Origin of the sequence: Microbacterium sp., from assembly GCF_047605725.1 — a bacterium.
Taxonomy (GTDB): Bacteria; Actinomycetota; Actinomycetes; order Actinomycetales; family Microbacteriaceae; genus Microbacterium.
Genome location: NZ_JASGFE010000002.1, coordinates 1 through 95,136 on the forward strand (window position 1 = coordinate 1; position 95,136 = coordinate 95,136).

Genomic DNA, 95,136 nt, shown 5'->3' on the forward strand with positions numbered 1-95,136 from the left:
CATCATCGCCGCACTACGACCGGACGCGGGGCACTAACCTGACACGATCCAGGCCTGATGCGGTGGTCGACACGCGCACCGCGGAGCGCGCGCGCCACGCGTGGCCTGGCGTACGCCCTGTATTGCCCGCCGACGCCGTTCTCTGGGGCATCGGTCACAGAACTGGATCGCGCCGCGCTGCGTCTGCTGCGCGCCGGGCAGGCGGCGCGGCAGCGCCTGAAGAAGCGGCATGTCACCGGTGACATCAACGAGATCACCGCAGAGATCGCTGCGCTCACCCTCGCCACCCCGGCCGGGTTCGAGAGCAACCAGGCGCGTAACGAGAAGCAGCCCGTCCATACGCCCGGGCATAACAGGCACAGCGTCAGCGAGCGCCAAGATGCCGCGATAGCCTTCCGTCGCTGGATCGAGCAAGAGTGAGCGAGTGGATCGATAAGCTCAGCGTGCGCATCTCAGCCCTGATCCGTAAGCTCTTGAGCCTTGGCCCGTCCGCTCCGCGTGTCAGCCGCGGATGCCGCGCAGGACCAGGGCCGTGCGCAGGGCCGCGTCGGCGGCCTCGGCGCCCTTGTCCTCCCGCGAGCCGGGCAGGCCGGCGCGATCGAGGCCCTGCTGCTCGTCGTCGAGGGTCAGCACGCCGAACCCGACCGGCTTGCCGGTCTGCAGCGCAACCCGGGTCAAGCCGTCGGTCGCCGCCGACGACACGTACTCGAAGTGCGGCGTGCCGCCTCGGATGATCACGCCCAGGGCGACCGCGGCATCGGCCCCCGCCTCCAGGGCCGCCTGGCACACCACCGGCAGTTCGAACGAGCCGGGAACGCGCACGAGGCGCCAGGTCGCGCCCGAGGCGGCGAGCACGCGTGCAGCTCCGGCGACGAGCCCCTCGGCGATCGTGTCGTGCCAGGTGCCGGCCACCACCACGACGTCCAGCCCGGTCGCGTCGACGGCGTCTGCCTCGGGTGCTCCGTGTCCGCTCATCGCTCGTTCTCCTCGCTGTCGTCGAGCGCGCTCTGCAGTGCGCCCGGGTCGATGACGTGCCCCATGCGCTCGCGCTTGGTGGCCAGGTACTGGTGGTTGTCACGGCCGACGCCGACCAGCAGGGGCACCTGCTCGACGACGTCCAGCCCCAGCTCGGCGAGCCGGCTGACCTTGTCGGGGTTGTTGGTCAGCAGCCGGATGCGGTCGACGCCGAGGTCGGCGAGAATGCCCGCCGCCGCCGCGTAGTCGCGCGAGTCGGCGGGCAGGCCCAGAGCCAGGTTCGCGTCCACCGTGTCGAGCCCGCGCTCCTGCAGGCTGTAGGCGCGCAGCTTGTTGATGAGCCCGATGCCGCGGCCCTCGTGGCCGCGCATGTAGATCACGACGCCGCCATCCTGCTCGATGGCGTCGAGCGCGGCATCCAGCTGCGGCCCGCACTCGCACTTGAGCGAGCCGAACGCCTCGCCGGTGAGGCACTCCGAGTGCACGCGCACGAGCGGCGTGCACTGGGTGAGATCGCCCGCGACGACCGCGAGGTGGTCGGTGCCGGACACCCGGTCCTTGTAGGCGAGGAAGCGGAACGAGCCGTGCGAGGTCGGCACGGTCGCCTCCGCGCGCAGGCTCACCCGTCGCCGGTGCGACCCCGACGAGCGGTCGTCCCGGGGCTCGACCTCGTCGAGGTGGGCAGCGAGCTGCTCGATCGTGATGACCGGCACGCCGTCGCGCGCACCGAGCTCGAGCAGTCCCGGCATCCGCATCATCGACCCGTCCTCGGCGACGACCTCCGCGATCGCCCCGACTGGCTGCAGGCCCGCCAGCCGCATGAGTTCGACGGCCGCCTCGGTGTGGCCGCCGCGCTCGCGCACGCCGCCGTCGACGGCGCGCAGCGGCAGCACGTGTCCGGGGCGGATCACGCTCGCCGCGGTCGCGGCGGGGTCTGCCAGCACGTTCAGGGTGTGCGCGCGGTCGGCGGCGCTGATGCCGGTCGAGATGCGGTCGGCGGCGTCGACGCTGACCGTGTAGGCGGTGCTGCGGGCGTCTTCGTTGACCGCGACCATGGGGGGAAGGTCGAGCCGGTCGGCCCATTCCGCCGGCATGGGCGCGCAGATGAAGCCGCTCGAATGGCGCACGGTCCAGGCGATCCACTCCGGGGTCGCGAGCTCGGCCGACAGCACGACGTCGCCCTCGTTCTCGCGGTGCTCGTCGTCGGCGACGATGACGGGGCGCCCGGCGCGCAGGGCGTCGAGGGCGTCGGACAGCGGGGAAAGGCTCATCGGGGGCCTCCTTCGGTCGCCGGGAAGGCGAGCAGCCGTCGCACGTGCCGCGCGAGCACGTCGGTCTCCAGGTTCACGGCGTCGCCGGCGCCGCGGGCGCCGAGCGTCGTGGCCTGGAGCGTCTCGGGGATGAGCGAGACCTCGAACCAGGGCTCGGGCGAGGCGGCATCGCTGACGGCGCTCACGGTGAGCGAGATGCCGTCGACGGCGATCGAGCCCTTGTCGACGACGAGCGGGGCGAGGGATGCCGGCATGCCGATCCGCAGCACCCGCCACTGCGCGCCGGGGCGCACCTGCACGACCTCGCCGGTGCCGTCGACGTGGCCCTGCACGATGTGACCGCCCAGGCGCCCGTGCGCGGCCATCGCGCGCTCCAGGTTCACGGGGGTTCCGGGCGTGACAGCGCCGAGCGTCGAGGTGTCGAGGCTCTGCCGCATGACGTCGGCGGTGAAGCGGTCGCCGCCGCGGTCGACGACCGTGAGGCAGACGCCGCTGACCGCGATGGAGTCTCCGTGCGTCGCGTCGGACACCGCCACGGGCGCGCGTACGGTGAGGCGCACCCCGTCGCCGGACGGCTCGACGGCGAGGACTTCGCCGATCTCCTCCACGATTCCCGTGAACATCAGTGCTCTCCTTCGGTAGTCGATCCGGGCGCTGCCGGCGCCTCGACGGAACGCGGGGTCGCGACGATCAGCAGGTCGTCGCCGAGGCGCTCGAGGCCGGTCACCGCGAGCCGACGCCGATCGGCGATCGTCTCGACGCCGAGCGGGCCGAGCGCGGGCCGGTCGGCGCCGTCGGCGCCGCGGCCGATCAGGGTCGGCGCCACATAGGCGAGCACCTCGTCGACCAGACCGGCGCGCAGGAACGCGCTCGCGATCGTCGGCCCGCCCTCGACGAACACGCGGTGCACGCCGAGGCTCCGCAGTTCGTCGAGCACGGACGGGTGGTTCGGGCTCTCGCCGCCGAGGTTCTCGCCGTCGCGGTGCAGCACGCCGTGCGGGTGCCGCAGCACCGCGGCATCCGCCGGGATCCGGCGCCGGCCCAGCACCACAGGCAAGGGCTGGTGGTCGTACAGGGTGCCGTCGTCGCGCCGCGCGGTCAGGGCGGGATCGTCGGCGAGCACCGTGCCGATGCCGGCGACGATCGCGTCGGCCGCGGCGCGGCGGCGGTGCACGTCGGCGCGCGCGGCGGCGCCGGTGATCCACCGGCTCGTGCCGTCGGGTGCGGCGGCGCGGCCGTCGAGGCTCTGCGCCCACTTCACGGTCACGTGCGGGCGCCCGAGGCGCTGCACGGTCAGCCAGGAGTCCAGCAGCGCCGCGGCGTCGCCCGCGAGGACGCCCCCGACGACCTCGACCCCGGCGGCGCGGAGCCGTGCGGCACCACCGGATGCGACCGAATTGGGGTCGTCCACCGCGTACACGACGCGGGCGGCGCCCGCTGCGATGAGCGCCTGAACGCACGGGCCGGTGCGGCCGGTGTGGTTGCACGGCTCCAGCGTGACGACGGCGGTCGCGCCGCGCGCGGCTCCCTCCGGCAGGTGCGAGAGGGCGTCGACCTCGGCGTGCGCGGTGCCGGCGCCGCGATGCCATCCCTCGGCGAGCACGTCGCCGGCGGGGGAGAGGATGACGGCGCCCACCTGCGGGTTCACCCCGCGCGGTCCCCGGGCGGCGAGGGCGAGCGCGCGACGCATGGCGCCCTGTTCGCGGTCCGTCGCCGTCATCCGTGGTCCTTCGGTCGAGGCTCCGGGAAAGGCGTGGCGCAACGCACAGCGCTGCCCCGTGCTGCCTCCCATCCGGACTCGCGAGGGTCTCGTCGAGAAACCCGTCGCATCACCGTCGGTCCCGGAGTTCCACCGGGTCAGCCGTCCCGGCCAGGTGGCCGAGGGGCTCGCGGACTGTCACCGCCGGTTCGGATTCCCACCGATCCCGGAGCACGTGTCTGTTGTCGAGTGTAGTAACGCTGGACCGTGACCGGCATTCCCGGTGCGCACCGGCATCCGCCCCCGGTCCTCTTCCCGCCCCGAAGTGCTCCGACGGTGGTGTGAGCGGATGCCGGGAGGAACCCGCATGGTCAGGCGCGATCTGGCGCGCGGCGCGGTCACGGACCCAGGAGCGCGGCGGGGATGACGGCGATGCCATCCGCCCGGCGGTAGGCGACCGGGCCCGTGGTGATGACGGCGGCGTCGGCGAGGTGCGCACCCATGCGGTCGCGAAGCCAGCGCAGATGCCGGACGTCCGAGTCGGAGACAGTGGGTGCGAGTTTGACCTCCAGCGCGACCACGCGTCGCCCGCGGTGCACGATGAGGTCGACCTCATGATCGCCGTTGCGGGTGCGCACGTGTCCGACGCGGGCGCCGTCGTGCGTCGCGTAGACCTGCACGCTGAGAGCGACGAGCGCCTCGAACAGCCGCCCGAGAAGGGTGCCGTACCCGGTGCCGAACCGGGAGAGCAGCGGATCCGCGTCGAAGGCGCCCTCCCGCAGGTCGCTCGCATCGACGCCCAGGAGCCGGCACGCGAGAGCGGGGTCGGCAAGGAAGTGCACTGGACCCTGTCCGAGGCGACCGAGATCTGTCGCACCGGGCGCCCAGGCGTCGAGCGGGTCGAGCAGCCAGAGGCTGTGAAGAACATCGCGGTACGCGATGGTGGTGGTCTTCGCCGGCTTGTTCGATTCGCCCGGCGTCGCAGCGTCGAGGATCTTGGCGTAGCTCGCCGTCGTTCCTGTCGCTGCCGCATAGGCACACAGCCAGCGTCGCAGCGTCTCGGGAGCCCGCACGGCGAGACCTTGGTCGGGGAACTCTCGCTGAACCACGTTGTCGAGATAGGCATCGAGCTGCATTGCGCGTCCCCGGGCGCTCAGTCGACGGATACCCGGAAAGCCCGACGCGGTGATCTCTTCCACGTAGTCATGGAGCGTGAGCGCGCTTTCACCGGTGATGTCCGCCGTCCCCGCGAGCATCGCTTCGAGCGACACGGTAGGGACGACCAGTGCGCGCTCGGCGAGGGACATCGGCCGCATGCGCAGCGCGGCGATGCGCCCCGCTCCGGAATGGACGGCGGCTCCGCGCGGAGCGGCACTGCCCGTGAGGAGCACACTGCCTGCGGGCGCACCCTCGTCGACCCAACGGCGTACGGCGTCCCAGCTCTGCGGCGAGCGTTGCCACTCGTCGATCAGCATGGGCCGTGCGGCGGCGCGCAGCCGATTCGGATCCGCATCGAAGAGCTCGCGCTGCGCGGGATCATCGAGTCGCACCGTGGTGGCTGCGAGCCGCTCCGCGCTCGCCGTCTTTCCGACGCCCTTCGGACCGTTGATCGCAACCGCCGGAAGCTCGATCAGCGCAGCGCGCAGTTCGTCGTCGATCGCGCGAGGCAGATAGGGGTCCACGTTGCAAGGCTACCGATCGCAGGTTCACTACGCTACCGTTCGCAGAACTTATGAGCTACCGTTCGCCTGCGTCCCGGCATCCGCCCACCCCGCTCCCCGCCCCGCGCCCCGCGCCCCGCGCCCCTGGCCCCCCGCCTCTCATCCCACGAAGTTCGGAGAATCGCGCGTACTTCGGAGGATCTGGCCGAAATCCTCCGAAGTACGTGCGACTCTCCGACGTTGGTGCGACCGGATGCCGGATGCCGGATGCCGGATGCCGGATGCCGGATCGCACGCGCCGCAAGGCAACCACGCGTGCGAGTATTGGCACGTGAGCGAGCAGGGGGACGAGTTCGACGGCGCGTCGACACGACGATTCACACAGCTGACCGAGCGGCCGTACGCGGACGTGCTGATCATCGGCGGGGGCATCAACGGCCTCGCGACCTTCCGCGACCTCGCCCTGCAGGGCATCGACGTCGTCCTGGTCGAGCGCGGCGATTTCGTCAGCGGGGCCTCGTCTGCCTCGTCGCACATGATCCACGGCGGCATCCGCTATCTCGAGAACGGCGAGTTCCGCCTCGTGAGAGAGGCCGTGACCGAGCGCAACCGGCTGCTGCGGCTCGCCCCGCACTACGTGCGGCCGCTGCGTACCACGATCCCTGTCTTCTCCACGTTCTCCGGCGTGCTGAGCGCGCCGCTGCGGTTCCTGCGCCACGGGGCCGGCCGTCCGCGCGAGCGCGGCGCCGTCCTGATCAAAGCGGGGCTCGTGCTGTACGACTCGTTCTCGCGCGGCGGCGGCGCGGTCCCCCGCCACGCGTTCCACGCGCGGCGCCGGTCGCTGCGCGCCCTTCCCGCACTGAACCCGCAGGTGAAGTACACCGCCACCTACTGGGACGCGTCGCTGCACGACCCTGAGCGGCTCGCGATCGACGTGCTGCGCGACGGGCGCGCTGCGGGCGGCGATCGCGCCCGCGCCGCCAACTACGTCGAGGCGGTGCGCGCCGAGGCAAGCCGCGTCGTGCTGCGCGACGCGATCAGCGGCGACGAGCTGCCGTTCGCGGCATCCGTCGTCGTCAACGCGACCGGGCCGTGGACCGACCTCACCAACGCCGGTCTCGGCGAGCCTACCGGCTACATGGGCGGGACCAAGGGCGCGCACATCGTCCTGGACCACCCCGAACTGCTCGCCGCCACCGGCGGACGCGAGATCTTCTTCGAGCACTCCGACGGCCGCATCGTGCTCGTCTACCCGCTGAAGGGCCGGGTGCTGGTCGGCACGACCGACCTCGAGCACGACCTGGCCGACCCGATCGAGTGCACCGAGGCCGAGGTGGACTACTTCCTCGAGCTCGTCCGGCACGTCTTCCCCGCCATCGCGGTCGACCGCGCACAGATCGTGTACCGCTTCGCCGGGGTGCGGCCCCTCCCCGGTCACGGGCACGTCGCCCCCGGGTTCGTCTCGCGCGACTACCGCATCGAGCAACGACCGCTGGGCGGACCGGATGCCACACTCCTCAGCCTCGTCGGCGGCAAGTGGACCACGTTCCGCGCCTCCGCCGAGAGCCTCGCCGACCGGGCGCTGCGCGTGCTCGCGCGGCCGCGGCGGCGCTCGACCGGCGAGCTTCCCATCGGGGGAGGGCGCGGCTACCCGACCACGGACCGTGCACGGGCGGTGTGGATCGCCGACCGGCCGCAGCTGCCCGCCGCGCGCGTGGATACCCTGCTCGACCGCTACGGCACGATCGCCGACGCCGTGATTGCCGCGATCGTCGCCGACCCAGACGATGCGCAGCTGCGCACCCTCCCCGGGTACAGCTCCGCCGAGCTGCGCCACCTCGCCCGCACCGAGGACGTCGTCCACCTCGACGACCTGCTCATGCGGCGCACCGGCATCGCCTTCACCGGCCGGGTGAGCGCGGACTCGGCCGCCGAGGTGGCCGAGGTCGTGGCCCCCGTGCTGGACTGGACCCGGGACCGGATCGAGGCGGAGGTCGCGCGGGCGCTCGCGCGGGTGCATGCCGCCGACCCGACCTGGAGCCCGCTCGCCGCCACCGGCGAGGGGAGATGACGCCGAGGCGATGCGGCCTCGGCGGAGAGGAGACGACGATGTCCGACCACGTGATCGCGATCGACCAGGGGACCACGTCGACGAGGGCGATCGTGTTCGACGCGCACGCGCACATCGTCGCCATCGCGCAGCGCGAGCATCAGCAGATCCTGCCGCGCGCCGGCTGGGTGGAGCACGACCCGGTCGAGATCTGGACCAACACCGAATGGGTGCTGGCTCGAGCGCTCGGCAAGGCCGGGCTGTCGGCATCCGACATCGCGGCGGTCGGGGTGACCAACCAGCGCGAGACGGTCATGGTGTGGGACCGCCGCACCGGGCGACCCGTGCACAACGCGATCGTGTGGCAGGACACGCGCACCCAGCCGCACATCGACGCGCTCACCGCCGAGCGGGGCGTCGACGCGTTCGCCGAGGTCACCGGCCTGCCGCTGGCGGCCTACTTCTCCGCATCGAAGCTCGCGTGGTTCCTCGACCACGTCCCGGGTGCGCGCGCGGCCGCCGAGGCCGGCGACCTGATGTTCGGCACGCCGGACACGTGGGTCGTGTGGAACCTCACCGGCGGGAGCGAGGGCGGCATCCACGTCACCGATGTCACCAACGCAAGCCGCACGCTCCTCATGGACCTGCGCACGCTCGACTGGTCGGACGAGCTGCTGGCGGTGTGGGGGATCCCGCGGGCCATGCTGCCGCAGATCCGCTCGTCGTCCGAGGTGTTCGGCGAGGTCCGCGTGCCCGCGGTGCTCCGGAGCGTGCCGATCGCCGGGATCCTCGGCGACCAGCAGGCGGCGACCTTCGGGCAGGCGGCGTTCGGCGCCGGGGAGTCGAAGAACACCTACGGCACCGGCAACTTCCTGCTCGTGGGCACGGGCACCGAGATCGTGCGGTCGGATGCCGGGCTCATCACCACCGTCGCGTACCGGTGCGGCGACGAGCCGGCCCGTTACGCGCTGGAGGGCTCGATCGCCGTCACCGGGTCGCTCGTGCAGTGGCTGCGCGACAACCTCGGGATCATCCAGCGCTCGGAGGACGTGGAGACCCTCGCCGCGACCGTCGCCGACAACGGCGGCGCCTACTTCGTGCCGGCCTTCTCCGGTCTGTTCGCACCGTACTGGCGCCCCGACGCGCGAGGTGCGCTCGTGGGGCTCACCCGCTTCGTGACCAAGGCGCACATCGCCCGCGCGGCGCTGGAGGCGACGGCATTCCAGACCCGCGACGTCATCGATGCTGTGATCAGCGACACCGGCAGGCCGCTGGCCGAGCTGCGCGTGGACGGCGGGATGACCCGCAACGACGCGCTCATGCAGTTCCAGGCCGACGTGCTCGGCGTGACCGTCGTGCGGCCCCGGATCGTAGAGACCACCGCCCTCGGGGCGGCATATGCGGCGGGGCTGGCGACCGGCGTGTGGGGCGGCTTCGACGACCTGCGCGCCCACTGGCAGGAGGAGCGGCGGTTCGAGCCGGCCATGCCGCGCGAGGAGGCCGAACGCCGCTACCGGCTGTGGCGCAAGGCGGTGTCGAAGTCGCTGGACTGGGTCGACGACGACGCGCGCATCATGGCCGGCGGAGCACAGGCCTGAGGCCTGACCGGGGGAGCGCGCGGGTCAGCTGCCCGTGCATGCGCGGAGGGTCAGCTGCCCGTGCCTGCGCGGAGGGTCAGCTGCCCGTGCCTGCGCATAACTCAGGCAGAGCGCCCCAGCCGAGCCCGTTTCGGCCGCTGTAGGCGTGTTCTGCCTGAGTTATGAACGCGCGGCGGGGGTGACCCAGTGCGCGGCGCCCCGCGGGCGGGGCGGGCCGGAGCTCAGCGGCTCACAGCGGGGCCGATCGCGCTGCCTCCGCGCGAGGCCTTGGCGCGATTGAACTGCAGGCCGAGCGTGATCCGCGCGACCGCGGCCTCGGTCGCCGGCGCGGCGCCGACGATCGCGGCGACGCGCTGCTCGAACTGTGCGCGGTCGCGCGTGCCGGAGAGCTTGCTCAGCAGCTGCGGCGCGATGTCCAGTGCCGTCGCGGCGGCGAGGATCGTGGCATCCGCCGCGGTGGGCTCACGCTCGCCGGAGAACACCTCGGCCAGTCGGGCACGGATGCGCTGCTTGGGCCCAGGGTCTGGCTGGGGGGTGCGGGGAAGGCCGAAGCCGAGCAGCTTGCGTCGTCCGCGTTCGAGCAGACCCTCGTGGACGAGCGACTCGACCACGGCGATCTCGGGGTTGAACCGTCCGGAGCTGATGAGGCCGGTGACCTTCGCGCCGTCGCGGTCCTGGATGCGCTCGATGCCGAAGTCGAGGGGAAGCCGGCCGCTCGGCGCGGTCGACACGACCTGGATGCGTTCGGGGGAGTCGCCGGTGACCGAGATCCTCCCGGCGACGAGCAGGTCGGTCAGGAGCGCGGCATTGAGCCCCTGGCCGTAGGGCGAGCCGAATACCTCCGGGTCGCCGTTCTCGCGGATCAGCAGCAGGTACAGTTCCTCGACGGTGAGCATGCACCGAGGATAGCCGCGCTATTTCAGCAGGCGCGACAGTCGCCGATCGGCGAGGAGCTTGCCGCCGGTCTGACAGGTCGGGCAGTACTCCAGGCTGCTGTCGGCGAAGAAGACCGATCGCACCGCGTCGCCGCACACCGGACAGGCCTCGCCGCGCCGTCCGTGCACCTGCATGCCCCGCCGTTTGGCATCCTTCAGCTCGGCCGGGGGCTTTCCGGATGCCGTGGCCACGGCATCCGTCAGCGTCTCGATCATCGCGGTGTACAGGCGCGTGACCTGGGCCTCGTCGAGGCCGGCGGCGAGCGCGTACGGCGACATGCGGGCGGCGTGGAGGATCTCGTCGGAGTAGGCGTTGCCGACGCCGGCGATGACGGACTGGTCGCGCAGGACCCCTTTGATCTGCGTGCGCCGTCCGCTCAGGAGAGCGGCGAACGCGTCGCGATCGAAGGCCGGGTCGAGCGGGTCCGGTCCGAGGCGCGCGACCCCGGGGACGTCGTGCGGTTCGCGGACGACGGAGACGGCGAGCGACTTCTTCGTGCCCGCCTCGGTGAGGTCGAAGCCCGAGCCGTCACTGAGCGCGACGCGCAGCGCGATGGGCGTGCGGCCTGGACGGATGACGGTCGCGGGGAGCCTCTCGTACCAGCGCAGCCAGCCCGCCTTGGCGAGGTGGAAGATCAGGTGCGGGCCGGTCGTGGCGAGGTCGATGAACTTCCCGTGTCGGACGGCGCCCGTGATCGTGGCATCCTTCAGCGCGTCGATCGGCGGATCGTAGGTCTTGAGCGCGGCGATGTTCGCGACCGTGAGCCGCGTGATCGTGAGGCCGTCGAGCCGCCCGCCGAGGAAGTCGACGAGCCCCTGCACCTCCGGCATCTCGGGCATGCGCCCATCCTCCCACGACCCCGCCCGCGCCCACCGGCCCCTGCGTGCACCCCCGGCTCACTGCCTCCAGGGGTGGATCAGACCTGGCGGCGCCCTTGCCGGTCGCCTCTGCTCGCCAGTCACTGTTCACAATTCAGGCAGCGAGGCGGATATGCCGGGTATGGCCGCCTCTGGGGCGGAGTTCTGCCTGAGTTATGCGCACGTGACCGCACGTGTCTGTGCGGATGCCGGCGCCCTTCGGGCGCCGAAGGCGGTGGGATGACGACAACCTCTCCACAATCGGCGATCTGCCGAAGTTGTCCACAATTCGGGGCATCGGCCGCATGCCGGCGCCGGCGTTGGGCCACCCTGGGGACATGCTTCAGGCTCGGGTCGAACACGGGGAGATCCTCACCCGCGCCGATCTGCTCGCCGCGGGCATGCGTCCGCGTCAGATCACGATCGCGGTCAGGGAGGGAAGGCTCCAGCGACTCCGTCGCGACCGGTACCTCGTGGGTTCGCTCGACGGGGTCGATCAGGCCGTTCGCGTGGGCGGCCGGCTCGCGTGCGTGTCGCTGCTGGCGCAGCTGGGCGTGTTCGTCCTCGACGACTCCCGGCTGCATGTCCACGTCGACCACTCGATGTCCCGCCTGCGCTCGCCCCATGACAGGCAGCGTGCCCTGGACCAGCGCTCCCGCCGCAACCTCGACCTGCACTGGTGGACGCTGCGCGGCGACGGGGCGACGCTCGGCCACGTCGGGCTCTTCGACGCCGTCGCTCAGGCGATCAGGTGTCAGCCGCCTCGCGCGGCTGTCGCGACGATCGACAGCATCCTGCATCTCGGCCTCATGACGCATGCCGAGCTGTGCGACGTCTTCGGCTGTCTGCCCGATTGCTACCGCGTTCTCCTCTCCTTGGCCGACGGCATCGCCGAGTCTGGCCCGGAGACCCTCATGCGCTTGATCCTTCGACAGCTCGGACTGCGCTTTCAGGCCCAGGTGAAGATCCCCGGCGTGGGTCGAGTGGACTTCCTCGTCGAGGGCTGGCTGATCATCGAGTGCGACAGCAAGGCGCATCACGAGGGCTGGGCGAAGCAGCGTCAGGATCGGCGCCGTGACCTGGCCGCCGCAGCCCGGGGCTACGCGACGCTGCGGCCCCTCGCCGAGGACATCATGTACGACACCGTCCTGGTCGCTCAGTCCGTGCGCGGAATCGCGCGCACCCGTCGCCGCCGCGCAGCGTAGGCGACAGGCGTGAGACCATCCGAGTCATTGCCGTCGTGCGCATAACTCAGGCAGATCCAGGTCTCCGGGGCTGTTTCATGGCGCTGGCTGGTGGATTGCCTGAGTTATGCGCAGCGCCGCGCCGAGACCTCGGGCACGAGGCCTCGATACGGCACGCGCAGGTATGAGGATGCCGGACGGCCGAGGCCCCGGGTCAGGCCCGGCGGAGCAAGCCGACCTTGTCGTAGACGTCGGCGAGCGTCGCGTTCGCGACCTCCTCGGCGCGCCCGGCGTTGACCGCGAGCACGCGGTCGAGCTCGGCGGGATCGGCCAGGAGCGCCAGCGCGCGCTCGCGCACCGGGGCGAACTCGTTCACGACGACCTCGGCGAGATCCTTCTTGAAGTCGCCGTAGCCGCGTCCGGCGTACTCGTCCTCGATGGCCGGGATCTGCCGCCCGGTCAGCGCGGCGTAGATCACCAGCAGGTTCGACACGCCGGGCTTGGCCTGCCGGTCGTAGCGCACCGAGCCCTCCGAGTCTGTGACCGCGCGCATGATCTTCTTCGCCGTCACCGCCGGGTCGTCGAGCAGCCACAGCACACCGGCATCCGACTCGGCAGACTTCGACATCTTCGCGGTGGGGTTCTGCAGGTCGTAGATGCGGCCCGTCTCACGCTGGATCACCGGCATCGGCACCGTGAAGGCCCGGCCGTAGCGCGCGTTGAACCGCTCGGCGAGGTCGCGCGTGAGCTCGACGTGCTGCTTCTGGTCCTCGCCGACCGGCACGATGTCGGTCTGGTAGAGCAGGATGTCGGCGGCCATCAGCATCGGGTACACGAGCAGACCGACGGATGCCGCGTCCTTGCCGTACCGGGCGACCTTGTCCTTGTACTGGGTCATGCGCCGCGCTTCGCCCTCGCCGGTGAGCGTCGTGAGGATCCACTGGAGCTCGGCGTGCGCGGGCACATGCGACTGCACGTAGAGCGTGGCGCGCGACGGCTCGATCCCGCCCGCGATGTACTGGGCGGCGGTGCGCCGCGTCTTCTCGCGCAGCTCGGCCGGGTCGTTGGGCTGGGTGAGCGCGTGCAGGTCGACGACCGAGAAGAACGCCTGGTACGACTGCTGCAGCTCGCGCCACTGCATGAGCGCGCCGATGTAGTTGCCGATCTGGAGGGAGTCGGCCGAGGGCTGCATTCCGGAGTAGAGGCGCGGTCTGGTCACCAGACAATCCTAGGGTGGGGCGGATGCCGTGCCCTCCGGCATCCCGTCCGGCATCGGCTCCGTGCCTCGGCGCCGGCATCGGCTCCGTGCCTCGGCGCCGGTCCTCGTGTCGGCGCCACTCCCTGTGTTGGCGCCACTTCCCTGTATCGGCGCTACATATTCGTGGAGGCAGAAGCAGGAAGGTGTCGCCAACGTGCAGTGAAGGGTCAGGAGCCGACGCGGTAGTCGGCCACGACCGGGGCGTGGTCGCTCCACCGGGTGTCCCACGACGGCGCGCGCAGCACGTGGTAGTCGGAGACGCGCTCGGCCAGCTCGGGGGTGGCGAGGTGATAGTCGATGCGCCAGCCGGTGTCGTTGTCGAAGGCGCGGCCGCGCATCGACCACCACGTGTACGGGCCGTCGACCTCCCCGTGGACGCGTCTGCCGACGTCGACCCAGCCGAGGCCGGTGCCGACGGAGCCGTCCACCCCGGTCACCGGTTCGCCGTCGGGGCCGAAGAAGCGGTCGAAGTACGCGCGCTCCCGCGGCAGGAAGCCGGACTTCTTCCGGTTCGCCCGCCAGTTGCGGATGTCGAGCTCGCGATGCCCGACGTTGAGGTCGCCCATCACGAGAGCCAGCGGCGCGTGCATGCGCAGCTGCGGCAGCCGTGCCTCCATCGCGTCGAGGAAGGCCCACTTCGCGTCCTGCCGAGGCGTGTCGGCCTCGCCGGTGTGCACGTACGCGCTCACGACCGTGAGTCGTTCGCCCTCGAGGTCGAAGTCGGCCTCGATCCAGCGCCCGGCCGAGTCCACGCCGTCCTCGCCCAGCGCCGTTCGGACGTCCACGGCGGCGTGCCGGCTGGCGACGGCCACCCCCGCCCGCCCCTTCTGCGCCGACTCGTGCCCGACCAGCTCCCAGCCCGGGAGTGCCGCGGCCAGCTCGGCGGCGGTGGCGCGCACCTCCTGCAGCGCGAGGATGTCGGGCCGGGCGGCGTCGATCCACTCGAGCATGCCCTTGCGGACGGCGGCGCGGATGCCGTTGACGTTGACGGATGCGATGCGGACAGACACGACCGCCAGCTTAGGACAGCCCTCCGACACCGCCGGCGGAGACGCTCACGTGCGCGGCCACTCCTGCTCGGGTTCCGGCGGGGCGGATGCCTCCAGCTCGAACAGCTCGTCGAGCGCGTCGCGCACCGCGCGATCGGCGCGCGCCGCGCGCCACCACGGTGTCCGGTCGCGCGCGGCGCGTGCGGCGCGCAGGCGCTCGCGCGCCTCTCGCACCAGTGCGTCGTGCTCGGCGACCCGTCGTTCGCCCTCGCTCGGGGGGAGGAGCGGGATATGGCCGTCCCGGGCCAGCACGGCGATCCACGAGGCGGCGAACATCAGGATGACGCCGACCATCTGGAACCACAGCAGGAGGCCGACGAAGATCGCGAAGGTCGCCAGCAGCGGATTGCGCGGCACCGAGGTGATGAGGTACCCGGCGGCCAGCTGCAGCACCGTGATGCCGGCGGCTCCGAGGAGCGCCCCGGGCCGGATGGCGCGCCACACCAGCGCCGTGCGGGTGAGGAAGCGCAGCAGCACCGCGAGCGTCACGGCGTACACGACGAACGACACGATGACCGAGGCCAGGCCGATGCCGAGGACGTACCAGTCGGAGTGCGTGTCCCAGCCCAGCGCCTGGAGGATCAGCCCGACCGCGCCGGTGCCGGCGGTGCCGATCGCGAAGCCCGCCACGAGCGCGACGGCCAGGGCGACGGCGGCGACGAAGTCGCGCGCCTTGACGACCACGATGTTCTGGCGGTCCGGGGGCAGGCCGAAGACGTTGCGCACGGCGCGCCGCGAGAACGAGATGAACCCGATCGCCGTCCAGATCGACACCACGATCGCGACCGCACCGGTGACGGCCAGGACGCCGCGCGAGTCGCGTGCGATGTCGGCGACCTGATCGTGGGTGAACAGTCCCTCCTTGCCGATCAGGCCGTGCACGTAGCTGTTGATGCCGCTGATGAGGGTGTTCACCGCGGTCGGGCTCGCGCCGAGCCAGATCCCGGCGGCGGCGAAGGCGACGTAGATCGCGGCGAACACGGCGAACAGCGCCTGGTAGCTGACCCCGGCGGACAGCAGGAACCCGCTGTGGTCGAGGAAGTGCCGCCATACCCGCACCGGGAGCCACGCCAGCGTGCGCTGGGTGAGTGCGCCGGCGCGCGCCATCGGCCCGGTCAGGCGTTCACGCAACGGCGGCGGTCGGTGCGTGCCGAGCAACGCGTCTTCGCGATCGGCGTTCACGGGAGCCACAATACCGACCGGGCATCAGCGGTCTAGGATGCCGCGTCCGGCCGGTCCGGTCGCCGGCTGCAGCGGGATGTCGCGGTCGGCGGCGGTCACCGCGATCCACGCCGCCGCCACGAGCATCACGATGCCGATCAGGCGGAACCAGAGCAGGAATCCGATGAGCACGGAGAACGTCGCCAGCAGCGGGTTGCTCGGTGTGTAGAGCACGAGCGCCCCCACCCCGACCTGCAGGAGTGCCATGCCGGCGCCGCCGAGCAGCGACCCGGGCCAGATCGTCCGCCACGGCAGCGACGTGCCGGTGAGGAAGCGGAACAGGCCCGCGAGCGCGGCGGAGTTGATCGCGAAGGCCACCGCGACCGTCAGCACCTTCAGGAGCACGTGCAGCCAGGTCGAGCGGCCGTCGACGTGGAGGAGGGCGAGGAGGCCGTCGAGCAGTCCGATGGTGGCGCCGCCCACCACCGAGCCGGCGACCAGAGCGAGGCCGAACACGACGGCCGCGAGGAAGTCCCTGGCCTTGAGCAGTATGTAATTGCGGCTGTCGAAGGGCAGGTCGAAGATGTCGCGGACGGCGCGGCGGGCGAAGGTGACGAACCCGGTGGCCGTCCACATCGCCACGACGCCCGCGGCGGCGCCGGTGAAGGCGAGTGTGCCCGCGCCGTCGGCGGCGATCCCCTCGACCTGGTCGGGGGTGACGAGCCCGTGCGTGCCGATCAGGCCGGGGACGTAGTGGTCGACGAGGTCGATGAGGCGCGTGACCGCCTCGGGGCTGCCGCCGAGCCAGAGCCCGACCCCGGCGAAGGCGACGTAGAGCACGGCGAAGATCGCGAACAGCGACTGGTAGCTGATGCTCGCCGCCAGGAGGAACCCGTTGTGCCGCAGGAAGTGCCGCCAGACGCGCACCGGGAACCACGCGAGGGTCTTCCTGGTGAGCTCGGTCGCGCGGGCGATGGGCTCCTCGAGGCGTTCGCGCAGGGTCGCGCCCTCCCCGGTGCCGGATGCCGGGTCGTCGCGGTCGCCTGTCACCCCGTCAGACTACCGACCGGCTCGTCAGACGCTCAGCGGCGCAGGACCGCCTGCTTGACCTCGGCGATCGCCTTGGTCACCTCGATGCCGCGCGGGCACGCCTCGGTGCAGTTGAAGGTCGTGCGGCAGCGCCACACGCCCTCCTTGTCGTTGAGGATGTCCAGGCGCACTCCCGCGGCGTCGTCGCGGGAGTCGAAGATGAACCGGTGCGCGTTCACGATGGCGGCGGGCCCGAAGTACTGGCCGTCGGTCCAGAAGACCGGGCACGACGAGGTGCAGGCCGCGCACAGGATGCACTTGGTGGTGTCGTCGAACACCTCGCGGTCGACGATCGACTGGATGCGCTCCTTGCCCGGCTCGGGCTTCGAGCTCGCGATGAGGAACGGCTGCACCTCGCGGTAGGAGGCGAAGAACGGCTCCATGTCGACGACGAGGTCCTTCTCCAACGGCAAGCCCTTGATGGCCTCGACGTAGATGGGCTTGGAGATGTCGAGGTCCTTGATGAGCGTCTTGCAGGCGAGGCGGTTCCGGCCGTTGATGCGCATGGCATCCGACCCGCAGATCCCGTGCGCGCAGGAACGGCGGAAGGTCAGCGAGCCGTCGACCTCCCACTTGATCTTGTGCAGGGCGTCGAGCACGCGGTCGGTGGAGTACAGCTCCACGTCGTAGTCGACCCAGCGCGGCTCGGTGTCGGTCTCCGGGTCGAACCGGCGGATGATGAAGGTCACCAGGAACGCCTGGACGGCGGACTCGCCGCTGTCCTCGGCGACGGCGTCCGCCGCGGCCACGGCGTCCTGCTCCACGACGACGGCCGACATCAGTACTTCCTCTCCAGCGGCGGGTAGTTCAGCTCGCCCTGCTCGTTCCTGGTGAACACGACGGGCTTCCAGTCGAGCCTGATGTGGTCCTCGGGGTTCGGCGAGTGCGGATCGCCGGTGAGGTAGGCCATCGTGTGCTGCAGGTAGTTGACGTCGTCGCGGTCGGGGTAGTCCTCGCGCATATGCCCGCCGCGGCTCTCCTTGCGGTTGCGGGCGGCGTAGGCGACGATCTCGGCGAGATCGAGGAGGAACCCGAGTTCCACGGCCTCGAGCAGGTCGGTGTTGAACCGCCTGCCCTTGTCGTCGACGTGCACGTTCTTGTACCGCTCGCGCAGGTCGTGGATGGTGCCCATCACGTCGGTCAGGGTCTGCTCGGTGCGGAACACCTGCGCGCCGGCGTCCATCTCCTCCTGCAGCTTCTTGCGCAGCACGGCGACCCGCTCGCTGCCGGGGTTGTTGCGCAGTCCCTCGATCATCTCGCGCACGTCCGCGGCCGGGTCCTCCGGCAGGGGCACGAACTCGGCCGTCTTGGCGTACTCGACGGCGTTTCGGCCGCTGCGCTTGCCGAACACGTTGATGTCCAGGAGCGAGTTGGTGCCCAGGCGATTCGAGCCGTGCACCGATACGCACGCGCACTCGCCGGCGGCGTAGAGGCCCGGAACGACCGTGGTGTTGTCGGCGAGCACCTCGCCGTTGTTGTTGGTGGGGATGCCACCCATCGCGTAGTGCGCGGTCGGCATGACCGGCACCGGCTCGACCACCGGGTCGACGCCGAGGTAGGTGCGGGCGAACTCGGTGATGTCCGGGAGCTTGGACTCCAGCACCTCGGCGCCCAGGTGCGTGCAGTCCAGGAACACGTAGTCCTTGTGCGGCCCGGCCCCGCGGCCCTCCAGCACCTCTTTGACCATGCATCGGGCGACGATGTCGCGCGGCGCGAGGTCTTTGATGGTGGGGGCGTAGCGCTCCATGAACCGCTCTCCGGAGGCGTTGCGCAGGATCGCACCCTCGCCGCGGGCGCCCTCGGTCAGGAGGATGCCGAGCCCGGCCAGCCCGGTCGGGTGGAACTGGAAGAACTCGATGTCCTCCAGCGGCAGGCCCTTGCGCCACACGATGCCCACGCCGTCGCCGGTGAGGGTGTGCGCGTTGGAGGTCGTCTTGTAGATCTTGCCGAAGCCGCCGGTGGCGAAGATGACCGCCTTGGCGTGGAAGACGTGCAGGTCGCCGGTGGCGAGCTCGTACGCCACGACCCCCGCGATGCGGGTGGTGCCGTCGGCATCCTTCACCGTGATGAGGTCGAGCGCGTAGTACTCGTTGAAGAAGTTGATGCCCAGCTTGACGCAGTTCTGGAACAGCGTCTGCAGGATCATGTGGCCGGTGCGGTCGGCGGCGTAGCAGGCGCGGCGCACGGGGGTCTTGCCGTGGTCGGCGGTGTGCCCGCCGAAGCGGCGCTGGTCGATCTTGCCCTCGGGGGTGCGGTTGAACGGCAGCCCCATGTTCTCCAGGTCGATGACCGCGTCGATGGCCTCTCTTGCGAGGATCTCCGCGGCGTCCTGGTCGACGAGGTAGTCGCCGCCCTTGACGGTGTCGAAGGTGTGCCACTCCCACGAGTCCTCTTCGACGTTGGCGAGGGCCGCGGCCATGCCGCCCTGCGCGGCACCGGTGTGCGAACGCGTCGGGTAGAGCTTGGTGATGACGGCGGTCTTCGCGCCGGGGCCGGCCTCGATCGCGGCGCGCATGCCGGCGCCGCCGGCGCCGACGATGACGATGTCGAACTGGTGGTAGTGCACGCCGTCTTTGACGACGGAGTCGGCGGTGGAGGTTGTCACGTGTGGGTGCTTTCTTCTACTCGGCGTGCGTCACGAAAGGCAGAGGTCCTGGAGCCACTGGGCGCTGTCGCCGGTCGTGCCCAGGCACGGGTCGAAGGTGAAGACCACCAGCGTGCCGAGGAGGATGAGCAGCGACGCGGCGACCCACAGCGCCACCACGAGGAGGCGCCGGATGCCGGGCGAGGTCACGTAGTCGTTGACGATCGTGCGCATGCCGTTGGCGCCGTGGATGAGTGCGAGCCACAGCATCAGGACATCCCACCACTGCCAGAACGGCGTGGCGAACTTGCCGGCGACGAAGGCGAAGTCGACGCCGTGGATGCCTTCGCCCAGCATCAGGTTCACGAACAGGTGCCCGAAGATCAGCACGACCAGGAGCACCCCGGACACGCGCATGTAGATCCAGCCCCACTTCTCCAGGTTCGGGCCGGAGCGGCGCACCGCGGTGCTGCGCGGGGCGGCCAGCGCGTCGGCGCGAGCGGCTCGGCGGGTCTCGACGGCCATCAGTGACCGCCTCCCAGCTGGGAGAAGACGATCGGGAGGTGCCGGGCGGAGAAGCCGAGGATCGTGACCGCCCAGACGCCCAGGACCGCCCACCACAGCCGGCGCTGATGCCGGGTCGCCCAGGGCCAGGCGTCGATGGCGATGATCCGCAGGCCGTTGAAGGCGTGATAGGCCACCGCGGCGACCAGGGCGACCTCGCCCAGACCCATGATCGGGTTCTTGTAGGTGCCGATGACGGCGTCGTACGCCTCGGGGGAGACGCGGATGAGCGCGGTGTCGAGCACGTGCACGAGCAGGAAGAAGAAGATCGCGACCCCGGTGATGCGGTGCAGCACCCACGACCACATGCCCTCGTTGCCGCGGTACAGCGTGCCGCGCGGAGTCCTGGACGTGGTCTGGGCTAGCGACGGTGTGACACGTGCTGGTGCAGACACGGTCGTCCTCCCTCGATGTGAGCTGACAGCTCGAGGCGGCGGAGGGCTGACGATGACCCTGCGGGTCCGAGCCCTGCGTCGCACGGGCGCACAGCCATCCTATTCCGCGCCGGAGCACCGGGCGACTGAGGCGGACCTAACCGGCGGGGGCGCCCGGGACGCCGAGGACGGCGCGGGTAGGCTCGGAGCATGGTCGACGTCATCCCGGATCTGTACGCCGTGATCCCCGCCGGGGGCGTCGGGAGCCGCCTGTGGCCGCTCTCCCGCGCCGACGCGCCCAAGTTCCTGCACGACCTGACCGGCTCGGGCAACTCGCTGCTGCGCGACACCTGGGACCGCCTCGAGCCGCTGACCGGCCCCGACCGGATCGCGGTCGTGACCGGGCGGGCGCACCGGGCGGCGGTGGAGGCGGAGCTACCCGGCATCCCGGACCGCAACGTGTTCCTCGAGTCGGAGCCGCGCGACTCCGCCGCGGCCATCGGGCTGGCCGCCGCCATCCTGCACCGCCGCGACCCCGACGTGATCATCGGCTCGTTCGCCGCCGATCACGTCATCCGCGTGCTGCCGGTCTTTCACTGGGCGGTGCAGCAGGCGGTCGCCGTCGCACGTGAGGGCTACGTCTGCACGATCGGCATCACACCGACCGAGCCGGCCGTGGGATTCGGCTACATCGAGAAGGGCGAGATGGTCGCCGTCGACGGCGCCCCCGAGGCCGCCCTCGTCGACCGCTTCGTGGAGAAGCCCGACCTGGCCACAGCGAAGGAGTACGTCGCGTCGCGGTCGTTCTTCTGGAATGCGGGCATGTTCATCTCTCGCGCCGACGTGCTGCTCGGGGAGATCGCCCAGAGCAACCCGGAGCTGCACGCGGGGTTGATGGCCCTCGCCGAGGCGTGGGACGACCGCGAGCGGCGCGGCCCGGTCGTCGACCGGGTGTGGCCGACGCTCCCGAAGATCGCGATCGACTACGTCGTCGCCGAGCCGGCAGCGGCGCGGGGGCGGCTCGCGGTGGTGCCGGGCCACTTCGACTGGGACGACGTGGGCGACTTCGCGAGCCTCGCCAAGCTCAACACGCACGGGCGCAAGAACGATCTCGCCATCCTCGGCGAGAACGTGCGCATCCTCTCCGACGCCGCCAGCGGCATCGTGGTCAGTCACACCACGCGCGTGATCAGCCTCATCGGAGTGAAGGACATCGTCGTGGTCGATACCGAGGACGCGCTGCTGGTGACTACGAGCGAGCACGCCCAGCGGGTCAAGCACGTCGTCGACGCCCTCAAGGTGACCGGGCGCGGCGACGTGCTGTGAGCCGCCGCGCAACGGCTGCAGTGTTGCGTGTTTGTAACCAATTCGTGCCTGACCCGGACGAGAGGCGCCGTCTTCGGTAGTTTCGCCTCGGAGGCTCGCGACGTCCGCGAGCCGTGATCGTGGAGGCAGAGTTGACCATTTCTACCCGAAAGCGCGCGCTGGGCGGCATCGTCGCCGCCAGCCTGATCCTCGCCCTCGCCGGCTGCGGCCAGGCGCCGGAAGAGTCGACGTCGGACGACGGCGGAAGCGGAGCCGTCGAAGGCTTCCTGCCGTGCATCGTCTCCGGCACCGGCGGGTGGGAGGACAAGTCCTTCAACGAGCTGGGCAAGAAGGGCTTCGACGAGGCGACCGAGGAGCTCGGCATCGAGGGGGTGGCCGTGGCCTCGAACACGAGCTCGGACTTCGCACCGAACATCCAGAGCGTGCTCGATCAGAACTGCACCCTGGTCATCACGGTCGGCTTCGACCTCGCGGCATCCGCCGCCGAGGCGGCCGCCGCGAACCCCGAGGTCCAGTTCGTCTCGATCGACGACATCGTCGACCAGGACTTCGACGGCGAGACCGACGAGCCGAACATCAAGCCGATCATCTTCGACACCGCCCAAGCGGCGTTCCTCGCGGGCTACGCCTCGGCGTCGTACTCGAAGGCCAAGAAGGTCGGCACCTTCGGCGGCAAGCCGTTCCCGACCGTGACCACGTTCATGGACGGCTACAAGCAGGGCGTCGACTACTGGAACGAGCAGAAGGGCGACAGCGTCGAGCTCATCGGCTGGGACGGCACCAACGGCGTGTTCGCCGACGCCTTCGTGGCGGGCCAGCCCGCGACCAACGCGGCGCAGGGCCTCGTGGACCAGGGCGTCGACGTGCTGCTGCCCGTCGGCGGCAGCATCTACCAGAGCGCCGCATCGGTGATCCGCGACTCCGGCCGCGAGATCGCCCTGCTCGGCGTCGACGCCGACGTGTACGAGACCGACCCGGCCGTGGGCGACCTGCTCCTGACCTCGATCCGCAAGTTCATCGACGTGGGCGTCAAGGAGACGGTGGTCGCCGCAGGGGAGGGCGACTTCGACGTGGCTCCGTTCATCGGCACCCTGGAGAACAAGGGCGTGGGCCTGGCCCCGTTCCACGACTTCGAGGACAAGGTCTCGGCCGACCTGCAGGACGAGCTCGACGCCATCACGGCGGGCATCATCGACGGTTCCATCCCGGTGAAGTCCTACCTGGCGGAGTGACCCCGTGAGCGACCGGGGGTGGCCGGGATCGGCCGCCCCCGGAAGGTCGCGGACCGAGACCCCCGATCTGGTATCCACCAGGCATCCCACGTGAAGGATCTGGAACTATGAAGCTCGAGCTCCGCGGCATCACCAAGCGGTTCGGCACCTTCGTCGCCAACGACCACATCGACCTGGTCGTCGAACCGGGCGAGATCCATTGCCTCCTCGGCGAGAACGGGGCCGGCAAGTCGACGCTCATGAACGTCCTCTACGGGCTCTATACCGCCGAGGAGGGGACGATCCTGCTCGACGACCAGGTGCAGAACTTCCACGGACCCGGTGACGCGATGCGCGCCGGCATCGGCATGGTCCACCAGCACTTCATGCTCGTCCCGGTGTTCACCGTCGCCGAGAACGTCATGCTCGGTCACGAGTCGACCAAGGCCGCCGGGCTGCTCGACCTCGAGGTCGCTCGCGCCCGCGTGCGCGAGATCTCCGCGCGGTTCGGCTTCGACATCGATCCGGATGCCCTGGTCGAAGACCTGCCGGTGGGCGTGCAGCAGCGCGTCGAGATCATCAAGGCGCTCTCGCGCGACGCCCAGGTGCTCGTCTTCGACGAGCCGACCGCGGTGCTCACCCCGCAGGAGACCGACGAGCTCATGGCGATCATGCGCCAGCTCAAGGCGTCCGGCTCCTCCATCGTCTTCATCACCCACAAGCTCCGCGAGGTGCGCGAGGTCGCCGACCGCATCACCGTCATCCGGCACGGCAAGGTCGTCGGCGAGGCGTCGCCGAAGTCCTCGAACGTGGAGCTGGCCTCGCTCATGGTCGGACGCGCCGTCGATCTCACCGTGCACAAGGATCCGCCGCAGCTGCGCGAGGGCGGCCTCGTGGTGACCGATCTGAGCGTCATCGACCCGACCGGTCAGGTCATGGTCGACGACATCAGCTTCGAGGTGCGCGCCGGGGAGATCCTCGCCATCGCGGGTGTCCAGGGCAACGGGCAGACCGAGCTGACCGAGGCGCTGCTCGGCTTGCAGCCACAGGTGCGCGGCTCGATCACCCTGGGCGGGCGGGAGCTCGTCGGTCGGAGCGTGCGGCGGGTGCTCGACGCCGGGGTCGGCTTCGTCCCCGAGGACCGCAACGAGGACGGGCTGGTCGGAGCGTTCTCGATCGCCGAGAACCTCATGCTCGACCGCGCCGAGGGTCCGCCTTTCGTCAAGGGCGGTGCGGTGCAGCGCGGCTTCCTGCAGCAGTTCGCCACCGAGAAGTTCGCCGAGTTCGACGTGCGGGCCCAGGGGATCGACACGCCGGTCGGGCGCATGTCGGGCGGCAACCAGCAGAAGGTCGTGATCGCCCGCGAGCTCAGCCGCGACCTCTCGCTGTTCGTCGCCGCCCAGCCCACGCGCGGTGTCGACGTCGGCTCGATCGAGTTCATCCACAAACGCATCGTCGCCACCCGGGACAGCGGAGTGCCGGTCATCGTCGTCTCCACCGAGCTCGACGAGGTCACCGCGCTGGCCGACCGGATCATGGTGATGTACCGGGGACGCATCGTCGGCATCGTGCCGGGTGACGTCGCCCGCGACACGATCGGCCTCATGATGGCCGGCGAGACCCCCGAAGGAGTGACGGCATGAGCCTCGACGAGACCCCGCCACCGCCCTCGAAGTGGCACGACACGTTCCTGCGGATCACCCAGAAGGGGTGGCTCGTCTCGGTGCTCGCGATGGTCCTCGCCGTGCTCGCCGGCGGTATTCTCATCGCCGTCACCGACGAGGGCGTGCAGACCGCGTCGGGCTACTTCTTCCAGCGCCCCGGCGACACGTTCGCCGCGATCGGCGAGTCCGTGGGCGGCGCCTATGCGGCGTTCTTCCGCGGAGCGGTGTTCAATCCGGGCGCCCCCACGTTCGCCCGCGCGATCCGTCCGCTGACCGAGACGCTCACCTTCGCGACGCCCCTGATCGCCGCGGGCCTGGGGGTGGCCCTCGCCTTCCGCATCGGCATGTTCAACATCGGCGGGCGCGGCCAGATGCTGATGGCCGCCGCGGGCGCGGGCTGGGTGGCCGGGTCCCTCCAGCTGCCGTGGGGCGTGCACATGGTCGTCGCGGTCCTGGCCGGCATCGCCGCCGCCGCCCTGTGGGCCGGCATCGCGGGGCTGCTCAAGGCGACCACGGGCGCCCACGAGGTGATCGTCACGATCATGCTCAACTACATCGCGATCTACCTGCTCCTGTTCATGCTGCGCCGGCCCGGCCTGCTGCAGGCGCCGGGTCAGAGCAACCCGACCTCGGCGGCGGCACAGTCCACGGCCGTCTTCCCCGAGCTGCTCGGACCGCAGTTCAACCTCCACTTCGGGCTGGTCCTGGTGATCCTCGCGACCCTGCTGGTCTGGTGGATCATCGAGCGCTCGGCCCTCGGCTTCAAGTTCCGGGCCGTCGGCGAGAACCCCAACGCGGCGCGGGTGGCCGGCATCGACGTCAAGCGCATGTACGTGTACGGCATGGTCATCTCCGGCGCCCTGATCGGGCTGGCCGGAGCCAGCCAGGTGCTGGGCACCATCACGACCGGGTTCACGGTCGACATCGACGCCGGCATCGGCTTCGACGCGATCACCGTGGCGCTGCTGGGCCGCTCGACGCCGTGGGGCACGTTCGCCGCCGGCATCCTGTTCGGCGCCTTCAAAGCGGGCGGCTTCTCGATGCAGGCCGCCGCGCAGGTGCCGGTCGAGATCGTGGTCGTCGTGCAGGCGCTGATCGTGCTGTTCATCGCGGCGCCCCCGCTCGTGCGAGCGATCTTCTTCCTCCCCTCGCCCGAACGCGACAGACGCAGGGCGGAGCGAGCGCACGAGAAGGCGCTGAAGGCCAAGGCCGACGCAGAACTCCAGGCGGTGACCAAGTGAGCGCTCCCCACGTCTCCACGGCCGGGCTCATGCCCGAGACGCCCGCGACCACCGTCGTGAGGTCGTACAAGGCTCCCGTCGCGCTCGCGGCATTCGCGGTGCTGTATGCGCTGCTTCTGCTGCTGGCGCCGCGCACCGGACAGGCGGGCCTGCGCCTGTCGACCGACTCCGACGCCATCCAGCTCCCGGTGATCTCGCTGCCGGTGGCGGCCACCGGGTGGGTGTGCCTCGTGGCGATGCTGGTGCTCGTCGCCGTCTCGCTCTTCTTCGTGCGCGCGCAGGGGCATTCGCCGCTGTGGGTGATCATCGCCTACATCCTCGTCGCCGTCGTCGGCTTCCTGGCATGGGCGGCCGCCGGTGCCACGATCCCGGTGGTGGGCCTGCTGGCCGGAGCGGTCGCGCTCGCCGTGCCGCTCATCTACGGTGCGCTCGGCGGCGTCATCGGCGAGCGCGCCGGGGTGGTCAACATCGCCATCGAGGGGCAGCTGCTGGCGGGGGCGTTCACCGCCGCGATGATCTCCTCCCTCACCCGCCAGCCGCTGATGGGCCTCGTGGGCGCGATGGTCGCCGGCGTGCTCGTCTCGGCGGTGCTGGCGACCTTCGCGATCGCCTACTTCGTCGACCAGGTCATCGTCGGTGTGGTCCTGAACGTCCTCGTCATCGGACTCACGTCGTTCCTGTTCTCGCAGGTGCTCCAGCCCAACGCGTCGGTGCTGAACTCGCCGGTCCGCTTCGACCGCATGCCCATCCCGTTGCTGTCGGACATCCCGGTGCTCGGACCCGTGCTGTTCCGGCAGACGATCCTGGTCTACGTCATGTACGTCGTGGTCGCCCTCGTGTACGTGGGAATGTTCCACACCCGGTGGGGGCTGCGCCTGCGCGCCGTCGGCGAGCACCCCAAGGCGGCCGACACCGTCGGCATCAACGTCAACGCGACGCGGTACTGGAACGTGCTGCTGGCCGGGGCGATCGCGGGGATCGGCGGCACCGTGTTCACGATCGGCAACGGCATCCCCTTCAACAAGGAGATGACCGCGGGCGCCGGCTTCATCGCGCTCGCCGCCGTCATCTTCGGCCAGTGGGATCCGATCAAGGCGACCCTCGCGGCGCTGCTGTTCGGCTTCGCCTCGAGCCTGCAGAACACCCTCAGCGTCATCGGCTCGCCGGTCCCCAGCGAGTTCATGCTCATGCTGCCCTACCTGGTCACGATCTTCGTGGTGGCCGGCGTCGTCGGCAAGTCGAGGGCGCCGGCGGCGAGCGGGGTACCATACGTCAAGGGGTGACGCATGACCGACATCGACTGGGACGAGCTGCGTGCCGTCGCGGTGGATGCCATGCACCGGGCATACGCGCCGTACTCGCGGTACAAGGTGGGGGCCGCCGCCCTCGTCTCGGACGGGCGCATCGTGTCGGGCTGCAACGTGGAGAACGCCTCGTACGGCGTGGGACTGTGCGCCGAGTGCGGCCTCGTCTCGGAGCTGCAGCGCTCCGGAGGAGGGGAGCTCGTCGCGTTCGTGTGCGTCAACCGTGACGGCGAGACCATCATGCCGTGCGGGCGGTGCCGTCAGCTGCTGAACGAGTTCGCGCTGCCCGGGATGCTGCTGGAGACCGTCTCCGGCATCCGTACGATGGACGAGGTCCTGCCGGATGCGTTCGGGCCGCGCGATCTGGAGGAGTCGTCACGATGAGCGGCACGGTCGTCGAGGCGTTCGACGCGGTCGACGTGATCCGCACCAAGCGCGACGGCGGCGCGGTGCCGGAGGACGCGCTGCGCTGGCTGGTCGACGCATACACGCGCGGGTATGTGGCCGACGCGCAGATGGCGGCTTTCGCGATGGCGGTGCTCCTGCGCGGCATGGCGCGGGACGAGATCCGCGTGCTCACCGATGCGATGATCGCCTCGGGGGAGCGGATGAGCTTCGCAGGCCTCGGCAAGCCCACCGTCGACAAGCACTCCACCGGCGGAGTCGGCGACAAGATCACGCTGCCGCTGGCGCCCCTGGTGGCCTCCTTCGGAGTCGCGGTGCCGCAGCTGTCCGGCCGTGGCCTCGGGCACACCGGCGGAACGCTGGACAAGCTGGAGTCCATTCCCGGGTGGCGGGCCGCGCTGTCGAACGACGAGCTGTTCGCGCAGCTGCGGGGGGTCGGCGCGGTCGTCTGCGCTGCGGGCGCGGGCCTTGCCCCCGCCGACAAGAAGCTCTACGCGCTGCGCGATGTCACCGGGACGGTGGAGGCGATCCCGCTCATCGCCTCCAGCATCATGTCGAAGAAGATCGCCGAGGGGACTGACTCGCTCGTCCTCGATGTCAAGGTCGGGTCGGGGGCCTTCATGCGCGACCTCGACCGTGCGCGCGAGCTCGCCCGCACGATGGTCGAGCTCGGCACCGACTCGGGCGTGGCCACCACGGCGCTCCTGACGAACATGGACACGCCCCTGGGCCTGGCGATCGGCAACGCCAACGAGGTGCGCGAATCGGTCGAGGTGCTCGCCGGCGGCGGCCCCGGAGACATCGTGGAGCTGACCGTCGCTCTCGCCCGCGAGATGCTGACCCTGGCGGGGCGTCCCGACGCCGACGTCGAGGCGGCGCTGGCGGACGGCCGGGCGATGGACGCGTGGCGCGCGATGATCCGGGCGCAGGGCGGCGATCCGGATGCCGCGCTCCCGACCCCGCGCGAGTCGCACCCGGTCACCGCGACCACGGGCGGGGTCGTGACGCGCATGGACGCGCTGCCGTTCGGCGTGGCGGCATGGCGACTCGGCGCCGGCCGGGCGCGGGCGCAGGACCCGGTCGTGCACGCCGCCGGCATCGACCTGCACGTCAAGCCCGGCGAGACCGTGCAGGCCGGGCAGCCCCTGTTCACCCTGCACGCCGACGACGAGCAGCGTTTCGCCCGTGCCCTGGAGGCGCTGGAGGGCGCCTGGGCCGTCGGCGCCGAGGCACCGGCATCCGCCCCGCTCGTCATCGAGCGCATCACCGCCTGAACCGCAGCGACGAGGAGATCATGGCCATCGACCAGCACGGCGACACCACCCTGCAGGGGGTGTCGATCCGCTCGCTCCCGAAGGTGTCGCTGCACGACCACCTCGACGGAGCGGTGCGCCCGCAGACCATCATCGAGCTGGCCGACGAGATCGGGCTGGAGGTGCCCGCGACCGAGGCCGACGACCTCGCCGACTGGTTCGAGGAACAGTGCAGCGGGGGCACCCTGGTGGAGTACCTGACGACGTTCGACCTGACCACCGCGGTGATGCAGACGCGCGAGGGGCTGCGGAGGGTCGCTCGCGAGTTCGTCGAGGATCTCGCCGCCGACGGCGTCGTCTACGGCGAGGTGCGCTGGGCGCCGGAGCAGCACCTGAAGCGCGGGCTGAGTCTCGACGAGGTCGTGGAGGCGGTGCAGGAGGGCATCGAGGAGGGCGAGGATGCCGTCGACCGCGCCGGCCGCGACATCCGGGTCGGCCAGCTCATCACCGCGATGCGCCATACGGACCGCTCGCTGGAGATCGCCCGGCTGGCGATCGCGCACCGTGGCCGTGGTGCGGTCGGCTTCGACCTCGCCGGCGCCGAGGACGGGTTCCTGCCGTCTCGTCATCGTGCGGCGTTCGACCACCTGGCATCCCGCTTCTTCCCGGTGACCGTGCACGCCGGCGAGGCCGCCGGGCTCGACTCGATCCGCTCGGCGCTGATCGACGGGCGTGCTCTGCGACTCGGGCATGGCGTGCGCATCGCGGAAGACCTCGAGGTCGTCTCGCGTGCCGGCGACGAGGTGCTCGTGCAGTTCGGCGACCTCGCCCGCTGGGTGCGCGACCGCGAGATCCCGCTCGAGCTCTCGCCGAGCTCGAACCTGCAGACCGAGGCGATCGCGCGCTGGGGGACGACGCTGGCCGACCACCCGTTCGACCTGCTGTACCAGCTCGGGTTCGCGGTGACGGTCAACGTCGACAATCGCACGATGAGCCGCACGTCGCTCACGCGCGAGCTGAGCCTGCTCGCCGACACGTTCGAGTACACCCTCGACGACCTGGAGGCGTTCCAGCTCAACGCCGCGGCGGGGGCGTTCCTCACGGTCGAGGAGCGCGAGGAGCTCATCGAGATCATCGGCGAGGGCTTCGACCGCTGAGCCGGCCCTCCGACATTCAAGACTATCGACGAGTCAGCGGAGCTGGTCTCAGGCCCGGACGTGCGCATAACTCAGGCAGAATCTCGGCGGCGCGAGCCGTGACCCGCGGAATCACGCGGCTCGCCCTCGCGCCCTCGCACTGATTGCCTGAGTTATGAACACCACGCCCGTACGACACGAGTCCGCCGATCCTGGTGCGGATCGACGGACTCGTGCTCGGGGGAGGGGGATCAGAGCGCGGCCTGGCGGGCGGCGACCGCCGCCTCGACGCGCGCGTACAGGGGGTGCGAGGGCTCCAGACCGGTGACGGATGCCGTGAAGGTCGCGGCATCCTGCTCCCTCAGCAGCCGCTGCAGCTCGACCGACTGCTCGTCGCCGGGGTCGTCGAAGGCGAGGGCGGCCGCCATCGCCTCGACGAGGGCGTCGACGGACAGGCCGCGCTCGGCGGCCTCGGCGGCGGGCCCGACGAAGCGCTCGTGCCGGGAGAGCTTGCGCAGGGGCTGCCGGCCGACGCGCCACACCGTGTCGGGCAGGGCCGGGTTGCGGAAGCGGGTGAGGATCGTCGCCCGGTAGGCGGCGAGCTCTCCCTCGTCGAGGCCGTGCTTGGCCGCCAGCAGCGCGGAGGTCTCCGCCACGGTCGCGGCGACCTTGGCGGCGATGGCCTCGTCGGCCAGGGCGTCGGAGATGCGCTCGATCCCGGCCTGAGCCCCGTGGTACGCGGTCGTGGCGTGGCCGGTGTTGACCGTGAAGAGCTTCCGCTCGATGTACGGCGCGAGATCGTCGACGAAGTGGGCGCCCGGGATGTTCGGCGCGTCATCGGCGAACGGCGGTCGCTCGATCGCCCACTCGAAGAACGGCTCGACGGTCACGTCCACCCCCGCGCCCTCCGGCTGGCCCGGCACGATCCGGTCGACCGCGGTGTTGGCGAACACCGCGCGCGCGGCCAGGGCGTCCCACGCCTCGCCCGCCTCAGCGCGGACCTGGTCGCGCAGAAGGTCGGTGGCGTTGATCGCGTTCTCGCATGCCATCACCTGAAGCGGCGGCGAGGACGGGTCGTGCAGGGCCAGGGCGGCGACGATCGGGGGTGCGACGAAGCGCAGGATCGTCGGTCCGACGGCGGTCGTGACCACGTCGGCCCCGGCGATCTCCTCGATCAGCTCCGCCGACTGGGTCGCGCTGTTGAGGGCGCGGAAGCCGGTGACGACCTTGTCGGCACCGCCCTCGCCGACCTCGTGCACGGTGTACGACGACGCCGCGTTGATCGCGTCCACGAGACCGGCCGCGACATCCGCGAAGACGAGCTCGTACCCGCCCTCGTGCAGCAGCAGGCCGACGAACCCGCGACCGATGTTGCCGGCGCCGAAGTGGACGGCCTTCATGACTCGTTGACCGCCGACAGGAGCGCGAACAGCTCCTCCGGGGTCGCAGCCTGCTTGAGCGTGGCGACCTCGTCCTCGTCGGAGAACAGCAGCGCGATCTGCGACAGGATCTCCAGGTGCTCGTCTCCGCGGCCGGCGATGCCCATGACGAACGTCACGGGATTGCCGTCCCAGTCGACGCCGCCGTCGTAGCGCACGACGGAGAGAGCCGACGCGAGGATCGTCGCCTTCAGCTCGTTCGTGCCGTGCGGGATGGCCAGTTCGTTGCCCATGTAGGTGGACACCGTCGCCTCCCGCTGCTGCATCGCATCGTAGTACTCGGCGGTGACGGCGCCGACGGAGACCAGGATGTCGGCGGCCTCCTTCATCGCCTGATCGCGCGTCGCACTGCCCGAGTGGATCCGAACCTGATCGAGCTGGAGTACATCGCGTGCCATGGTCATTCCTTTCGTTGGGGATGGGATGCCGGGGCGGTGGGGCCTGGGGCGTGAGCGCCTGCTCGACCCCACCGCCGTCTCGGACGGCTACTTGTCGTGCTGCTTCACGACGAGGTTCACGACCTCGTCGTAGCGCGGCGAGTTCATGAAGTTGTCGACGGACACGTGGATCGCGCCGGGCGCCTTCTGCCGGGCCCGGTCGGTGAGCTGGTTCTGCGTGATGACGAGGTCTTCGGTGCCGTCGAGGTTCGCGACGGCCTTGTTGACGACCGTGACGTCGTCGATGCCCGCCTTCTTGATCTTGTTGCGCAGGACGCTGGCGCCCATCGCCGACGAGCCCATGCCCGCATCGCACGCGAACACGATCGCCTTGACGTCCTTCTCCGGCGCCGACGCCGGCTCGGGTTCGGCGGGGGCGGCCGCCGGGGCGGAGCCGCCGTGCTGGCTCACGACGAGGTTCACGACCTCGTCGTAGCGCGGCGAGTTCATGAAGTTGTCCACCGACACGTGGATCGCGTCGGGGTTCTGGTCCTTGGCCCGGTCGGTGAGCTGGTTCTGCGTGATGACGAGGTCTTCGGTGCCGTCGAGGTTCGCGACGGCCTTGTTGACGACCGTGACGTCGTCGATGCCCGCCTTCTTGATCTTGTTGCGCAGGACGCTGGCGCCCATCGCCGACGAGCCCATGCCCGCATCGCACGCGAAGACGATCGCCTTGATCTGCTTCGTGGCGGTGGCAGTCCCGGCCGCGGCGGCCGACCCGCCGGCGAGCGCGTCGAGCGCGGCCGACGACTTGCCCTTGTTGGCGGCCGTCTGCGCGATCGCTGCGCCGAAGCTGTCTCCCGCCTCGAGATCCCGCTTGCGGGATGCCCGCAGGATGACACCCGCGATGAGGAACGTCACGGTGGCGGCGAGGACGACCGACAGGTACACGACCAGGAGGTTGCCGACGCCGCCTGCCGCGGGGCTGGACGCCGCCGCCGTGACGGCGATGATGCTGCCCGGTGCCGCCGGGAAGGCGAGGCCGCCGCCGAGGATCATGTTGGTCGCGACGCCGGTCGCACCACCCGCGATGAGCGCGAGGAGGGTCGCCGGCTTGCTCAGGGCGTACGGGAAGTAGATCTCGTGGATGCCGCCGAAGAAGTGGATGATGGCCGCACCCGGCGCCGACGCCTTCGCCTGTCCCGTGCCGAAGAACGTGAAGGCGAGGAGCAGGCCGAGGCCCGGACCGGGGTTCGCCTCGATGAGGAACAGGATCGACTTGCCGAACTCCGCGGACTGCTCGATGCCCAGCGGCGTGAACACGCCGTGGTTGATGGCGTTGTTGAGGAACAGCACCTTCGCGGGCTCGACGATGATCGACACGATCGGCAGCAGATTGAGGCTGACGAGCCCCGCGACGGCGGTGCCGAGCACGGCGCTGATGCCCATGACGAGCGGTCCGAATCCGAAGAACCCGAGGATCGCGAGCAGCATTCCGAGGATGCCGGCCGAGAAGTTGTTGACGAGCATCTCGAACCCGGGCTTGATCTTGCCGTCCCAGATCCGGTCCATCCGCTTCGTCACGAGGCCTGCGAACGGGCCCATGATCATGGCACCGAGGAACATCGGGATGTTGGTGCCGACGATGACGCCCATCGTCGCGATCGTCGCGACGACGGCGCCGCGGTCGCCGTGCACCATGCGACCAGCCGTGTTGGCGATGAGCAGCGGCAGCAGGTAGGTCACCATGGGGCCCACGAGGCCGACGAACTGCGGGAACGTGCCGTTGTCGCCTTCAGCCAGGGCAGTCATGGCGCCGGGCCAGTTGATCGCGCTGGCGTCGCCGAAACCGCCCAGCAGCGGTGCGACCGGAGACCAGCCGCCGAGCCAGCCGACCTGGATGAAGAGCATCGTGATGAAGCCCCACGCGATGAACGCTGCGATGTTGGGCATGATCATGCCCGAGAGGAACGTGCCGAACTTCTGCAGTCCGATCCGCGCCTTGTTGATTCCCGACGTGGACGTTGACGCCGTCGTCATGGCTGACTCTCCTTCTGGGTGGCCGCGAGGCTCGCGGCGGGCGGATGCGAGGCGACCGCCTCGGCGGGTTCGGTATCGACGAGGGCGGTGTCGATGAGAGCCAGCGTGCGGGTGCCGTCGCGGTCGCCGAAGATGTCGTGCGGGAGGAGGACGACGCGGATGCCGCGCGCTGCGGCATCCCGTCGGATGTCCTCGGCCGCGTCGGCCAGGTGCGGCCCGAGCAGGATGACATCTGCGACCTCGCGCTCCACCGGCAGCGATGCCTGCGTGCCCGCGACGGCGCTGAGCTGCTGGCCGCGGGCCGCAGCGGCACGGCGGACGCGCTGGGCGACGAACGTGCTCGACGCTCCGGCTCCGCACACCACGAGGATCTTCATCGATCGCTTCCCTTCTCAGCCAATTGTCAGCCTCGGCGCACCCCGTGCGGCAGACACGTCTGCTTCCGCGGGGGCGGAAGGCAGATGCGTCTCACCCTGCGGCGACGGCTCGTGGTTGACTGTGCGGGTGAGCAGAGCCCGCCACGATCAGGTGATCGCGCACCTGCTGCGCGGTCGCGACTGGGTGACCGCCGCCGAGCTCGCCGCCGCGATCGGGGTCACGCCGCGCAGCATCCGCAGTTACGTCACCGCGATCAACGGCCGTGTGCCCGGGGGCGACGCCGTCGAGTCCGGGCCGCGCGGGTATCGGGCAGGCGCGCATGCCGCGGACGCGCTGCGGGCCTCCGACGACGCACCGTCGACGCGCGACCGACTGCACCGGCTCGTGCGTGCGCTCGTGGACGCACCCGACGGCGTGGACGTGTTCGACACCGCCGCCGCGTTCTTCGTCAGCCCCGCCACCGTCGACGCCGACCTCGCCCGCGTGCGGGCGCTCCTGGGCGGCACCGAGCTGACGCTGCACCGCACGGCATCGCGCGCGCTGCTGCGGGGCCCCGAGACGGCGCAGCGGCGCCTGCTCAGCCGGCTGGCGCACGACGAGATGGAGGCGAGCGCGTTCGACCTCGACGCGCTGCAGCGCGCGCTCGGCGCGGGCGCGGTCGAGACGGGTGCGTACGGCCGGTTCAAGACCCGGCTCGTGGCCGGGCTGCAGGAACTCGGTCATGTCGTCAACGAGTTCAGCATCGGCGACGTCATGATGCACGTCGCGATCGCCGCCGACCGGGTGGCCCGTCAGCACCGGCTCGACGACGCGCCCGGGTCGGACTCGCCCGAGCGCGCCCGGATCGGCGAGCTGATCGACCGGCTGGCTCAGGAGCACCTCGCCATCCGGTTCGGACGCGGCGATCTCAGCCAGCTCGCCGGGCTCGTGCAGACCCGCATCGTCGCGGCCGCCGGCGCCGCGCGGGCCGAGCTCATCCGCGAACGGCTTCCCGGCGACGTGGAGTCCGCGGTGCGCGATGTCGTCGCCCGCGCCGAGCAGGAGTTCCTCATCGACCTCGACGACGAGGATTTCGTGCTGCGGCTGGCCCAGCACGTCGAGAACCTGCGCGAGCGGGCGCAGGAAGGGGCGTGGTCGCGCAATCCGCTGACGCGATCGCTGAAGACGGCGTATCCGATGATCTTCGAGGTGGCGGTGTTCATCGCCGACGGTCTGCGGGGCCTGCTGGGGCTCCCGATCCTCGACGACGAGATCGCCTATCTCGCGATGCACGTGGGCGGCCACCTGGAACGGCATCGTCAGGAGGGCAAGCGCCTCACCGTCACGATCGTGTGCCCCGGCTACTACGACATCCACGAACTGCTGCACGCCCGCGTCGATCAGTCGTTCGGCGCCGCCGTGGACGTCGTCGGCGTCGACTCGCGTGCCGACCCGGACTGGGCGTCGATCGACACCGACCTGGTGCTCACGACCATCGAGCCCAGGATCTCCGGCGACGGCGTCGTCCAGATCCAGCCCTTCCTCACCGAGTCGGACGTGACGCGGGTGCAGACCGCGATCGCCCGGGTGCGGAGAGTGGAGCGCCTGGCGCGCCTGCGCGCCGAGCTGGAGCGCTACTTCGACGCGGACGCGTTCGTGCCCCGCCTCGACGGCGACGACGGCGAGGAGGGCGTCATCCGGCGCCTCGGCGCCCTGCTGGTGTCACAGGGCGTCATCGACCAGGACTACGTCGAGCGGGCCATCGAACGAGAGCACCTGTCGTCGACGGCGTTCAGCGACGCGCTCGCGGTGCCGCACTCGCTCACGATGACCGCCACCCGCACGGCGATCGCCGTCGGCATCGCCGACCCCCCGATCGCGTGGGGCGAGGGTCACGTCCAGGTCGTCGCGATGGTCGCGTTCTCCGAGTCCGACCGCACCGCGTTCCAGACCGTGTTCGAGCAGCTGGTCGAGGTGTTCAGCGAGCACGATGCGGTGCAGCGCATCGTGCGGCGCGCGACGACCTTCTCCGACTTCCTCGACGAGCTCGTCGCGGTGGTGGAGGACTGACTCGCCGCACGAACTTCGGAGAATCCGACGAAGTTCGGAGGATTCGCGGGAAATGCTCCGAAGTACGCGCGATTCTCCGACGTTCGTCGACCTGAGGACGCCTCAGTACATCGCCAGGAGCAGCTCGTACAGCTCCTCGGGCGTCTGGGCGCTGCGCAGCCGTTCGACGTCGTCCTCGTCGGAGAACAGCAGCGCGATGTGCGAGAGCAGCTCGATGTGCTCGCCGTCCTTGCCCGCGATGCCCACGACGAAGGTGACCGGATTGCCGTCCCAGTCCACGCCGCCGTCGTAGCGCACGAACGAAAGCGCCGAGTCGAGGATCGTGCCCTTGGTCTCGTTGAGCCCATGCGGGATGGCGAGCTCGTTGCCCATGTAGGTCGAGATGGTCGCCTCGCGCTGCTGCATCGCGTCGAAGTAGCTCGAGGTCACCGCCCCGGCGGCCTCGAGGATCTCGGCGGCCTCCTTCATCGCCTCGATGCGTGAGACGCTGCCGGCGTGGATGCGCACCTGACCGAGTCCGAGGATGTCGCGAGTCATTACGATGGGCTCCCTTGGCCGTGGCGCTGATCGGAGAGGATGCGGACGACGTCGTCGTAGCCGGCCGAGGTCATCACGTTGTCGATCGAGATGTGCAGCGCGTCCGGGGCCTTCGCCCGGGCCTTCTCGCTGCGGCTGGACTGGGTGATCACGAGGTCGACCGTGCGATCCAGCTGCGAGATGGCCCGGATCGTCACGTCCACGTCGTCGATGCCGGCCTTCGCGAGGCGCTTGCGCAGCACCGTCGCGCCCACGACCGCCGCGCCGATGCCGGCATCGCACGCGAACACCACGTGGCGGATCGGGCGGGGTCCCGCCTCACGCGCCGCGCCGCGCCGGCGCCGCATCGTCAGCAGCACGACGACGACCGCCGCCGCGATCACGAGGATCACGACGGCGGTCACGGCGATGCCCGTGCCGCCGGCCGTCGCCTGCGCGCGGACGTCCACGATGGGAGCTCCCGAAGTCCTACTTCGCTGCCGCCGCCCGGGCCGCGTCTCGTGCGGACCCGGCGTCGTCGGCTCCCACCGCGGCCGCCGCGATGCGCTTGGCGTCGTCGAGCGTGTGCTCCAGCAGGGTCGCGCGCACGTCCGCGAGAGCGGTGGGCGCCATCGACAGGCTCGTCGCCCCGAGGCCCACCAGCACGACCGCCAGCAGCGGGTCGGCCGCGGCCTCGCCGCAGATGCCGACCTGCTTGCCGTTGACGCGGCCGGCCTCGCCGACCATGCCGATCAGACGCAGCACGGCGGGATGCCACGGGTCCTGGAACGAGGCGACCGAGCCCAGCAGCCGGTCGGCGGCCAGCGTGTACTGCGTGAGGTCGTTCGTGCCGATCGAGGCGAAGTCCGCGATGCTCAGCACGCGCTCGGCGAGGATCGCGGAGGAGGGCACCTCCACCATGACGCCGACGGTCTTGATGCCGTACTCGCGGGCGATCGTGGTGAAGTACTCGGTCTCCTCGACGGTCGAGACCATGGGGGCCATGACCCACAGGTCGGCCTCGGTCGCGGCATCCGCCTCGGCGAGGGCCGTGAGCTGCTCGCGCAGGATGTCCTCGCTCGCACGCAGCGCGCGAAGGCCGCGCAGGCCCAGCGCCGGGTTCTCCTCGTGCGCGTCGTTGAGGAAGGCCAGGGGCTTGTCCGCACCGGCGTCGAGCGCGCGCACGACGACCTTCTTGCCGGGGAAGGCCGACAGGAGCTTCGTGTACGCCTCGCGCTGCTGCTCGACGGTCGGCGCCTGCGACGAGCTCAGGAACAGGAACTCGGTGCGGAACAGGCCGACGCCCTCCGCGCCGAGCGCCACGGCCTCCTCGGCGCCCTCGGGCTTGCCGAGGTTCGCCAGCAGCGGCACCTTCGTGCCGTCGGCGAGCGCTCCCGGGGTGAGCGGGGCGGATGCCGCGGACTTGCGCGCATCGGCGCGGTGCTGCGCGCGGGTGAGCTCCTCCTCGGTGGGGTCGGTGGTGACGGTGCCGGCGGCCGCGTCGACGATGACGGTCTCGCCGTCGACCAGTCCGGTGGCCGCGGCCACGCCCACCACCGCGACGATCGACTTCTCGCGGGCGAGGATCGCCGTGTGCGAGGTCGGGCCGCCCTCGGTCGTGATCAGGCCCAGCACCTTGTCGAGGTCGAGCAGGGCCGTGTCGGCGGGCGCGAGGTCTTTCGCGACCAGCACGAACGGATGCCCCGGGTCGGGCACGCCCGGGGCCGGAAGGCCCCGCAGCCGCGCGATCACGCGCTGGGCGACGTCGTCGAGGTCGGCCGCGCGCTCGCCGAGGTAGCCGCCCATGGCCACGAGCATGTCGCGGAAGCTCGCGAACGCCTCGTACACCGCGAACTCGCCGGTCTTGCCCGCCGCGATGCGGGTGCCGACCTCGCTCTCCAGCGTCGGGTCCTCGGCCATCATCGCTTGGGCCTCCAGCACGTCGCGGGCGGCGCCGCCGGCCTGTTCGCCGCGGGCCTCCAGCTCCCGCGCCACCGCGCCGACGGCCTCGCCGACGCGGGCGGTCTCCTCCGCCTGGGTGCGCGTGCTGGGGACGTCCTCGGGCGCGGGCAGCGGCTCTGCCATCCTCGCGACGGGGCCCTGGGTCACGCCGAGCCCGATTCCGACTCCTCGAAGTTCGCTCATGTTCGCTTCCTGTCCTTGTCTTCGGTTCTTACGCGTCGTGGTCCGTGGTCAGCAGCTCGGCGAGCGTGTCGAGCACGTCGTCGGGACGGTCGCCGTCCGCGGTGAGGGTGACGTAGTCGCCGAACTCGATGCCGAGCGCGATGACCCCGAGGATGCTGGCGGCGTTGACCGGTGCGCCGGCTCCCTTGGCGATCGTGACGTTCACGCCGGAATCCTTGGCGGCCTGCGCGAACAGCTTCGCGGGCCGGGCGTGCAGGCCATGGGACGAGCCGATGCGCACGGTGCGCGAGACGTCGGTCATGCGGGTTCCTCTCCGTTGACGGTGCGCCGCACCGGGTCCGGTGCGCACACACGCACCAGAAGCCATTCTGGTCAGTCAGGGCGGTCCGCGACAACCACCCCGGGCAGATCCGCGCCGGTCACCCCCGGTCCAGGCGCGCGCGCAGCCCGAGCCGGACCGCCGGCCACTCGTGCGGCAGGATCGAGTACACGACCGTGTCGCGCAGGGTGCCGTCCGGCCCGAGCCGGTGGTTGCGCAGCACCCCGTCGCGCTTCGCGCCGAGCCGCTCGATCGCCGTGCGCGACTGACGGTTGTGCCAGTGCGTGCGGAACTCGACCGCGATCGCGTCGCACGTCTCGAACGCGTGGCCGAGCAGCAGCAGCTTGGCGGCCGTGTTCACGGCGGTGCGCTGCGCCGACGGAGACAGCCACGTGTGCCCGATCTCGACGTGGCGGCTCTCCTGGTCGATGTTGCAGAACGTGGTCATGCCGACGGCGCGCCCGGATGCCGGCAGCACGACCGCCCACGGGTTCATCGTCCCGGCATCCCGCCATGCCAGCCGACGGTCGATCTCGTCGGGGACCGCCGCCGGGATCGACGTGTACCACGCGTGCTCGAGGCCGACGGTCGCCTCGGCGAGGTCGGCGGCGTGGTGCGCGTGCAGCGGCTCCAGCCGGACGTGGTCGTCCTCGAGCGTGATCGGTTCGGTCAGCAGCACGGCTCGAGCCCCCGCGCCTACAGCGCCTCGACGAACCGCGCGAGCAGCGCCGCGATCACCGGTCCGGCCTGCCTGCCGGCCTCGAGGACCTCCTCGTGGCTGAGCGGGGTGGTCTGGATGCCGGCGGCGAGGTTCGTGATGAGCGAGAAGCCGGCGACCTCCATGCCCGCTTCACGCGCGGCGATCGCCTCCAGCGCCGTGGACATGCCGACGATGTGGCCGCCGATGATCCCTGCCATCCGCACCTCTGCGGGTGTCTCGTAGTGCGGCCCGCGGAACTGGCAGTACACGCCCTCGTCGAGGTCCGGATCGATCGTGCGGGCGAGGTCACGCAGGCGGCGCGAGTACAGGTCGGTGAGGTCGACGAAGTTCGCGCCCTCGATCGGGGAGTCGGCGGTGAGGTTGATGTGATCGCTGATCAGCACCGGCTGCCCGGGCGTCCAGGAGGTCTTCAGCCCCCCGGCGCCGTTGGTGAGCACCATGGTCTTCGCGCCGGTCGCCGCGGCGGTCCGGACGCTGTGCACGACGCGGCGCACGCCGTGTCCCTCGTAGTAATGCGTGCGGGCGCCGATCACGAGCACGCGCTTGCCGCCGGGCGTGAGGATGCTGCGCAACGACCCGACGTGGCCCTCCAGTGCCGGCTTGCTGAAGCCGGTGATCTCGGTGGCGGGGACGGTCGCGGTCGTCTCGCCGATGAGCTCCGCGGCACCGCCCCACCCGCTGCCGAGGGTGAGGGCGATGTCGTGGCTTTCGACCCCGGTGAGCCGGGCGATGTCGGCCGCGGCGTCGGCGGCGACGGCGAACGGGTCGATGGCGGGGTCGTCGAGGGGATTGCTGCGGGTGTCTGACATGGCTCCCACCATAAGGGGGAATCCCGGGCCGAGGTGAGTGCGGGGCACCGGGCGCTGCCACGCGACAGAATGGTCGGCATGACAGCGAGCTTCCAGGCCAACCAGAGCGTCGCGATCCTCGGCGGCGGACCGGGCGGCTATGAGGCCGCGCTCGCGGCGGCGCAGCTGGGCGCGGAGGTGACCCTCGTGGAGCAGGCGGCGGTGGGCGGGGCGGCCGTGCTCACCGATGTCGTTCCCTCCAAGAGCCTCATCGCGACCGCCGACGCCGCGGTCGCGATCCGGCAGGCCGGCGATCTCGGCGTGCAGCTGTTCGCCCGCGGAGGGGGCGGGGTGCCGCTGCGCCCCGAGGTCGCGATCAACCTGGCCGCCGTGAACCGGCGCCTGCTCGCCCTGGCCCGCAAACAGTCCGACGACGTGCGCGCCGCGCTCGAGGACGCCGGGGTGCGGATCGTGTCGGGCCACGGCCGGCTCGACGGCCCGCGCGCGATCGTCGTGGCCACCGACGCGGGCGGCACGGACTTCGAGCGCATCGAGGCCGACACCCTGGTCGTGTCGGTCGGTGCCTCGCCGCGGGAGCTGCCGAGCGCGCGGCCGGACGGGCAGCGCATCCTCACCTGGACCCAGCTGTACGACATGGCCGCGGTTCCCGAGCATCTCGTGGTCGTCGGCTCCGGCGTCACCGGCGCGGAGTTCGCCGGCGCGTATATGAACCTCGGCGCGAAGGTCACGCTCATCTCCAGCCGCGACCGGGTGCTCCCCGGCGAGGACCGCGACGCCGCTGCCGTCCTGGAGAAGGTCTTCACGCGCGGGGGCATGCAGCTGCTGGCGCGCGCCCGGGCCGAGAGCGTCGTCAACACGGGGGAGGGGGTGATCGTGACGCTCTCCGACGGCCGGACGATCGAGGGCAGCCACTGCCTCATGGCGGTGGGCTCCATCCCCAACACACGCGGACTGGGGCTGGAGGATGCCGGCATCCAGCTGACCGAGTCTGGCCACATCCGCGTGAACCGGGTCGCGCGCACCTCGGTGCCCAACGTCTACGCGGCGGGGGACTGCACCGACTTCGTGCCCCTGGCATCCGTCGCCTCGATGCAAGGGCGCACCGCGGTCTTCCACGCGCTCGGCGACACCGTCATCCCGCTGGAGCGCCGGCGCATCACCGCGAACATCTTCACGTCTCCCGAGATCGCGACCGTCGGGTTCAGCGAGCAGGACGTCGTCGACGGCCGCGCCGACGGGGTCGTGTACAAGCTGCCGCTCACGGCCAACGCGCGGGCGAAGATGATGCGCATCACCGACGGCTTCGTGAAGGTCATCGCCCGCACCGGCAGCGGCACCGTGATCGGGGCGGTGATCGTCGCCCCGCGCGCTTCGGAGCTCATCTACCCGCTCGCGATCGCGATCGAGCGGCGGCTCACCGTCGACCAGGTCTCGCGCGTGTTCGCGGTGTTCCCGTCGCTGACCGCCAGCATCACGGATGCCGCGCGCGCGATGCACATCGTCGATCTGGCCGGCTGAGCCTGCGCAGAGCGCTCAGGAGATCGTCATCAGGCGGTGACCGGCGGAGACGGTCGTCCCCGGCGTGGCATCCACCGCGCTCACGACGCCGTCCTTGTGCGCCTGGATCGGCTGTTCCATCTTCATCGCCTCCAGCACGACCACGAGGTCGCCCTTGACGACGTGCTGACCCTCCTCGACGGCGACCTTGACGATCGTCGCCTGCATCGGGGAGACCACCGCGTCGCCCGAGGCGCCCGCCATCGCGGTCGAGGCGTGCGTGCGGCGCGAGGGCGGCACCGCCGCGGGGCGCCCGGTCCTCGCCGGCGCCTGCACGATGCGGTCGGGCAGGCTCACCTCGACGCGCTTGCCGGAGACCTCGACCACGACGGTGTGACGCGGCTCGGCGGTCTGCGGCTCCTGCGCCTCGCCGTCCCACGGCGGGATGTCGTTCGCGAACTCGGTCTCGATCCAGCGCGTGTACACGCCGAACACGCCGTCCTCGGCGGTGAAGGCCGGGTCGCGCACGACCCTGCGGTGGAAGGGCAGCACGGTCGGCATGCCCGAGACCTCGAACTCGTCCAGCGCCCGTCGGGAGCGCTCCAGGGCCTCGGCCCGGTCCCGTCCGGTGATGATGATCTTGCCGAGCATCGAGTCGAACGCCCCGGACACCGAGTCACCGGCGGTGACGCCCGAGTCGAGGCGGATGCCGGGACCGCCGAACGTCTTGAACACGTTGATGCGCCCCGGCTGCGGCAGGAACCCGCGCCCCGGGTCCTCGCCGTTGATGCGGAACTCGATCGAGTGGCCGACCGGCTCGGGGTCGTCGTATCCGAGCAGGCCCCCCTCGGCCAGACGGAACTGCTCGCGCACGAGGTCGATGCCGGTGACCTCCTCGGACACCGGATGCTCGACCTGCAGCCGGGTGTTGACCTCGAGGAACGAGATGGTGCCATCGGCGCCGATCAGGAACTCGCACGTGCCCGCGCCGACGTAGCCGACCTCGCGCAGGATCGCCTTGGACGCCCCGTACAGGATCTCGTTCTGGGCGTCGGTGAGAAAGGGCGCGGGCGCCTCCTCGACGAGCTTCTGGTGCCGGCGCTGCAGGGAGCAGTCGCGGGTGGAGACGACGACCACGGTGCCCGCGGCATCGGCCAGGCACTGCGTCTCGACGTGGCGCGGACGGTCGAGGTACTTCTCCACGAAGCACTCGCCGCGGCCGAACGCCGCGATCGCCTCGCGGGTGGCCGACTCGAACAGCTCGGGCACCTCGTCGAGCGTGCGGGCGACCTTCAGACCCCGCCCGCCGCCGCCGTAGGCGGCCTTGATCGCGATGGGCAGGCCGAACTCCTCGGCGAAGGCGACGACCTCGTCGGCGCCGCTCACCGGGCCCGGGGTCCCCGGCGCCAGCGGTGCGCCGACCTTCTCGGCCACGTGCCGCGCGGTCACCTTGTCGCCGAGCGCCTCGATCGCCTCCGGAGGAGGGCCGATCCAGATCAGGCCGGCGCGGATGACGGCGCGCGCGAAGTCGGCGTTCTCGGCGAGGAAGCCGTAGCCGGGGTGGACGGCATCCGCCCCCGACCGGCGTGCGACCGAGAGGATCTTCTCGATCGACAGGTACGTGTCGGCGCTCGTGAGCCCGTCGAGCGCGTACGCCTCGTCGGCCAGCCGGGCGTGCATCGCGTCGCGGTCCTGGTCGGCGTAGACGGCGACCGAGGCCTTCCCCGAGTCCCGTGCGGCGCGGATGATGCGGACGGCGATCTCGCCGCGGTTGGCGACCAGCACCTTGGCGATATCAGGCATGGATGCCAGCCTACCGAGCGGGCGACGGCGCTCTTTGGATCACTCGCACAAGATCCCGCGAAATCATGTGCGGACGTCTATGAAGCAGGCCGCCGGTGCCACAGGTCGGTCCAGGGCACGCCGAGCCGGCCGGTCAGCCGCCGCACCGTCGACAGCGACATGCCGACCACCGTGGACGGGTCGCCCTCGACGCGGTCGATGAACGGCCCGCCGAGACTGTCGATCGTGAAGGCCCCCGCCACGTGCAGCGGCTCGCCGGTGGCGACATAGGCGTCCAGCTCGGCCTCGGAGAGATCGGCGACGAAGGAGACCGACGCCTCGGCGACGGCGTGCGCCTCGCGCGGCGCATCTCCCGGGGCGATGCGGATGAGGCTGTGACCGGAGTGCAGGATGCCGGTGCGCCCCCGCATCGCGTGCCATCGGGCCCTGGCGACCTCCGGCCGGTGCGGCTTGCCCAGCACCTCCCCGTCGAGCTCGAACATCGAGTCGCCGCCGAGGACGAGACCGTCGAACCCGGGGTCCTCGGCGCGCAGCGTCGCCGCCACGTCGGCGGCCTTGCGCCGCGCGAGCAGGAGCACGTGCTCGGCGGGGGTCAGCGTGCGGCGCTCGTGGGCCTCGACGGTCGCGACCACGGCGTCCTCGTCGACCTCGGGGGCCCGCACGAGCGGCTCGATGCCGGCCCGGCGCAGCAGCATGAGCCGGGCGGGGGAGGTCGAGGCGAGGCACAGGCGCACGGCATCCACGCTAGCTGCTGTGTCCCCGCTGGGTGCTGCTGTGGTTGGGCGCCCTTGCAGAAATGCGTCGCCAACAGGAGGCAGCAGGGGGCAAAGGAGGCAGGAGCGGCTGGGCGCGGCAGGGTGCAGTGGGGTGTGCGAGGCTCGAGGGATGGATGCCGGCGCGCTCATCGACCTGGAGATCACCGACATCGCCCACGGCGGCGTCTTCGTCGGGCGCGTGGCGGGGCGCGTCGTGTTCGTCCCCGACGCGATCCCCGGCGAACGCGTGCGCGTGCGCCTCACCGACACCGCCAAGGCCTCGCTCTGGCGCGGCGAGGTGGTGGACGTGCTCGATGCCTCGCCGCACCGGCAGCGGCACGTATGGCCCGCGGCCGACGTCGACGTGCCGCCCGAGCGGCGCCCCGGCGGCGCCGATCTCGGGCACGTCGTGCTCGAGCATCAGCGGGTGCTGAAGGCGCGCGTCGTCGAAGATGCGCTCCGGCGGATCGGCGGTCTCGACCTCCCGGTAACGATCGAGCCGGCCCATCCCCCCGCCGCAGCAGAGCACGCCACGGCGGGCGAGAGCCCCGACGGGACCGGCTGGCGCACCCGGGTGGGGCTGCACGTCGACGCCGAGGGCCGCATCGGCCCCTACGCGGCCCGAAGTCACCGCGTGATCGAGGTCGACGCGCTGCCGCTGGCGACGACCGCGATCGAGCGCGCCGCGCTGACCCGGCGCTCCGCCCCGCCCGGCCGCCTCGACCTCGTCCAGCCCGCCGACGGCCGGGTGCGCGTGATCGCCCGGCCCGACGCGCCCCGCGGCCGCCGGCCGCCGGTCGACCCGGCCGCGCGCGAGCCGGTGATCGAACGGGTGGGCGCGCGCTCGTTCCGGGTCGATGCCGGCGGCTTCTGGCAGGTGCACCGGCTGGCGGCGGCGACGCTGACGGATGCCGTCGCCGACGCCCTGCGCGCCGCCGGCGGCGTCGACCCCGACGCATGGCACCTGGACCTGTACGGCGGGGTGGGGCTGCTCGCCGCGTCGGTCGCCGCGCTGGGCGGCCCCGCCAGCCGCGTGACGAGCGTGGAGTCCGATCCGCGCGCGACCGAGCACGCCGGCGAGAACCTGGCCGAGTGGGTCGGCGCGCGCGCCGAGACCGGTCGCGTGGACCGCTGGCTGGCGAGGCAGGAGGCGACGGCATCCGCTGCGCGCCGTGCGCAGCTGCGGCGCGGTGCGGTCGTGCTCGACCCGCCGCGCGCCGGCGCCGGTCGCGAGGTGGTCGACTCGCTCGCGCGGCTGGGTCCGGCCGCCGTCGTGTACGTCGCCTGCGACCCGGCCGCCCTCGCCCGCGATCTCGCGACGTTCCGGGCGCACGGCTACGAGGCGGCCGGTGTGCGCGCCATCGACCTGTTCCCGAACTCGCATCACGTCGAGGCGGTGGTGGGATTGACGCGCTCGGTAGGCTGAGACCATGACGAGGGTGGCGTTGATCGACGACCACGAGTCCGTGCGGCTCGGGTTGGAGGCCGCCTGCGCGCGCACCACCACCAAGCAGATCGTCTTCTCGGGCAGCACCGTCGCCGAGTATCTCAACTGGCGGGCCTTCGCGGCGGTGCCGCCGGCCGACGTGGTCGTGCTCGATCTGACCCTCGGCGACGGCACGACCGTCACCGAGAACGTGTCGCGCCTGGTGCGGGACGGCTCCTCGGTCATCATTCACAGCGTCGCGGACCGGCCCGCCGCCGTGCGGGAGGCGCTCGTGGCGGGCGCGGCCGGCGTGGTCAGCAAGTCCTCCCGCATCGACGACGTGATCGAGGCCATCGCCACGGTGGCCCGCGGCGACTCCCTCGACAACGTGGAATGGGCCAACGCCATCGAGGGGGACCGCGCCTTCGCGAGCGCCCAGCTGTCCGCGCGCGAGCGCGACGTGCTTCGGCTGTATGCCGCGGGTCTGCCGCTGAAGGTCGTCGCCGACCGGCTCGGCATCGCCTACTCCACCGCGAAGGAGAACATCACGCGCGTGCGCGTCAAATACGTCGAGGTCGGACGCCCCGCCCCGACCAAGGTGGACCTGCTCCGTCGCGCGATGGAGGACGGGCTGGTCACCGAGGGATCCGGTGGCGACTGAGACGTCCACTCCCGTGTACCGGGATGTGCGACGACCCGCCGCGCTGGGCGTGCCGGGCGCGGAGACCTTCACGCGCGCGCGGGTCGAGCGCATCGTCATCATCACCGTCGGATTCGGCTGCTCGGCGCTGGGCACGCAGGCCTTCCTGAACGCGCTCACGTCGAGTCAGGAGGACCCCGGCTGGCGCATGGTGCTGCTGCTGACCATCTTCGTGCCGCTCGCGGTGATGATCGTCGGGTGCATCGCCGGCATCCGTGCGCGCCTGCTCGCCGCGATGTTCGCGGTCGTGTACCCGGCCGCGATCCTGTTGTGGCCGCTGGCGACGGCCGGCCGCAGCGAGCACGCGGCGGGAGCGCCGTGGATCTGGTACCTCATCAACGTGGCGACGGTCGCTGCGGTGGTGGCCTTCCCCCTGCCGCTGCAGCTGCTGTGGGGCGCCCTGGTGCCGGTGCTCTACGGCGGCGTGCGATTGGCCCAGGACGGCGTCGGCACGACCGGCGACAGCCTCGTACGCGTCGGCTTGGACGTCGCGTTCGCCATGATCCTCGCCTACGTGCTGCTGACGATCGCCTGGATGCTGCGCTCGGTCTCGGTCGGCATCGACGACGCCCGCGCGGTCGCGGTGCGCTCCTACGCCGAGGCCGCCACGGCGGACGCGATCGAGAAGGAGCGCGTGGCCGTGGCCGCGCTCATGCACGACAGCGTGCTGGCCGCCCTCATCGCCGCCGAGCGTGCGACCACGCCGCGCGAGCGCGCGCTGGCCGTGTCGATGGCGCGTGAGGCTCTGACCCGCCTCGCGAACGCCGACCGCGACTCGGGGGAGGGCTCCGACGCGCCCGTGGACCCCGCAGTGGTCGCGGATGAGCTCGACGCCGCCGCGGCAGAGTTCCGCGTCGGGGTGAACGCCGAGCGGTCGATCGCCCCCGACGCGCCGTCGGTGCCGGGCCGGGCGGCGAAGGCGCTCGTGCTCGCGGCGACGCAGGCGATCGCCAACGCCGTCCAGCACGCCGGCGCGGTCGGCCTGCGGTTGCGGGTGGAGGCGGACGCGGCGGGCGTGACGATCCGCATCAGCGACAACGGGGACGGGTTCGACCTCGACGAGATGGCCGACGACCGTCTCGGCATCCGGGCCTCGATCTTCGCGCGGATGACCGCGGTCGCCGGACGCGCCGAGATCGACAGCGGTGTGAACGGCACCGTCGTGACTCTCTCCTGGGAGCATCCGCGATGAGGGTCTCGGTGCGTGCCGTCCTGTCCGTCCTCGGCGTCGCTTTCACGGCGTACCTCGCTGCCGGAGGGCTGGCCTGGCGCGGCATGGCGGTGGTCGATCCGCTGCTGCTGATCGCGATGGCGTGCATCTATCTGGCGACGGCCTGGCTGTGCATCTTCTGGCACGCCCGCCCGTCGGCCACCGACTCGGCATCCGTGCTCACCGCGGGTCTGGGGCGTCATTCGGTGCTGCCGGGCTGGGCGGCGGCTGTCGCGCTGATCGTGACGGCGGTCATCCCGAGCGTGACGTGGTACGCGGCCGGCCCGGACGCGCGGCTGGAGCCGTTCGCGACCTGGAGCCTGGGGGGCCTGTCCGCCCTGATGGCGATCGTCATGGTGCGCCGCCGCCCCTGGGTGGCCTGGAGCGGGGTCGTGCTGCTGACCGTCGCGGGGACCGTGTGGATCGGGCTCGTCAACGCGCTCTCGCTGGGCGCGGTCGGCGCCGTGGTCTGGGTCGGTGTCGCGCAGCTGGTCACGATGCTCGTCGACCGCGCCGCGCGCGACACCGCGGAGCTGACCGAGGTGCAGCGCCACGCCTCCGAGTGGCTCGCCTCGCAGGAGGGACGGCGCCGCGAGCGTCGCGTGCAGGTGTGGCGCGCGCTGACGGTCGCGGGACCGGTGCTGGCGCGCACGATCGAGACCGGCGGAGAGCTCGACGACGAGGAGCGGATGCAGGCCCGCCTGGCGGAAGGGAGCCTGCGCGACGAGCTGCGCGGGCGGGGACTGCTCGACGACGACGTGCGTCGCCGGCTGGAGTCGGCCCGCCGCCGCGGCGCGAGCGTGACGGTGCTGGACGAGGGCGGCCTCGACGGACTCGACGAGCATGCCGTGCAGGAGATCCGCGCCGAGCTCGCGCGCACGCTCGACCAGGCCCACTCCGACCGCCTGTACATCCGCACGTCGCCGCACGAGGGGATCGCCGTCACGGTGGTCGGCCGCTCGCGCCCCGACGACGACGCCGACGGCGAGGAGAGCGTCGACCTGTGGCACGAGATCGCCCGCCCGCAGACGGACTGAGCGATCCCGTGCACCCGGACGGCATCCCTGACATGCAGTCCCGGGTGAGGACGGGGCGAGGGGCGGCTTGCGCCGCCCCTCGCCGTGCGAGCCGGTTACCCGAAAACCGACTCGCGGGGCCGGCCGCGCTTGAGAAAGCGGCAGGCCGACCGAACGCAGCAGCGTTCCAGCACTCCTAGACTGCCAGTCCGCGAAGGATTCGTCTGTAGGTATTTCGGGGGACAGCCGCGCGGCTGTCGTCGGCGACGCCGTCAGCCGCCGAACCGGCCCCAGCCGAGCTCCCGCGCCAGCGGTGCGCGCAGCGGCCGCGCGGACAGCTGCCACGCGGAACGGCGCGGGCGGTCGTCGGCGACGGCGGCGGCGACCTCGAGGGCGTACGACTCGGTGACCACGGCGATGACGGCGGCGAGCTCCTCCGCGGTGGGGTCGCCGCGCAGGACGTCGATGCGCAGCGCTTGCTCGGCCGCGCCGTCGTGGCCGTCGGCGACGGTCTCCCCCCGGGTCATAGGGGGATGTTACCGTGCTTCTTCGCCGGCAGCGTGGCCCGCTTCCCCCGCAGAGCCCGCAGTGCCTTGGCGACGTAGACGCGGGTCTGAGCCGGCTCGATGATGGCGTCGAGCTCGCCGCGCTCGGCGGCCAGGAACGGCGACGCCACGTTGTACAGGTACTCGTTCGCCAGGCGCGTGCGCACCGCCGCGATGTCCTCGCCCGCCTCCTCGGCTTTGCGGATCTCGCCGCGGTACAGGATGTTGACGGCGCCCTGCCCGCCCATGACGGCGATCTCCGCCGTGGGCCACGCGAGATTGACGTCGGCGCCCAGCTGCTTGGAGCCCATCACGATGTACGCGCCGCCGTAGGCCTTCCGCAGGATCACGGTCACCAACGGCACGGTCGCCTCGGCATAGGCGTAGAGCAGCTTCGCGCCGCGGCGGATGACGCCGGTCCACTCCTGGTCGGTGCCGGGCAGGTATCCCGGCACGTCTACGAGCGTCACGATCGGGATCGAGAACGCGTCGCAGAACCGCACGAACCGGGACGCCTTCTCGCCGGCGTCGATGTTCAGCGTGCCCGCCATCTGCGAGGGCTGGTTCGCGATGATCCCCACCGAGCGGCCCTCGACCCGGCCGAAGCCGATGACGATGTTCGGGGCGAACAGCGGCTGCACCTCGAGGAAGTCGCCGTCGTCGACGACGTGCTCGATGACCTGGTGGATGTCGTAGGGCTGGTTGGGGGAGTCGGGGATCACGGTGTTGAGGAAGCGGTCGGCATCCGTCGTCTCGAACTCGAACACGCCCTCGTAGGCGGGCAGGTCCGACATGTTGTTGTCGGGGAGGTAGCCGAGCAGCGTGCGCGCGTAGTCGATCGCGTCGTCCTCGTCCTCGGCGAGATAGTGCGCGACGCCCGAGCGCGTGTTGTGCGTGTAGGCGCCGCCGAGCTCCTCCATGCCGACGTCCTCGCCGGTGACCGTCTTGATGACGTCGGGGCCGGTGACGAACATCTGGCTGGTCTTGTCGACCATGACCACGAAGTCGGTCAGGGCGGGGGAGTACACCGCGCCGCCCGCGGCGGGGCCCATGATGATCGAGATCTGCGGGATGACGCCGGATGCCGCGGTGTTGAGGCGGAAGATCTCGCCGTACTTGCCGAGGGCCACCACGCCCTCCTGGATGCGCGCGCCGCCGGAGTCGAGGATGCCGACGATCGGCACCCCGTTGCGCATCGCGAACTCCATGATCTTGATGATCTTCTCGCCGGCGACCTCACCCAGCGACCCGCCGAAGGTCGTGAAGTCCTGCGCATAGACGCACACGACGCGGCCGTGGATCCGACCGACGCCGGTGACCACCGAGTCGCCGTACGGCCGGGAGCGGTCCATGCCGAAGGCGGTCGTGCGGTGTCGCACGTACTCGTCCAGCTCGACGAACGATCCGGGGTCGACGAGCAGCTCGACCCGCTCCCGAGCGGTCAGCTTTCCCTTGGCGTGCTGCTTGTCCCGGGCCTTGGCCTCGGCGTCGAGGACCGCCTCCTGATAGCGCGCGCGGAGGTCGGCGATCTTGCCGGCGGTCGTGGACAGGTCGGGCTCATCGGTCACGCGTTCCACCCTAGCGAGCGGTCCCGCGGCGACGAATGCGACCCGCGACAAGGAGAGACGGCATCCGCTGTCGCCTTCGAACGGGCGCGTATCGTGGCGGACATGTCGTTTCCCCCGCAGGGGTACCCGCTCGCCGCCGCGGCGACCCCGAGCCTGCACCTGGTCGAGACCGCCGACTCCACGAACGCGCTGCTCCTGCGCGCCGCCGCCGCCGACCCCGACCGCCACCCGCACCTGGCGGTCGTGCTCACGCGCGATCAGCGGGCCGGACGCGGACGCCACGGCCGCACCTGGACGGCGCCGCCGGACACCGCGCTCGCGGTGTCCGTGCTGCTGCGGGTCGAGGCCGTGCCCGTGTCCGCGCGGGGCTGGATCCCGCTGAGCGCCGGCATCGCGATGTGCCGCGCCGTGGCGGCCCAGCTGCCCGCGTACGACGTCGTGCTCAAGTGGCCCAACGACGTGCTCGTGGCCGCCGAAGCGGGCGGGGGGCGGCCCGGGGCGGCCGGGGGCAAGATCTGCGGCATCCTCGCCGAGGTCGACCCGGTCGACCCGCACACGGTCGTCGTCGGAGCCGGCGTGAACACGCGGATGCCGGCGGTCGAGCTGCCGGTGGCCACCGCCACGTCGTTCCTGGTCCTCGGCGTCGTCGCCGACGAGGACCGTCTGCTCGCCGACTTCCTGACCGGATTGCGCGACCGCATCGCCGCCCTCGCGGTCGCCGGCGGCGCCCCCGCGTCGCTGCGTGCGGAGCTGGAGGAGCTGTGCGCGACCATCGGCGCGGAGGTCGCCGTCTCGCTCCCCGACGGCACGACCCTCCGGGGCCGCGCGGTCGCGCTCGACGAGGGCGGCCGGCTCGTCGTCGAGGCGGACGGGGTCCGCACCGTCGTCGGGGCGGGAGACGTCGTCCACGTGCGCTGACCCGGGCGTGCCGGGCGGCGGTTCGTCGCACCCCCGCGGCACAATAGGGGGGTGACCCCGCAGACCGCGCCGCTCGGGCGCCTCCCCGCCCCGGGGACCTCGACGAGCGAGCTGCGCGTGGCGCGATTGCGCTCGAACGCGCGTCGGCTGCTGTGGTCGGTCCTCGTGCTGATGGCGGTGTCGGCCGCGGTCGGCTATCTCACCGGCAACCTTCCCGCCCCGTTCGCCGACTGGATGCTGTGGGCCGCGGCGACGGTGATCGTGCTGGTGCTCGTGGTCATCCCCTACCTGCGCTGGGCGGCGCACACGTACACGATCACCACGCGTCGCGTGATCGAGCAGCGCGGACTCCTGGTCCGGCGCCGCGTCGAGCTGACGCACCTGCGCGGCTACACGATCACAGAGCGGCGTGGACCGCTGCAGCGGCTCTGGCGCAGCGGCACCCTGGTGCTGTCCGACGGCGTGGACGCACCGCTGCGACTCGTCGACGTGCCCTCGGTCGCCCTGGTGCACGAAGTGCTCGCCGACCAGGTCGAGGTGAGCCAGATCATCGCCCACCGCGACTCGCAGGCGATCCCCCTTTCGCCGCAGGCTCCGCCCGCGGACCCCCCGCAGTCCTGAGCCGGTGCGCCGGCCGGCGCGGAGTGGGCGAAGATGGTCGGGGACGGAAGGAGAGCCATGTCGGTCAAGGTCGGAGTCGTCGGGGGCGGACAGCTGGCGCGCATGATGATCGCCCCGGCGGTCGAGATCGGCATCGAGCTCAGCGTGCTCGCCGAGGAGCCCGACATGGCCGCGGGGCTCGCCGCGACCGCCGTGGGGGACTATCGCGACGCGCAGACCGTGCTGGATTTCGCGCGCGGAGTCGACGTCGTGACCTTCGATCACGAGCACGTGCCGCAGGATGTGCTCGCCGCCCTGGTCGCGGCCGGCGTGGCCGTGCATCCGGGGCCGGGGCCGCTCGCCTTCGCGCAGGACAAGCTGCGCATGCGCGAACGGCTGGAGGCGCTCGGGATGCCGCAGCCGGAGTGGGCGGCGGTCGCCGACGCCGCGCAGCTGCAGGCGTTTCTCGATGCCCACGGCGGCCGCGCGGTCGTGAAGACGCCGCGCGGCGGCTACGACGGCAAAGGCGTGCGCGTGGTCCGCGCGGCGGCGGAGGCCGCGGACTGGCTGGGCGCGCTCGGCGAGGGCGACCGGCTGCTCGTCGAAGAGCTCGTCGACTTCGTGCGAGAGCTCGCCCAGCAGGTCGCGCGCCGTCCGTCCGGTGAGCTGCGCGCCTATCCGGTCGTGGAGACCGTGCAGCGGGGAGGGGTCTGCGCCGAGGTGATCGCCCCCGCTCCGCACGCCCGCGAGCGCCTCCCGGAGGTCGCCGCCGGGATCGGCTCCGCGATCGCCGAGGGGCTGGGGGTCACCGGGATGCTCGCGGTGGAGCTGTTCGAGACGACCGACGACCGGCTGCTGGTCAACGAGCTCGCGATGCGCCCGCACAACAGCGGGCACTGGAGCCAGGAGGGGGCGATCACCGGTCAGTTCGAGCAGCACCTGCGCGCGGTGCTCGACCTCCCGCTCGGCGACCCTTCGCCGCGGGCCCCGTGGTCGGTCATGGTCAACATCCTGGGCGGGCCGACCGAGGATGCGCTCACCGACCGGTTGCCGCGCGTGTTCGCCGAGCATCCCGCCGTCAAGGTGCACACCTACGGCAAGGCTCCCCGGCCGGGCCGCAAGGTGGGTCACGTCAACGCCACCGGCGACGACCTCGACGCGGTCGTGTACGAGGCCCGGGCCGCGGCGGCCCTGTTCGCCGACTGAGCCGTCGGACGCCGCGCCGTTGCGGGGTTCTCACAGTCGCGCGCCGTAGCCTTGATCGGGTGAACCGGCCGCTGCACTCCTCCCCCCGGCCGCTGGTCGGCGTGGTCATGGGCTCCGACTCCGACTGGCGCGTGATGAGCGATGCCGCGCAGGTGCTCGCCGACTTCTCGATCCCGCACGAGGTGGAGGTCGTCTCGGCGCACCGCACGCCCGACAAGCTCGTGCGCTACGGGCGCGAGGCGCGGGCACGGGGGCTCAAGGTCATCGTCGCCGGCGCCGGGGGCGCGGCGCACCTGCCCGGCATGCTCGCCTCGGTCACGGCGCTTCCGGTGATCGGGGTGCCGGTGCCGCTGGCGACGCTCGACGGCCTCGACTCGCTGCTGAGCATCGTGCAGATGCCCGGCGGCATCCCGGTGGCGACGGTCTCGATCGGCGGCGCGAAGAACGCGGGGCTGCTCGCGGCCCGCATCCTGGGCACCTCCGATGACCGGCTCGCCGACCGTGTGGAGCAGTACGCGCGCGCACTCGAAGCCGAGGTGGAGGAGAAGAACCGCCGCCTCAAGGAGTCCCTGTGAGCGTGGCGAGCCCGCCGCGGTCCGCCCCGGCGCGCGGTGCGGCCGGGAGCCTCGCGCCGCAGCGGCCCCTGCGTCGCCCGGACTCCTCGTCCCCCGAGGTGATGACCCGCCGTGCGTGGTGGCTGGTCGCCCTCAACCTGCTCCTTCCCGGGTCGGCGCAGGTGCTCGCAGGCAACCGGCGGCTCGGCCGGATCGGGCTGGTCTCGACGCTCGCGCTGTGGGGGGTCGCCGTGGTGGGCCTGGTGCTGTGGCTCGTGTGGCGCGCGCCGCTGCTGACGGTGGCCACGAGCTCGCTCGCGCTGCTGGCGGCCCAGGTGCTGCTGATCGCCTACGCGGTGCTGTGGGCGGTGCTCACGTTCGACACCCTGCGACTGGCCCGCCTGGTCAAGGCGCGGCGTGGCGCACGGCTGCCGATCGCGATCGTGGCGATCGCGGGGCTGGTGCTCTCCGGCGGAGGTGCCGTGTACGCGTCTCAACTGGCCGGCGTCTCCCGTGACACTCTCGGCTCGATCTTCGGGCTGGGCGGGCCGAGCGTGCCGCCCTCCGACGGCTACTACAACATCCTGCTGCTGGGCGCCGACAGCGGCGAGGGCCGGGACTCGATGCGCTTCGACAGCATCTCGGTCGTGTCCGTCAACGCCGACTCCGGCGCCGTCACGATCACCGGCATCCCGCGCGACATGCCGGAGTTCCCCTTCGCGCCCGGGCCGATGCAGGAGCTCTACCCCGACGTGCACGAGGGGCACGTGGACGAGGAGTGCGGCTGGAGCAGCGGCATCAACCAGCTGCGGACCGAGGTCGAGGTCTGCCGCGACGGCGATGCGCTGTACCCGGATGCCGCGGCCAACGGCTCCAGCCCCGGGGTGGAGGCGACCAAGGACGCCGCCGAGGGCATCCTCGGCATCGAGATCCCGTACTACGTCTTCATCGACATGCAGGGCTTCGCGGCGCTGATCGACGCCCTGGGCGGTGTGGACATCACCGTCGAGGAGCGGCTCCCGATGGGCGGCGGCCCCACCTATGACGGCGAACCGGCGGAGGACTGGGCGATCGGCTGGATCGAGCCGGGCGCCCAGCACATGAACGGTGACACCGCGCAGTGGTACGCGCGCTCGCGCTACACCACGAGCGACTTCGACCGCATGAAACGCCAGCGTCAGCTGCAGGAGGCGATCCTCGCGCAGTTCACGCCGTCGAACGTGCTCACGCGCTTCAACGAGGTGGCCGCGGCGGGCACGGCGCTCGTGGAGACCGACATCCCCCAGTCGATGCTCGGCTACTTCGTCGACCTCGGGCTCAAGGCGAAGGAGCAGCCGGTATCCACCATCGAGCTGACCCCCGAGGGCGGCATCGACGAGTTCGACCCCGACTACGCCTACATCCGCGAGCTGATCCAGACGACGCTCCATCCGCCCACCGCCGAGCCCGAGGGCTGAGCCGTGCCCGTGACGCTGAGGGTCGTCCTCGACCAGCCCGCACCGCCGGCCGGTCCGCTCGCGGAGGCCGCGCGCGAGCTCGCTCGCGCGCTCGTGCGCAGCGCCCCGTCGGGGTGCGAGGTCGCCGCGATCGTCCCCGCGGGCGGTGCCGAGGTGGACGACGTGCCGGGTCTCGCGGAGGTCGTGAAGGCCCCGCTGGCACGGCGCGAGCTCGTCGCCGCGTGGCAGCTGGGCGTGGCGACGGGAATCGGCGGCGGGCTGATCCACTCGCCCACCCTCGCCGCCCCGCTCGTGCGCCACGACCGGGTGCACGACCACGACCAGACCGTCGTGACGATGTGGGACCTCACGCCGTGGGAGGCGCCCGAGACGCTGTCGCGGACGAGCCTGCTGTGGCACAAGGGGCTGCTCAAGCGCATCGTGCGGCACGCCGACGCGGTCGTGGTGCCCACCCACGCGCACGCCGCGACGTTGCGGGAGCTCACGAGCCTCGGCGAGCGGGTGCGGGTGATCGCGGGCGCGGCCCCGGACGGGTTCGCCGCCCCCGGCGACGAGGTCGGCAGGCGTCGTGCACTGGGGGCTCCGGAGGGAGCGGTCGTGATCTCCGCCGAGGCCGGTGCGGGCCTCGACCTCGCCTTCGCGGCGTTCGCGCGCGCCGGTGAGGGCCGCGTCCTCGAGGTCCTCGACGCCCCGGACGACGCCGAGGCGGGCTTGCGCGAGCGTGCGACAGCCGCGGGAGCGGACCCGCAGCACGTGCACGTGCGGGGGAGCCTGGAGGCCGGCGACCGCGCCGCGGTGCTGGCGTCGGCGGCCGCGGTGCTCGTGCCGTCGCCGCGGACGGACTACCCGTGGCTCGCGCTGGACGCGCTCGCTCTGGGCGTCCCGGTGGTCGCGGCCGACTCCGAGGTGCATCGCGAGGTGCTGCTCGACGGGGGCGTGCTGGTGGCGCCGGATGCCGAGGGGCTGGCCGCAGGGCTCGTCCAGGCGTGGGCGGACAGCGCGCGGCTCGCGGTGCTCGCCGCCGATCGCGGCCGGGCGTTCTCGTGGGACGGTGCGGCCGAGCGGGTGTGGCACCTGCACGCGGAGCTCTGAGGTCCGCACCCGGGAGCCGGCGTCGCGACGAGGTCGCGAGTGGCTGGACAGCGCCGTGGCGGCCGTCGCCCGCGGCATCCGACCCGTCGATTCATGAGAGCTTTCTCACGGCGTGTCGCTCCAGTAACTTTCGCAACATTGGTGTATTTGCTTAACTTCCGCAACACTGGTCGGATGGAACCCCGACGAGAGCATCCCCTTCGCGCGCGCCGACACATCGCGCTGCAGGTCTTCGCCGCCGTGACGGCACTGCTGATCTCCCTCGCCGTCGCCCCCGCAGCCGACGCCGCGCCGACGGTCGACACGACCCGCGTGAAGACGGCCGACCTCAGCCAGTTCAAGCCGGGGAACATCGTCTCCGACGCGGTGTTCTACAACTCCTCGACCATGTCGGAGAGCGATATCCAGACGTTCCTGAACTCGAAGGTCTCCAGCTGCCGGTCCGGCTACACGTGCCTGAAGGACAAGACGGACACCACCCGCTCGATCGCCGCCGACGCGATGTGCAGCGCCTACTCGGGCGGCGGCACGGAGTCGGCGGCGCGCATCATCGCCAAGGTGGCCCGGGCGTGCGGCATCAACCCGCAGGTGCTCATCGTGATGCTCCAGAAGGAGCAGGGACTGGTCACCGACACGTGGCCCACCACGGGCCAGTATCGTGCCGCGATGGGGCAGGGGTGCCCGGACACCGCGGCGTGCGATGCGGAGTACTACGGCTTCTTCAACCAGGTGCACGGCGCCGCGTGGCAGCTCAAGCGCTACGAGAACCCGACCGGCACCAGCAAGTTCTTCACGTGGTACGCCCCGGGCAAGACCTGGAACGTGCAGTACCACCCGAACAGCGCGTGCGGCTCCGCGCCGGTCTACATCGAGAACAAGGCCACCGCCGCGCTCTACTACTACACCCCCTATCAGCCGAACAGCGCCGCGCTGGCCGCCGGATACGGCCTCGGCGACAGCTGCTCGGCCTACGGCAACCGCAACTTCTTCCAATACTTCACGGACTGGTTCGGCTCCACCCAGGTGTCCTCGTCCGCGTCGGGCCTGCTGTCGGCCGTGGGGCCGGACATCTACCTCGTCTCGGGCGGGGTGCACTACCACATCACGGCGGCGGACTGGCCGGCGTACCGGGCCGCCCTCGGCGACCCCGCTCAGGTGTCCGCGGAGTGGCTGGGCACGTTCGCCGACGGCGGCGACGCCACCCGTTTCCTCCGCGACTCCGCGAAGCTGACGGTGTCCTACCTCGACGGCGGGAAGCTGCACCGGTTCGCCACCTGCGACCTCGTCGCCCAGTGGGGCGGGTCCTGCGACCGGCTCACGTCGCTCAGCGGCACGGACTTCGCGCGGATCGGGACGGGTGCCGAGATGACGCAGTTCGCCCGCGTCAGCACGGGCGGACTGATCTACCGGATCGCCTCCGGCACGCTCACGCCCTACGCCGACGACGCGGCGGCCGCGGCGGCCAACGGAGGCACCGTCCCGTACGCCGCGGTGATGTCCGCCGCCGCCGTGGCGAGGTACACCGTGGCGCGGGTCTCGTTCGCGCCGGGAGTCTTCGTGAGCGCGGGCGACGATCCCCGCGTGTGGCTGCCGACCGCGGACGGGCGCCTGCTCTACCTGCCGAGCTGGACGCTCGCCTCAGACCTCGGGCTGGCCCAGTCCGCACGGCGGGTCTCATCCGCAGCGCTGACCGGGTACCGCCAGGCCGGCTCGATCTCGGCGATCGTCAGTTGCGGCGGGCAGGGCTACCTCGCCGTGCGCGGCACGCTGGTCGCCGCTGCCGTCGACGGCGACTTCGGTCAGGTCGACCTGGGTGCGGAGAACTGCGCCGTGCTGAAGAAGGACACGACCCAGCCGAAGGCTCCGCTGTTCGTGAGCGTCGACGGGGCGACGGCCGTGTACCACGCCACCGGCGGCGTGCTGCGGCACGTGGCGACGACGGCGCAGCTGAGCCAGCTCGCCGGGGGCGGGACCGCGCGCATCGTGCGCATCCCGAAGGCCACCTTCGCCCGCTTCACGGTGGGGCAGCCGTACCTGTTGACCGGCGAGCTGGTGAAGTCGCCGAGCTCGGCCCGCGTGTACCTGTACGACGGCACCCGTCTGCTGTATGTGCCGAGCTTCGCGGTCGTCGAAGCGCTCGGGCTGTCGACGGCGGTGCGCACCGTCCCCGACCTGACGGTACCGTCGGGCGTCACCAATCTGAGCGCGACCGTGGGCTGCAACGGCGTCACCTACACCGCACGCAGCGGAACGCTTCGCGCGGCCGGCACCGCCACCGGCCGCGTCGACCTGTCTCCTGCGCTGTGCGGGCTGCTCAGGATCGCGGGGTGAGCGCTCAGTCGCGCGCGAGGTAGGCGCCCAGCGCCGTCCCGACGTCGGCGGGCTCGAAGCCCGCGGCGCGGATGCGGGCGAGCTCGAGCACGCTGTTGCGGGGGCGCGGGGCGACGGGGCCGGATGCCGCGGCGAAGTACTCGTCGGTGGAGACGCCGGTCACGCGCGCCGGGTCGTGCCCGGTGCGCGAGAACACCGCGCGGGCGATGTCGGCCCACGAGGCCGGCTCGCCCGCCCCGGTGAGGTTGTACACGCCGTGCGGGGCCGCGGTCTCCAGCAGGTGACGGATGCCGCGTGCCAGATCGTCCGTGAACGTCAGCCGGCCGACCTGGTCGTCGACGACCTTCGGGTCGACGCCGCGCTCGGCGAGCGCGGCCATGGTGCGGACGAAGTTCTTGCCCTCGCCGATGACCCACGACGTGCGCACGATGTAGTGCCGGGGGACGGTCGCGACGAGCGCGTCGCCGGCGGCCTTCGTCTGCCCGTACACGCCGAGGGGCGAAACCGGGTCGTCCTCGGTGTAGGGCCGGTCGGCGGTGCCGTCGAACACATAGTCGCTGGAGACGTGGACGAGCGTGATGCCGTGCGCGGTCGCGATGCGGGCCAGCGCGGCTGTCGCGGCGACGTTGGCGGTCCAGGCATCCGTCCTCCCCTCCGCCGTCTCGGCGAGGTCGACGGCGGTGTAGGCGGCGGCGTTGACGATCGCGCCGTAGTCGCGCCAGCGCCGTGCGGTCTCCAGCTCCGGCGAGGTGAGGTCGAGCTCATCGCGCGTCGCGTACTCGACGTGCGCGGCCTCGCCCAGCTCCGCGCGCAGGGCCCGGCCCAGCTGCCCGTTCGCCCCGAGCACGAGGGTCTTGGCAGGGCTCATCGGGACGACATCGGCCAGCCGCGGGTGGGCGAGGTCCTTCGCCGAGATCTCGACGTCGGCGAGCGGGATCGGCCACTCGATCGCGGCGGTCTCGTCGGCGAGGTTCAGGAACGTGTACGAGGCCGTCGGCGACCAGTGGTCGTTCACGAGGTAGGTGTACGCCGTGTCGGGCTCGAGGGTCTGGTACGAGTTGCCGACCCCGCGCGGCACGAAGATCGCGCGCGAGGGATCGATCTCGGCGGTGAAGACGGCGCCGAAGGTCGGACCCTCGCGCAGGTCGACCCACGCGCCGAAGATGCGGCCGGTGGCCACCGAGACCCACTTGTCCCACGGCTCGGCGTGGATGCCGCGCGTGGTGCCGACCGCGTCGTTGAAGGAGATGTTGTTCTGCACCGGGCCGAAGTCCGCCAGCCCCAGCGCGGTCATCTTCTCGCGCTGCCAGTTCTCCTTGAACCAGCCGCGGTTGTCCCCGTGCACCGGCAGCTCCCACAGGACGAGTCCCGGGATGCCGGTCTCGATCGGCTGCAGCGGCTTGCCGAACGTCGTCACTTCACTGCCCCTTCGACGCGTAGAAGGCCTCGGTGGCGTCCTTCGCCGGCGCCCACCAGTCCTCGTTCGCGCGGTACCAGTCGATCGTGGCGGCAAGGCCCGCCTCGAAGTCGCGGTAGCGCGGCTGCCAGCCGAGCTCGGTGCGCAGCTTCGTGGAGTCGATCGCGTAGCGCAGGTCGTGCCCGGCCCGGTCGGTGACGTGGTCGTAGGCGTCGGCATCCTGGCCCATGAGGGTGAGGATCAGCTCGACGACGTCCTTGTTGTTCTTCTCGCCGTCGGCGCCGATGAGGTACGTCTCACCCAGCTCGCCCCGATCGAGGATCGTCAGCACGGCCGAGGAGTGGTCGTCGGCGTGGATCCAGTCGCGCACGTTCTCGCCCGCGCCGTACAGCTTCGGGCGGATGCCGCGGACGACGTTCGTGATCTGGCGGGGGATGAACTTCTCCACGTGCTGGTACGGCCCGTAGTTGTTCGAGCAGTTCGAGATCGTCGCCCGCACGCCGAAGGAGCGCACCCACGCGCGCACGAGCAGGTCGCTGCCGGCCTTGGTCGACGAGTACGGGCTCGACGGGTTGTAGGGCGTCGACTCGGTGAACCGCTCCGGGTCGTCGAGCTCGAGGTCGCCGTAGACCTCGTCGGTGGAGATGTGGTGCAGGCGCGTATCGTGGCGGCGCGCGGCCTCCAGCAGCGTGTAGGTGCCGACGATGTTGGTGTCCAGGAACGGACGCGGGTCGTTCAGGCTGTTGTCGTTGTGCGATTCGGCGGCGTAGTGGACGACGGCATCCGCCTCGCGGAACAGGTCGTCGACGAGCGCCGCGTCGGCGATATCGCCCCGCACGAAGGCGAACCGGTCCTCGGGCAGTCCCCGCAGCGAGGCGAGATTCCCCGCGTAGGTGAGCTTGTCGAGCACCGTGACGTGGTCGTCGGTGTGGTCGATCACATGGTGGACGAAGTTGGAGCCGATGAAGCCGGCCCCTCCGGTCACGAGCAGTCTGCGCATCAGGCCAGCGTACCCGGCGGGCGCCGGCTCTTCCCCTCGCCGCGCTACCGGAAGAGGCGTCGGCGCACCCGGTCGACACCGCTTCTGAGCCGGTGATCCAGCGTGCGCTCCAGCTCGATGCGGTGCTGTGCGCGCAGCTCCTCCAGCTCATCGGCGCACGCGCGGCGTGCGGTCTCCGACTCGGCGTTGTCTGCGCGCAGGCGCGCGATCAGCGCGTCGAGCTCCGCCACGTGGCGAAGGCGGAAGTCGAGGTCGTCCGCCGCCTGACGCCGCGCGGCCTCCACGGACTGCAGGCGCTGCTCCAGGGGCGCGAGGCGTCGCATCAGCTGCCGATCGGCCTGCGCCTCGGACTCCGGGATCTCCTCGTCGGCCACCGGCGAGGAGATCCGGTCGGCGATCCGGCGATCCTCGACGAACCAGCCGTTGGCGAGCCCCTCGGCGAGCTGCTCGGGGGAGGGGTGCCGCGCCACGTAGGAGGCGGAGAGCACCCCGTCCTGCAGGCGCCGGTAGTCGCGCATGCCGTGGTGGTTGGCGCTCGGACGCAGGTGTGGAGACGCCTCGTACGCGCGTCCGGCGTTCTCGACCTTGCGGCAGAACTGGCTCCACGAGCGCCATGGGTAGTGGTGGACGACGAGTCCTCGGCCGTCGGGCACGCGCCCGTTGGCGGGGACGCTGACGAAGTGGTTCCCCTGCGCGACCTCCACGGTCTGGTTCGGCACGAAAGCCACGTCGGGAGTGGAGTGGGCGTGGACGCCGAGCCCGGCCATCACGTCGTCCGGTCGCAGGTCCCGGTAGACGAGCCGCTGCAGACCCGTGCCCCGCCGCGCCGGTGCACCCGTCATGTCGATCACCGGAACCTCGAAGGCCCCGATCGCGGGGTCGAGGTCGGCCAGCTCCTCCGCGATGGTCCGCGACGGGTCGACGGCCGACCAGAACTCGTCCGCGTCCGCGTTGAGGACCCATTGCGCGCCGCGCCGCGCCGCTTCACGCGACATCCGGGTGACCACCTCGTGCTGCTGCTTCTCGTGCCGCGGGTCGTGCGCGAGCTCGATCCGGCCGTCGCGCGCGAAGTCCTCGAGGATCCGGGTCGTGCCGTCCACGGAGCCGTTGTCGGTCACCAGGAAGAGGTCGACCCCCTGGTCGAGGTGGTACTGGATCATGGCGCCGACGATGTCCGCTTCGTCGCGCACCATCATCGTCATGGCGATCATTGCAAGAGCTTTCGTTCGAGAGCCGGGCGGAGATCGGGTGGCGCGCGGCATGTCGGCGATCTGCATCAACCATAGACGATTCGCAGAACCTTAACCGGGGCCGGCCACCTAGACTCTGCTCACGACGACACACGCGGCGGGACGAGACGATGCTCAGAAGGAATCTCCGCAGGGCGATGCACGGCGCCGCCCGCATCGTCGACGCCGCGGCGCGTCGGCTCGGCGTCGCGGCGGAGTTCCTCCGGCTCGGCCGCCGCGGCTATCGGCTGCACCAGCACACCCTCCGGGAGGCCCACGCGGTGCGCGGCGCCACGTTCGCGAACAGCGTGACGACGACGTTCACGCCGCAGCGCGCGGACGCCTGGCACCGCGTGCACTGGCGGCACGTCGTCGTGGTGGCCTACGGCGCGCCCGCCGCAGACGTCGGCGCGTGGCTCACGCAGCTGGACGGGCTCATGCACGCCTTCTTCCTGCTCGGACCGGATGTCGCCGCTCGCGCGGGCCGGCTCCCGCGTGAGCATCAGGTCGCCGACGGCACGAACGGCGCCCCCGCGGTCGATGTCGCGGCCGTCCTGACCTGGATGCACCGAGAGCGGCGCCGGTGGGACCTCGTTTTCGTCGACACCACCCACCCGTTGCCCGATCCGGAGGTGATCGTGCGGCTCCAGCACGCGGCCCACGAGTACCACTGGGACGGCGAGATCGGCTTCGTCACACCCGCCTACCGGACGGCCGGGACGATCGCTGCGGGGTATCAGGTGGACCGCCGCACCGGGCAGGTGACCCCGTCGCTGCCCAGCAGCCCCGACTACGGGCAGGTGGGCATCCCGCGCTACGTGCTGCTGGCGGCCGCGCACTGCTTCTACGCCACCTCCAGCGCGATCGACCGCGTCGACGTCGCCGGTCGTCACCTGGCCGGCGCCCCGCTGGACACGCAGGTGGCGCGGCTGGTCCGTCGTGGGTGGGGAGGGAACATCCGCACTCTCTGTCTCAGCTCCGCGGTGGTGCCGGTCGACGTCCTCCCCGAGCCGGAGCTCGAAGGCGAGCAGCGGCGCTGGCTGCTCGAGCGGAAGGCGTCCACGCGAGACGGCGCGTGCCGCATCATCTTCGTGCTGAACGCCACCTCGATCAGCGGTGGCATCCGGATCGTGTTCGAACTGGCCAACGGGCTCGCCCGCAGGGGGTTCGATGTCGAGATCTGGTCGCTGGAGGACACCCCGTCGTGGTTCGACCTGGAGGTCCCGGTCGCCCGCTACCGCACCTACGACGACCTGCTCCTCTCGCTGCGCAACGAGGACGCGATCAAGGTGGCGACGTGGTGGGAGACGGCCGAGATCGTGTGGCTGGCGAGCGTGAGCCACGGCATCCCGGTGTACCTCATCCAGGAGTTCGAGACGTGGTTCTACCCGGATGACGCGGTCGCCCGGGCCGCCGTCGTGGCGAGCTACCGTCGCGAGCTGATCGCCGTCACCGAGGCGAGCTATCAGCGGGCCGAGCTCGCGGCCGTCGGCATGGCGGCCACGCTCATCCCCAACGGCTACGACCCGACGGTGTTCCACGAGCTGGAGGGCTGGCGCCGCGACCAGCACACGGTGCTCGCGCTCGGGCGCTCCTTCTTCCAGAAGAACTTCGAGATGACCGTCCGCGCGTGGCGCTCGCTGGGGGAGCAACGGCCACGGCTGCTGCTGTTCGGAACCGAGCCGGACATCCTCCAGGACGAGAGGGTGGACTACCGGGAGCGACCGCGCGACGCCGAGGTCAACGAGCTCTACAACACCGCCACGGTCTTCGTCCAGACGTCCCGGCACGAGGGCTTCTGCCTGCCCATCCTGGAGGCGATGGCGGCCGGGTGCCCCGTGATCGCCACCGACTCGCACGGGAACCGGGACTTCTGCCGCGACGGCGAGAACTGCATCATCGTCGCGCAGGACGACGACGTGGCGCTCGCCGCCGCGATCCGACGCCTGCTGGGGGACCCCGAGGAACGGGAGCGTCTCGCGCGGGAGGGACTGCGCACGGCTGCGCGCTACCGGTGGCCGCTCGTGCTGGATGCCGTGGCGGAGTTCTACCGCAGCGTGGCTGCGGCCGGCTCAGCGGGCGAGCCGTGCGCGCAGGGCACGGTAGACGCTTCCGAGGGGTGACCGGGAGAGGAGTTCGCGCACCCGGCTGCGCGACGGGACGGCCTCGGACGGGGCGGGAGCGGCGGGGACGGCGCGCGGGGTGAGTCGCGTCCGCCACTGCGCGATAGCGCCGGCCAGCTCGGCCGTGGTCTGCGACCACCGCCAGCTCGGCCTGATGGCCTGGATGCGTTCGCGGACGGCGCGACGGCGCGCGTCGTCGGCCAGCTCGACGATCGCCGCCTTCGTCGCCGCCACGTCGCCGTAGGGGACGACGCATCCGAGGCCCTCTCCCTCGATGTACCCGGCGAACCAGTCGCCTTCCGTCACGATGCTCGGCAGCGAGGCCCAGAAATGGTCCAGGATGCGCGTGCGGAAGGCGTAGCGGGTCTCGAACGACTCCTTGTGCGACGAGATCGCGATGTCGGCGTCGAGCAGGAAATCGGCCCGCCGGTCGGCCGGGACCCAGCCCTCGACGAAGTGCACCCCGGCATCCAGCACGCCCAGCTCCTCGGCGAGAGATCGCGCTCGCTCGACGGTCTTCGGCCGCCCGATGAGCGCGTTCGGGTGCGTCGTGCCGTAGAAGACGAGGTGGACGTCGGGGCGTTCGCGGCGCAGCTCGGCGACCGCACGGATCGGCGTCTCGGCGTCGAACCAGTCCCAGATCCCGCCGGCCCACAGCAGGACGAGGTCGTCGGCGCCGATCCCCATCCGACCGCGGATGCCGTGCTCCTCCGCCTCCGGCTCGCCGTCCTCCATCCCGAACGGCGCGAGCCCGATGAGCTCGGCGACGTGCCTGCCGTCGAGATCGCTCGGGAGCAGTCCGTCCGCGGACATCAGGTAGCCGATCCAGAAGTCGCGCTGACGCTCGTTCGACGTGACGAAGTAGCTGCCGGCGCGCATGCAGAAGCGGAAGAACGAGAGCACCCCGCGGAAGACGTCGTCCATCTCGGGCTGGGTGTCGAAGCCGCCGATGCGCTCGGCTCCGACGGCCTCGGCGGGCAGGACGTTGTAGAGGTCGAAGACGAACCGGCAGCCCGCCTCCGCCCCGCGCCGGACGACCTCCTCGTCGATGAGCTGGCAGAAGGCGATGTCGTTGTGCGACACGAGCGCGATCAGCTCGTCCCGGTCGCGGTAGGGGGCGACCGAGAACCCGCGGTCGCGCAGGGTCTCGGTGTCGCTTCCCTCGATGCCGACGGCGAGGGTGACGTCGGCGACCGCGGCGAGCTGCTCGGCGATCTTGACGAACCGCAGCCCCGGGCCCGCCATGCGCGCGCCCACGACATCGGCCGCGATGATGATGAGCCGCGGACGCGGGGTCGCATCCGGAGTTGTCGCTACCATGGAGTTCCGTTTCCTACCTCGAGGGGTCGCGCCCGACATGCCAGGTCTTCCCGCACGTCTCGCCCGTCGAGCGCTCGCGAAGCTGCCCGATCCGATCCAGCGACGGATCCGGTCGGCACGCACCGGCCGCTCCTATACTCTCAACACCCGGGGGGTCGCGGCGAACGCCGACATGCGCCGGTGGGTCGCCGCGCACGGGCGGCCGGTCAGCATCGTCATCCCGAGCTACAACGACCTCCCCCTGCTCGTCGAGGCGCTCGCGAGCATCGAGGAGACGTGCACCGCGATCGAGTACGAGGTCATCATCGTCGACGACTTCATCGACCCGGCCGTGTCCGCCCAGCTCAAGGAGCTCGAGAACGACCGCGTGTCGGTGATCCTCAAGGAGCGGCGCCTCGGGTTCGCCGGAACGGTCAACGTCGGCATGACGCGTGCCGCGCACGACATCGTCCTCCTCAACAGCGACATCGTCGCCAAGCCGGGCTGGATCGAGGCGCTGCAGTACAGCGCCTATGCCCTCGACCCCCGCATCGGGATGGTCAGCCCGAAACTGGTCTATCCGGACGGACGCATCCAGTACGGCGGCACGTACTACGCGCGGATCCTGGCGCCGCAGTGGTTCGGTCACCTGCACGTCGGCGCTCCCGCCACGAAGCCGACGGCCAACGTCGCCGGGTACAACCGCTCCATCTCCGGCGCGTGCGTCTACATCACGCGCGACGCGTACGAACGCGTGGGCCTGCTCGACGACGAGTTCTGGCTCGGCTTCGAGGACGTCGACTACGGACTGCGGGCGTGGGAGCGCGGCGTGCGCTGCTTCTACCAGCCCGCCGCCATGCTGGTGCATCACGAGTCGGCGTCGCGAGGGTACAGCCAGGGCCAGCGCGAGCTCGCCTCGATGCGGAGGTTCTGGAGGCGCTGGGAGACGGGCTTCCTCGCGCGGCGCGTACCGGCCGACGCCCCCGTCGACGTCCTCGTCGGGACGGCATCCGCCCCGCTGTGGCGCGACTACGTGAACGCGCTCGCGGCCTCGCTCCGTGCGGGCGGGCGCGAGGTGCGGCTGCACGAGCTGTCCGGGGATGCCGTGGACGAGGCCGTCGTGGACGAGGTCTCCGGTCGGCGGGGGATCGTCGTCGCGTGCGACTGGTCGGTCGCCGAGACCGCGTGGCTGGCGGCACTGGGCGGGGGGCTCCCGGTCTACCTGCTCCCGGCCGTCGAGAGCATCGGATTCCCGGCGCAGCCCGACCTCCAGTCGCGGATCGTCGCCGGATACCGGCCGGAGTTCGATTACATCGCGCCCAACCGCTGGACGGCGGCCCAACTGCAGGCCGAGGCCGCCTGGGAGGTCGCCCGACGCATCCCGCCCGCCCTCGCGCCGCGGCCGCTGAGCGCGCGGTCCGCTCCGGTGGCCGTGACGATCGGCGCCGGGCCGGAGGAGAGGCGCACCGTCGAGGAGGTGTGCCGCGCCGTCGGGGCGGAGGCGATCCACCTCGAGCGGTTCGAGACGATCGACGCTGTCGCCGACCGCGCCCCGCGCGCGGTGGTCCTGTTCGACGAGCAGCAGTCGAGCCTGCTGCCGTTCGCGCTCATGTCGATCGGGGCGGTCTATCTGGCGCCCGTGGACGCGCGCCTGAGCCATGAGGTCCTCGACGGCTACAACGCGCTGCTGTTCGCGCCGGGGGATCGCGGCCGGCTCTCCCGATCGCTCACCGACGCGCTGACCGACGACGCGGTATGGGCCGAGCTCCGCGGCAACGGGCATGCGTCGGCGGCCCGCGCGGCCGACGCCGCCGGCGCGGCCTTCGCCGCGGCCCTCGCCGACTTCTCGGCCGCGCCGGTCTGAACGCGGCGGGGCGGTCGAGTTGAGCCGCTCAGCCGCATCGGAGAGACTGGCTTCATGCGTGGCATCATTCTCGCGGGGGGCACCGGGTCCCGGTTGCACCCCGTCACCCTCGGCGTCTCCAAACAGCTCGTGCCGGTGTACGACAAGCCGATGATCTACTACCCGCTGTCGACGCTGATCCTCGGGGGGGTCACCGACATCCTCGTCATCACGACCCCGCACGACTCCGAGCAGTTCTCGCGTCTGCTGGGCGACGGCTCGCAGTTCGGCGTGTCGATCGCCTACAAGACGCAGCCGTCGCCGGACGGTCTGGCGCAGGCGTTCATCCTCGGCGAGGATCACATCGGATCGGACTCGGCGGCGCTCGTCCTCGGCGACAACATCTTCTACGGGCAGGGCATGGGCTCACGCCTGCGCCGGTACGCCGATCTGGAGGGGGGCGTCGTCTTCGGCTACTGGGTGGACGACCCGACCGCCTACGGCGTGGTCGAGTTCGACGACGCCGGTCATGTCGTCTCGCTCGAGGAGAAGCCCGCGCAGCCCAAGAGCAACTACGCGGTGCCCGGCCTCTACTTCTACGACAACGACGTCGTGGAGATCGCGAAGGCTCTACAGCCGTCGCCGCGGGGCGAGCTGGAGATCACGGACGTGAACCGCGAGTACCTCCGGCGCGGCACCCTGCAGGTCGAGCTGCTGCCGCGCGGGACGGCGTGGCTGGACACCGGGACGTTCGACTCGCTCGCCGAGGCGACCGAGTTCATCCGCACCGTGCAGAAGCGGCAGGGCCTGTCCATCGGCTGCCCCGAGGAGGTCGCCTGGCGGATGGGCCTGCTCACCGACGACGAGCTCCGCCGGCGGGCGGAGCCCCTCATCAAGAGCGGCTACGGGCAATACCTCCTCAAGGCGCTCGAGCACGGTCTGCGCTGATCCGTGCCGCCTCAGGAGATCTCGGTGCCGCCGGCGCGGCGACTGCCCGCCGACGCGCGGCGGGCCCTCGTCTACACCGTGTGGGATCGGCGCGGGGGGATCGACGACTACATCCCGTATGCGCTCGCGGGCATGCGTGAGGACATCGAGCACCTGCTGGTGGTCGTCAACGGCGAGCTCAGCGACGAGGGCCGTGCCCTGCTCGAGCCCGTGGCCGACGAGATCCTCGTGCGCGAGAACGCGGGCTTCGACATCTGGGCGCACAAGGCGGGCCTGGACCACCTGGGCGATCGCCTCGCGGACTTCGACGAGGTGATCCTGACGAACGACACCTGGATGGGACCGGTGAACCCCTACCGCCCGGTGCTGGAGCGCATGGCGCAGCAGGCCGTGCATTTCTGGGGCATGACCGACCACGCCCGGGAGGAGCCCAATCCGTTCACCGGCGAAGGCGTGCTGCACTACCACCTCCAGTCGTTCTGGATCGCCGCGCGTCGTGAGCTCTTCCTCTCCACCGTCTGGCGGGATTACTGGCGGGAGCTTCCGGAGATGCCGGACTACTTCGACGCCGTCTTGAAGCACGAGACGCTGTTCACGCATCGCCTGGCCGCCGAAGGCTTCGTCCACGGGGTCGCGTTCTCCTCCGAGGACTATCCGACCGACCATCCGGCCCTGTTCAACCCGGACCTGCTGCTAGACGACGGATGCCCCCTCATCAAGCGGCGGCCGTTCTTCCACTACCCGCCGTACATGGACCGGCACGCGGTGATCGGCCGTGAGATCGCGCGCAAGGTGGCGGACCGGGGCTATCCCATGGACGTGTTCTGGCAGAACTTCGCACGCAACGTGCCGCCGAAGGTCCTCAACACCAACGCCGGGATGCTCGAGGTGCTCACCGACGACGGTCGTTCCTACGACCCCGCCCGGCCGCTGCGCACCCTGGCCGCCCTCCACATCTACTACCCGGAGATGACGGACGAGCTGCTCGACCGCATCGACACCGTGCCAGGCCCCTGCGACGTGGTGATCACGACCCCCGACGAGCAGCGCGCGGCGGCCATTCGGGCGGTCGCCGAGCGTCGGCCCCGCGCAGACGGCAGCACCGAGGTCCGTCTCGTCTCGAACGACGGCCGGGACCAGAGCGCCTTCCTCATCGGATGCCGTGACGAGCTCCTGAGCGGAGAGTACGGCCTCGTGGTCAGGCTGCACTCCAAGAAGACCCCGCAGGACGGCTTCAACGTCGGCCGGCACTTCCGGGATCTGCAGTTCCGGAACCTGTTGGACAGCCCCGGATACACCGCGAACGTCTTCGCGCTGTTCCAGCGCGAGCCCGGTCTCGGCCTCGTCTATCCGCCGATGATCCACATCGGCTACCCGACGCTGGGCCGGGCGTGGTGGGCCAACCGGAAGGGCGCCGAGGACCTGTGCGCCCAGCTCGGCATCCGGGTGCCGTTCGACGACGTCTCCCCGCTCGCGCCCTACGGCGGGATGTTCATCGCTCGTCCCGAGGCGCTCCGGATCCTGGTCGAGCATCCGTGGTCCTACGCTCAGTTCGGCGGTGCCGAGGCCTATCAGGACGGCGGGCTCGCCCACGTCCTGGAGCGGCTGCCCTCCTACGCGGCCGGTGAACTCGGATTCCACACGCGCACCGTGGCGACCCGCGACCACATGTCGATCAGCCACACCGCGCTGGAGTACAAGCTCGATCAGATCTCCGCCACGCTCCCGGGGTACAGCGTCGATGCGATCCACTACCTGAGGGGCGTCGGCGAGGTGGGCGAAGGGCGCCTGATCGACTTCGCGCGCATGTACCTGCGCATGCATCGACCCGGCACCGGGGCGGCGCTGCGGCGCATCGCCGGTCGCGACACCGTCCTCGGTCGCGCCCTGCGGCGGCTGCGGCGCCGGGCGGAGTGAGCGCACGATACCGGGCAGTCGTTCAGCCGACTCGCCGTTAGGATCGTGAGGATGTCCATTTCGCCCGATCCGAGTGCCGGTGCGCGTTTCGAACGACTCGCGGCGACGCCGATGCGGACGGTCGGCGCCGCCACCGGTCTGCGACCGCACGATCTGTGGCGGTCGACGCGGGACCTGATCTTCCACCGCGAGATGCTCGACCTGCTCGTGCGCCGCGACCTCAAGGCGCGGTACAAGGACTCCACACTCGGGTTCTTCTGGTCGCTGGCCCGGCCGCTGATGCAGCTGGCGATCTACTACGTCGTCGTCGGGAAGTTCCTGCAGGCTGCGCGCGGCATCCCCGACTTCGCGGTCTACATCTTCGCGGGACTCACCGCGATCGGCCTGTTCACCGAGATCGTCACCGGCGCGACCGGGTCGATCATCGGGAACAGCGGCCTGGTCAAGAAGGTCTACGTGCCTCGCGAGGTCTTCCCCCTGGCGAGCGTCGGGTCCGCGCTGTTCAACTTCGGCATCCAGCTCGTCGTCCTCCTCGCGGCGACCTTCCTCGTCGGCAAGCCCCCCTTCCAGCCCGAGCTGGCGTACGCGATCCCCTCCGTCGTGGTGCTCGTCGTGTACGGCACGGCGCTCGGCCTGCTGTTCAGCGCGCTGAACGTGTACCTGCGCGATGTGCAGTACCTCGTCGAGCTCGGCACGATGGTGCTGTTCTGGGCGAGCCCGGTCGTGTACTCCTGGCAGATGGTGAGCAGCATCGTGTCGTCGCCGCTGCTGCTGGACATCTACACGAACAACCCCCTCACCCTTGCCATCATCGGGTTCCAGAAGGCCTTCTGGGGTGCGGGGGCGGACTTCCCCCAGCCCGACCACCTCATGCTGAGACTCGGCGTCTCATTCGTCGTCGGCGTCGTCCTGCTCTTCGTCTGCCACCGCGTCTTCCTCCGCCTGCAGGGCAACTTCGCCCAGGAGCTCTGAGCCCGATGGTCACCCAAGACACCGCTGGTTCGACCCCGGACGTCGTGCGCGTCCGCGGCGTCTCGAAGAGGTTCACGGTGCGCAAGGACTCCTCCATCAAGGAGCGCATCGTCACGCTCGGTCGCGCCGGGCGCAGGCACAAGCAGGACTTCTGGGCGTTGCGCGACGTGGACATCGCCATCGGCGCGGGGACCACCGTCGGCCTGATCGGTCACAACGGCTCCGGGAAGAGCACCCTGCTGAAGGTGATCGGCGGCATCGTCGATCCGACCACGGGGTCGGTCGAGCAGCGCGGAAGACTGGCCGCGCTGCTGGAGCTGGGCGCCGGGTTCCACCCCGACCTGACCGGTCGGGAGAACATCTTCCTGAACGCCTCGGTCCTCGGCCTGACACGGCAGGAGACCCACTCGAGGTTCGACGACATCGTCGCCTTCTCCGGGATCGGCGACTTCATCGACACCCAGGTCAAGTTCTACTCGTCCGGGATGTACGTGCGCCTCGCCTTCGCCGTCGCGGTGCACACCGATCCGGACATCCTGCTCGTCGACGAGGTGCTCGCGGTGGGAGACGAGGCCTTCCAGCGCAAGTGCCTCGACAAGATCCGCACCTTCCAGTCGGAGGGGCGCACGATCATCATCGTCAGCCACTCCCTCGGGCAGATCACCGAGCTGTGCGATCGGGCGGTCCTGCTCAACGCCGGGACCGTCGTCTTCGACGGCGACCCGATGCGCGCGGTGGGGAAGTTCCGCGACATCCTGGAGGACCGTCGGCAGGCGGACGTCGCGGCCACCGGCGAGAGCCAGAACCCGGATCGGATCCCGGAGGGGCTGGTGCTCTCGACCGAGGCGGCTGCAGCGGGCCGGCAACCGGGAGAGGACGTGCAGTTCGGCGACGACCTCCGGATCACGGCCACGGTGCGCTCGGACGAGGGCGTCGAGGACTGGCTGTGCGCGGTGCAGATCGACAACGCGCTCGGGCAGAAGGTGATGGGAACCGACACGCGCCGCCTCGGCCTCGAGCTGGCCCCGCTGAAGGGCGAGGCGACGGTGAGCTTCGTCCTCAGGAACACCTGCTTCGGGTCCGGCAAGTACTTCATCAATACGTCCTTCATGGACTCGTCCAGCCGTCACATCCACGACCTCGTGCAGGCGACGTCGTTCAACGCCGCGGACTACGAGCGCACGACGGGTGTGGTGCGAGCCGAGGCCGAGGCCTCGGTGGTCGTGCTCAGCGAGTAGGGCGCGCGGCGCCCGTGTCGCGCAGCGCGTAGTCGAGGAGCGTCGCCGCGCGAGCGTCGAAGGAATGCTGCTGCCGGATCGCGGCGGCCAGGCGATGCCGCTCCGCCTCGGAGGGCCAGCATCCCTCGTCCGTGAGCAGGGACCTGAGCTCGGACACGTCGGCATACGTTCGCACGAGGCCGCCGAAGAGCTCCTCACGGCCCTCGAAGGAGTCGGAGATCACCCGCGCCCCGACGAACGTCGCGTCGAACAGACGGTTCGAGATGAAGCCGTTGCGACGCATGTCCTCCCAGTGGTCGTTCAATACGATGCGCGCGCTCCGGTAGGCCGTCGGCACGCGCGCGAACGCCAGATGATCGGCGCGGACGAACCGCGGTTCGACGTAGTCCTCCCAGTCGTGGCCGTAGATCGCGAGGGGGGCGCCGGCGGCGATCGCGTCGCGCACCACCGGCCGCACGACACCGCGCGAGGTGCCCACGAAGAGCACGTCCTCCGCCGCCGCCGGGTCGCCGGGGCCGGGGGAGAATCGTGTCGTCGACGCCGCCTGGAGAAGCGGGATGGCGCCGGCTGCGGCGCCCCGCGGCCAGGTGCGGCTCGCCGCGAAGACGCGATCCCACCCGCCGCTGAGCTCCTCGTCGGTGACCGCGTCGGGGTGGCTGATGATCCAGAGGTAGTTCAGGGCGCCGGGCGCCGCGTCGATGCGATGCAGGCCGCGCAGGACGAGCACGACGTCTCCGGGCGTGCCGGGCGCCGAGCCGAGGAAGTCGATGCGGACGTGCTGCCCCAGCGCCCGCAGAGCGACCGCGAGGTCTTCGGCGAATGCCGTGTCGCCCCATCGCGCCGCCGACTCGTCGGCGGGTGCGCTGATCTTGATGACCCAGCTCAGCCGGCCCGCGCGGAGTCTGCGCCGCTGCCGGGTCGCGGCGAGGGCACGTCCGACGGTTCCGCCCCTACCGATCACCCACCGATCTTATCCGCGCAGGGAGCGCCGCTCCTGCCAGCGGCGCGGGCGACTGGGAGGATGGGGGAATGCGCGCGAGGATCGAGGCTGTCCGCACCCGGTGGGATCGCTTCGTGCTCCCCACCGCCGTCGGTCTTCCCAATGCCAGGGTGGTCGCCTTCGGGCTGCTGCTCCTGCTGGGCGTGTGGGCGGTCCTGGTCCTCACCTCGATCAACGGCACGTCCTCCGGGGCCTTCTATCCGATGGTCTACGCGGGCGAGGACCCCGCTCTCCTGCTGGGCGCGCCCAACCTGATCCGTGCCGACGAGTGGAGCGTCCAGACGGTCTGGGCGATCGCCCAGAACCAGCAGGGGCTGCCTCTGGTGAACCACACCTTCCCCGGCGGGATGGATGCCACCATTCCCCAGGATCTGCCGCGCGTGGACTGGACGGCGATCTTCCGGCCGCACCTGTGGGGCTTCTGGATCGCCGACGTCGACCACGCGCAGGCGTGGAAGTGGTGGCTGCCGCTGTTCGGGGTCGCCGGCGCGGCCTACCTGTTCGCGCTGGTCCACCTCCCGGCTCGCCCGATCACGTCGATGGTGCTCGCGGCCGCGTTCGCGCTGAGCCCGTTCTTCCAGTGGTGGCTCCTGCAGACGACGCTGTGGCCGGTCGCCTGGGGGCTGGCGGTGCTCGCCGGGCTCGGCTGGATGCTGAAATCCAGGAGCCGAAGAGCGGCGGGGATCTGGCTTGCGCTGCTGTGCTATCTCACCGTCGTGATGGGCATGGGGATCTATGTGCCCTTCATCATCCCGATCGCCCTCGTCGTGGCGTGCACCGCGGTAGGCATGGTGGTCTCGTCGGCTCGTGTGCAGGGGTGGCGGTTCGTGCTGGCGCGCAGCGGCGCGGTGCTGGCCGCCGGTGCGTCGGCGGGGGTCGTCCTCGTGGTCTGGCTGGTGACCCGGTGGGACGTGGTGCACGGCTTCCTCTCCACGGCGTACCCGGGCGAACGGCTGGAGGCGACGGGGTCCGGAAGCAACGTCCGCGCGGTGGCCGCGGTCTTCGGGTCCTCCTTCACCGACGCGCTGCGCCACGCCGGACGATTCCTCGACCCGAACGCATCCGAGTCGGCGACGTTCTTCCTTCCTGGGCTCTTCCTCGCCCCCGTCGTGGTGTGGCTGGTCTGGCGGTGCCGTCGGGACCGGCGTGCGCTCCCGTGGCCTCTGGTGCTGGCTCTCGCGAGCGCCCTGGTGCTCCTCCTGTTCGTGTTCGTCCCCGGGTGGGACCCGATCGCGCACCTTCTGCTCCTGGATCGCACGACGCTGGGAAGAGTTCGGATCGGCCTGGGGTTCGCGTCGTTCGCGATCCTCGTCATGGTCCTCGCCGAGGTGACCGGGCGTTCCCGGCCCGGCTGGGCGGTCTCCTCGATCGGGCCGGCCGGGTTCGTCGTGGCACAGGGGGTGATCGCGCTGGCGCTGTTCGTGGGGGCGCCGCACCTGCTGGCCGCCGCCGCGCTGTGGCCGGTGATCGCGGTCGTGAGCGCTGTCGTGGTCCTCGCGGCCGCGCGCGGGTGGCCGGCGCTTGCCGCCGGACTGCTCCTGGTGGTCTCGCTCGCGGGCAGCTACGGGGTCAATCCGCTGTATCTGGGCGTGTTCGATCTGCGCGAGACCGAGCCGTCGCGTCTGATCCAGGAGCTCGACGACACCGAGGGGGGCGCCTGGGTCGGCATCGGGGACAGGCTGACCAGCGCCATGCTGCTGGAAAGCGGTGTGGAGGCGTTCAACGGCTTTCAGGGGACGCCCAGCGCCCAGATGTGGGAGGCGATCGACCCGCAGGGCCGGTTCGAATACGAGTGGAACCGGCTCGCCGCGGTGACCTGGTCGCTCGGGCCGGGCGAGCCGGTCGTGTCCAACCCGTTCCCCGATCTGATCCAGGTCACCTTCGATCCGTGCTCCGCCTTCGCCCAGCAGAACGTCGCGTTCGTGCTGACCGACAGCAGCCAGGTCCCCGCCTCCGGCTGTCTCACCGAGCTTGCGGACTTCCCCCTCAACCGCACGGACCTGACGGTCTGGCGGGTCGTCCCCGCGCAGTGAGCGGCATCCGGGCTACGGCAGGAACACGTGCCCGGCGAGGACGGCCAGTCCCGCACGGTCGCCCGCGCGCAGCGCTGACGGCATCCGGGTGAGAGCGTTCAGGCGACTGGACAGGTGCATCCGGGCCGCTCGCGCGGCGCGGTGCCAGCCGCGGTCGCGGAAGTCGGCGACCAGGGCGGTGAAGAACTCGCGCTCCTCTGTGAAGCGGCTCCCGTCGACGGCGCGCCACGACGAGACGCTGCCGCCGTGGCGCCGGTAGTCGAAGACGATCTCGTCGTCCAGCAGCAGCGCGCCGCCTGCCCGGCACACGTCCAGAGCCAGCGCGAGGTCCTGCACCACGTCGTAGCCCTGCTGGAAGCCGATCTCACGGATCGTCGGCCCGTGCCAGACCAGGGCGGGGAAGTTCATCCAGTTGCCACGGGTGAGGCTCGTCGCAAGCTCCGCGCCGGACAGCAGCAGCGGGCGGGGCCCGCGCGGCCGGTACAGCGCCTTCGCGGTGTCGACGAGCGTGCGTGCCGGGCGCCCCTCGGCATCGATGATGCCGGTGCCCGGATGCACGATGCGGGCAGCGGTATGGCGGGCGATCAGCTCACGGACCCGGGCGATGTAGCCCGGCCGCATGACGTCGTCGCAGCCGAAGATGGTCACCCACTCCGCGCGCGAGAGGTCGATGCACTCCTGGAAGGTCGCGTTGATGCCGAGGTTGCGCTCGTGGCGGCGGTACTCGACCCGCGGGTCGGCGAGGCTGCGCGCCCACTCCCCGGGTGCCGTGTCCGGGTTCGCGTCGTCGATGACGACCAGTCGCCAGTTCCCGTCCGTCTGCGCGAGCACGCTGCGCACCGCCTGCGCGAAATGATCGGCGCGGCCGTAGAACGGCAGCATGATGTCGATGGTCACTCGCGCTCCTCCCGGCACGAACGGTGCTCGTCCGCCCGAACGATAGTATTCACTGCATGATGCGACGAGCCTCGGCTGTCGGAGACTCGGCATTGTCCACACTCGGAGTCCTTGCGCAGGGCCTGTCGCGGTTCGCGTACGCCGCGGTCGTCGGGCGGGCCCTCGGGGCCGACGTGCTGTCGGCCGTCAACGTCGCCTTCGCCGCATCGATCCTGCTCTCGCTCGCGTGGCCGACGGCGGCAGGGAACGCGGCTGCGGCCTTCGCCCGACCCGGTCATGGCGGCGAGCGCATGCGGCGGCGGCTGCAGCGCTCCCTCCTCGTCTCGCTGGTGCCGATCGGTGGCGCCGCGGCGCTCCTGGCCGTCGCCCTCGGCGGGTCCGTCTTGGATGCCCTCACGCTGGTCGCCCTGACGGCGGGCTGGTCGGGCTACATCTACGGACGCGGCCTCCTGATGGGGGCAGGCAGAGCGGCGTCGGCCGCGCTGTGGGACATCGTGACCGCGGTGCTCGCGATCGGTCTCCTGGCGGTGGTCGTGCTGACGGGGGCCGAGCTGTTCGCCCTGGTCCCCGCGGTGGTCGGATACGGCACCTTCGCGGTGGCGGCGGCGGTGATCGCCCGGCGGGCGCTCCGCGACGACGTCTCCGCCGAGCCCGGCGCGCCCCGGGTCGGATCGTTCATCGTGTGGAACTCGCTGGCCCTGATCGCGACCAACGGTCTCATGCAGCTGTCGATGGTCATCGCCTACGCGTTCGACTCGCCTGCGCACGCCGGGCAGTTCGCCGCGGCCCTCTCGCTGGCCACGCCGGTGTCGATGATCTCGCAGGCGGTGACCCTCGCGCTCCTGCCGAGATTCGGCGCGTGGGCGGCGCTGCCGGGGCCGGAGCAGCGGCTGCTGTTCGTTCGTGCGCTGGCGGCCGTCGGAGGTGTGCTCGCCGTCGGCTGCGCGCTGGTGGCCCTCCTCATGCCCTGGGTGCTGCCGCTGTTCTTCGGCGCCGGATTCGGCCCGGCGGTCGCCCTGGCCCAGCTGCTCATGGTCGGAGTGTTCGGCTTCTCCGTCTCGGTGCTGGTCGTGGGCTACCTGTCGGCCACCGGTCGTGCGCGGCGCGCGACGCTGCTGTCCGGGGTCTCGTCCCTGGTGGGGGTGACCTGCATGGTGTGGGTGGCGCTCGCCGCCGACGGCGTCAGCGGCGCGCTCTGGGGCGTCTCGGTCGGGATGACCCTCTCCGCGGCCGCGCTGTGCGCCGCGGCGATGGCGCGACGAGCGTCGACCGGGCCCGGGGGAGCGCATCGGCTATGATCGCGGGGGCGACGGACCCGGGCACCGAGAAGGACGATGAAGACAAACGACGAGGTCGAGCTGACGATCCTCATGCCATGCCTCAACGAGGCCGAGACGCTCGCGACCTGCATCGACAAGGCGAAGGGCTATCTGGAGCGAGCCGGCGTCGACGGTGAGGTGCTGATCGCCGACAACGGCAGCTCCGACGGCTCGCAGGACATCGCCCGCCGTCACGGCGCGCGCGTGGCCGACATCCCGGTCAAGGGCTACGGCGCGGCGCTGATCGGCGGGATCGAGGCGGCCCGGGGCCGCTACGTCATCATGGGCGATGCCGACGACAGCTACGACTTCACGGCGCTGCAGCCCTTCGTCGATCGTCTTCGCGCCGGTGACGATCTGGTCATGGGCAATCGGTTCCGGGGCGGGATCGAGCCCGGGGCCATGCCGCCCCTGCACAAGTACCTCGGCAATCCGGTGCTCACGTGGATCGGACGGACGCTCTTCACCTCGCCGATCCGCGACTTCCACTGCGGGCTCCGCGGATTCAACCGCCGCTCGATCCTCGACCTGGAGCTGCAGACGACCGGCATGGAGTTCGCCAGCGAGATGGTCGTGAAGTCCACTCTCGCCCACCTGACCGTCAGCGAGGTCCCCACCACGTTGCGCAAGGACGGCCGGAGCCGGCCGCCGCACCTGCGCAGCTGGCGCGACGGGTGGCGTCATCTGAGGTTCCTGCTCATCTTCAGCCCCCGCTGGCTGTTCCTCGTGCCCGGGCTGATCGCGCTGATCGTCGGCGTCGTCGGCACGCTCGCGCTGCTGCTGGGGCCGGCGACCATCGCGGGCGTCGGGTTCGATGTGGCGAGCCAGGTCTACCTCGCCGCGCTGGCCGTGGTGGGCTACCAGGGTGTGCTGTTCGCCGTGCTCACGAAGCTGTACGCCGAGCGCGAGGGATACCGGCTGCCGCGAGGACGGCTGTTCGCGTGGCTGGCGCAGCGCACGAGCCTGGAGTCGCTCGCGCTCGTGGGCCTGGCGGTGTTCCTGCTGGGGGTGGTGATGTTCGTCCTCCAGGCCGGCGCGTGGGGGGCCGCCGGGTTCGGGCCGCTCGATCCGCGGGAGACGCTGCGCGTGGCGATCCCCGCGTCGCTGCTGCTCATCCTGGGCGCCCAGACGATCATGGCGGGTCTGTTCCTCGGCATCCTCACGATCCCCACCCGCAAGTAGGCCTGCGAATGGTGAAGAGCACGGCTGCAGCGGCCCTGCGCGACGCGACGGCGGCGGTCGTCCTCGCCTATCGACCCGACGAGTCGGTCGTCGAGAACGTCGCGCGGATCCGCGACCAGGTCGCGCACGTCTACATCGTCAACAACTCGCCCGGCGACCAGACCGTGGGCGCGCTTGCCGGGATCGACCCCGAGGCGGTCACGATCCTCGACCAGGCCGGGAACGTCGGGGTGGCCGCCGGCTTCAACGCCGGGATCAGGCAGGCGCTCGCGGCGGGCAGCGACCACGTCGTGATCTTCGACCAGGACAGCAGGCCCGCCGACGGGATGATCGATCGGCTGCTCGAGGTGCAGGCCGCCACGCCCGATGCGGGCATCGTCGCGCCCGCCCTGCGCTCGATGGCGACCGGGGTCGTCTACCGGCGGGAGTCGGGAGCCGGCGTGGCGGAGGTGCCGATGCTGATCAGCTCGGGGTCGCTGCTGTCTCGGGCGCTGGTGGAACGGATCGGTCTGCACGACGAGCCGCTGTTCATCGACTACGTCGACCACGACATCTGCCTCCGGGCGCGCAAGGCCGGACTTCGCAATCTCAAGGTGTTCGACGCCGTGCTCGACCACAGATTCGGCGACTCGGATCCGGTCGACTTCCTGGGCAGGCAGGTGTACCTGGCCAACTACTCGCCCCGGCGGATCTTCTTCCAGACCCGCAACCGGATCGTCGTCGTCCGCCGCTACGGGTTCGGCCGGTGGTTCTGGGAGGACCTGTGGTTCACGGCCAAGGCGTGGACGAAGGTCCTGCTGATCGAGTCGGGACGCGCCCAGAAGGTCCGTGCGGCGCTCTCCGGCGTCCGCGCGGGCCTGACGTACCCGGCCAGGGAAAGGCATTGGTGATGGATCTCCTCATCGTCGGCTCCGGCTTCTTCGGCCTCACCATCGCGGAGCGGGCCGCGGCATCCGGTCGCGACGTCACCGTCATCGACCGCCGCCACCACCTCGGCGGCAACGCGTACAGCGAGGACGAGCCCGAGACGGGGATCGAGGTGCACCGCTACGGCGCGCACCTGTTCCACACCTCGAACGCGACGGTGTGGGAGTACGTGAACCGCTTCACGACCTTCACGGACTACGTGCACCGCGTCTACACGAACCACAAGGGCGTGGTGTACCCGCTGCCGATCAACCTGGGGACGATCAACCAGTTCTTCCAGGCCGCCTACTCGCCGGACCAGGCGCGCGCGCTCGTGCACGAGCTCGCGGGGGAGTTCGACACGAAGGATGCCGCGAACCTGGAGGAGAAGGCGATCGGTCTCATCGGGCGCCCGCTGTACGAGGCGTTCATCCGCGACTACACCGCCAAGCAGTGGCAGACCGATCCCACCGAGCTGCCCGCCGAGGTGATCAGCCGCCTGCCGGTGCGCTACACGTACGACAACCGCTACTTCAACGACACGTGGGAGGGCCTGCCGACCGACGGCTACACGGCGTGGCTGGAGCGGATGGCCGACCACCCGCGGATCGAGGTGCGCCTGTCGACCGACTTCTTCGACCAGTCGCAGCCGCTGAACAAGCGCGCGACCGTCGGGCAGCTGCCGATCGTGTACACCGGCCCCGTCGACCGCTACTTCGACTATGCGGAGGGAGCCCTCAGCTGGCGCACGCTCGATTTCGAGCAGGAGGTCGTGCCGGTGGGCGATTTCCAGGGGACGAGCGTCATGAACTACGCGGACGCCGACGTGCCCTACACGCGCATCCACGAGTTCCGGCACTTCCACCCCGAGCGCGCCGCCCGCTACCCGGCCGACAAGACCGTGATCATGCGCGAGTTCTCGCGTTTCGCCGCGCGCGAGGACGAGCCGTACTACCCGGTGAACACGCCGGAGGACCGGGCGCGGCTGCTCGCCTACCGGGAGCTGGCCAAGGGCGAGCGGGACGTACACTTCGGCGGGCGGCTGGGAACCTACCAGTACCTCGACATGCACATGGCGATCGGCTCGGCGCTGTCGATGTGGCACAACAGGCTCGCATGAGCGGCTGCGCACGGCCCGTCGCGCCCCGAGCCGGGGGAGCGGGCGAGGCCAGGAGGAGGCACCCATGACCGAACGGATCGGAATCGTCGGCGGCGGCATCGTCGGCGTGGCGCTCGCCCGCGCGCTGTCCGCGCGCGGCGACGCGGTGACCGTGCTGGAGAAGGAGTCCCGGCTGGCCGGGCACCAGACCGGCCACAACTCCGGCGTCGTGCACGCCGGGCTGTACTACGCGCCGGGCTCGCTCAAGGCCACGCTGTGCGCGCGGGGGCGGGGTCTGATCCGCGAGTTCTGCCAGGAGAAGGCGCTGCCCTACCGCGAGGTCGGCAAGCTCGTCGTGGCCGTCGACGAGTCGGAGCTGGGCGCGCTCGCCGAGATCGAGCGGCGCTCGATCGCCAACGGCGTGCCCGACCTGGCGCGCATCGACGACGTCGCCGCACTGCGCGAGCTCGAGCCGCACGTGGCGGGCATCGCCGCGGTGCACTCCCCGCACACCGCCGTGGTGGACTACGCGACGATCACCGAGGCGATGGCCCAGGACGTCCGCGCCGCCGGCGGCCGGATCCGACTCGGGCACGAGGTCACCGGCATCCGTCGCGAGGGCGACACGGTGCGCGTGACCACCCCGGTCTCGGAGGACGTGTTCGACCGCCTCGTCGTGTGCGCGGGGCTGCACTCCGACGTCGTGGCGCGGCTGGTGGGCGCCGACCCGTCGCCGAAGATCCTCCCGTTCCGCGGCGAGTACTGGGAGCTCGCGCCCGAGCGCACCGACCTCGTCAAAGGCATGATCTATCCGGTGCCCGATCCGCGGTTCCCGTTCCTCGGCGTGCATTTCACCCGCGGCGTCTACGACAACGTGCACGTCGGCCCCAACGCCGTGCCCGCCCTCGCGCGGGAGGGCTACGGCTGGCTGTCGATCTCGCCGAGGGACACGTGGGAGTCGCTGCGCTGGCCGGGCGCGTGGCCGCTGGCCAAGCAGCACTGGCTCATGGGCGTGGACGAGATCGGCGGCTCGCTCGTCAAGCCGCTGTACTTCCGCAAGGCCCAGCGGTTCGTTCCCGAACTTCGGATGTCCGACCTCGCCCACAAGAGCGGCGCAGGCGTGCGCGCCCAGGCGTGGGGGCGCGGCGGCGAGCTGCTCGACGACTTCGCGGTCGACCGGCTCGGGCCGGTGACGCTGCTGCGCAACGCCCCGTCGCCGGCGGCCACCAGCAGCCTCGCGATCGCCGACCACCTCATCGAGCACTACCTCGACGCCGCGGGCTGACCGCGGCGCGGGCTCCCGGCATCCGATCTCCCGGCCTCCGGCATCCGCGCGCTCGCGCGCACGAACTTCGGAGAGTCGCACGAAGTTCGGAGGATCTGGCCGAAATCCTCCGAAGTTCGCGTGATCCTCCGACGTTGGTGAGCCGGCGTCCCGGCCGGCGGCTCGTGTCACCCGAACCCGCGCGGCCACGAGAGGGCGGATGCCGAGCCTAGACTCGACAGCGTGAGCACAGCGACCGTCGGCGCACCCGGCTCGCCCCGGCGCTACCTCCACTCGCTGTGGCTGCTGTCGGCGCGCGATCTGCGCGTGCGCTATGCCACCAGCGCGCTGGGGTACGTGTGGTCGGTGCTCGACCCGCTCGTGATGAGCCTCATCTACTGGTTCGTGTTCACGCTCGTGTTCCATCGCGACAGCATCGGCGCCGAGCCCTACATCGTCTTCCTCATGACGGCGCTCCTGCCCTGGGTGTGGTTCAACGCCGCGGTGACCGACTTCACGCGCGCGTTCCGCAAGGACGCGCGGCTGGTGCGCTCCACGGCCATTCCGCGCTCGATCTGGGTGAACCGCATCGTGCTGAGCAAGGGCGTCGAGTTCCTCCTCTCGGTGCCGGTGCTCGCGGTGTTCGCGGTGTGCGCGGGTGCGGAGGTGGGCTGGAGCCTTGTGTGGTTCCCGGTCGGTGTGCTGCTGCAGACGGTGCTTCTGGTCGGGATCGGCCTGCTCGTGGCTCCGTTGTGCGTGCTGTGGGGCGACCTGGAGCGCACGACGCGCCTGGTGCTGCGCGCTCTGTTCTACGCGTCGCCGGTCATCTACGGCATCGCAGACCTGCCCGGCATCCTCCCGCAGCTGGCCGCGCTGAACCCGCTGTCGGGCGTGTTCACCCTGTACCGGGTGGGGTTCTTCCCGCAGCTGTGGGATCCGTTCGCGGTGGTCGTGAGCGTCGTGGTGAGCGTCGGGATGCTGGGGCTCGGCGCCTCGGTGTTCCGCCGGCTCGAGAGCCCCGCGCTGAAGGAGCTGTGATGGCGGACCCTGTCGCGATCCGGGCCTCGGGCCTGGGCATCCGATTCCGGCGCAACCGTCGCGGGCGCCGGAGCCTCAAGGACCTCTTCGCGGGCGCGTCGCGCCGCAGCCGCCCGGACGAGTTCTGGGCGCTGCGCGACGTGTCGTTCGAGGTGCGGCCGGGGGAGTCGATCGGTGTGGTCGGCCGCAACGGGCAGGGCAAGTCCACGCTCCTCAAGCTCGTCGCCGGCGTGCTGCTGCCCGACGAGGGCGGCGTGGCGGTGCACGGCGGCGTCGCGCCGCTCATCGAGATCACCGGCGGGTTCGTCGGCGACCTCACCGTGCGTGAGAACGTGCGGCTGACGGCGGGGCTGCACGGGATGCCGCGCGCCGAGGTCGACCGTCGCTTCGACGACATCATCTCGTTCGCCGAGATCGCCGACTTCGTGGACACCCCGTACAAGCACCTGTCCAACGGCATGAAGGTGCGCCTGGCCTTCTCGGTGGTCTCGCAGCTCGACGAGCCGGTGCTGCTGGTCGACGAGGTGCTGGCCGTGGGCGACAAGGCGTTCCGCGCCAAGTGCTACCGGCGCATCGACGAGCTGCTCGAGGGCGGCCGGACGCTCTTCTTCGTGTCGCACAACGAGCGGGACCTGCGCCGCTTCTGCCGGCGGGGCCTCTACCTCGACAAGGGGCGGCTGGCGCTGGACGCCCCCATCGGCGAGGTGCTCGACCGCTACAACGCCGACCACAACGCGTGAGCGGATCCGCCCTCGGCCCGACGGCGCACCTCAGCGGTCGGCGGTGAGGGGCGGCATGGGACGCCACGTGGCATCCTTCGCGATCGTGCGTCCGTCGCGCAGGCCTCGGAAGAGGTTGCTGGTGCCGCGCACGGTGCGCTCGACGAACGCGAGCCGGATCAGCTCCTTGACGAAGGTGAGCGCGGTGCCCAGGCCGAACAGCACCGGCCGGTAGACCCCGAGGCTGCGGTAGTACTGCTTCATGTGGCCGCGGTTGCGCATGATGTAGTAGCGGTACGCGTTGGACGAGGCGTTCATATGGCGCACGCCCATGTCCCACTGCCGGATTTCGCGCGTGCGGCGCAGCACGAACTCGTTCACGATGACCGAGGTGGTCTGGCGTGAGGCGAGCCAGCCGTACACCTGGTCGTCCCAGTAGATGAAGAAGCGCGGGTCGGGCAGGCCGATCTGCGCGACGATGTCGCGGTGGATGAACATGCCCTCGAAGCAGCCCGAGTTCATCTCCTTGTACCCGGAGGCGTCGAAGCCCGACGGGGCGAACGGGATCGGGATGCCGAGGGGCTCGGCCACGCGGTACTGCCAGTAGAACTCGCTGCCGTCGTAGTCGTAGCGCCGGCCCTGGATGGAGCGGAAGCGCGGCGCCCACTTGCCCATCTTGGCCAGGCCGTCGGGGATCACCTCTACGTCGTCGTCCATGATCCACATCCAGGTGGAGCCGAGCTCGTAGGCGACCCGCATCCCCTCGCTGAACCCGCCGGATCCGCCGGTGTTGGTCTCCAGCCGGCGGTAGACGATCTCGCTGCCCAGCCGCTCGCGGAACGAGTCGACGACCTGCCCGGTGTCGTCGACCGAGGCGTTGTCGACGATCACGACCCGCCCGGGTTTGGGGTCCATGCGCTCGATGCTCTCCAGCAGGCGCGTGAGCAGGGCCGACCGGTTGTAGGTGACGACGACGATCGTGGCGGTGGCGGGGTCGAACGCCTCGCGCTGCGGGTCGTTCGTCGCGTGGTCGGCGACGGCGTCGGCGGAGGAGCTCATGGGGGGCCAGTCTACCGTGCCGGTCGGGGTGGAGCCGGGGCCAGGGGCAGGTCCGGCCCCGCGATGCGGGCGTCGAGGCGTTCTCGCCAGGAGCGGGCGTGCCCGGCTCTGACCGCGCAGATGACCAGCAGCAGCAGGCCGGGCCCGGCGAGGGTGAAGCTCTCGAACAGCGAGTCGACGAGCAGCGCCACCAGCAGCAGCGGCGTCCAGGCGTAGACGATCGAGCGGCGCTCGCTCGCGATCAGCCACGACCGCACGAGGGCGAACCCCGCCAGCGACAGGAAGAGCACCAGGCCCGCCCAGCCGAGCTGGAGCAGCACGTCGAAGTAGGCGCTCAGGGCGCTGGCGTGCCGCTCGCGGAGCATGTAGTTGATCGATGCGAACGGGAACTCCAGCTGCGCCCAGGGGCCGAACCAGCCGAAGCCGTGCACGGGCTCCAGGCGCACGTAGCCGAGCAGGTTCTCCCACAGCGCCGCCCGCATCGAGAAGTCGCTGCCGGCGCCGAGAAAGGCGATGATCGGATGCCGCGCCAGATAGGCGACCGCGAGCCCCAGCACCACCGTCCCGCCCAGCAGCCACTGCAGGCGGCTGCGGCGATCCGGCCGCGCGCGGCGGACGAGCGTGAGGGCGGCCGTGGCCGCCGTGACCGCCAGGGCCAGCACGCCCACCGTCGGGGAGTCCGACAGCGCGGCCGCCAGGCCACCGACGGCCACGGAGAACAGGGACAGCCCGGGGGGCACCGACTGCGTGCGGTACTCCACGAGGAAGGTGACCAGCGCCACGACGGCGACGAAGCCGAGGAGGTTGCGCGTGCCGAACAGCCCCTGGATGGGCCCGGCCTGGGCGATGTTCCCCTGGATGCCGAGGAATCCGAGCGGCAGGTCGAGGAGCACGCCGGAGAGGATCTCCAGGCCCAGCGAGATGGACAGGAGCCACCGCATGACGTCGCCGAGGGCGCGCGCGGTCTGCAGGGTGTCCCGGATGTGGCCGATCGTGACGCCCAGGAGGGCGATGCCGGCCGCCGACACCCAGCCCCACCAGCTGAGGGAGCGGTCGGTGCTCCACGCGACGCTGATGAGGGCCCACACGAGGAACAGGACGAGGGTGGACGGGACCAGACGCACCGGCGAGATCTCGCGGCGACGGACGAACAGCACCGCGACGCCGAGCACGCCCAGGCCCGCCACGATCGTCACGGCGGTGACGCGTCCGGCCATCCGCTCGATGGCGAACGAGGAGAAGACCGCGGCGAACACGGCGATCGTGTAGGCGCGCGCGAAGGCGGCCGAGGCCAGCAGCGCCCCCCAGCCCTCCCGTCCGGCCGGCGCCGCGGGCGCGGTCACGACGCCTGCCCGTCGAGTCGTTCGCCCTGCTCGCCGGCGAGCCGCAGCTCGGTGGGTCCGCGGCCGACCAGCGGCGCCTGCTTGATCTTGAACGCCAGCATGACCAGGAAGAACCAGCCCCAGCCCACGAGCGGCCCCGACTCGGCGACGCCCTGCATGACGAGCAGCGCGGCGGTGAGGGTCGGCAGCAGCGTGATCGGGGAATAGGGGCGGTCGGCCACGAGGTCCCAGCGCGGCCGGTCGACGGCGAAGAACCAGGAGCGCCACACGAACGCGAGGTAGGCGAACGCCATGACCGCCGCGCCCACCACGCCCAGCTGCAGCAGCACGTCGAGCCACATGTCGTGGGCCTGCATCACGGTCTGGCCGTGGTCGACGATCCAGCCGTCGAAGGCGGGGTCGGTCGGCACCCACGGGGTGGAGAAGCCCCAGCCGAGCACCGGGCGCTCCATGGCCCGCGCCCACACCGCCGCCCAGATGTCACTGCGGCCGGTGAGGTCCGACGAGCGGCCGAGGACGTCCAGGAGCGCGTCGCGCAGCGCCCAGACCGCGACGAGCCCGCCCGCCCCGACGAGCGCGAACGCGAGATAGTAGCGGGTGCGCTGTCCCGGACGGCGGGTCGTACGCATGACCAGCACCGAGACGAGAACCGCGGCCACGAACGCGGCGGACAGGAACGCGGTGGCCGACCCTGCGCGCACGAGCAGGTACGCGGACAGGGCGATCCAGCAGGCCAGCAGTGTGCGGCGCGGGGCGCGCAGGGCGAATCGGATGCCGAAGACGACGATGCCCAGCAGCGCCGCGTAGGCCAGCGCGTTGGCGTTGCCGAACAGGCCCTGGATGCGGCCGCCGTCGAAGAGGTTGTCGCGCGACCACAGCACGATGGGGTCGTCGACCGGCCCGTCGGGGCGGACGAACCCCGGGAGGATGGGACCTTGCCACACCAGCGACACCCACAGCTCGAAGACGATCGACAGGCCGAGGATCCACTTGAGCGCGGAGGCGGTGGCGCGCACGATCTCGCGCCACGTGAGCACCGCTGCGACCAGCATCGCCTGCAGCGTCGTGGACACCAGCAGCAGCAGGGTCAGCGCGGTGGCCGCGGGCCACGCCGACCACGCCAGCGAGGCGACCGCGAGGACGACGTAGGCCATGGCGAACCACGGGAGCCGGCGCCACTGCACGTCGGGGCGCAGCGCCAGCCACAGCACGATCGACACCAGCGCCGAGCCGACGACGACGGCCGCCGAGGCGACGGTCCCGAACGCCATGAGCCACGACGTCCCGCCCAGCGCCGCGGCGAGCAGGAAGATGCACCACCCGCGCAGCAGGAGGTGCGCCGAGGTCTCCCGCAGCGGCGCGGCCGGGGGCTTTGCCAGGGGGTGGCTCGTGTGCGCGGTCATCAGGTGATCAGGGTATCGCGGGGCCGGTTCGTTCCCGCGGGGAACGTAGGCTGGGAGGATGCTCGTGCCGCTGTCCAACGTCCCCCGCGACTACGCGTGGGGCTCTCCGACACTCATCGCCGAGTTGGCGGGGCGCGCGCCGTCCGGGCGGCCGGAGGCCGAAGTGTGGCTGGGCGACCACCCGGGCTGCCCGTCCCGCATCGAGGACGGGACCGGTCGCACGTTGGACGCGCTGCTGGCCGACCTCGGCGCCCCGCCGCTGACGTATCTGCTGAAGCTGCTGGCCGCGGCATCCCCCCTGTCGATCCAGGTGCACCCCTCGAAGGAGCAGGCCGCCGCCGGCTTCGCCCGCGAGGAGGCGATGGGGATCCCGCGTGATGCCGCCGAGCGCACCTACCGCGACCCCAACCACAAGCCCGAGCTCATCGTGGCGATCAGCGACACGTTCCACGCGCTCGTGGGCCTGCGTCCGCTCGCCGCGACGCGACGGCTCGTGGCCGCCCTCGGCGGCGGTCCGGGGGCTGCGGCGCTGCGCGGACGGCTCGAGGGCGACGACGAGGCCGAGGTGCTGCGCGGCGCGCTGGGCTGGCTCCTCTCCGGCGACGCGCGAGTCGAGGTCGCCGACCTCATCGCGGCGCTGGAGACCGCCACGAGCACCGAGTTCGCGGCCGAGCTGGCCACGGCCAGGCGTATCGCGGCGGCGAATCCCGGCGACCCCGGGGTCGTGGTCGGTCTCCTGATGAACCTGGTCGCCCTGCGCCGGGGGGAGGCGCTGTTCCTCGATGCCGGGATCCTGCACGCGTACCTGGACGGGCTCGGGGTGGAGCTCATGGCCGCCAGCGACAATGTGCTCCGCGGCGGGCTGACGCCCAAGCACGTCGATGTGCCGGAGCTGATGCGCATCGTCGACCCCCGCCCGGCCCCGCCGCCGCGGCTGCGTCCGCGGGGGGAGGGCGGCGCCGCCGTGTTCGACCCGGGCATCGACGACTTCGTGCTCACGCGCGCGACCCCCACCCCCGAGCGGGAGGTGCGCGTCGCGCTGCGGGGACCGGCGATCGTGGTGGTCACCGCGGGGGCCGTGCGGGTGTCCGGCGCGTCCGGCGCCCGCTCGCTGACCCCGGGCGGGGCGGTCTTCGCGACCGCCGACGAACGCGTGCTCGTGGTGTCCGGGACGGGCGAGGCGTTCGTCGCGCAGCAGGGCTGAGGTTCGATGCGACACGCCGTGCCGCGTCAAGAAGGTTCAACGCGGGCTTGAGGCTTTAATATTCGCGACTTGACCGGAGCGAATGACAGCGGTGTAATTAGCTGAGTGCGCGGAACCGCGCGGGGGTTTAGCAGGTGGGAGAGCACATGGTCGGTTACCGATCCGGCGTGCCCGACAACTGGTTCGTCGATCCGGTCAATCTCGGTGTCCCGGGGGTGCGTCGGCCGGTCGAGGCGGACGAGGACAGTGTCCTCGCCTGGCAGAGCGACGCGCTGTGCGCGCAGACCGACCCCGAGGCGTTCTTCCCCGAGAAGGGCGGCTCCACTCGCGATGCCAAGCGCATCTGCTCGTCGTGCGATGTGCGCGCGGAATGCCTCGAATACGCCCTGCAGAACGACGAGCGCTTCGGGATCTGGGGCGGGCTCAGCGAGCGCGAGCGCCGCAAGCTCAAGCGCCGCGCCGGCTGAGCGGATCTGGCCGAACCGCGCGCGGATGCCGGGTGCACGGCAGGTGCGCGCCTAGGCTGACCACGTCATGCCCGCCAGAGTTCACGCGCTGCTGGTCGTCCGCCCCGATGGGCGCACGCCCGCCGACCTCCACCTGGAGCGCACCCTCGCGGCGCTGCAGGCGCAGACGCGACCGGTCGACGCGCTCACGATCGCGCTGTGCGGCACCGACGAGCGCCTGCGCGAGGTGGTGACGGCATCCGCCGCCGAGGGAGTGATCGCCATGCCCCGCGGCGCCGGCTACGCCGACGCGGTGCGCGCGGCGACCCACCGGCTCGACGGCGACGCGGTGTGGCTGCTCGCGCAGGACACCTGCCCGGAGCCGGACGCCCTCGCCGGGCTCGTGGCGACGTTGGAGACGGCGCCGTCGGTGGCCATCGCCGCCCCGAAGCTCGTCCGCTGGAACGACCCCGGCCGCCTCGTGTCGCTCGGGGTGAGCGTGACCCGATTCGGGCGCACCGTGCGCCTCGGCGACGGCGAGCTCGACCAGGGCCAGCACGACGCGACGCCCGACGTGCTCGGTGCCGACGTGCGGGGCCTGCTCGTGCGCGCGGACGCGTGGCGCGCCCTCGACGGACTCGACCCGGCCCTGACCGGAGCCGACGAGGGGCTCGACCTGAGCATCCGCGCGCGGCTGGCCGGCTTCCGCATCGCCCTGTCCCCGTCGGCGCGGGTCGGGGTGGCCGGCGACGGCGTGGCAGGGGTCCCGGCCTCGAACGATCCGATCCCGCGCATGCGCCGCTGGTTCGCGGTGCGCTCCGCGCAGCTGCACCGCAGGCTCGTGTACGCGCCGGCGGCGGTCGTCCTGCTGCACTGGCTGTCCTTCCTGCCGCTGGCGGCCTGGCGGACGCTGCGCGACCTGCTGACCAAGCAGCCCGGACGGATCGGGCCGGAGTGGGCGGCCGCCGTGGTCGCGATGTGCCGCGTGCCGGCGGTGCTGCGCGCCCGCGGGCGCATCCGCCGGACCCGCCGCACCTCGTGGGCCCGGCTCGCCGGGCTGCGGGTCAGCCGCGCGCAGCTGCGCCAGCACCTCGACGCCGAGGACGGCGGCGACGACGCGCACGCCGACGACCTCGGGTTCTTCTCCGGCGGCGGGGCCTGGGTGGTGCTGGCGGCGCTGGTGGCCTCGGTCGCGGCGTTCCCCGCGCTCCTGGCCTGGCCGGTGCTCGGCGGCGGCGCGCTCGCGCCGCTGCGGGCCACCGTTGGCCGACTGTGGGCGGATGCCGCGTACGGCCTGCGTCCGCTCGGCTGGGAGGTCGCCGGCCCCGCAGACCCGTTCAGCGCGGTGATCGCGGTGATCGGGAGCCTGTGGCCGGGCGAGCCGTCCCGTGCGCTGGTGATCCTGTGGGTCCTCGCCCTGCCGCTGGCCGCCCTCGGAGCCTGGTTCGCGGCGACCCGGGTGACCGCCAAGCCGGTCCTTCGCGCCACGGCGGCCGTGGCGTGGACGCTCGCCCCCGCCTTCCTCGCCGCGCTCGTGGACGGACGGCCCACCGGCGTGCTCGTCCACCTGCTGCTGCCATGGCTGCTCTTCACCGGGGCCGTCGCGCGGCGGTCGTGGAGCAGCGCGGGGGTGGCTTCGCTGCTCGCCGCCGCCGTGCTCGCGTGCGCGCCCTCACTGGCCCCGGCTCTGGTGGGCCTGTGGGCCGGCGCGATCGTGCTCGTCATCGTGTTCCGCCGCGGCCAGGGCGTCGCGCACATCGTGTGGCTCCTGGTGCCCGCGCTCGTCATCGCCGCCCCGCTGGTGTGGCGCCAACTGCGGTCAGGCAACCCGTGGAGCCTGCTCGCCGACCCCGGCGTGACGTGGGCGGGCCCCCAGGTGGCCGCCGACGTCGGCGGGCGCGCCCTCCTGGCGGCGGGCTTCCCGACCCCCGACCCGGGCGGATGGGGACGCTTCCTCGGCGACGCGGGCGCGACGTGGTGGGTGCCGCTGCTCGTGGCCCCGGTGGTGCTCCTGGCACTCCTCGCCCCGTTCACCGTGCGCCGGCTGGCCGCGGTGTGCCTGCTCGCGATGGCTGCGGCGGGCCTGTCGACCGCGTTCGTGGTCGTCGGGATCTCCGTCGCCGCCGACGCAGGCCAGCCCGTGGCGCTGTGGCCCGGCCCCGCGCTGAGCCTCGCGTACGCGGGGATGATCGGTGCGGCCGCGGTGACGCTCGACCTGCTCTCCCCGGTCCCGGCGATGCGCACCGCCGCGGCATCCGTGGTCATGCTGGCCCTCGCCGCCAGTGCCGTCCCCGCCCTCACGGCCTCCTCGCGCGGGGCGGCGGAGCTCACCGGCGGGGCGGTCAGCACGCTGCCCGCCTATGTCGCGGCGGAGGGGCGGGACTCTCCCGGACAGGGCACGATCGTCATCACGCCGCTGTCCGGCGGCGACCTGGAGACCTCCGTCGTGTGGGGCGACAGTGCGACCCTGGGCGGTCAGACGACGCTGCTGGCGGCCCGCTCCGAGCCCACGTCCTCCGACCTCGCGACCGCGGAGGTGACCGCCGCCCTCGTGACCGGATCCAGCGGCGACGTCGTCGCCCGGCTGGCCGAGCACGGCATCGGCTTCGTGCTGCTCGCCCAGGCGCCCGGCGGCGAGACCGACGCGGCGCGCGCCGTGCGGCTGGGCGCGGTCACCGCGATCGACCAGCGTGACGGTCTCGACGGCGTCGGCGAGACCGATCGCGGTACGCTGTGGCGCGTCTCGGTGCCCGTCGCCGCGCGTGCCGCCCTCGAGCCCGACGCGCGCGTCGTCGCCCGCTCCGCAGCCCTCCTGCAGCTGGGAGTGGTGGGCGTCGCGCTGCTGCTGGCACTGCCCACGCGGGCGAGCCGGGCCGTGGCCCGGCGCACCACCCGCATCGTCGGCGCTCACCCCGAGGAGCTGAGATGAGCAGATCGAAGGGGTGGGTCGGGGCGACGGCGCGCGTCGCGGGGGGCGTCGTGGTCGCCGCAACGTTCGTCGTGGCGATGGCCGGGGCGGTCGTCGTCCCGTGGCCGACCCACCGCGCCGAGCCGCCGGCGGTGACCACGCTCCCCGAGCCCGCCGACGCCGTCGTCGCGTGCGCCGGATCCCTCCTCACGCTCGGGCGCGACGCCGCGAACGCGACCGGGCTCGCCGACGCGGCCGGGGTCGACCTCACCGCGGCGGCCGCCGCGGGCGCGGAGGTGACGCAGAGCACGCTCGCCGCGTCCGATGTGCCTGCGGGAACCGGACCGACGGCCTTGGTCACCGCACCGCACGACGGGGCGCGCACCGACGTGGCCGCGGCGCAGTCGGTGACGGCATCCGATGCCGACCTGCGCGGATTCGCCGCCTCGGCGTGCACGCCGCCGCTCATGGAGTCGTGGCTCGTCGGCGGGTCGGCCGCCACCGGCGCCGCAGACCTCGTGCTGCTGTCCAACCCGGGCGAGGTCGCCGCGCTCGTCGACCTCACCGTCTACGGGGTCGGCGGCGGCACGGTGCCCAGCGCCGGACGCGACATCGTGGTGCCGCCCGCGTCGCAGCGCGTCGTGCCCCTCGCCGCGCTCGGGCTCGGGGAGAAGAGCCCCGTCGTCCGGGTCAGCGCGACCGGCGCTCCAGTGCAGGCGGCGCTGCAGGCCAGCGTCACGCGCACCCTCGTGCCGGGCGGGGTGGAGCAGGTCGGGGTGGCCGCCGCGCCGGCCTCGGTGCAGCTGGTGCCCGCCTTCTCGGTCACCCGTGCCCCCGGCGAGCCGGGCGCCTCGGACATCATGACGCTGGCACGCCTGCTCGCCCCGTCGGCGGATGCCACGGCCACGGTCACGGTCACCCCGGTCGGCGGCGGGTCGTCCCCGATCGAGCCGCTGTCGGTGCCTCTGACCGCCGGAGCCCCCCTGGAGCTGGAGCTGGAGGGCCTTCCGATCGGCTCCTACACGGCGCGCATCGAGGCCACCGCTCCCGTGGTGGCGGCGGTGTGGTCGGCCACCGGGTTCGTCGCCGGGTCCGACTTCGGCTGGTACGCGGCCACCGAGGCGGTCGCGGTGCCGAGCCTGGTCGCCGTCGCCGACGGGGCCTCTCCGGTGCTCACGATCGCCAACCCGGGCGAGGCGCCGATCTCCGTGGGCCTGGTCGATGCGGCAGGGGCGGGGGCGACGGTCACGCTGCAGGTCCCCGCGCATGGCGCGGTGCAGCGGTCCGTCGCGGCCGGTGCGGTGTACCTGCTGGTGCCCGACGCGCCCGTGCACGCGAACGTCGCCTACGCGGGGGAGGGCGCGCTCGCCGCGTACGCCGTGACGCCGGCCGACACCGCGGCGCCCGCGGTGGTCGTCCACCCCGGTTAGGTTCAGAAGAAGCGGAATCTCTCCGGACCGAGGTCCCACGGGTCGCGGTCGAGGTACTCGGCGGCGGCGCGGAAGACGCAGCTCTCCACCATCATGCGGCGGTGCATGTCGTCCTGCCGGTGCAGGTGCGAGAGCCGCTCGATCGGCAGCCGGTACAGCACGATGCGGCGTTCGTCGGCGAAGACGCTCCACCGCGGGATGCCGTCCTCGTCGGGCCCCGCCGGCATCGCGGCGGTCTCGAACCGCACGTCGCGCAGTTCCGGCCAGGCGCTGCGCAGGAACTCGACCGTGCTCCCCACGGCGAGCTCGAAGCGGTCGGCGCGGGTCTCCAGGGGCGGCAGCGGCGGGCGCACGACGGGGCTGCGCCCTTCGCGGCCGTGCGCGCCGTGCCGCGAGGCGCGTGCCGGACGGGCCGGCGTCCTCCGCGGTCGGCGCCTGATCATGCCCCCAGCCTATGATCTCCCCCTCCCCGCGAGGGTGCTCGTTCCGCTCGCGAGGGTGCTGGTTGCTTCCGCGAGGGTGCCCGTTCCGCTCGCGAGGGTGCTGGTTGCTTCCGCGAGGGTGCCCGTTCCGCTCGCG

83 protein-coding genes are annotated in these 95,136 nt (G+C 71.6%); 43 read left to right on the forward strand and 40 right to left on the reverse strand.

What is annotated here, in order from left to right:
• Window positions 1–57 precede the first annotated feature (57 nt).
• Window positions 58–420: a hypothetical protein gene (locus QM641_RS00785; protein ID WP_415112463.1), complete on the forward strand. Its 363-nt coding sequence runs from the start codon at window positions 58–60 to the stop codon at window positions 418–420.
• Window positions 421–501: 81 nt separating this feature from the next.
• Here the strand turns inward: QM641_RS00785 and ribH are convergent, their stop codons facing one another.
• The 5 genes from ribH to QM641_RS00810 all read right to left on the reverse strand — a co-directional run bounded on the left by ribH (window position 502) and on the right by QM641_RS00810 (window position 5,627).
• On the reverse strand, window positions 502–975 hold the full coding sequence (ribH, locus tag QM641_RS00790; RefSeq protein ID WP_415112465.1) for a 6,7-dimethyl-8-ribityllumazine synthase: 474 nt from the start codon (window positions 973–975) through the stop codon (window positions 502–504).
• On the reverse strand, window positions 972–2,246 hold the full coding sequence (gene ribA, locus QM641_RS00795) for a GTP cyclohydrolase II (protein WP_415112467.1): 1,275 nt from the start codon (window positions 2,244–2,246) through the stop codon (window positions 972–974). Before ribA ends, ribH begins: the two co-directional genes overlap by 4 nt.
• The gene (locus tag QM641_RS00800) at window positions 2,243–2,869 is read right to left on the reverse strand and encodes a riboflavin synthase (RefSeq protein WP_415112469.1); all 627 of its coding nucleotides are present in this window, start codon (window positions 2,867–2,869) and stop codon (window positions 2,243–2,245) included. Before QM641_RS00800 ends, ribA begins: the two co-directional genes overlap by 4 nt.
• Entirely contained in the window at window positions 2,869–3,966 is a 1,098-nt protein-coding gene (gene ribD, locus QM641_RS00805; protein ID WP_415112471.1) for a bifunctional diaminohydroxyphosphoribosylaminopyrimidine deaminase/5-amino-6-(5-phosphoribosylamino)uracil reductase RibD, read from the reverse strand. The genes QM641_RS00800 and ribD overlap by 1 nt, the downstream gene beginning before the upstream one ends.
• Window positions 3,967–4,343: 377 nt before the next feature.
• On the reverse strand, window positions 4,344–5,627 hold the full coding sequence (locus tag QM641_RS00810) for an ATP-binding protein (RefSeq protein ID WP_415112473.1): 1,284 nt from the start codon (window positions 5,625–5,627) through the stop codon (window positions 4,344–4,346).
• 310 nt (window positions 5,628–5,937) lie between these two features.
• On the opposite strand from QM641_RS00810, the gene QM641_RS00815 reads away from it, so the two are divergent.
• Window positions 5,938–7,677, forward strand: a complete 1,740-nt coding sequence (locus QM641_RS00815; protein ID WP_415112475.1) for an FAD-dependent oxidoreductase — start codon at window positions 5,938–5,940, stop codon at window positions 7,675–7,677.
• 38 nt (window positions 7,678–7,715) lie between these two features.
• Window positions 7,716–9,254, forward strand: a complete 1,539-nt coding sequence (gene glpK / locus QM641_RS00820) for a glycerol kinase GlpK (RefSeq protein ID WP_415112477.1) — start codon at window positions 7,716–7,718, stop codon at window positions 9,252–9,254.
• 221 nt (window positions 9,255–9,475) lie between these two features.
• Here the strand turns inward: glpK and QM641_RS00825 are convergent, their stop codons facing one another.
• Together QM641_RS00825 and QM641_RS00830 are read right to left on the reverse strand one after the other, a co-directional pair.
• Window positions 9,476–10,150: a GOLPH3/VPS74 family protein gene (locus QM641_RS00825; protein WP_415112479.1), complete on the reverse strand. Its 675-nt coding sequence runs from the start codon at window positions 10,148–10,150 to the stop codon at window positions 9,476–9,478.
• Window positions 10,151–10,168: 18 nt separating this feature from the next.
• A complete protein-coding gene (locus tag QM641_RS00830; RefSeq protein ID WP_415112481.1) occupies window positions 10,169–11,029 on the reverse strand; it encodes an Fpg/Nei family DNA glycosylase in 861 nt (286 codons plus the stop codon).
• A gap of 356 nt (window positions 11,030–11,385) precedes the next feature.
• Between QM641_RS00830 and QM641_RS00835 the strand changes: the two genes are divergently transcribed.
• A complete protein-coding gene (locus QM641_RS00835; RefSeq protein ID WP_415112483.1) occupies window positions 11,386–12,252 on the forward strand; it encodes a DUF559 domain-containing protein in 867 nt (288 codons plus the stop codon).
• 193 nt (window positions 12,253–12,445) lie between these two features.
• On the opposite strand, the gene trpS is transcribed toward QM641_RS00835, so the two are convergent.
• From trpS to sdhC, 8 genes are all read right to left on the reverse strand, one after another.
• The gene (gene trpS, locus QM641_RS00840; RefSeq protein ID WP_415112621.1) at window positions 12,446–13,453 is read right to left on the reverse strand and encodes a tryptophan--tRNA ligase; all 1,008 of its coding nucleotides are present in this window, start codon (window positions 13,451–13,453) and stop codon (window positions 12,446–12,448) included.
• A gap of 203 nt (window positions 13,454–13,656) precedes the next feature.
• On the reverse strand, window positions 13,657–14,499 hold the full coding sequence (locus QM641_RS00845; protein WP_415112485.1) for an exodeoxyribonuclease III: 843 nt from the start codon (window positions 14,497–14,499) through the stop codon (window positions 13,657–13,659).
• A gap of 45 nt (window positions 14,500–14,544) precedes the next feature.
• Complete coding sequence (locus QM641_RS00850; RefSeq protein WP_415112487.1) at window positions 14,545–15,720, reverse strand: YihY/virulence factor BrkB family protein; 1,176 nt, start codon at window positions 15,718–15,720, stop codon at window positions 14,545–14,547.
• A 24-nt stretch (window positions 15,721–15,744) separates the two neighbouring features.
• Window positions 15,745–16,749, reverse strand: coding sequence for a YihY/virulence factor BrkB family protein (locus QM641_RS00855; protein WP_415112489.1), 1,005 nt, complete (start codon window positions 16,747–16,749; stop codon window positions 15,745–15,747).
• A 32-nt stretch (window positions 16,750–16,781) separates the two neighbouring features.
• The gene (locus QM641_RS00860) at window positions 16,782–17,567 is read right to left on the reverse strand and encodes a succinate dehydrogenase iron-sulfur subunit (RefSeq protein ID WP_415112492.1); all 786 of its coding nucleotides are present in this window, start codon (window positions 17,565–17,567) and stop codon (window positions 16,782–16,784) included.
• The gene (gene sdhA / locus QM641_RS00865) at window positions 17,567–19,393 is read right to left on the reverse strand and encodes a succinate dehydrogenase flavoprotein subunit (RefSeq protein ID WP_415112494.1); all 1,827 of its coding nucleotides are present in this window, start codon (window positions 19,391–19,393) and stop codon (window positions 17,567–17,569) included. The genes QM641_RS00860 and sdhA overlap by 1 nt, the downstream gene beginning before the upstream one ends.
• A gap of 30 nt (window positions 19,394–19,423) precedes the next feature.
• Complete coding sequence (locus tag QM641_RS00870) at window positions 19,424–19,897, reverse strand: succinate dehydrogenase hydrophobic membrane anchor subunit (RefSeq protein WP_415112496.1); 474 nt, start codon at window positions 19,895–19,897, stop codon at window positions 19,424–19,426.
• Window positions 19,897–20,331 (reverse strand): succinate dehydrogenase, cytochrome b556 subunit, encoded by a 435-nt coding sequence (sdhC, locus tag QM641_RS00875; RefSeq protein WP_415112498.1) that lies wholly within the window; start codon window positions 20,329–20,331, stop codon window positions 19,897–19,899. The genes QM641_RS00870 and sdhC overlap by 1 nt, the downstream gene beginning before the upstream one ends.
• Before the next feature lie 189 nt (window positions 20,332–20,520).
• Here sdhC and QM641_RS00880 point away from each other — a divergent pair, with 189 nt between their 5' ends.
• The 8 genes from QM641_RS00880 to QM641_RS00915 all read left to right on the forward strand — a co-directional run bounded on the left by QM641_RS00880 (window position 20,521) and on the right by QM641_RS00915 (window position 29,871).
• Window positions 20,521–21,636, forward strand: a complete 1,116-nt coding sequence (locus tag QM641_RS00880) for a mannose-1-phosphate guanylyltransferase (protein ID WP_415112500.1) — start codon at window positions 20,521–20,523, stop codon at window positions 21,634–21,636.
• 131 nt (window positions 21,637–21,767) lie between these two features.
• Window positions 21,768–22,868, forward strand: a complete 1,101-nt coding sequence (locus tag QM641_RS00885; RefSeq protein WP_415112502.1) for a BMP family lipoprotein — start codon at window positions 21,768–21,770, stop codon at window positions 22,866–22,868.
• A 107-nt stretch (window positions 22,869–22,975) separates the two neighbouring features.
• Entirely contained in the window at window positions 22,976–24,490 is a 1,515-nt protein-coding gene (locus tag QM641_RS00890; protein ID WP_415112504.1) for an ABC transporter ATP-binding protein, read from the forward strand.
• Window positions 24,487–25,752, forward strand: a complete 1,266-nt coding sequence (locus QM641_RS00895; RefSeq protein WP_415112506.1) for an ABC transporter permease — start codon at window positions 24,487–24,489, stop codon at window positions 25,750–25,752. Before QM641_RS00890 ends, QM641_RS00895 begins: the two co-directional genes overlap by 4 nt.
• Before the next feature lie 29 nt (window positions 25,753–25,781).
• Window positions 25,782–27,035 carry an ABC transporter permease gene (locus QM641_RS00900; protein ID WP_415112624.1) on the forward strand — a complete coding sequence of 418 codons (1,254 nt, stop codon included), beginning with the start codon at window positions 25,782–25,784 and terminating at the stop codon, window positions 27,033–27,035.
• A gap of 3 nt (window positions 27,036–27,038) precedes the next feature.
• A complete protein-coding gene (locus QM641_RS00905) occupies window positions 27,039–27,440 on the forward strand; it encodes a cytidine deaminase (RefSeq protein ID WP_415112508.1) in 402 nt (133 codons plus the stop codon).
• Window positions 27,437–28,735, forward strand: a complete 1,299-nt coding sequence (locus QM641_RS00910; RefSeq protein ID WP_415112510.1) for a thymidine phosphorylase — start codon at window positions 27,437–27,439, stop codon at window positions 28,733–28,735. The genes QM641_RS00905 and QM641_RS00910 overlap by 4 nt, the downstream gene beginning before the upstream one ends.
• A gap of 20 nt (window positions 28,736–28,755) precedes the next feature.
• Complete coding sequence (locus QM641_RS00915; protein WP_415112512.1) at window positions 28,756–29,871, forward strand: adenosine deaminase; 1,116 nt, start codon at window positions 28,756–28,758, stop codon at window positions 29,869–29,871.
• A 230-nt stretch (window positions 29,872–30,101) separates the two neighbouring features.
• Here the strand turns inward: QM641_RS00915 and QM641_RS00920 are convergent, their stop codons facing one another.
• The 4 genes from QM641_RS00920 to QM641_RS00935 form a co-directional block, all read right to left on the reverse strand.
• Complete coding sequence (locus tag QM641_RS00920) at window positions 30,102–31,250, reverse strand: mannitol-1-phosphate 5-dehydrogenase (protein ID WP_415112514.1); 1,149 nt, start codon at window positions 31,248–31,250, stop codon at window positions 30,102–30,104.
• The gene (locus tag QM641_RS00925; protein WP_415112516.1) at window positions 31,247–31,687 is read right to left on the reverse strand and encodes a PTS sugar transporter subunit IIA; all 441 of its coding nucleotides are present in this window, start codon (window positions 31,685–31,687) and stop codon (window positions 31,247–31,249) included. The genes QM641_RS00920 and QM641_RS00925 overlap by 4 nt, the downstream gene beginning before the upstream one ends.
• Window positions 31,688–31,774: 87 nt before the next feature.
• A complete protein-coding gene (locus QM641_RS00930; protein WP_415112518.1) occupies window positions 31,775–33,706 on the reverse strand; it encodes a PTS mannitol-specific transporter subunit IIBC in 1,932 nt (643 codons plus the stop codon).
• Window positions 33,703–34,083 (reverse strand): PTS sugar transporter subunit IIB, encoded by a 381-nt coding sequence (locus QM641_RS00935; protein WP_415112520.1) that lies wholly within the window; start codon window positions 34,081–34,083, stop codon window positions 33,703–33,705. Before QM641_RS00935 ends, QM641_RS00930 begins: the two co-directional genes overlap by 4 nt.
• Before the next feature lie 127 nt (window positions 34,084–34,210).
• On the opposite strand from QM641_RS00935, the gene QM641_RS00940 reads away from it, so the two are divergent.
• Window positions 34,211–36,133, forward strand: a complete 1,923-nt coding sequence (locus tag QM641_RS00940; protein ID WP_415112522.1) for a BglG family transcription antiterminator — start codon at window positions 34,211–34,213, stop codon at window positions 36,131–36,133.
• Window positions 36,134–36,235: 102 nt separating this feature from the next.
• Here QM641_RS00940 and QM641_RS00945 read toward each other — a convergent pair whose 3' ends face one another.
• The 6 genes from QM641_RS00945 to QM641_RS00970 all read right to left on the reverse strand — a co-directional run bounded on the left by QM641_RS00945 (window position 36,236) and on the right by QM641_RS00970 (window position 40,643).
• Window positions 36,236–36,670, reverse strand: a complete 435-nt coding sequence (locus QM641_RS00945) for a PTS sugar transporter subunit IIA (RefSeq protein WP_415112524.1) — start codon at window positions 36,668–36,670, stop codon at window positions 36,236–36,238.
• A complete protein-coding gene (locus QM641_RS00950) occupies window positions 36,670–37,119 on the reverse strand; it encodes a hypothetical protein (protein WP_415112526.1) in 450 nt (149 codons plus the stop codon). Before QM641_RS00950 ends, QM641_RS00945 begins: the two co-directional genes overlap by 1 nt.
• 19 nt (window positions 37,120–37,138) lie before the next feature.
• Window positions 37,139–38,794 (reverse strand): phosphoenolpyruvate--protein phosphotransferase, encoded by a 1,656-nt coding sequence (gene ptsP / locus QM641_RS00955; protein ID WP_415112528.1) that lies wholly within the window; start codon window positions 38,792–38,794, stop codon window positions 37,139–37,141.
• A 28-nt stretch (window positions 38,795–38,822) separates the two neighbouring features.
• A complete protein-coding gene (locus QM641_RS00960; protein WP_415112530.1) occupies window positions 38,823–39,095 on the reverse strand; it encodes an HPr family phosphocarrier protein in 273 nt (90 codons plus the stop codon).
• Between the two features lie 118 nt (window positions 39,096–39,213).
• Window positions 39,214–39,792, reverse strand: a complete 579-nt coding sequence (locus QM641_RS00965) for a GNAT family N-acetyltransferase (RefSeq protein WP_415112532.1) — start codon at window positions 39,790–39,792, stop codon at window positions 39,214–39,216.
• 17 nt (window positions 39,793–39,809) lie between these two features.
• On the reverse strand, window positions 39,810–40,643 hold the full coding sequence (locus QM641_RS00970) for a purine-nucleoside phosphorylase (protein WP_415112534.1): 834 nt from the start codon (window positions 40,641–40,643) through the stop codon (window positions 39,810–39,812).
• Window positions 40,644–40,712: 69 nt separating this feature from the next.
• Between QM641_RS00970 and QM641_RS00975 the strand changes: the two genes are divergently transcribed.
• Window positions 40,713–42,161 carry an NAD(P)H-quinone dehydrogenase gene (locus QM641_RS00975; RefSeq protein ID WP_415112536.1) on the forward strand — a complete coding sequence of 483 codons (1,449 nt, stop codon included), beginning with the start codon at window positions 40,713–40,715 and terminating at the stop codon, window positions 42,159–42,161.
• Between the two features lie 15 nt (window positions 42,162–42,176).
• On the opposite strand, the gene QM641_RS00980 is transcribed toward QM641_RS00975, so the two are convergent.
• Window positions 42,177–43,943, reverse strand: coding sequence for an acetyl/propionyl/methylcrotonyl-CoA carboxylase subunit alpha (locus tag QM641_RS00980; protein WP_415112538.1), 1,767 nt, complete (start codon window positions 43,941–43,943; stop codon window positions 42,177–42,179).
• Between the two features lie 77 nt (window positions 43,944–44,020).
• Window positions 44,021–44,677, reverse strand: a complete 657-nt coding sequence (locus tag QM641_RS00985; RefSeq protein WP_415112626.1) for a Maf family protein — start codon at window positions 44,675–44,677, stop codon at window positions 44,021–44,023.
• 151 nt (window positions 44,678–44,828) lie between these two features.
• On the opposite strand from QM641_RS00985, the gene QM641_RS00990 reads away from it, so the two are divergent.
• From QM641_RS00990 to QM641_RS01005, 4 genes are read left to right on the forward strand one after another with little or no spacing between them, the layout of a single operon-like run.
• Complete coding sequence (locus QM641_RS00990; protein ID WP_415112540.1) at window positions 44,829–46,124, forward strand: class I SAM-dependent RNA methyltransferase; 1,296 nt, start codon at window positions 44,829–44,831, stop codon at window positions 46,122–46,124.
• A gap of 4 nt (window positions 46,125–46,128) precedes the next feature.
• Window positions 46,129–46,785 carry a response regulator gene (locus tag QM641_RS00995; protein WP_415112542.1) on the forward strand — a complete coding sequence of 219 codons (657 nt, stop codon included), beginning with the start codon at window positions 46,129–46,131 and terminating at the stop codon, window positions 46,783–46,785.
• Window positions 46,775–48,016, forward strand: a complete 1,242-nt coding sequence (locus QM641_RS01000) for a sensor histidine kinase (protein WP_415112544.1) — start codon at window positions 46,775–46,777, stop codon at window positions 48,014–48,016. Before QM641_RS00995 ends, QM641_RS01000 begins: the two co-directional genes overlap by 11 nt.
• The gene (locus tag QM641_RS01005; RefSeq protein WP_415112546.1) at window positions 48,013–49,071 is read left to right on the forward strand and encodes a hypothetical protein; all 1,059 of its coding nucleotides are present in this window, start codon (window positions 48,013–48,015) and stop codon (window positions 49,069–49,071) included. Before QM641_RS01000 ends, QM641_RS01005 begins: the two co-directional genes overlap by 4 nt.
• A 251-nt stretch (window positions 49,072–49,322) precedes the next feature.
• Here the strand turns inward: QM641_RS01005 and QM641_RS01010 are convergent, their stop codons facing one another.
• Together QM641_RS01010 and QM641_RS01015 are read right to left on the reverse strand one after the other, a co-directional pair.
• Entirely contained in the window at window positions 49,323–49,577 is a 255-nt protein-coding gene (locus QM641_RS01010; protein ID WP_415112548.1) for an acyl-CoA carboxylase subunit epsilon, read from the reverse strand.
• A complete protein-coding gene (locus QM641_RS01015; RefSeq protein ID WP_415112550.1) occupies window positions 49,574–51,163 on the reverse strand; it encodes an acyl-CoA carboxylase subunit beta in 1,590 nt (529 codons plus the stop codon). Before QM641_RS01015 ends, QM641_RS01010 begins: the two co-directional genes overlap by 4 nt.
• A 102-nt stretch (window positions 51,164–51,265) precedes the next feature.
• Between QM641_RS01015 and QM641_RS01020 the strand changes: the two genes are divergently transcribed.
• The 7 genes from QM641_RS01020 to QM641_RS01050 all read left to right on the forward strand — a co-directional run bounded on the left by QM641_RS01020 (window position 51,266) and on the right by QM641_RS01050 (window position 59,321).
• On the forward strand, window positions 51,266–52,081 hold the full coding sequence (locus tag QM641_RS01020) for a biotin--[acetyl-CoA-carboxylase] ligase (RefSeq protein ID WP_415112552.1): 816 nt from the start codon (window positions 51,266–51,268) through the stop codon (window positions 52,079–52,081).
• Window positions 52,082–52,132: 51 nt separating this feature from the next.
• A complete protein-coding gene (locus tag QM641_RS01025) occupies window positions 52,133–52,702 on the forward strand; it encodes a PH domain-containing protein (RefSeq protein ID WP_415112554.1) in 570 nt (189 codons plus the stop codon).
• Window positions 52,703–52,759: 57 nt separating this feature from the next.
• Window positions 52,760–53,887, forward strand: a complete 1,128-nt coding sequence (locus tag QM641_RS01030) for a 5-(carboxyamino)imidazole ribonucleotide synthase (RefSeq protein WP_415112556.1) — start codon at window positions 52,760–52,762, stop codon at window positions 53,885–53,887.
• 107 nt (window positions 53,888–53,994) lie between these two features.
• On the forward strand, window positions 53,995–54,462 hold the full coding sequence (purE, locus tag QM641_RS01035) for a 5-(carboxyamino)imidazole ribonucleotide mutase (RefSeq protein ID WP_415112628.1): 468 nt from the start codon (window positions 53,995–53,997) through the stop codon (window positions 54,460–54,462).
• A complete protein-coding gene (locus tag QM641_RS01040; RefSeq protein ID WP_415112558.1) occupies window positions 54,459–55,898 on the forward strand; it encodes an LCP family protein in 1,440 nt (479 codons plus the stop codon). The genes purE and QM641_RS01040 overlap by 4 nt, the downstream gene beginning before the upstream one ends.
• Before the next feature lie 3 nt (window positions 55,899–55,901).
• Window positions 55,902–56,990, forward strand: coding sequence for a glycosyltransferase (locus tag QM641_RS01045; protein WP_415112560.1), 1,089 nt, complete (start codon window positions 55,902–55,904; stop codon window positions 56,988–56,990).
• A 174-nt stretch (window positions 56,991–57,164) separates the two neighbouring features.
• Window positions 57,165–59,321, forward strand: a complete 2,157-nt coding sequence (locus QM641_RS01050; RefSeq protein ID WP_415112562.1) for a hypothetical protein — start codon at window positions 57,165–57,167, stop codon at window positions 59,319–59,321.
• A gap of 4 nt (window positions 59,322–59,325) precedes the next feature.
• Here the strand turns inward: QM641_RS01050 and rfbD are convergent, their stop codons facing one another.
• From rfbD to QM641_RS01065, 3 genes are read right to left on the reverse strand one after another with little or no spacing between them, the layout of a single operon-like run.
• A complete protein-coding gene (rfbD, locus tag QM641_RS01055) occupies window positions 59,326–60,738 on the reverse strand; it encodes a dTDP-4-dehydrorhamnose reductase (RefSeq protein ID WP_415112565.1) in 1,413 nt (470 codons plus the stop codon).
• A gap of 1 nt (window position 60,739) precedes the next feature.
• Window positions 60,740–61,738 (reverse strand): dTDP-glucose 4,6-dehydratase, encoded by a 999-nt coding sequence (gene rfbB, locus QM641_RS01060; protein ID WP_415112567.1) that lies wholly within the window; start codon window positions 61,736–61,738, stop codon window positions 60,740–60,742.
• A gap of 44 nt (window positions 61,739–61,782) precedes the next feature.
• Window positions 61,783–62,949 (reverse strand): glycosyltransferase family 2 protein, encoded by a 1,167-nt coding sequence (locus QM641_RS01065; RefSeq protein WP_415112569.1) that lies wholly within the window; start codon window positions 62,947–62,949, stop codon window positions 61,783–61,785.
• A gap of 176 nt (window positions 62,950–63,125) precedes the next feature.
• Here QM641_RS01065 and QM641_RS01070 point away from each other — a divergent pair, with 176 nt between their 5' ends.
• Window positions 63,126–65,090, forward strand: a complete 1,965-nt coding sequence (locus tag QM641_RS01070; RefSeq protein WP_415112571.1) for a glycosyltransferase family 4 protein — start codon at window positions 63,126–63,128, stop codon at window positions 65,088–65,090.
• Here the strand turns inward: QM641_RS01070 and QM641_RS01075 are convergent.
• Complete coding sequence (locus tag QM641_RS01075) at window positions 65,040–66,410, reverse strand: glycosyltransferase (protein ID WP_415112573.1); 1,371 nt, start codon at window positions 66,408–66,410, stop codon at window positions 65,040–65,042. The two genes, QM641_RS01070 and QM641_RS01075, sit on opposite strands and share 51 nt — an antisense overlap.
• A gap of 37 nt (window positions 66,411–66,447) precedes the next feature.
• On the opposite strand from QM641_RS01075, the gene QM641_RS01080 reads away from it, so the two are divergent.
• The 5 genes from QM641_RS01080 to QM641_RS01100 are packed head-to-tail and all read left to right on the forward strand — an operon-like array spanning window position 66,448 to window position 73,307.
• Window positions 66,448–68,253: a glycosyltransferase family 2 protein gene (locus QM641_RS01080; protein WP_415112575.1), complete on the forward strand. Its 1,806-nt coding sequence runs from the start codon at window positions 66,448–66,450 to the stop codon at window positions 68,251–68,253.
• A gap of 54 nt (window positions 68,254–68,307) precedes the next feature.
• The gene (gene rfbA, locus QM641_RS01085; RefSeq protein ID WP_415112577.1) at window positions 68,308–69,180 is read left to right on the forward strand and encodes a glucose-1-phosphate thymidylyltransferase RfbA; all 873 of its coding nucleotides are present in this window, start codon (window positions 68,308–68,310) and stop codon (window positions 69,178–69,180) included.
• Between the two features lie 3 nt (window positions 69,181–69,183).
• Window positions 69,184–71,097 carry a rhamnan synthesis F family protein gene (locus QM641_RS01090; RefSeq protein ID WP_415112579.1) on the forward strand — a complete coding sequence of 638 codons (1,914 nt, stop codon included), beginning with the start codon at window positions 69,184–69,186 and terminating at the stop codon, window positions 71,095–71,097.
• Between the two features lie 51 nt (window positions 71,098–71,148).
• Window positions 71,149–72,069 (forward strand): ABC transporter permease, encoded by a 921-nt coding sequence (locus tag QM641_RS01095; protein WP_415112581.1) that lies wholly within the window; start codon window positions 71,149–71,151, stop codon window positions 72,067–72,069.
• A gap of 5 nt (window positions 72,070–72,074) precedes the next feature.
• Window positions 72,075–73,307: an ABC transporter ATP-binding protein gene (locus QM641_RS01100; RefSeq protein ID WP_415112583.1), complete on the forward strand. Its 1,233-nt coding sequence runs from the start codon at window positions 72,075–72,077 to the stop codon at window positions 73,305–73,307.
• On the opposite strand, the gene QM641_RS01105 is transcribed toward QM641_RS01100, so the two are convergent.
• Window positions 73,297–74,268, reverse strand: coding sequence for a glycosyltransferase (locus QM641_RS01105; protein WP_415112585.1), 972 nt, complete (start codon window positions 74,266–74,268; stop codon window positions 73,297–73,299). The genes QM641_RS01100 and QM641_RS01105 overlap by 11 nt on opposite strands.
• 68 nt (window positions 74,269–74,336) lie before the next feature.
• On the opposite strand from QM641_RS01105, the gene QM641_RS01110 reads away from it, so the two are divergent.
• Window positions 74,337–76,340, forward strand: a complete 2,004-nt coding sequence (locus QM641_RS01110; protein ID WP_415112587.1) for a hypothetical protein — start codon at window positions 74,337–74,339, stop codon at window positions 76,338–76,340.
• A gap of 12 nt (window positions 76,341–76,352) precedes the next feature.
• Here the strand turns inward: QM641_RS01110 and QM641_RS01115 are convergent, their stop codons facing one another.
• Window positions 76,353–77,237 carry a glycosyltransferase family 2 protein gene (locus QM641_RS01115; protein WP_415112589.1) on the reverse strand — a complete coding sequence of 295 codons (885 nt, stop codon included), beginning with the start codon at window positions 77,235–77,237 and terminating at the stop codon, window positions 76,353–76,355.
• Between the two features lie 92 nt (window positions 77,238–77,329).
• Here QM641_RS01115 and QM641_RS01120 point away from each other — a divergent pair, with 92 nt between their 5' ends.
• From QM641_RS01120 to QM641_RS01150, 7 genes are all read left to right on the forward strand, one after another.
• Window positions 77,330–78,535, forward strand: a complete 1,206-nt coding sequence (locus QM641_RS01120) for a hypothetical protein (protein ID WP_415112591.1) — start codon at window positions 77,330–77,332, stop codon at window positions 78,533–78,535.
• 36 nt (window positions 78,536–78,571) lie between these two features.
• Window positions 78,572–79,738 carry a glycosyltransferase family 2 protein gene (locus QM641_RS01125; RefSeq protein ID WP_415112593.1) on the forward strand — a complete coding sequence of 389 codons (1,167 nt, stop codon included), beginning with the start codon at window positions 78,572–78,574 and terminating at the stop codon, window positions 79,736–79,738.
• An 8-nt stretch (window positions 79,739–79,746) separates the two neighbouring features.
• Window positions 79,747–80,628 (forward strand): glycosyltransferase, encoded by an 882-nt coding sequence (locus QM641_RS01130; protein ID WP_415112595.1) that lies wholly within the window; start codon window positions 79,747–79,749, stop codon window positions 80,626–80,628.
• Complete coding sequence (gene glf / locus QM641_RS01135) at window positions 80,628–81,764, forward strand: UDP-galactopyranose mutase (protein ID WP_415112597.1); 1,137 nt, start codon at window positions 80,628–80,630, stop codon at window positions 81,762–81,764. Before QM641_RS01130 ends, glf begins: the two co-directional genes overlap by 1 nt.
• Window positions 81,765–81,828: 64 nt before the next feature.
• Window positions 81,829–83,028: an L-2-hydroxyglutarate oxidase gene (lhgO, locus tag QM641_RS01140; protein ID WP_415112599.1), complete on the forward strand. Its 1,200-nt coding sequence runs from the start codon at window positions 81,829–81,831 to the stop codon at window positions 83,026–83,028.
• Between the two features lie 222 nt (window positions 83,029–83,250).
• Entirely contained in the window at window positions 83,251–84,045 is a 795-nt protein-coding gene (locus QM641_RS01145; RefSeq protein ID WP_415112601.1) for an ABC transporter permease, read from the forward strand.
• The gene (locus QM641_RS01150) at window positions 84,045–84,785 is read left to right on the forward strand and encodes an ABC transporter ATP-binding protein (protein ID WP_415112603.1); all 741 of its coding nucleotides are present in this window, start codon (window positions 84,045–84,047) and stop codon (window positions 84,783–84,785) included. The genes QM641_RS01145 and QM641_RS01150 overlap by 1 nt, the downstream gene beginning before the upstream one ends.
• A gap of 30 nt (window positions 84,786–84,815) precedes the next feature.
• Here the strand turns inward: QM641_RS01150 and QM641_RS01155 are convergent, their stop codons facing one another.
• From QM641_RS01155 to QM641_RS01165, 3 genes are read right to left on the reverse strand one after another with little or no spacing between them, the layout of a single operon-like run.
• On the reverse strand, window positions 84,816–85,823 hold the full coding sequence (locus QM641_RS01155) for a glycosyltransferase (protein ID WP_415112605.1): 1,008 nt from the start codon (window positions 85,821–85,823) through the stop codon (window positions 84,816–84,818).
• Between the two features lie 11 nt (window positions 85,824–85,834).
• Window positions 85,835–87,166 (reverse strand): O-antigen ligase family protein, encoded by a 1,332-nt coding sequence (locus QM641_RS01160; protein WP_415112607.1) that lies wholly within the window; start codon window positions 87,164–87,166, stop codon window positions 85,835–85,837.
• Window positions 87,163–88,569, reverse strand: a complete 1,407-nt coding sequence (locus QM641_RS01165; protein ID WP_415112609.1) for an O-antigen ligase family protein — start codon at window positions 88,567–88,569, stop codon at window positions 87,163–87,165. The genes QM641_RS01160 and QM641_RS01165 overlap by 4 nt, the downstream gene beginning before the upstream one ends.
• 58 nt (window positions 88,570–88,627) lie before the next feature.
• Here QM641_RS01165 and manA point away from each other — a divergent pair, with 58 nt between their 5' ends.
• From manA to QM641_RS01185, 4 genes are all read left to right on the forward strand, one after another.
• Window positions 88,628–89,773 (forward strand): mannose-6-phosphate isomerase, class I, encoded by a 1,146-nt coding sequence (gene manA, locus QM641_RS01170; RefSeq protein WP_415112611.1) that lies wholly within the window; start codon window positions 88,628–88,630, stop codon window positions 89,771–89,773.
• A 146-nt stretch (window positions 89,774–89,919) separates the two neighbouring features.
• A complete protein-coding gene (locus tag QM641_RS01175; protein WP_415112613.1) occupies window positions 89,920–90,240 on the forward strand; it encodes a WhiB family transcriptional regulator in 321 nt (106 codons plus the stop codon).
• A gap of 67 nt (window positions 90,241–90,307) precedes the next feature.
• Window positions 90,308–93,148, forward strand: a complete 2,841-nt coding sequence (locus tag QM641_RS01180) for a glycosyltransferase (RefSeq protein ID WP_415112615.1) — start codon at window positions 90,308–90,310, stop codon at window positions 93,146–93,148.
• On the forward strand, window positions 93,145–94,557 hold the full coding sequence (locus QM641_RS01185) for a DUF5719 family protein (RefSeq protein WP_415112617.1): 1,413 nt from the start codon (window positions 93,145–93,147) through the stop codon (window positions 94,555–94,557). The genes QM641_RS01180 and QM641_RS01185 overlap by 4 nt, the downstream gene beginning before the upstream one ends.
• Window positions 94,558–94,559: 2 nt before the next feature.
• On the opposite strand, the gene QM641_RS01190 is transcribed toward QM641_RS01185, so the two are convergent.
• Together QM641_RS01190 and QM641_RS01195 are read right to left on the reverse strand one after the other, a co-directional pair.
• Window positions 94,560–95,000, reverse strand: coding sequence for a metallopeptidase family protein (locus tag QM641_RS01190; protein ID WP_415112619.1), 441 nt, complete (start codon window positions 94,998–95,000; stop codon window positions 94,560–94,562).
• A gap of 9 nt (window positions 95,001–95,009) precedes the next feature.
• On the reverse strand, window positions 95,010–95,136 hold a 127-nt coding region (locus QM641_RS01195), incomplete at its 5' end, for a hypothetical protein (protein ID WP_415112630.1).

What these genes read in the sequence shown, in the direction of transcription:
- QM641_RS01065 (WP_415112569.1), bottom strand. Translation starts at nt 62,949, where the DNA reads ATGATCGCCATGACGATGATGGTGCGCGACGAAGCGGACATCGTCGGC.
- QM641_RS00915 (WP_415112512.1), top strand. Translation starts at nt 28,756, where the DNA reads ATGGCCATCGACCAGCACGGCGACACCACCCTGCAGGGGGTGTCGATC.
- QM641_RS00990 (WP_415112540.1), top strand. Translation starts at nt 44,829, where the DNA reads ATGGATGCCGGCGCGCTCATCGACCTGGAGATCACCGACATCGCCCAC.
- QM641_RS00935 (WP_415112520.1), bottom strand. Translation starts at nt 34,083, where the DNA reads ATGAAGATCCTCGTGGTGTGCGGAGCCGGAGCGTCGAGCACGTTCGTC.
- QM641_RS00995 (WP_415112542.1), top strand. Translation starts at nt 46,129, where the DNA reads ATGACGAGGGTGGCGTTGATCGACGACCACGAGTCCGTGCGGCTCGGG.
- QM641_RS00925 (WP_415112516.1), bottom strand. Translation starts at nt 31,687, where the DNA reads ATGGCACGCGATGTACTCCAGCTCGATCAGGTTCGGATCCACTCGGGC.
- ptsP (WP_415112528.1), bottom strand. Translation starts at nt 38,794, where the DNA reads ATGAGCGAACTTCGAGGAGTCGGAATCGGGCTCGGCGTGACCCAGGGC.
- QM641_RS01175 (WP_415112613.1), top strand. Translation starts at nt 89,920, where the DNA reads ATGGTCGGTTACCGATCCGGCGTGCCCGACAACTGGTTCGTCGATCCG.
- QM641_RS00870 (WP_415112496.1), bottom strand. Translation starts at nt 19,897, where the DNA reads ATGGCCGTCGAGACCCGCCGAGCCGCTCGCGCCGACGCGCTGGCCGCC.
- QM641_RS00905 (WP_415112508.1), top strand. Translation starts at nt 27,039, where the DNA reads ATGACCGACATCGACTGGGACGAGCTGCGTGCCGTCGCGGTGGATGCC.
- QM641_RS01050 (WP_415112562.1), top strand. Translation starts at nt 57,165, where the DNA reads ATGGAACCCCGACGAGAGCATCCCCTTCGCGCGCGCCGACACATCGCG.
- lhgO (WP_415112599.1), top strand. Translation starts at nt 81,829, where the DNA reads ATGACCGAACGGATCGGAATCGTCGGCGGCGGCATCGTCGGCGTGGCG.
- glf (WP_415112597.1), top strand. Translation starts at nt 80,628, where the DNA reads ATGGATCTCCTCATCGTCGGCTCCGGCTTCTTCGGCCTCACCATCGCG.
- QM641_RS01185 (WP_415112617.1), top strand. Translation starts at nt 93,145, where the DNA reads ATGAGCAGATCGAAGGGGTGGGTCGGGGCGACGGCGCGCGTCGCGGGG.
- QM641_RS01030 (WP_415112556.1), top strand. Translation starts at nt 52,760, where the DNA reads ATGTCGGTCAAGGTCGGAGTCGTCGGGGGCGGACAGCTGGCGCGCATG.
- QM641_RS01155 (WP_415112605.1), bottom strand. Translation starts at nt 85,823, where the DNA reads ATGAGCTCCTCCGCCGACGCCGTCGCCGACCACGCGACGAACGACCCG.
- glpK (WP_415112477.1), top strand. Translation starts at nt 7,716, where the DNA reads ATGTCCGACCACGTGATCGCGATCGACCAGGGGACCACGTCGACGAGG.
- QM641_RS00910 (WP_415112510.1), top strand. Translation starts at nt 27,437, where the DNA reads ATGAGCGGCACGGTCGTCGAGGCGTTCGACGCGGTCGACGTGATCCGC.
- QM641_RS00860 (WP_415112492.1), bottom strand. Translation starts at nt 17,567, where the DNA reads ATGTCGGCCGTCGTCGTGGAGCAGGACGCCGTGGCCGCGGCGGACGCC.
- QM641_RS00830 (WP_415112481.1), bottom strand. Translation starts at nt 11,029, where the DNA reads ATGCCCGAGATGCCGGAGGTGCAGGGGCTCGTCGACTTCCTCGGCGGG.
- QM641_RS01005 (WP_415112546.1), top strand. Translation starts at nt 48,013, where the DNA reads ATGAGGGTCTCGGTGCGTGCCGTCCTGTCCGTCCTCGGCGTCGCTTTC.
- QM641_RS00895 (WP_415112506.1), top strand. Translation starts at nt 24,487, where the DNA reads ATGAGCCTCGACGAGACCCCGCCACCGCCCTCGAAGTGGCACGACACG.
- QM641_RS00920 (WP_415112514.1), bottom strand. Translation starts at nt 31,250, where the DNA reads ATGAAGGCCGTCCACTTCGGCGCCGGCAACATCGGTCGCGGGTTCGTC.
- rfbB (WP_415112567.1), bottom strand. Translation starts at nt 61,738, where the DNA reads ATGCGCAGACTGCTCGTGACCGGAGGGGCCGGCTTCATCGGCTCCAAC.
- QM641_RS01100 (WP_415112583.1), top strand. Translation starts at nt 72,075, where the DNA reads ATGGTCACCCAAGACACCGCTGGTTCGACCCCGGACGTCGTGCGCGTC.
- QM641_RS00945 (WP_415112524.1), bottom strand. Translation starts at nt 36,670, where the DNA reads ATGACTCGCGACATCCTCGGACTCGGTCAGGTGCGCATCCACGCCGGC.
- QM641_RS01095 (WP_415112581.1), top strand. Translation starts at nt 71,149, where the DNA reads ATGTCCATTTCGCCCGATCCGAGTGCCGGTGCGCGTTTCGAACGACTC.
- QM641_RS01165 (WP_415112609.1), bottom strand. Translation starts at nt 88,569, where the DNA reads ATGACCGCGCACACGAGCCACCCCCTGGCAAAGCCCCCGGCCGCGCCG.
- QM641_RS01020 (WP_415112552.1), top strand. Translation starts at nt 51,266, where the DNA reads ATGTCGTTTCCCCCGCAGGGGTACCCGCTCGCCGCCGCGGCGACCCCG.
- QM641_RS00880 (WP_415112500.1), top strand. Translation starts at nt 20,521, where the DNA reads ATGGTCGACGTCATCCCGGATCTGTACGCCGTGATCCCCGCCGGGGGC.
- QM641_RS00835 (WP_415112483.1), top strand. Translation starts at nt 11,386, where the DNA reads ATGCTTCAGGCTCGGGTCGAACACGGGGAGATCCTCACCCGCGCCGAT.
- QM641_RS01075 (WP_415112573.1), bottom strand. Translation starts at nt 66,410, where the DNA reads ATGGTAGCGACAACTCCGGATGCGACCCCGCGTCCGCGGCTCATCATC.
- QM641_RS00960 (WP_415112530.1), bottom strand. Translation starts at nt 39,095, where the DNA reads ATGACCGACGTCTCGCGCACCGTGCGCATCGGCTCGTCCCATGGCCTG.
- ribH (WP_415112465.1), bottom strand. Translation starts at nt 975, where the DNA reads ATGAGCGGACACGGAGCACCCGAGGCAGACGCCGTCGACGCGACCGGG.
- QM641_RS00785 (WP_415112463.1), top strand. Translation starts at nt 58, where the DNA reads ATGCGGTGGTCGACACGCGCACCGCGGAGCGCGCGCGCCACGCGTGGC.
- purE (WP_415112628.1), top strand. Translation starts at nt 53,995, where the DNA reads ATGGGCTCCGACTCCGACTGGCGCGTGATGAGCGATGCCGCGCAGGTG.
- QM641_RS01130 (WP_415112595.1), top strand. Translation starts at nt 79,747, where the DNA reads ATGGTGAAGAGCACGGCTGCAGCGGCCCTGCGCGACGCGACGGCGGCG.
- QM641_RS00800 (WP_415112469.1), bottom strand. Translation starts at nt 2,869, where the DNA reads ATGTTCACGGGAATCGTGGAGGAGATCGGCGAAGTCCTCGCCGTCGAG.
- QM641_RS01190 (WP_415112619.1), bottom strand. Translation starts at nt 95,000, where the DNA reads ATGATCAGGCGCCGACCGCGGAGGACGCCGGCCCGTCCGGCACGCGCC.
- ribA (WP_415112467.1), bottom strand. Translation starts at nt 2,246, where the DNA reads ATGAGCCTTTCCCCGCTGTCCGACGCCCTCGACGCCCTGCGCGCCGGG.
- QM641_RS00970 (WP_415112534.1), bottom strand. Translation starts at nt 40,643, where the DNA reads ATGTCAGACACCCGCAGCAATCCCCTCGACGACCCCGCCATCGACCCG.
- QM641_RS01070 (WP_415112571.1), top strand. Translation starts at nt 63,126, where the DNA reads ATGCACGGCGCCGCCCGCATCGTCGACGCCGCGGCGCGTCGGCTCGGC.
- QM641_RS01125 (WP_415112593.1), top strand. Translation starts at nt 78,572, where the DNA reads ATGAAGACAAACGACGAGGTCGAGCTGACGATCCTCATGCCATGCCTC.
- QM641_RS00825 (WP_415112479.1), bottom strand. Translation starts at nt 10,150, where the DNA reads ATGCTCACCGTCGAGGAACTGTACCTGCTGCTGATCCGCGAGAACGGC.
- ribD (WP_415112471.1), bottom strand. Translation starts at nt 3,966, where the DNA reads ATGACGGCGACGGACCGCGAACAGGGCGCCATGCGTCGCGCGCTCGCC.
- QM641_RS00900 (WP_415112624.1), top strand. Translation starts at nt 25,782, where the DNA reads ATGCCCGAGACGCCCGCGACCACCGTCGTGAGGTCGTACAAGGCTCCC.
- manA (WP_415112611.1), top strand. Translation starts at nt 88,628, where the DNA reads ATGCTCGTGCCGCTGTCCAACGTCCCCCGCGACTACGCGTGGGGCTCT.
- rfbA (WP_415112577.1), top strand. Translation starts at nt 68,308, where the DNA reads ATGCGTGGCATCATTCTCGCGGGGGGCACCGGGTCCCGGTTGCACCCC.
- QM641_RS01150 (WP_415112603.1), top strand. Translation starts at nt 84,045, where the DNA reads ATGGCGGACCCTGTCGCGATCCGGGCCTCGGGCCTGGGCATCCGATTC.
- QM641_RS01180 (WP_415112615.1), top strand. Translation starts at nt 90,308, where the DNA reads ATGCCCGCCAGAGTTCACGCGCTGCTGGTCGTCCGCCCCGATGGGCGC.
- QM641_RS00890 (WP_415112504.1), top strand. Translation starts at nt 22,976, where the DNA reads ATGAAGCTCGAGCTCCGCGGCATCACCAAGCGGTTCGGCACCTTCGTC.
- QM641_RS01080 (WP_415112575.1), top strand. Translation starts at nt 66,448, where the DNA reads ATGCCAGGTCTTCCCGCACGTCTCGCCCGTCGAGCGCTCGCGAAGCTG.
- QM641_RS01110 (WP_415112587.1), top strand. Translation starts at nt 74,337, where the DNA reads ATGCGCGCGAGGATCGAGGCTGTCCGCACCCGGTGGGATCGCTTCGTG.
- QM641_RS00975 (WP_415112536.1), top strand. Translation starts at nt 40,713, where the DNA reads ATGGTCGGCATGACAGCGAGCTTCCAGGCCAACCAGAGCGTCGCGATC.
- QM641_RS00930 (WP_415112518.1), bottom strand. Translation starts at nt 33,706, where the DNA reads ATGACGACGGCGTCAACGTCCACGTCGGGAATCAACAAGGCGCGGATC.
- QM641_RS01010 (WP_415112548.1), bottom strand. Translation starts at nt 49,577, where the DNA reads ATGACCCGGGGGGAGACCGTCGCCGACGGCCACGACGGCGCGGCCGAG.
- QM641_RS00980 (WP_415112538.1), bottom strand. Translation starts at nt 43,943, where the DNA reads ATGCCTGATATCGCCAAGGTGCTGGTCGCCAACCGCGGCGAGATCGCC.